Annotated in this window: 110 protein-coding genes and 1 tRNA gene (2 of these 111 running past the window's edge); 54 read left to right on the top strand and 57 right to left on the bottom strand. The window is 64.8% G+C overall.

Translation table 11 applies throughout. The features are described 5' to 3' along the window. On the top strand, positions 1–672 hold the 3' portion of the coding sequence (locus XH83_RS23365) for an adenylate/guanylate cyclase domain-containing protein (RefSeq protein WP_194403077.1). Its footprint begins 636 nt before the window's first position; only the last 672 of its 1,308 coding nucleotides appear in the window; its start codon lies off the left edge, out of view; it ends in the stop codon at positions 670–672. Between the two features lie 548 nt (positions 673–1,220). Further along, a complete protein-coding gene (locus XH83_RS23360; protein WP_194403076.1) occupies positions 1,221–2,135 on the top strand; it encodes a PhzF family phenazine biosynthesis protein in 915 nt (304 codons plus the stop codon). Positions 2,136–2,186: 51 nt separating this feature from the next. Here XH83_RS23360 and XH83_RS23355 read toward each other — a convergent pair whose 3' ends face one another. Both XH83_RS23355 and XH83_RS23350 read right to left on the bottom strand, forming a co-directional pair. Next, entirely contained in the window at positions 2,187–2,648 is a 462-nt protein-coding gene (locus XH83_RS23355) for a DUF488 family protein (RefSeq protein ID WP_194403075.1), read from the bottom strand. Between the two features lie 8 nt (positions 2,649–2,656). Further along, entirely contained in the window at positions 2,657–3,478 is an 822-nt protein-coding gene (locus XH83_RS23350; protein ID WP_194403074.1) for a DUF72 domain-containing protein, read from the bottom strand. A 117-nt stretch (positions 3,479–3,595) separates the two neighbouring features. Between XH83_RS23350 and XH83_RS23345 the strand changes: the two genes are divergently transcribed. The 4 genes from XH83_RS23345 (at position 3,596) to XH83_RS23330 (ending at position 7,134) form a co-directional block, all read left to right on the top strand. Then, entirely contained in the window at positions 3,596–3,976 is a 381-nt protein-coding gene (locus tag XH83_RS23345; protein ID WP_194403073.1) for a hypothetical protein, read from the top strand. Between the two features lie 71 nt (positions 3,977–4,047). Continuing rightward, entirely contained in the window at positions 4,048–4,251 is a 204-nt protein-coding gene (locus XH83_RS23340) for a hypothetical protein (protein ID WP_194403072.1), read from the top strand. Between the two features lie 243 nt (positions 4,252–4,494). Next, on the top strand, positions 4,495–5,628 hold the full coding sequence (locus XH83_RS23335; protein ID WP_194403071.1) for a glycosyltransferase family 2 protein: 1,134 nt from the start codon (positions 4,495–4,497) through the stop codon (positions 5,626–5,628). Positions 5,629–5,634: 6 nt separating this feature from the next. Continuing rightward, positions 5,635–7,134, top strand: coding sequence for a glycosyltransferase family 39 protein (locus XH83_RS23330; RefSeq protein ID WP_194403070.1), 1,500 nt, complete (start codon positions 5,635–5,637; stop codon positions 7,132–7,134). Between the two features lie 5 nt (positions 7,135–7,139). Here XH83_RS23330 and XH83_RS23325 read toward each other — a convergent pair whose 3' ends face one another. Next, a complete protein-coding gene (locus XH83_RS23325) occupies positions 7,140–9,026 on the bottom strand; it encodes a CHASE2 domain-containing protein (RefSeq protein WP_194403069.1) in 1,887 nt (628 codons plus the stop codon). Between the two features lie 100 nt (positions 9,027–9,126). Then, the gene (locus tag XH83_RS23320; protein WP_194403068.1) at positions 9,127–9,654 is read right to left on the bottom strand and encodes a FecR domain-containing protein; all 528 of its coding nucleotides are present in this window, start codon (positions 9,652–9,654) and stop codon (positions 9,127–9,129) included. Positions 9,655–10,265: 611 nt separating this feature from the next. Here XH83_RS23320 and XH83_RS23315 point away from each other — a divergent pair. Beyond that, on the top strand, positions 10,266–11,357 hold the full coding sequence (locus XH83_RS23315; RefSeq protein ID WP_194403067.1) for a DUF2778 domain-containing protein: 1,092 nt from the start codon (positions 10,266–10,268) through the stop codon (positions 11,355–11,357). A gap of 72 nt (positions 11,358–11,429) precedes the next feature. Here the strand turns inward: XH83_RS23315 and XH83_RS23310 are convergent, their stop codons facing one another. Both XH83_RS23310 and XH83_RS23305 read right to left on the bottom strand, forming a co-directional pair. Continuing rightward, the gene (locus XH83_RS23310; RefSeq protein WP_194403066.1) at positions 11,430–12,251 is read right to left on the bottom strand and encodes an SDR family NAD(P)-dependent oxidoreductase; all 822 of its coding nucleotides are present in this window, start codon (positions 12,249–12,251) and stop codon (positions 11,430–11,432) included. A 21-nt stretch (positions 12,252–12,272) separates the two neighbouring features. Next, complete coding sequence (locus tag XH83_RS23305; RefSeq protein WP_194403065.1) at positions 12,273–13,106, bottom strand: MurR/RpiR family transcriptional regulator; 834 nt, start codon at positions 13,104–13,106, stop codon at positions 12,273–12,275. Positions 13,107–13,290: 184 nt separating this feature from the next. Here XH83_RS23305 and XH83_RS23300 point away from each other — a divergent pair, with 184 nt between their 5' ends. The 7 genes from XH83_RS23300 to XH83_RS23270 all read left to right on the top strand — a co-directional run bounded on the left by XH83_RS23300 (position 13,291) and on the right by XH83_RS23270 (position 20,126). Next, positions 13,291–14,535 carry an ABC transporter substrate-binding protein gene (locus XH83_RS23300; RefSeq protein WP_194403064.1) on the top strand — a complete coding sequence of 415 codons (1,245 nt, stop codon included), beginning with the start codon at positions 13,291–13,293 and terminating at the stop codon, positions 14,533–14,535. Positions 14,536–14,621: 86 nt separating this feature from the next. Beyond that, a complete protein-coding gene (locus XH83_RS23295; RefSeq protein ID WP_194403063.1) occupies positions 14,622–15,542 on the top strand; it encodes a branched-chain amino acid ABC transporter permease in 921 nt (306 codons plus the stop codon). Positions 15,543–15,547: 5 nt separating this feature from the next. Further along, entirely contained in the window at positions 15,548–16,591 is a 1,044-nt protein-coding gene (locus XH83_RS23290) for a branched-chain amino acid ABC transporter permease (protein ID WP_194403062.1), read from the top strand. Further along, complete coding sequence (locus XH83_RS23285; protein WP_194403061.1) at positions 16,588–17,331, top strand: ABC transporter ATP-binding protein; 744 nt, start codon at positions 16,588–16,590, stop codon at positions 17,329–17,331. The genes XH83_RS23290 and XH83_RS23285 overlap by 4 nt, the downstream gene beginning before the upstream one ends. Further along, on the top strand, positions 17,328–18,029 hold the full coding sequence (locus XH83_RS23280) for an ABC transporter ATP-binding protein (protein ID WP_194403060.1): 702 nt from the start codon (positions 17,328–17,330) through the stop codon (positions 18,027–18,029). Before XH83_RS23285 ends, XH83_RS23280 begins: the two co-directional genes overlap by 4 nt. Then, positions 18,030–18,677 (top strand): ATP-binding cassette domain-containing protein, encoded by a 648-nt coding sequence (locus XH83_RS23275; protein WP_194403059.1) that lies wholly within the window; start codon positions 18,030–18,032, stop codon positions 18,675–18,677. A gap of 12 nt (positions 18,678–18,689) precedes the next feature. Further along, positions 18,690–20,126, top strand: coding sequence for an NAD-dependent succinate-semialdehyde dehydrogenase (locus tag XH83_RS23270; RefSeq protein ID WP_194403058.1), 1,437 nt, complete (start codon positions 18,690–18,692; stop codon positions 20,124–20,126). A 6-nt stretch (positions 20,127–20,132) separates the two neighbouring features. Here XH83_RS23270 and XH83_RS23265 read toward each other — a convergent pair whose 3' ends face one another. The 3 genes from XH83_RS23265 to XH83_RS23255 all read right to left on the bottom strand — a co-directional run bounded on the left by XH83_RS23265 (position 20,133) and on the right by XH83_RS23255 (position 22,843). Further along, positions 20,133–21,500, bottom strand: a complete 1,368-nt coding sequence (locus XH83_RS23265; protein WP_194403057.1) for a caspase family protein — start codon at positions 21,498–21,500, stop codon at positions 20,133–20,135. Between the two features lie 110 nt (positions 21,501–21,610). Continuing rightward, positions 21,611–22,237 carry a glutathione binding-like protein gene (locus XH83_RS23260; RefSeq protein WP_194403056.1) on the bottom strand — a complete coding sequence of 209 codons (627 nt, stop codon included), beginning with the start codon at positions 22,235–22,237 and terminating at the stop codon, positions 21,611–21,613. Between the two features lie 12 nt (positions 22,238–22,249). Beyond that, positions 22,250–22,843, bottom strand: coding sequence for an isochorismatase family protein (locus XH83_RS23255; protein ID WP_194403055.1), 594 nt, complete (start codon positions 22,841–22,843; stop codon positions 22,250–22,252). Between the two features lie 131 nt (positions 22,844–22,974). Between XH83_RS23255 and XH83_RS23250 the strand changes: the two genes are divergently transcribed. Beyond that, complete coding sequence (locus XH83_RS23250) at positions 22,975–23,808, top strand: LysR family transcriptional regulator (RefSeq protein WP_194403054.1); 834 nt, start codon at positions 22,975–22,977, stop codon at positions 23,806–23,808. Positions 23,809–23,937: 129 nt separating this feature from the next. Next, positions 23,938–24,687, top strand: coding sequence for a signal peptidase I (gene lepB, locus XH83_RS23245; RefSeq protein ID WP_194403053.1), 750 nt, complete (start codon positions 23,938–23,940; stop codon positions 24,685–24,687). 76 nt (positions 24,688–24,763) lie between these two features. Here the strand turns inward: lepB and XH83_RS23240 are convergent, their stop codons facing one another. From XH83_RS23240 to XH83_RS23230, 3 genes are all read right to left on the bottom strand, one after another. Then, on the bottom strand, positions 24,764–25,051 hold the full coding sequence (locus XH83_RS23240) for a GIY-YIG nuclease family protein (protein ID WP_194403052.1): 288 nt from the start codon (positions 25,049–25,051) through the stop codon (positions 24,764–24,766). A 149-nt stretch (positions 25,052–25,200) separates the two neighbouring features. Then, positions 25,201–26,841, bottom strand: a complete 1,641-nt coding sequence (gene groL, locus XH83_RS23235) for a chaperonin GroEL (protein ID WP_194403051.1) — start codon at positions 26,839–26,841, stop codon at positions 25,201–25,203. Positions 26,842–26,886: 45 nt separating this feature from the next. Continuing rightward, a complete protein-coding gene (locus XH83_RS23230) occupies positions 26,887–27,201 on the bottom strand; it encodes a co-chaperone GroES (RefSeq protein ID WP_194403050.1) in 315 nt (104 codons plus the stop codon). Between the two features lie 378 nt (positions 27,202–27,579). Between XH83_RS23230 and XH83_RS23225 the strand changes: the two genes are divergently transcribed. Beyond that, positions 27,580–27,867 (top strand): usg protein, encoded by a 288-nt coding sequence (locus XH83_RS23225; protein WP_194403049.1) that lies wholly within the window; start codon positions 27,580–27,582, stop codon positions 27,865–27,867. Positions 27,868–28,031: 164 nt separating this feature from the next. Here the strand turns inward: XH83_RS23225 and XH83_RS23220 are convergent, their stop codons facing one another. Beyond that, complete coding sequence (locus tag XH83_RS23220; protein WP_194403048.1) at positions 28,032–30,161, bottom strand: tetratricopeptide repeat protein; 2,130 nt, start codon at positions 30,159–30,161, stop codon at positions 28,032–28,034. A 221-nt stretch (positions 30,162–30,382) separates the two neighbouring features. On the opposite strand from XH83_RS23220, the gene XH83_RS23215 reads away from it, so the two are divergent. Then, a complete protein-coding gene (locus tag XH83_RS23215; RefSeq protein ID WP_194403047.1) occupies positions 30,383–30,910 on the top strand; it encodes a cupin domain-containing protein in 528 nt (175 codons plus the stop codon). A gap of 114 nt (positions 30,911–31,024) precedes the next feature. Here XH83_RS23215 and XH83_RS23210 read toward each other — a convergent pair whose 3' ends face one another. Then, a complete protein-coding gene (locus XH83_RS23210) occupies positions 31,025–32,275 on the bottom strand; it encodes a NupC/NupG family nucleoside CNT transporter (protein ID WP_194403046.1) in 1,251 nt (416 codons plus the stop codon). A 160-nt stretch (positions 32,276–32,435) separates the two neighbouring features. Here XH83_RS23210 and XH83_RS23205 point away from each other — a divergent pair, with 160 nt between their 5' ends. After that, positions 32,436–33,674 (top strand): MFS transporter, encoded by a 1,239-nt coding sequence (locus tag XH83_RS23205; protein ID WP_194408376.1) that lies wholly within the window; start codon positions 32,436–32,438, stop codon positions 33,672–33,674. 170 nt (positions 33,675–33,844) lie between these two features. Here the strand turns inward: XH83_RS23205 and XH83_RS23200 are convergent, their stop codons facing one another. The 6 genes from XH83_RS23200 to XH83_RS23175 form a co-directional block, all read right to left on the bottom strand. Beyond that, positions 33,845–34,603: an SDR family oxidoreductase gene (locus tag XH83_RS23200; RefSeq protein ID WP_194403045.1), complete on the bottom strand. Its 759-nt coding sequence runs from the start codon at positions 34,601–34,603 to the stop codon at positions 33,845–33,847. 26 nt (positions 34,604–34,629) lie between these two features. Continuing rightward, positions 34,630–35,388, bottom strand: coding sequence for a proteasome-type protease (locus XH83_RS23195; RefSeq protein ID WP_194403044.1), 759 nt, complete (start codon positions 35,386–35,388; stop codon positions 34,630–34,632). 82 nt (positions 35,389–35,470) lie between these two features. Beyond that, positions 35,471–35,878, bottom strand: a complete 408-nt coding sequence (locus XH83_RS23190; RefSeq protein ID WP_194403043.1) for a carboxymuconolactone decarboxylase family protein — start codon at positions 35,876–35,878, stop codon at positions 35,471–35,473. Positions 35,879–35,941: 63 nt separating this feature from the next. Beyond that, a complete protein-coding gene (locus XH83_RS23185; protein ID WP_194403042.1) occupies positions 35,942–36,784 on the bottom strand; it encodes a transglutaminase family protein in 843 nt (280 codons plus the stop codon). A 168-nt stretch (positions 36,785–36,952) separates the two neighbouring features. After that, positions 36,953–37,897 (bottom strand): alpha-E domain-containing protein, encoded by a 945-nt coding sequence (locus XH83_RS23180; RefSeq protein WP_194403041.1) that lies wholly within the window; start codon positions 37,895–37,897, stop codon positions 36,953–36,955. Between the two features lie 4 nt (positions 37,898–37,901). After that, on the bottom strand, positions 37,902–39,320 hold the full coding sequence (locus XH83_RS23175) for a circularly permuted type 2 ATP-grasp protein (protein ID WP_194403040.1): 1,419 nt from the start codon (positions 39,318–39,320) through the stop codon (positions 37,902–37,904). A gap of 276 nt (positions 39,321–39,596) precedes the next feature. Between XH83_RS23175 and XH83_RS23170 the strand changes: the two genes are divergently transcribed. From XH83_RS23170 to XH83_RS23160, 3 genes are read left to right on the top strand one after another with little or no spacing between them, the layout of a single operon-like run. After that, positions 39,597–40,334 carry a molybdopterin-binding protein gene (locus XH83_RS23170; protein ID WP_194403039.1) on the top strand — a complete coding sequence of 246 codons (738 nt, stop codon included), beginning with the start codon at positions 39,597–39,599 and terminating at the stop codon, positions 40,332–40,334. A gap of 40 nt (positions 40,335–40,374) precedes the next feature. Then, positions 40,375–40,902, top strand: coding sequence for a xanthine phosphoribosyltransferase (gpt, locus tag XH83_RS23165; RefSeq protein WP_063195254.1), 528 nt, complete (start codon positions 40,375–40,377; stop codon positions 40,900–40,902). 24 nt (positions 40,903–40,926) lie between these two features. Next, positions 40,927–41,589, top strand: a complete 663-nt coding sequence (locus XH83_RS23160) for a hypothetical protein (RefSeq protein WP_194403038.1) — start codon at positions 40,927–40,929, stop codon at positions 41,587–41,589. A 22-nt stretch (positions 41,590–41,611) separates the two neighbouring features. Here the strand turns inward: XH83_RS23160 and XH83_RS23155 are convergent, their stop codons facing one another. Further along, positions 41,612–42,634 carry a methionine synthase gene (locus XH83_RS23155; protein ID WP_194403037.1) on the bottom strand — a complete coding sequence of 341 codons (1,023 nt, stop codon included), beginning with the start codon at positions 42,632–42,634 and terminating at the stop codon, positions 41,612–41,614. Between the two features lie 143 nt (positions 42,635–42,777). Here XH83_RS23155 and XH83_RS23150 point away from each other — a divergent pair, with 143 nt between their 5' ends. The 3 genes from XH83_RS23150 to XH83_RS23140 all read left to right on the top strand — a co-directional run bounded on the left by XH83_RS23150 (position 42,778) and on the right by XH83_RS23140 (position 45,192). Further along, the gene (locus XH83_RS23150) at positions 42,778–43,479 is read left to right on the top strand and encodes a glutathione S-transferase N-terminal domain-containing protein (protein ID WP_194403036.1); all 702 of its coding nucleotides are present in this window, start codon (positions 42,778–42,780) and stop codon (positions 43,477–43,479) included. A 127-nt stretch (positions 43,480–43,606) separates the two neighbouring features. After that, positions 43,607–44,215: a 2-hydroxychromene-2-carboxylate isomerase gene (locus tag XH83_RS23145; protein WP_194403035.1), complete on the top strand. Its 609-nt coding sequence runs from the start codon at positions 43,607–43,609 to the stop codon at positions 44,213–44,215. Beyond that, positions 44,215–45,192: an NADPH:quinone oxidoreductase family protein gene (locus XH83_RS23140; RefSeq protein ID WP_194403034.1), complete on the top strand. Its 978-nt coding sequence runs from the start codon at positions 44,215–44,217 to the stop codon at positions 45,190–45,192. The genes XH83_RS23145 and XH83_RS23140 overlap by 1 nt, the downstream gene beginning before the upstream one ends. A 99-nt stretch (positions 45,193–45,291) precedes the next feature. Here the strand turns inward: XH83_RS23140 and XH83_RS23135 are convergent, their stop codons facing one another. From XH83_RS23135 to XH83_RS23100, 8 genes are all read right to left on the bottom strand, one after another. After that, complete coding sequence (locus tag XH83_RS23135; RefSeq protein WP_194403033.1) at positions 45,292–46,182, bottom strand: crotonase/enoyl-CoA hydratase family protein; 891 nt, start codon at positions 46,180–46,182, stop codon at positions 45,292–45,294. A 179-nt stretch (positions 46,183–46,361) separates the two neighbouring features. Next, complete coding sequence (locus XH83_RS23130; RefSeq protein ID WP_194403032.1) at positions 46,362–47,783, bottom strand: amidase; 1,422 nt, start codon at positions 47,781–47,783, stop codon at positions 46,362–46,364. Further along, entirely contained in the window at positions 47,776–48,948 is a 1,173-nt protein-coding gene (locus XH83_RS23125; RefSeq protein WP_194403031.1) for a M20 aminoacylase family protein, read from the bottom strand. The genes XH83_RS23130 and XH83_RS23125 overlap by 8 nt, the downstream gene beginning before the upstream one ends. A gap of 13 nt (positions 48,949–48,961) precedes the next feature. Next, the gene (locus tag XH83_RS23120) at positions 48,962–50,467 is read right to left on the bottom strand and encodes a M81 family metallopeptidase (RefSeq protein WP_194403030.1); all 1,506 of its coding nucleotides are present in this window, start codon (positions 50,465–50,467) and stop codon (positions 48,962–48,964) included. Positions 50,468–50,738: 271 nt separating this feature from the next. Beyond that, positions 50,739–52,388: an ABC transporter ATP-binding protein gene (locus XH83_RS23115; RefSeq protein ID WP_194403029.1), complete on the bottom strand. Its 1,650-nt coding sequence runs from the start codon at positions 52,386–52,388 to the stop codon at positions 50,739–50,741. Positions 52,389–52,541: 153 nt separating this feature from the next. Continuing rightward, entirely contained in the window at positions 52,542–53,429 is an 888-nt protein-coding gene (locus tag XH83_RS23110) for an ABC transporter permease (protein WP_194403028.1), read from the bottom strand. Positions 53,430–53,448: 19 nt separating this feature from the next. Continuing rightward, the gene (locus XH83_RS23105) at positions 53,449–54,390 is read right to left on the bottom strand and encodes an ABC transporter permease (RefSeq protein WP_194403027.1); all 942 of its coding nucleotides are present in this window, start codon (positions 54,388–54,390) and stop codon (positions 53,449–53,451) included. Positions 54,391–54,653: 263 nt separating this feature from the next. After that, a complete protein-coding gene (locus tag XH83_RS23100; protein WP_194403026.1) occupies positions 54,654–55,784 on the bottom strand; it encodes a M20/M25/M40 family metallo-hydrolase in 1,131 nt (376 codons plus the stop codon). 270 nt (positions 55,785–56,054) lie between these two features. On the opposite strand from XH83_RS23100, the gene XH83_RS23095 reads away from it, so the two are divergent. The 4 genes from XH83_RS23095 to XH83_RS23080 all read left to right on the top strand — a co-directional run bounded on the left by XH83_RS23095 (position 56,055) and on the right by XH83_RS23080 (position 61,453). Further along, entirely contained in the window at positions 56,055–57,665 is a 1,611-nt protein-coding gene (locus XH83_RS23095) for an ABC transporter substrate-binding protein (protein WP_194403025.1), read from the top strand. A 109-nt stretch (positions 57,666–57,774) separates the two neighbouring features. After that, complete coding sequence (locus tag XH83_RS23090) at positions 57,775–59,397, top strand: ABC transporter substrate-binding protein (protein ID WP_194403024.1); 1,623 nt, start codon at positions 57,775–57,777, stop codon at positions 59,395–59,397. Between the two features lie 229 nt (positions 59,398–59,626). Then, on the top strand, positions 59,627–61,219 hold the full coding sequence (locus tag XH83_RS23085) for a glycosyltransferase family 39 protein (RefSeq protein ID WP_194403023.1): 1,593 nt from the start codon (positions 59,627–59,629) through the stop codon (positions 61,217–61,219). 15 nt (positions 61,220–61,234) lie between these two features. After that, the gene (locus XH83_RS23080; protein ID WP_194403022.1) at positions 61,235–61,453 is read left to right on the top strand and encodes a hypothetical protein; all 219 of its coding nucleotides are present in this window, start codon (positions 61,235–61,237) and stop codon (positions 61,451–61,453) included. Here XH83_RS23080 and XH83_RS23075 read toward each other — a convergent pair. The 3 genes from XH83_RS23075 to XH83_RS23065 form a co-directional block, all read right to left on the bottom strand. Next, positions 61,428–62,675, bottom strand: a complete 1,248-nt coding sequence (locus tag XH83_RS23075) for a multidrug effflux MFS transporter (RefSeq protein WP_194403021.1) — start codon at positions 62,673–62,675, stop codon at positions 61,428–61,430. The two genes, XH83_RS23080 and XH83_RS23075, sit on opposite strands and share 26 nt — an antisense overlap. A 175-nt stretch (positions 62,676–62,850) precedes the next feature. Further along, positions 62,851–64,317 (bottom strand): hypothetical protein, encoded by a 1,467-nt coding sequence (locus tag XH83_RS23070; protein WP_246776307.1) that lies wholly within the window; start codon positions 64,315–64,317, stop codon positions 62,851–62,853. A gap of 262 nt (positions 64,318–64,579) precedes the next feature. After that, positions 64,580–64,668: transfer RNA gene (locus XH83_RS23065), tRNA-Leu, on the bottom strand. 173 nt (positions 64,669–64,841) lie between these two features. On the opposite strand from XH83_RS23065, the gene XH83_RS23060 reads away from it, so the two are divergent. After that, complete coding sequence (locus XH83_RS23060) at positions 64,842–65,267, top strand: twin-arginine translocation pathway signal (RefSeq protein WP_194403019.1); 426 nt, start codon at positions 64,842–64,844, stop codon at positions 65,265–65,267. Between the two features lie 26 nt (positions 65,268–65,293). On the opposite strand, the gene XH83_RS23055 is transcribed toward XH83_RS23060, so the two are convergent. Next, positions 65,294–66,496, bottom strand: coding sequence for an FAD-dependent monooxygenase (locus tag XH83_RS23055; RefSeq protein WP_194403018.1), 1,203 nt, complete (start codon positions 66,494–66,496; stop codon positions 65,294–65,296). A 19-nt stretch (positions 66,497–66,515) separates the two neighbouring features. Next, positions 66,516–66,761, bottom strand: a complete 246-nt coding sequence (locus XH83_RS23050; protein ID WP_194403017.1) for a zinc-finger domain-containing protein — start codon at positions 66,759–66,761, stop codon at positions 66,516–66,518. A gap of 308 nt (positions 66,762–67,069) precedes the next feature. Between XH83_RS23050 and XH83_RS23045 the strand changes: the two genes are divergently transcribed. Together XH83_RS23045 and XH83_RS23040 are read left to right on the top strand one after the other, a co-directional pair. After that, positions 67,070–68,206, top strand: a complete 1,137-nt coding sequence (locus tag XH83_RS23045; protein ID WP_194403016.1) for a hypothetical protein — start codon at positions 67,070–67,072, stop codon at positions 68,204–68,206. A gap of 107 nt (positions 68,207–68,313) precedes the next feature. Further along, entirely contained in the window at positions 68,314–69,069 is a 756-nt protein-coding gene (locus XH83_RS23040; RefSeq protein WP_194403015.1) for an alpha/beta fold hydrolase, read from the top strand. A 93-nt stretch (positions 69,070–69,162) separates the two neighbouring features. Here the strand turns inward: XH83_RS23040 and XH83_RS23035 are convergent, their stop codons facing one another. Next, positions 69,163–70,098: a LysR family transcriptional regulator gene (locus XH83_RS23035; protein WP_194403014.1), complete on the bottom strand. Its 936-nt coding sequence runs from the start codon at positions 70,096–70,098 to the stop codon at positions 69,163–69,165. A gap of 105 nt (positions 70,099–70,203) precedes the next feature. On the opposite strand from XH83_RS23035, the gene XH83_RS23030 reads away from it, so the two are divergent. Further along, positions 70,204–70,617, top strand: coding sequence for a hypothetical protein (locus tag XH83_RS23030; RefSeq protein WP_194403013.1), 414 nt, complete (start codon positions 70,204–70,206; stop codon positions 70,615–70,617). 100 nt (positions 70,618–70,717) lie between these two features. On the opposite strand, the gene XH83_RS23025 is transcribed toward XH83_RS23030, so the two are convergent. Together XH83_RS23025 and XH83_RS23020 are read right to left on the bottom strand one after the other, a co-directional pair. Further along, positions 70,718–72,313, bottom strand: a complete 1,596-nt coding sequence (locus XH83_RS23025) for a sensor histidine kinase (protein ID WP_194403012.1) — start codon at positions 72,311–72,313, stop codon at positions 70,718–70,720. A 252-nt stretch (positions 72,314–72,565) separates the two neighbouring features. Further along, positions 72,566–73,924 (bottom strand): hypothetical protein, encoded by a 1,359-nt coding sequence (locus XH83_RS23020; protein WP_194403011.1) that lies wholly within the window; start codon positions 73,922–73,924, stop codon positions 72,566–72,568. Between the two features lie 290 nt (positions 73,925–74,214). On the opposite strand from XH83_RS23020, the gene cysE reads away from it, so the two are divergent. Both cysE and XH83_RS23010 read left to right on the top strand, forming a co-directional pair. After that, positions 74,215–75,039 carry a serine O-acetyltransferase gene (gene cysE / locus XH83_RS23015; protein ID WP_194403010.1) on the top strand — a complete coding sequence of 275 codons (825 nt, stop codon included), beginning with the start codon at positions 74,215–74,217 and terminating at the stop codon, positions 75,037–75,039. A gap of 127 nt (positions 75,040–75,166) precedes the next feature. Beyond that, the gene (locus XH83_RS23010; RefSeq protein WP_007602550.1) at positions 75,167–75,385 is read left to right on the top strand and encodes a DUF3126 family protein; all 219 of its coding nucleotides are present in this window, start codon (positions 75,167–75,169) and stop codon (positions 75,383–75,385) included. A gap of 212 nt (positions 75,386–75,597) precedes the next feature. Here the strand turns inward: XH83_RS23010 and XH83_RS23005 are convergent, their stop codons facing one another. Continuing rightward, positions 75,598–76,305, bottom strand: coding sequence for a hypothetical protein (locus tag XH83_RS23005; RefSeq protein ID WP_194403009.1), 708 nt, complete (start codon positions 76,303–76,305; stop codon positions 75,598–75,600). A gap of 221 nt (positions 76,306–76,526) precedes the next feature. Here XH83_RS23005 and XH83_RS23000 point away from each other — a divergent pair, with 221 nt between their 5' ends. The 3 genes from XH83_RS23000 to XH83_RS22990 all read left to right on the top strand — a co-directional run bounded on the left by XH83_RS23000 (position 76,527) and on the right by XH83_RS22990 (position 79,302). Further along, positions 76,527–76,856 (top strand): hypothetical protein, encoded by a 330-nt coding sequence (locus XH83_RS23000; protein ID WP_063195224.1) that lies wholly within the window; start codon positions 76,527–76,529, stop codon positions 76,854–76,856. An 88-nt stretch (positions 76,857–76,944) separates the two neighbouring features. Continuing rightward, positions 76,945–77,475 (top strand): gamma carbonic anhydrase family protein, encoded by a 531-nt coding sequence (locus XH83_RS22995; RefSeq protein WP_194403008.1) that lies wholly within the window; start codon positions 76,945–76,947, stop codon positions 77,473–77,475. Between the two features lie 132 nt (positions 77,476–77,607). Beyond that, positions 77,608–79,302 carry a PAS-domain containing protein gene (locus XH83_RS22990; RefSeq protein WP_194403007.1) on the top strand — a complete coding sequence of 565 codons (1,695 nt, stop codon included), beginning with the start codon at positions 77,608–77,610 and terminating at the stop codon, positions 79,300–79,302. A gap of 27 nt (positions 79,303–79,329) precedes the next feature. Here the strand turns inward: XH83_RS22990 and XH83_RS22985 are convergent, their stop codons facing one another. Then, entirely contained in the window at positions 79,330–79,494 is a 165-nt protein-coding gene (locus XH83_RS22985) for a hypothetical protein (RefSeq protein ID WP_194403006.1), read from the bottom strand. A gap of 95 nt (positions 79,495–79,589) precedes the next feature. Here XH83_RS22985 and XH83_RS22980 point away from each other — a divergent pair, with 95 nt between their 5' ends. Next, positions 79,590–79,907, top strand: a complete 318-nt coding sequence (locus XH83_RS22980; RefSeq protein WP_194403005.1) for a hypothetical protein — start codon at positions 79,590–79,592, stop codon at positions 79,905–79,907. Positions 79,908–80,011: 104 nt separating this feature from the next. Further along, a complete protein-coding gene (locus XH83_RS22975; protein WP_194403004.1) occupies positions 80,012–80,386 on the top strand; it encodes a hypothetical protein in 375 nt (124 codons plus the stop codon). Positions 80,387–80,576: 190 nt separating this feature from the next. Here the strand turns inward: XH83_RS22975 and XH83_RS22970 are convergent, their stop codons facing one another. Further along, positions 80,577–81,071, bottom strand: coding sequence for a hypothetical protein (locus tag XH83_RS22970; protein WP_194403003.1), 495 nt, complete (start codon positions 81,069–81,071; stop codon positions 80,577–80,579). A gap of 506 nt (positions 81,072–81,577) precedes the next feature. Between XH83_RS22970 and XH83_RS22965 the strand changes: the two genes are divergently transcribed. After that, positions 81,578–82,849, top strand: coding sequence for a DUF892 family protein (locus XH83_RS22965; protein ID WP_194403002.1), 1,272 nt, complete (start codon positions 81,578–81,580; stop codon positions 82,847–82,849). 92 nt (positions 82,850–82,941) lie between these two features. Here the strand turns inward: XH83_RS22965 and XH83_RS22960 are convergent, their stop codons facing one another. From XH83_RS22960 to XH83_RS22940, 5 genes are read right to left on the bottom strand one after another with little or no spacing between them, the layout of a single operon-like run. Beyond that, positions 82,942–83,679, bottom strand: a complete 738-nt coding sequence (locus tag XH83_RS22960; RefSeq protein WP_194408375.1) for an aspartate/glutamate racemase family protein — start codon at positions 83,677–83,679, stop codon at positions 82,942–82,944. Between the two features lie 20 nt (positions 83,680–83,699). Further along, on the bottom strand, positions 83,700–84,578 hold the full coding sequence (locus XH83_RS22955; protein WP_194403001.1) for an ABC transporter permease: 879 nt from the start codon (positions 84,576–84,578) through the stop codon (positions 83,700–83,702). A gap of 3 nt (positions 84,579–84,581) precedes the next feature. Continuing rightward, a complete protein-coding gene (locus tag XH83_RS22950) occupies positions 84,582–85,535 on the bottom strand; it encodes an ABC transporter permease (protein ID WP_194403000.1) in 954 nt (317 codons plus the stop codon). 5 nt (positions 85,536–85,540) lie between these two features. After that, positions 85,541–86,830, bottom strand: a complete 1,290-nt coding sequence (locus XH83_RS22945; RefSeq protein WP_194402999.1) for a PotD/PotF family extracellular solute-binding protein — start codon at positions 86,828–86,830, stop codon at positions 85,541–85,543. A gap of 43 nt (positions 86,831–86,873) precedes the next feature. Further along, positions 86,874–87,860 carry an ABC transporter ATP-binding protein gene (locus tag XH83_RS22940; protein WP_194402998.1) on the bottom strand — a complete coding sequence of 329 codons (987 nt, stop codon included), beginning with the start codon at positions 87,858–87,860 and terminating at the stop codon, positions 86,874–86,876. 268 nt (positions 87,861–88,128) lie between these two features. Here XH83_RS22940 and XH83_RS22935 point away from each other — a divergent pair, with 268 nt between their 5' ends. Next, positions 88,129–88,836 (top strand): GntR family transcriptional regulator, encoded by a 708-nt coding sequence (locus XH83_RS22935; RefSeq protein ID WP_194402997.1) that lies wholly within the window; start codon positions 88,129–88,131, stop codon positions 88,834–88,836. Positions 88,837–88,926: 90 nt separating this feature from the next. Here XH83_RS22935 and XH83_RS22930 read toward each other — a convergent pair whose 3' ends face one another. Beyond that, the gene (locus XH83_RS22930) at positions 88,927–89,463 is read right to left on the bottom strand and encodes a peroxiredoxin-like family protein (RefSeq protein WP_194402996.1); all 537 of its coding nucleotides are present in this window, start codon (positions 89,461–89,463) and stop codon (positions 88,927–88,929) included. Between the two features lie 74 nt (positions 89,464–89,537). On the opposite strand from XH83_RS22930, the gene XH83_RS22925 reads away from it, so the two are divergent. Then, positions 89,538–90,401 (top strand): AraC family transcriptional regulator, encoded by an 864-nt coding sequence (locus tag XH83_RS22925; RefSeq protein WP_246776306.1) that lies wholly within the window; start codon positions 89,538–89,540, stop codon positions 90,399–90,401. 117 nt (positions 90,402–90,518) lie between these two features. Here XH83_RS22925 and XH83_RS22920 read toward each other — a convergent pair whose 3' ends face one another. The 3 genes from XH83_RS22920 to XH83_RS22910 form a co-directional block, all read right to left on the bottom strand. Then, positions 90,519–91,142, bottom strand: coding sequence for a transglutaminase-like cysteine peptidase (locus XH83_RS22920; protein ID WP_194402995.1), 624 nt, complete (start codon positions 91,140–91,142; stop codon positions 90,519–90,521). 331 nt (positions 91,143–91,473) lie between these two features. Beyond that, entirely contained in the window at positions 91,474–92,085 is a 612-nt protein-coding gene (locus XH83_RS22915) for a PilZ domain-containing protein (RefSeq protein ID WP_194402994.1), read from the bottom strand. A gap of 138 nt (positions 92,086–92,223) precedes the next feature. Then, positions 92,224–93,414: an MFS transporter gene (locus XH83_RS22910; protein WP_194408373.1), complete on the bottom strand. Its 1,191-nt coding sequence runs from the start codon at positions 93,412–93,414 to the stop codon at positions 92,224–92,226. 257 nt (positions 93,415–93,671) lie between these two features. Between XH83_RS22910 and XH83_RS22905 the strand changes: the two genes are divergently transcribed. The 3 genes from XH83_RS22905 (at position 93,672) to XH83_RS22895 (ending at position 96,006) form a co-directional block, all read left to right on the top strand. Next, positions 93,672–94,823: a zinc-binding dehydrogenase gene (locus XH83_RS22905; protein ID WP_194402993.1), complete on the top strand. Its 1,152-nt coding sequence runs from the start codon at positions 93,672–93,674 to the stop codon at positions 94,821–94,823. A 145-nt stretch (positions 94,824–94,968) separates the two neighbouring features. Continuing rightward, on the top strand, positions 94,969–95,391 hold the full coding sequence (locus XH83_RS22900) for a VOC family protein (protein ID WP_194402992.1): 423 nt from the start codon (positions 94,969–94,971) through the stop codon (positions 95,389–95,391). Positions 95,392–95,493: 102 nt separating this feature from the next. Further along, positions 95,494–96,006 (top strand): hypothetical protein, encoded by a 513-nt coding sequence (locus XH83_RS22895; protein WP_194402991.1) that lies wholly within the window; start codon positions 95,494–95,496, stop codon positions 96,004–96,006. A gap of 22 nt (positions 96,007–96,028) precedes the next feature. Here XH83_RS22895 and XH83_RS22890 read toward each other — a convergent pair whose 3' ends face one another. Then, positions 96,029–96,382, bottom strand: coding sequence for a cupin domain-containing protein (locus tag XH83_RS22890; RefSeq protein WP_194402990.1), 354 nt, complete (start codon positions 96,380–96,382; stop codon positions 96,029–96,031). Between the two features lie 117 nt (positions 96,383–96,499). Further along, positions 96,500–97,240, bottom strand: a complete 741-nt coding sequence (locus tag XH83_RS22885) for a metallophosphoesterase (protein WP_194402989.1) — start codon at positions 97,238–97,240, stop codon at positions 96,500–96,502. Positions 97,241–97,506: 266 nt separating this feature from the next. On the opposite strand from XH83_RS22885, the gene XH83_RS22880 reads away from it, so the two are divergent. Continuing rightward, complete coding sequence (locus XH83_RS22880) at positions 97,507–99,453, top strand: DEAD/DEAH box helicase (protein WP_194402988.1); 1,947 nt, start codon at positions 97,507–97,509, stop codon at positions 99,451–99,453. 78 nt (positions 99,454–99,531) lie between these two features. Here the strand turns inward: XH83_RS22880 and XH83_RS22875 are convergent, their stop codons facing one another. Together XH83_RS22875 and XH83_RS22870 are read right to left on the bottom strand one after the other, a co-directional pair. Then, positions 99,532–99,843, bottom strand: a complete 312-nt coding sequence (locus XH83_RS22875) for a hypothetical protein (protein ID WP_194402987.1) — start codon at positions 99,841–99,843, stop codon at positions 99,532–99,534. 126 nt (positions 99,844–99,969) lie between these two features. After that, complete coding sequence (locus XH83_RS22870; protein ID WP_194402986.1) at positions 99,970–100,476, bottom strand: GNAT family N-acetyltransferase; 507 nt, start codon at positions 100,474–100,476, stop codon at positions 99,970–99,972. Between the two features lie 146 nt (positions 100,477–100,622). Between XH83_RS22870 and XH83_RS22865 the strand changes: the two genes are divergently transcribed. Then, entirely contained in the window at positions 100,623–101,009 is a 387-nt protein-coding gene (locus XH83_RS22865; protein ID WP_194402985.1) for a hypothetical protein, read from the top strand. A 53-nt stretch (positions 101,010–101,062) separates the two neighbouring features. Here XH83_RS22865 and XH83_RS22860 read toward each other — a convergent pair whose 3' ends face one another. Further along, positions 101,063–102,196, bottom strand: a complete 1,134-nt coding sequence (locus tag XH83_RS22860; protein ID WP_194402984.1) for a DJ-1/PfpI family protein — start codon at positions 102,194–102,196, stop codon at positions 101,063–101,065. Between the two features lie 109 nt (positions 102,197–102,305). Then, positions 102,306–102,860, bottom strand: a complete 555-nt coding sequence (locus tag XH83_RS22855; protein ID WP_194402983.1) for a PAS domain-containing protein — start codon at positions 102,858–102,860, stop codon at positions 102,306–102,308. A 449-nt stretch (positions 102,861–103,309) separates the two neighbouring features. Between XH83_RS22855 and XH83_RS22850 the strand changes: the two genes are divergently transcribed. Both XH83_RS22850 and XH83_RS22845 read left to right on the top strand, forming a co-directional pair. Next, the gene (locus XH83_RS22850; protein WP_371746118.1) at positions 103,310–104,140 is read left to right on the top strand and encodes a rhomboid family intramembrane serine protease; all 831 of its coding nucleotides are present in this window, start codon (positions 103,310–103,312) and stop codon (positions 104,138–104,140) included. A 188-nt stretch (positions 104,141–104,328) separates the two neighbouring features. After that, the gene (locus tag XH83_RS22845; protein ID WP_194402982.1) at positions 104,329–104,757 is read left to right on the top strand and encodes a CBS domain-containing protein; all 429 of its coding nucleotides are present in this window, start codon (positions 104,329–104,331) and stop codon (positions 104,755–104,757) included. On the opposite strand, the gene XH83_RS22840 is transcribed toward XH83_RS22845, so the two are convergent. Continuing rightward, positions 104,758–105,792 carry a patatin-like phospholipase family protein gene (locus XH83_RS22840; protein ID WP_194402981.1) on the bottom strand — a complete coding sequence of 345 codons (1,035 nt, stop codon included), beginning with the start codon at positions 105,790–105,792 and terminating at the stop codon, positions 104,758–104,760. 274 nt (positions 105,793–106,066) lie between these two features. Here XH83_RS22840 and XH83_RS22835 point away from each other — a divergent pair, with 274 nt between their 5' ends. Together XH83_RS22835 and XH83_RS22830 are read left to right on the top strand one after the other, a co-directional pair. Then, positions 106,067–107,140 (top strand): hypothetical protein, encoded by a 1,074-nt coding sequence (locus XH83_RS22835; protein WP_194402980.1) that lies wholly within the window; start codon positions 106,067–106,069, stop codon positions 107,138–107,140. Between the two features lie 444 nt (positions 107,141–107,584). After that, positions 107,585–107,824 carry a hypothetical protein gene (locus XH83_RS22830; RefSeq protein ID WP_246776305.1) on the top strand — a complete coding sequence of 80 codons (240 nt, stop codon included), beginning with the start codon at positions 107,585–107,587 and terminating at the stop codon, positions 107,822–107,824. Between the two features lie 36 nt (positions 107,825–107,860). Here the strand turns inward: XH83_RS22830 and XH83_RS22825 are convergent, their stop codons facing one another. Next, a complete protein-coding gene (locus tag XH83_RS22825; RefSeq protein WP_305825904.1) occupies positions 107,861–108,853 on the bottom strand; it encodes a zinc-dependent alcohol dehydrogenase family protein in 993 nt (330 codons plus the stop codon). A 104-nt stretch (positions 108,854–108,957) separates the two neighbouring features. Between XH83_RS22825 and XH83_RS22820 the strand changes: the two genes are divergently transcribed. Together XH83_RS22820 and XH83_RS22815 are read left to right on the top strand one after the other, a co-directional pair. Continuing rightward, complete coding sequence (locus tag XH83_RS22820; RefSeq protein ID WP_194402979.1) at positions 108,958–109,818, top strand: LysR family transcriptional regulator; 861 nt, start codon at positions 108,958–108,960, stop codon at positions 109,816–109,818. A gap of 810 nt (positions 109,819–110,628) precedes the next feature. Continuing rightward, on the top strand, positions 110,629–111,264 hold the beginning of the coding sequence (locus XH83_RS22815; protein ID WP_194402978.1) for a bifunctional diguanylate cyclase/phosphodiesterase. Its footprint extends 1,827 nt past the window's final position; only the first 636 of its 2,463 coding nucleotides appear in the window; the start codon lies at positions 110,629–110,631; its stop codon lies off the right edge, out of view.

The following is a 111,264-nucleotide window of genomic DNA, read 5'->3' as shown; positions in this document are numbered from 1 at the left end:
CGGCAGTTCGCCGCGAGCATTGCGGCGGCGACGGCGCGCGACCGGGTGACGAACCTGTTCGGCCAGCACGTCTCTCCGCAGGTGGTGGAGCGGCTGATGGCGGCAGGAACCAGCTCGGGCGGTGACGTGCGCCGTGTCGCTGTGATGTTCGTCGATTTTCGCGGCTTCACCGCCGGTGCGCAGTCGCGCAGTCCGCAGGAGGTGGTCGACCGGCTCGACGGCGCGTTCGCGGTGCTGGTGGACATCCTCGACCGTCACGGCGGCATCGTGAACAAGTTCCTGGGTGATGGCTTTCTCGCGCTGTTCGGCGCGCCGCTGGAGGCTTCCGACGCCGCGCAGCGTGCGGTTGCCGCAGGCCGTGAGATGCTGAGCGCGATGGACCGCATCAACGCGCAGACGAGCTGGCCGCTGCGCATCGGCATCGGCATTCATTTCGGCGAGGTCGTCGCCGGCAATATCGGCTCGCCCAGGCGCAAGGAATATACCGTGATCGGCGACACCGTGAACTTCGCCTCGCGGCTGGAGGCGCTCAACAAGGAGTTCGGCTCGCAATTGCTGATCTCGGCGACCGTGCGCGAGAGGCTGGGCGAGGACGGCAGCGACGCGGTCGCGCTCGGCGAGGTCGAGGTGCGCGGCTATGAGCAGAAGGTGCCGGTGTTTCAGCTGGGCTAACGCGCCTTTCACATGTGAGTCGCGGTTCGTTGACGCGGGGTCGCGCTTCGGTGAAGGCGCGTGATGAAATATCTCGGTTAGCTTTCGCGTATTGCACTGTGGAAGCTGAAACGTCTCGGCTTCCCTTTGTGACACGGAGAAAGCCAATGACCCGATTGACCCTCGTTGCGGCCGCCTTGATTGCAGCTGCCGTCGCCCCAACTCAAGCCGCAACGGTGCGCCATGCCGCGCCGCCTCGCGCTGTTGTCGCTCAGGCGGCGACCGACGCCTGCGTCAGGGCTCCGGCAGAGGGAGCGTATGTCTCTGCGCCGTACACGCAGCCGCCGTGCCTGCCGAACACGATGACAACGTACTGACGCGTACACGGTGCCGGGCCGGCGCAAAGCTTGCCGGCCCGGCGTTGCGTATCTCTGTAGCGTCGTCTTCCAACGCGTCATCGCAATTGCTCCGATTGCTCCGAATTTTGGGGCATGACGGGCGATGTTTTCGGCTTGTAGACTGCCGGCGATGCGGCCGGTTGCGGCCGCCTTTTGCATGGGGAAGTGACGATGCAGCGCCGCTACATCACCGTCGACGTGTTCACCGATCGCGCCTTCGGCGGCAACCAGCTTGCCGTTGTGCTTGATGCCGGCGGGCTCACGACGGCGCAGATGCAGGCGATCGCCACCGAGTTCAACTATTCCGAGACCACCTTCGTGCTGCCGCCGCGCGACAAGGCCAATGATGCGGAGGTGCGCATTTTCACGCCTGTAAGGGAGATGCCGTTCGCGGGCCATCCCAATGTCGGCACTTCCTTCGTGCTGGCGAGTCTCGCCAAGGAGCCGAAGCCGCGTCTGCTGTTCGAGGAGATCGCGGGCATCGTGCCGGTCGACATTTTTCGCGAGCAGGGCAGGGTCATCAGCACCGAGCTCACTGCCCCGCAGCCGCTGTCGCGGCTGGCGGAGGTTTCCGCCGCTGACGTTGCAGCCTGCCTTTCGTTGAGCGCCGATGACATCCGGACCGATCACCATGTGCCGCAAGTCGTCGGCGTCGGAACACCGTTCCTGGTGGCGGAGGTGCATTCGCGCGACGCCCTCAAGCGAGCGAGGCCAGATGCGGCCGCGTTCGGCAGGTTCTTGCCGCGCGACGACGCCCGCTCGGTGTGGTTCTATACGCGCGACGTGGCCGCGTCGGAGGCGCTTACCGAACGCCAGGCGCGAATGTTCATGCGGGGCGCCAGCGGCCTCGCCGAGGACCCAGCAACCGGTAGCGCGACGGTCGCCGCGGCCGCGCTGTTCGCCGACCTCGACCCCGCGCGGGAAGGCGAGCTCAAGCTCACCGTCGGCCAGGGTTTTGACATGGGCCGTCCGAGCATCCTGCTGACGCGCGTGCGCAAGCAGGACGGCAAGATCGTCTCCGCCCATGTCGGCGGCAGCTGCGTGCAGATGATGGAAGGGACGTTTCGGCTCGCGGGGGCGGCTTAACCGTCATTCCGGGTTCGCGCCAAGAGGCGCGCCCCGGAATGACGGCGGCAACTACACCTGCCGCCCCGCCAAATTCTTCACCGTCACCCCATCGCGCTCCTCGATCATCTCCGCGATCATCTGGCGGTGGCAATGGGTGTGGTCGCGCTCGTAGCAGAGCAGGCACACGGGTCCGGCCTTCTTCACCAGTGCCGAGAGCTCGTCCATCGCTTCCTTGGCCTCGGGCGCCTTCAGGTGCTTCGAGAAGATCTTCTCGAGCACGTCGTACTGTCCGCTGCGCGCGGCGAGGCGGCCTTCCTTCGGCGTGCCGAGGGCGGCGAGGTGGACATAGGCGATGCCGCGTTCGTCGAGCCCGGCCGACAACTGCTTCTTGGAGAAGCCCGGGCGGCGCGACGACGTCACCGCACGCACGTCGACCACGAGCTTGACGCCGGCCTGCTCCAGTTCGTCCAGCACCGCCTTGGGCGGCGTCTGCTCATAGCCGATGGTGAACAGCTTTTTCGCCTTTGCCATGGATCACCTCAACTCACCCGCGCGATCAGTTCCATGGCGCCGGCCGGTGCGCGCACCTTGCCCTCGTGGATGACATAGGCGAACACGTCGCGCGGCTCCTTCTTCGGCTTGGCCTTGTCGACTTTCGGCAGGTCGTCCGGTTCACCGCCCGAAGCCCAGGCTTGAAAGCGCTCGGCCCAGGCGTCGAGCTGCTTTGGCGGGTAGCAGGTCTTGATCTCGTCATTGCCTTTCTGAAGCCGGGCATAGACGAAATCGCCGGCAACGTCGGCAATCGCGGGATATTTGCCGTGCTCGGCGAACACGACAGGCGTCTCGAACTCGCGGATCAGCGTCACGAAATCCGGCGTGCAGAAACTGTCGTGGCGGACCTCGACGACGTGGCGCAGTGCGCGCCCGTCGAGCTTGCGTGGCAACAGCTCGAGGAACTTGCCGAAATCGGCGCCGTCGAATTTCTTGGTCGGCGCGAACTGCCACAGCACCGGCCCGAGATGATCGCCGAGTTCCAGCACGCCGGAATCATAGAACCGCTTGATGGAATCGCCGGCCTCCGCCAGCACGCGGCGATTGGTGGCGAAGCGTGGTCCCTTCACAGAGAACACGAAACCGTCGGGCACCTCGCTTGCCCATTTGCGAAAGCTCTCCGGCTTCTGCGAGCCGTAATACGTGCCGTTGATCTCGATCGAGGTCAGCTTCGAGGCCGCGTAGGACAGCTCCTTCGCCTGCGTGAGTTTCTCCGGATAGAACACGCCGCGCCAGGGCTCGAAGGTCCAGCCGCCGATGCCGATGAAGATGTTGCCGGATTTTTTGGACGCGGTTTTTGCTTTGGCCACGGAGGATCTCGCATCGACGGGGAGGGAAGACGTCATCCTAGTCAAACGAGATGTGATTGGCCAGTTCTCGCCTCCCGTCTAACCTCGGCGATGCGATCTGCGACAAGGGAGAACAAGATGCGGATGCCAATGCTGGGAGCGGCGCTCGTCATGATGACATCTGCTGCCATGATGTCCTCGGTCATGGCGGATGACGACGATGCCAAGGGCGCGCGGAAGCTCGCCCAGCAGGGCCGCGACGATTACTGGCATTGCCTGGCGCGGGAATATTCGCGCGACAGCAATCAAGGAATGACGGAACAGGATTTTGGCCGTTCGGTCGCGGGCGCCTGTCCGTCGGAGCGGCAATATTACCGGGTGGCGCTGCTCGACTATCTCATCACGCAGTATCCCGATATCGATGCCGGCGCCCATCTCGCCACCGCGAACAGGGCGGTGGAATCCGCGCAGAAGGACATCGTGACGGCCTTCGTCAAGCACAGGCCGCCGGCGAAGTAGGGGCGTGGCCCTTCCGGCGCCGCGCGCATCCGTGGTATCACAGGACGCATCTGGAACAGGGATGGGTTTCCATGGCGTCTGAGTCGGTGGGGGGCATTTTGGGCGCGATCGTTGCCGCGATCGTGCTTGCAGTTGCCGTCGTGTTCGGGCCGATCGGCCAGTATGGCAAGCCGCCCAAGCCGGCAAAGGTCGAGCCGGCTCCGGCTGCGGCACCCGTAGCCCCCGCCGCGCCGGCGCCGCGGGGCCCGATCATCCGGGAAGTGCCCAACCAATAAGGCACAAGAATTCAGGTTTCCGGCCCCTTGCGAAGCGGTCCTGTCGTTCCTATCTAGCCTTTAACGGCGACGTTGAGCGAAAACTCCGGCGCTGGGACGACCTTGGAATAGCTTGGGCTCGCGCCGGATGTACGCGCGGCCCGCCGTTCCGGGGTCGTTGGCATTTTAGGGCCCTTTTTTGGGGCGTTTCCCACAGACCTCCCGGCTTGGCAGCGCAGGATGCGGCAGATATACGCTGCCGTCATGAATGAAGCGATCAGACCGGGCTCCGACGTTCCGCAGCAGGCCCAAGAGGGCCCGGAACTGTCGGTCATCGTCCCGACCTTCAACGAACGCGACAACGTCACGGTGCTGTATCGGCGCCTGGAGGCGACGCTCGCCAACGTCGCCTGGGAGGTCGTGTTCGTCGACGACAATTCGCCCGACGGCACCTGGGACGTCGTGCGCGCGCTGGCGCAACAGGACAGCCGCGTGCGCTGTGTTCGCCGCATCGGCCGCCGCGGCCTGTCGGGCGCCTGCATCGAGGGTATCCTCGCCTCCAGTGCGCCCTTTGTCGCCGTGATCGATGCCGACCTCCAGCACGACGAGACCCAGCTGCCGAAGATGCTGTTGCTGCTCGCGAGCGACCAGGCCGACCTCGTGGTCGGCAGCCGCTACATCGAGGGCTACAAGAGCGAAGGCTTCAACAAGCAGCGCGCCGGCGCCAGCGCGCTGGCGACCGAAGTCGCCAGGAAGATGCTCCGGGTCGAGATCGCCGATCCCATGAGCGGCTTCTTCATGATCCGCCGCGACCGGTTCGAGCAGATCGCGCCGAAATTGTCGGTGCACGGCTTCAAGATCCTGCTCGACGTCGTCGCGACCGCGCATGGCACCTTGCGGGCGGTCGAGATTCCCTACACGTTCGGCGCCCGCCAGCACGGCGAGAGCAAGCTCGATTCCATGGTCGCGCTCGATTTCCTCGGTCTCGTGCTCGCCAAGCTGAGCAACGACATCGTCTCGCTGCGTTTCATCCTGTTCGCGATGGTCGGCGGCATCGGCCTCGTGGTGCACCTCACCACGCTGTTCATCGGACTTCAGCTGTTCAAGGCGCCGTTCGCGGAGGCGCAGGCCGCCGGCGCCATCGTCGCCATGACCAGCAATTTCATCCTCAACAACTTCCTCACCTATCGCGACCAGCGGCTGAAGGGTTTTGCGCTGCTGCGCGGCCTGATCGCCTTCTACATCGTGTGCAGCGTCGGTCTGCTCGCCAATGTCGGCGTCGCGTTCTCGGTGTACGACCAGGAGCCGATCTGGTGGCTGGCCGGCATGGCCGGTGCGCTGATGGGCGTGGTGTGGAACTACGCGATGTCAGGCCTGTTCGTCTGGCGCAAGAAATAGCGCGAGATGGCCGACACTGACGCGCGGATCGTCCGCAACACCGCGCTGCTGATTCTGGCGCTGGTCGGCTTACGGCTCGTCGCGGCCGCGTTCACGCCGATCACCTTCGACGAAGCCTATTACTGGATGTGGTCGAAGAACCTCGCGGGAGGTTATTACGATCACCCGCCGATGGTCGCCTACGTCATCCGCGCCGGCACCATGATCGCGGGCGATACCGAGCTCGGCGTCCGCCTCGTCTCGATCCTGCTCGCGCTGCCGATGAGCTATGCGATCTACCGCTCCGCGGCGATCCTGTTCGGCGGGGTGCGGATTGCTGCGACCAGCGCCGTCCTGCTCAATGTGACGCTGCTGGCTTCCGTCGGCACGTTGATCGTGACGCCCGACGCGCCGCTGCTGGTCGCCTCCAGCTTCGTGCTGTTTTTCCTCGCCAAGGTGCTGGAGACCGGCCGCGGCGTCTGGTGGCTCGCGGTCGGCGCAGCGGTCGGTGCGGCGCTGCTGTCGAAATACACCGCGATGTTCTTTGGCGCTGCGATCCTGATCTGGCTCGCTTCCGTGCCGGAACTCAGGCGCTGGTTTCTCTCGCCATGGCCCTATCTCGGCGGCCTCGTTGCGCTCGCGCTGTTCGCGCCCGTGATCCTCTGGAATGCGGACCATCAATGGGTCTCGTTCGCAAAGCAGCTCGGCCGCGCCAAGATCGAGGACTTTCGTCCGGTCTTCATTGCCGAGCTGATCCCGACCCAGATCGCGTTCGCAACCCCGCTGGTCTTCATCCTCGGCGCAATTGGATTGCACGCACTGACCTGGCAGCGCGTCGGCGCGCTGGCCTCGCGCGTGCTGATCGCGGCGATGTTCTGGACCATTGTTGCCTATTTCGTCTGGCATTCGCTGCATGCCCGCGTCGAGGCCAACTGGTTCGCGCCGGTCTATCCGCCCTTCGTTGTCGCCGCGGCCGCCGCCAGCCTCGCGCCGTGGGGGCCGCGTGCGCGGCGCCTCGTCGATTTCTGCCTGCGCTGGGCCGCGCCCGCCGGCATCGTGATGTTTGCCGCGCTGATCGTGCAGGCCAACACCGGCTGGCTGTCCGGCTATCGCCGCGATGCCACCGTGCGCAGCGTCGGCGTCGGCTGGCGCGAGCTCGCTGCCGGGATCGAAGCCGAGCGCGCGCGCCATGGCGCGACCTGCGTCCTCGCGCAGGACTACGGCACCACGGGCTGGCTCGCCTTCTATTTGCCGCGTGGCACCTGCGTGCTGCAGCGGACCCAGCGCATCCGCTGGGTTAACATGGGCGAGCCCGATCCGAAGCTGCTTGCCGGCAAGCTGCTCTATGTCGACGAGCTGCGTGGGGGCGGTCACCCCGTCCTCAACGATCTCTTCGCGAAGGTCACGCAGGTCGCGCAATTGCAGCGCAAGCGCGGGCCGCTCGTGGTCGAGACCTACGGCATCGATTTGCTCGAAGGCGCCAAGGGCGACGTGCTCGACCGCTCGCCGCCGCCGGAAGCGAGGTAAGCACCTCAGTCGATCATCTCGGCCTTGGCCGCAGCCTGGCCCGGCCTGTCCTGATCACGCCAGAACCACACGGTTACGATGCCTGAGCGGCCCCGAACCTGCGCGAGCAGGGGGCCTGACAGAACGCCGTCGGGAGCCCCGTGGAAGTCGGCGGCATCCAGCAGCGTATCGCTCAGCGCGAGCCGCGCGCCGTTCTGGACGGCCACTTCCATCAGCCGGCTCGCGACGTTGACGGTATCGCCTGTCGCGGTGATGTGCTGGTGACTTCCGCCGAGACGCGAGGCGACGATCTCGCCGAAATGCGCGCCGATCTTGAAGCCGAGCCGGTCGCCGATGGCTGGCGGTAGCGAGCCGATCCAGCGCTCGACGCTGCGATGCAGGTCGATGGCACATTTCAGTGCACGCGCGGAATCATCGGGCATCGTGGCCGGAAGCCCGAACAGGATCATGGCGCCGTCACCGAGAAAGCCGGTGATCGTGCCGCCGCAATCGACTGCGGTCCTGTCGATCAGCGCGTGAAACGCCTTCAGGATCTCCTGGATCGCGTCCGGATCGGTCCGCTCGCTCAAGGCCGTGAAGCCGGAGAGATCGATGAAGACCACGGCTGCGTTCTGCCGGACGGGTTTTGACAGGAAATTGGGATCGCGGGCCAGCCATTCCTGCACCGCAGGTGCCTGGAACTGGGCGAGCGATCTGCTCTTGGCGGCAAGATATTGCGTGCGGCGGCCTCCGGCCCAGAGCTGCACGCCGGCAAAGATCGCAACCGGAGGCACGGCTGCGGCGAGCGTGGTTGCGGCATTCAGCCAGACGCCATATGTGAACGCGACCGCGTTGAGGCCGGCCCAGGCGATCATCAAAGCGGCCGCCGCCACGATGCCGGGCGCGCTGCGCCGCCAGGCCAGCAGGCCGACCAGCAGCATCGGCAACAGGATCGCCACGAGCGCGTCGGCGATACGAACCCTGCGGTCGCGCACGATGCCGTCGCCGGCAACCAGATGCGTGATCGCAGTCGAAACCACCTCGACGCCGGGCATCAGGGAATCGAACGGCGTGGGATAGAAGTCGCCGCCGCCGGCGACCGAGGCACCGATCACAACGATCCGGTTCTCGATCGCCGCGCGATCGAGCGTGCCGTCGAAGATGCTCTGCGCGCTGACGGTGCGGATGGTGCGCCGCGGACCGTAATAGGTGATCGGCAGCGCGAAATCGGTGTCGGTCGGCACCGCGCGCTCACCGAGCATGAGTTGATCCGGCGCGATCGTCAGCGGCTTGTCGAGCGCGCGGCTGGCGATGCGCAGGGGGAACGACAGCTCGACCTTGTCGTGCGTCCGGAACAGCATCGGCACCGAGAGCGGCGAGCCCGACTGTCCCGTCGCGACGTTGACGACGCCGACCTCGGCGTGGTCGGCGAACGCCGGCAGCGGCAGCAGGAAGCGTTCGGCCTGCGGCAGCACGGCGAGGGGGCCCTGGCTGCTCGGCTCCACGGTTTCGCTGTCGCTGGGAAAGATCGCGGCGGCGGCGAGCACCATGGGGCCGGTGGCAAGCGTGTTGGCCAGCGTGGCGTCGCCGATCGCGGCGCTGCGATCGACGAGCAGGAGATCGATCGCGACGACCTTCGGCTTGAACGACACGATGGTGTCGACGACACGGGCGAGATCGGCACGCGGCAGCGGATAGCTGCCGCCGCGCTTCACCACGGTGTCGTCGATCGCAACGATGGTGACGAGATCGGGCGGCCGCTGCACGCCGCGGACCTGGGTCCGCCAGTCGGTCAATGTTGCCTCGAGGCGGTCGAGAAAGCGCAGATGGCCGTAGGCGTGCGCAGCATAGATGTCCGCACCCCACAGCGCGGTGAGGGCAAGGGCCACCAGGATCTGAACGCGTCTCGTCACCACGTACTGCAATCTTCTTTGTTCTAAGTCCTATCGGCCAAATCTTGTTGACCAAGCCTTGTTGAACAAGCCTTGTTGACCAAGCCCTATTGACCAAGCCTCATTGGCCGAGCCGTCTCATCAGTGCGTCGACGCGCGGCTGGCCCCATGTCTTGACGGTCAACGGGCCGGTCGCTTCCACGTCGACGCCTTCGCCGGGGCCCAGAACGACGCCGCGTCCACGGCTCCTGCGGCTGACGCCGACACGGCCGTCAGCGACGAAGACGGAGGTCTTGGCCTCGGCAACATCGACGGCCCATCGGGTGCCGCGCACCGCGGCGATCGCCTGCGGCGTCAGCACCTTGAAGGGATTGCCGCCGGGCTTTTTGGGCACTTCGACCAGCAGCGCTCTGCTGCTCAACTCGACGGAGTCTATATGTCCGTCGCGGTTGGCGTCCTTTAGTTCAAATCTGGCGCCGTTTTCCGCGACGATCGTGATGCCGTTGTCGCAGCGCCAAATCTGCGTGCCTGCGGTGGATGGCGATGCCGTGCAGCCCGCATTGGGAGCAGGCTGCGCATGTGCGGAGCCGATCAACAAAAACCACCCCGCCAGGGCGAAAAACCGGGCGCGCGCGAACCCACAACTCATGCCAGCCTCCCTTTGCGTGCTTGGCACAGTTCAAGGCGATGTTGATACGGTACCGTATCACACGCAGAGGCTGCTGAAAAGTGCCGGTCTCGCAGCTATTTCCTGGCCGCGGCATTTTCCAGCCCAGCGCGATCAACTTTCGGTCAGGGCTGCACCGCGTGACGTGGAGGGGGCGCATCGCGCACCAGCCTCGCGCAATGCTTCCCAGTTATTGTGCGGGGCATTGAAGCCACGAAAAGGACTCGGTTGGTGGGTCTAGAGAGGCGGCCGAAGAGGTCCGCTGAATGCGCCAAATCCGGCCGAGAGTTATGGTTAACAGACGCGCCTAAGTCCGTAGTTCTGCGGGCTTTTTTCTCAGAATGAGACAGCGTTAACGAGCCGCCCTAGATCCGCCCGAACTTAATCCGCATTTAACTAAAAGTCGCCTTAATGACGCTCCGACCCTCTGCGAGATGCTGTTGCCGGATCGTGACCAGCGGCACTTTGAAGGGGGACTGAGTGACACCGTCCTGGACGCAAGGCGTATGAGTACGAGTATCGCTGCGCAGAGTAACGCGGCACGGAAGTCGAAAAATTTCTCGCAAAGCCACTCGCGGAAATCTTCCCGGAAAATGACCACGACCAATTGGCTCGGCGCCGCGGCGATCGGCTGCGTCGTGATGGGCGCCGGCTGGACCATCTACAACAACGTCCTGGGCGCGAGCGTCTATCCCACCGTCGGCAGCATCGGCTACGACGAGCCGGTGGTGAAGCGTGCGCCCAAGGTGGCGCTGCGCGAGGCCGGCGACGCCATCAAGGAAGCTTTTGCGCTGCTGCCGGACCGGTTGCAGGTCGCAGCCCCGATCTCGCGCGAGATGTTCAACGAGCGCTTTGCCGCAGCTGCGACGCAAGGCGTGGCCTCGAACGCGGCCAGCGCGGCGCCGGCGACACAGGTTGCGGTGGTGAAAGACCCGCCGAAGCAAAGCGTGATCGCCAAGGTGGCGGAAGCGCTGAAGCCGGCGGCCGCGGCCAAACTTGCTGAAAAGACGACCGACAAGACCGCGGACAAGGCCAAGCGTGCGCCGGATGCGCAGATCCAGCTTGCGTCGGCCGATCCGGCCCAGATCGTGCCGGCGCCCGAAGCCAAGAAGTCGATCGCCGAGCGCGCCAAAGCCGCGGTGATGTCGATCACCGGTCCGCGCCAGTCGATGGTCGACAAACTCTGGGGCAAGCGTGAGCCCTCAGGTGGGCTCCTGGCCTATGCCTCGGCCGACGCCAGCATCACGGCGGCGATCGCGCCGAAGGAGCAGAACCCGATGTTAGGCGGCGCGCCGCCCTATGAGCGCGATACCGCCGTCTACGACATCACCGCCAAGACGGTTTATCTGCCCGATGGCACCAAGCTCGAGGCGCATTCCGGCCTCGGCTCCAGTCTCGACGATCCGCGCTCGCAGCGCACCCGCATGCGCGGCGTAACGCCGCCGCACATCTACACGCTGAAGCCGCGCGAGGCGCTGTTCCACGGCGTGCCCGCACTGCGTCTGACCCCGATCGGCGGCGAAAGCGCGATCTACGGCCGCGACGGCTTGCTCGCGCACACTTACATGCTCGGACCGAACGGCGATTCCAACGGCTGCGTGTCGTTCAAGGACTATTACGCGTTCCTCGACGCCTACCGCAACAAGGGCATCCGCAAGCTCGCGGTGCTGGCGCGGGTGGAGTGATCCTGGTTCATTCAGATGTCCAAAGGGCCGCTTCTCGGCGGCCCTTTTCCTTTGGCGGCTTGCCGGATGCACTCAGCCCGGCCAGCACTGTCCGCCGCCGTCGATCCTCAGCACCTGGCCTGAGACGAACGCTCCCATGGGACCTGCGAAGAACTCGACGACGCGCGCGACCTCGTCGACGGTCGCGATCCGGTCGAGCGTGCCGGTCTCGACCATTCTGTCAGGAGCCACCGCCCGTGTGCCGAGGAAGCGGCCGGTGCGGGTGTCGCCCGGCGCGATGCAGTTGACGGCGATGTCGTAAGGGCGGAGCTGGTCGGCAAGGCATCGTGTGTAATGCGTCACGCCGGCCTTCGCCACCGCGTAGATCGAGCCCTGGGTGCGTCCCTTGAAAGCGGCGACCGAGCCGAGCGTGACGATGCGGCCGCGCCGCCGCTCCATCATGCCTTTGGCGACCGCTTGGCAAGTCAGGATGGTCGAGAGCAGATTGCGCTCCAGCACCGCGCGCACGTCAGCCTCCTTGATGTGGACCGCGTCGTTCGGGTCCGGCTTGCCGCCGGCGGCCGCGATGTCGCCCCCGGCGTTGTGCACGAGGATGTCGATCGGGCCGAGCGCGCTTTCCGTCTCGGCAATCACGCGCGCGATGTCCTCGCTCTTGGTGAGATCGCCAAGCACCCGCGTGGTGCGAACACTGAACTGCCGGCCGATCTCTTCGGCGACGGCGGTGAGGGTGGTGCCCTCGCCATATTCGGCTGGGCCGTTCTCGCGCATGCCGTGGACGGCGATATCGGCGCCGAGGGCGGCGAGCTTCTCCGCGAAGGCGCGCCCGAGTCCGCGGCCCGCGCCGGTCACCAGCGCGACTTGGCCTGCCAATACTCTCGCGTCATGTGCAACCATGATCTTCTCCTGTTTTGAAACTTAGTCGGCCGCGAGGTCGAGGCCGATCGCCATCGCCTGCACGAGACACATCGGTGCGACCAGCGTGCGCAGCGCCGGCTCCGGCATGTCCTGGATTTCGAACACGACGCGTGCTCCCTCGACGATCGGGCTCAGCAGGCTGTCGGTGATGGAGATCGTGGGGACGCCGCGCGCAACCAGTTCGGGAAACAGCCGCGCCGTGTCCGGGTAGTAGTTCCGGAAGCTGATCGCGACCAGTGCGTCCTCCACGGTTGCGGCATGCGACTGCTCGTGGATGCTGCCACCGGTGCCATCGAGCAGGACGACGCGCCGTCCGAGCTTGCGCAGCACATAGGCGAGGTGGGTCGCAACCGGAAACGAGCCGCCGAGGCCGAGCAGATAGATGTCGCGCGCTTTCGCAAGGATCGCAGTCGCGGCGTCGAGCTCGCGCGCATGGACGGACTGGCTCAGCGTGACCAGCGACGATTGCGCTTCCGAGACGAAGCGCGACAGCACCGCGGCCGGCTGGCGGCCGAGCACCGATTTCTCCTCGCTTTTCATCCGGGCGAGCCGCGCCTTGTAGCTCGGCGCCACGCCGGCAACGAGGCGTGAGCGGAACACCTGTTGCATTTCGGTGAAGCCGCCGAAGCCCAGCGCATGGGCGAAGCGGACGATCGCCGACGGCGGCACGCCCGAACGCTGCGCCACCTCGGCGACCGTGCCCAGCGCGACATCCGTCGGGTGATCGAGCACGAACTCCGCGATCTGCTGCAGCCGGCCCGACAAAGCGCGGTGCCGCTGCGCAATGGCGCCGCGCAGCTCGTCGTAGCTCATGGCTCCCTGTGCCTTGTTCATCGTCTCAGGTCTCCGGATCGGTCGCCTGTTTAACGGCATTTCACCGTTTGGACCAAATATTCTACTTTACATGGCAAATGGAATGAATATTCTAATCGCAGAAAAAAGCAAAAGACTTCGAAAACGGGAGGAAACGATGAGAGGGCGTCAGATCTCACGGCGAAGCGTTTTGAAGGGCAGCTTGATGGCGAGCGTCATCGGCGGCACCGGCAGCTTCTTTGGGCCGTGGAAGGAGAATCACGCGTGGGCGCAGGGCGCAAAGCCGATCAAGCTCGGCCTGACCTGCGATGCCAGCGGGCAATACGGCAACAGCGGACAGGATGATTTCCGCGGCATCAAGATGGCGATCGATGAGTTCAACGCCAAAGGCGGCGTGCTCGGGCGCCAAATCACCTTCATCACCGCGGATACCGAGACCACGCCGGCGACCGGCAGCCGTGTCGCCGAACGCTTCATCACGCGCGAGGACTGCACCATCCTGATCGGCGCGCTGCACTCCGGCGTCGCCAACGCCATCACCCAGGTCGCCAGCAAATATGGCGTGATCTACATGAACACCAATTCTTCCGCGCCGAGCGAGGCCGGGGAGAACTGCTCGCGCGTGAAATTCGTCTGGGACGGCAACGGCACCAATTTCTCCAAGGCATCGGTCAAGAACGCGGTCGACTCCATCGGCAAGACCTGGATGCTGCTGACCAACGACTATGTCTGGGGTCACACGACATCCGCCGCGACCAAGGCGCAGGTCGAGGCCGCCGGCGGCAAGATCGTCGACAATCTCCTGGTGCCGCAGAACACCCGCGACTTCACCGCCTATTTGCTCAAGATCCAGCAGGCAAAGCCCGACGTCGTCGCGACCGCGATCGGCGGCGACGACATCAAGGCGCTGCGCGAGCAGGTGGCGCAGCTCAAGCTCGACGGCAAGCCGGCCTGGATCAACAACCAGCAGGACTGGCCCGACGTTTGGGGCGCGCCCGACAGCCTGTTCGGCGTGTTCGGCACCACCTGGTATCACAAGCTGCAATTGCCTGGGGTCGCCGACTTCGTCAGGAAATGGCAGGCCGCCAACAAGGATGGCCCGATCCCGGTGCCGGGCAACGTCTCCTACAACGGCTACATGTCGACGCGCGAATTGCTCCGCGCGATCGAGCGGGCAGGGTCGACCAACAACGTCAAGATCATCAAGGAGCTCGAGAATCTCAAGGTCTCGGCGACCGACCGGATGCAGCACTTCGACGCCTACATGGATCCAATGACGCATCAGATGCAGCAGACGATCTACCTGGCGCGCCGCAACGCCAAACCGGCCGACAACACCGATCTCTATGAGATCATCAGCTGGACCGAGCCGAAATCCGCGGCCGATGACGCCGCACCCGGCAAATGCAAGCTCGCGCCCTACGAGCAAGTGCCGACCGTCGACTCCTGACGACGGTTCGCCCCATCGCGGTAACGGCGGCGCGCTCGTCGCGCCGTCAGCCTGCTCCTGGAATGCCAGTTTGCGAGACTTAAGCCTTGTTCGACATCCTTCCTCACCTTGTGAATGGCCTGACGCTTGGCTTGCTATTCGCGCTGATCGCGCTCGGCTTCATGCTCATCGTCGGGCTGATGGAGCAGATCAATCTGGCGCACGGGTCGTTGTTCGCGCTCGGGGCCTACGTCGCGATGCAACTCACCGGTCCGCGTCCGCCATTGCCGGCCGAGCTTGCAAAGCTGTGGCTCGCGCTGCCGCTCGGCTGGCGCTACGCCGCGACGCTGGTCATCGCGCCCGTCATCGTGAGCCTGGTCGGCATACTGATCGAGTTCTGCATGCGACGCACCTACGGCAAGGACCCGCTCTACGGACTGCTGCTGACCTTCGGCGCGGCGATGGTGATCGAAGAGCTGATCCGCCTGGTCTGGGGCACGCGCGACTATGTGCTGCAGGTGCCGTCAGCCGTCAATGGCGGCTTCCTGTTCGGCGACCTCATCTGGTCAACCTACCGCTTCTATGCAGCCGGCATCGCGGCCGGGATCATCGGCCTCGTCTGGCTCTTGATCGAGAAGACCTCGTTCGGTGCGACCGTGAAGGCCGGCGCCCATGATAGCGAGATCGTCCGCGCGCTCGGCATCAATCTGTCGCGGCTGCGGCTCCTGGTGTTCGTGTTCGGCACCATGCTGGCGGCCATCGCCGGCATCATCGTCGCACCGATCTGGGGCATCCGCCCGCATATGGGCGTCGATGCCGTCATCCCGGCATTCCTGGTGATCGTGCTCGGCGGCGTCGGAAGTTTCTGGGGCGCGGTCGTCGCCGGCCTGCTGGTCGGCCTGTGCGTCGGCCTCGCCGGAGCCTACGCGTCCGAATGGTCGCTGCTGTCCATGTACATCCTGCTCGTTGCCGTCGTGACGTTCCGCGCGCGCGGCCTCTGGGGCAAGAAGAGCGTGCTCGAGGTCTAGGGGATATGATCGTGGGTTCGACGACCTCATCCGACGCTTCGCGGCTTGTCACGCCGTCCATGCTGGTGCTCTGGCTGGTGCTTGCGACAGTGCCGCTCTGGATCACGCGGGTCGGGCTTTATCCCTATCTCGGAATCGAGATCCTGATCTGGTCGCTCTATGCGCTGGCCTTCAACCTGGTGCTCGGCACCGCCGGCCTGCCGTCGTTCGGCCACGGCGCCTATTTCGGCATTGGCGCCTATGCCTTCGGGCTGTGCCAGTTCGACATCGTCGCCAATCTCTGGATATGCCTTGCCCTGGCGACGCTCGCGGCCGGCCTCGCCGGCGCGCTGGTGGCACTCTTCATCTCGCACCGGCGCGGCATCTACTACGCCTTCATGACGATCGCGTTCGGCCAGATATTCTGGACGCTCGCGATCAAGTCGCACGGCATCACCGGCGGCGAGGATGGCCTGCTCAAGATCAGGCGGCTGCCTGCGGATTTCGGCCTGGTGTCGTTCGACCTCACCGACAATGTCGCGTTCTACTATTTCGTGCTCGCGGCGTTCGCAATTGGCGTCGCCGCCTTGTGGCGGCTGGTGCATTCGCCCTATGGCCGCGTCGTCGCCGCGATCAGGCAGAGCGAGATCCGTGCCGCCCATCTCGGCTACAATGTGTGGCTCTACAAGGTGTCGGTCTTCACCCTCTCGGCCGCGCTGTCAGGCTTTGCCGGCGGTCTGTTCGCGATGGCGCAGCTTGCCGCGTTTCCCGATGTGATGAGTCTGCACCAGTCCGGCTACGTCGTGATGATGACGCTGGTCGGCGGCGGGCTTGTCAGCTTCTGGGGCCCGGTGATCGGTGTGGTCCTCTTCCTCACTGCACGCGACGTGATCGGCGCGCTGACCAATGCCTGGATGCTCTATTTCGGTCTTCTCTTCATGGCGATCGTGCTGTTCCGTCCCGAGGGCATCGCCGGCGCGCTCTCAGCCCTGGTGCGGCAGCATTCTCTCGACGCCTTGAGGCGGCGCGGTACGTCCGCGATGCGGTTGTTGGTCGGGAGCGGGCGATGAGCATGGTCGAGGCCGCAGGTGTGCATGTCCGCTTCGGCGATCGTGTCGTATTGGAAAGCGTCGACCTCGCGGTCGGCGAGGGCGAGTTTCACGGCGTGATGGGCCCGAACGGTGCCGGGAAGACCACCTTCTTCAACGTCCTCACCGGCCGGGTGAAACCAAATCGTGGCAAGATCCGTCTCGGCGGCGAGGATGTCACCGGCTTGAGCCCGCACCGTATCGCCGCCAAGGGCATCGCCCGCTCGTTCCAGATCATGACGTTGTTCGACGAATTCTCCGCGCGCGACAACGTCATGATGGGCTTGCCCGCGTTTCGCGCGCGCGGTCTCGATTTCGCCCGCGCCGCGGCCGGTGATCGCAAGTTCGCCGAGCAGGCTTCCGAAGCGCTTGCGACAGTCGGGCTTGCGGAGAAGGGCGATGTTCGCGCCAAGGACCTGTCCTACGGCGACCGCCGCGCGCTGGAGATCGCCGTCGCGCTGGCGCAGGCGCCGCGGGTGCTGTGCCTGGACGAGCCGACATCCGGCCTCGGCTCCGACGGCGTGCAGCGGCTCGCAAGCCTGGTCGCTCGCCTCAAAGGCAAGCTCACCATCGTCGCCATCGAACACGACATGGAGTTCCTGTTCTCGCTCGCCGACCGCATCTCGGTCATTCATTGGGGCCAGGTGGTGGCGCGCGGCACGCCGCACGAATTGCAGCAGAACGAGTGGGTCCGGCGCTCCAATCTGGGGAAGTTCGCATGATCCTCGAAGTCGACGGGTTGGATACGTTCTACGGCGAGACCCAGGCGCTGTTCGCCGCCTCGCTCGCGATCGAGCAGGCGAAGGTCTTTGCACTGCTCGGGCCCAATGGCGCCGGCAAGACCACCATGCTCCGTTCGATCCTCGGGCTGACGAGGCCGCGGCGCGGCGCGGTGCGTTTCGACGGGCGCGACGTCACGCACGATCCGACCCATGAGGTCGCGCGTGCCGGTATCGGCTGGGTGCCAGATGACCGGCGGCTGTGCCCGACCCTGTCGGTGGCGCGTAATCTGTCGATCGCGCAGAAGGGCACGCGTTTCCGTCGATGGAGCGTCAAGGAGGCCTGCGCGATCTTCTCGCCGCTCGAATATTTGATGGAGCGGGATTGCGAAAATCTGTCGGGCGGCGAAATGCAGATGGTGGCCATTGCACGTGCGCTGGTCGGCTCGCCCGGGCTTGTGCTGTTCGACGAGCCTAGCCAGGGGCTGGCGCCAAAGATCGTCGGCGACGTGCTCGCGACGATTTTGCGGATGAAGGACGAGGGCATCGCCTCGCTGGTCGTCGAGCAGAATGCCGAGATCGCGCTGTCGGTCGCGGACCATGCCGCGGTCATCGACCGCGGCCGGATCGTCTGGACCGGGGAGGCCGCTGTGTTGCGCGATGATCGTTCCCTTCGGCAGCGCTTGCTGGGAGTACAATAAGTGGCCGCACCGCTGCTCGTGCTCGATGATGTCAGCAAGGTCTATACGACGGGCCGCATCGTTCGCCGTCCGACGTTCACGCTTCAGGCAAGCCTGGCGCTGGACGAGCCGGGTATCGTCGGCGTCGTCGGGCCGAACGGTGCCGGCAAGACGACCCTGTTCGAGATGATGACCGGCTCCAATGCGCCGACCTCGGGACGCGTGTTGGTCGCGGGCACGGATATCCATGGGGTCAAGTATCGCGAGCGCGATCGTCTCGCGATCCATTATCACCAATCCTACCAGGTCAGGCGCTTTCGCAAGCGGATTCCTTCGGCGTTCCTCGCGCCATCGCCGACCCGGACGCCGCTCGTGCACCTGTTCGACGAGCCGCAGTTCAACCTGCAGGACGGTTATATCGGCTTCATGCTGGATTTCTTCCGCAAGCTGCGCGACGAGGGCAGGCTGGTCATCCTCTGCATGCACCCGACGGCGAGCTGGCACCTCGATATCCTCGCCGAGATCGCCGAGCAATTCCTGTTCGTGGCCGGCGGCGGGGTGTCGCGGATGACGGACTTCCGCAGCCTCGCCGCCGAGCCGCGCTTTCGCGCCTATCTCGGACCGGAGATGACGCGCGCCGCGGACGCTATCTGCCGCAAATCGATGTAAAGGAGACTTCCCTTGGCTTATTCGAACACCCAGCTTTTCATTGGCGGCACATGGCGCCCGGCTCATTCGGGCAAGATGATCGAAGTCCTCAATCCCGCGACCGAGGAGGTGATCGGCACCGTCGCGCATGCCGGCAAGGCCGATCTCGACGAGGCGCTGGCCGCTGCCGCTGCGGGTTTCAAGACCTGGCGCAACGTCGCCCCGTTCGAGCGCTGCCGCATCATGCGCAAGGCCGCCGCCATCATGCGCGAGCGCAATGACGAGATCGCGCCGCTGCTGACCATGGAGCAAGGCAAGACGCTCGGCGAGGCGAAGATGGAGGCGATGGCCGCGGCCGACGTGATCGAGTGGTTCGCGGAGGAGGCCAAGCGCGCCTATGGCCGGCTGATCCCGGCGCGCGGGCCGGGCATCTACCAGCTCGCGATCAAGGAGCCGGTCGGCCCGGTCGCGGCGTTCACGCCCTGGAATTTTCCGATCAACCAGGTGGTCCGCAAGCTCTCCGCCGCGCTCGCGGCCGGCTGCTCGATCATCGTCAAGGCGCCGGAGGAGACGCCGGCTTCTCCCGCGCAGCTCATCCGCGCCTTTGCCGACGCGGGCGCGCCCGACGGCGTGATCAACCTCGTCTATGGCGTGCCGGCGGAGATCTCCGAATATCTCATCCCGCATCCGGTGATCCGCAAGATCTCCTTCACCGGCTCGACCAGTGTCGGCAAGCAGCTCAACGCGCTTGCGGGCCTGCACATGAAACGCGCCACCATGGAGCTCGGCGGCCACGCGCCCGCGATCGTGTTCAAGGACGCCGACGTCACCTCGGCTGCGAAAATCCTGGCGGCCGCCAAGTATCGCAACGCCGGCCAGGTCTGCATCTCGCCGACCCGCATGCTGGTCCAGGACGAGGTGTTCAGGGAGTTCGTCGACAAGTTCGTGGACGTTGCCAGGGCATTCAAGGTCGGCAACGGCCTCGATCCCGAGTCCAGGATGGGTTCGCTCGCCAATCCGCGCCGCGTCAGCGCCATCGAAGGCATGGTGCAGGATGCCGTCGGCAAGGGCGCCAAGCTCGAGACCGGGGGCAAGCGCATCGGCAACAAGGGCTATTTCTTCGAGCCGACCGTGGTCAGCGACGTGCCGAAGGATGCGCGCGCCATGAACGAGGAGCCATTCGGCCCACTTGCGCTGATCTCGCGCTTCCAGTCATTCGACGAGGTCGTCGAGGAAGCCAACCGTCTGCCCTTCGGTCTGGCCTCCTATGCCTTCACCAACTCGGCCAAGACTGCGGCCGCGGTGGGGGCGGCTGTCGAGGCCGGCATGATGTCGATCAACAGCTTTGGTCTCGCGCTGCCCGAGGTGCCGTTCGGCGGCATCAAGGATTCCGGCTACGGCTCGGAAGGCGGCACCGAGGCCATGGACGGCTATTTCAACACCAAATTCATCAGCCAGACGGGCGTATGACCGCCGCTATCGCTTGACGAAGACCAAGTTGCACGCGCGGGCCTCGTTGCGTTTGCCGGTGCCGCGGGTGCGATCGAATTGCGCGTCGACGGTAAAGGCGTAAGGCGAGCCCGGCGCGAGGTTGTTGAGCGTGTAGGCGCTTGCTCCCGTCGTGCCGCGCGCGCTCAGCGTCGTCTTGCCGTCCGCCGGAATCTGGCCGTCGATCTCCAGGCGGTTGCCTCCGTCCTTGCCCTGAACCTCTGCATGAAACACGCCGTTGGTCACGGTGCCGGCCAGCGGTCTGGTGAAACCCTGCGCCTTGCCGGTCGGCGGGCAGTGCAGGGTGACGTCCCAGCTGCCGTCGAAATCCATGCTGCCGGTGGTTCTGGCGCTGCCGCTCGGCGCGACCGCCACCTTCTGCTTCAGGCTGTCGATCCGCGCCTTGGCGAGACTGGCGAAGCTGCAGCTCGAAAATCGCGCCAGGTGATCCTCGAAGGCGCTGACGGTGCCGATGCCGTCCGCGGCCTTCCAATGGGCCTCCGCGGCCGCGCACGGGTCGGCCCGCGGCGCGGCCTGCGACGCCCCGGGAGCGACCGTGACCGTGACCGGGCCGTTCAGGTAGAACTTGCCGATGATCGACAGCGACAGCTCCGGCAGCTGGGTCTTGCCGCTGGAATCATAGACGTCGCTGCTGATGTCGCGAAAGACTTCGCCGATCTCCTGCGGCTCCTCGATGTGTTTCAGGAACGCCGTCGTGTAGGGGCTGTTGCGGCCAACGCCGTCGGCGGCGACCTGGCCGGACTGCGTCGAGAACGACACGATCGTGCCGCGCGGTGCCTCGACCTTCGACAGGCCGCGCCCGATCGAGGCGGCTCGCGTCGAGCCGGCGGAGCGTTTGAGCATTTCCGCCAGTGGATTGTCGCGGCAAGAATCCAGCACCAGGATGCGCAGGTTCTTGGCCTGCTGCAGGTCGTTCACGATGTCGTCGACCCGCACGAAACGCTTGAGGTCGGCTTCATCGGTCAGCGTGGCGTCGACGGGCATCAGATAGTTCACGCCGTTGTACTGCATCGCATGGCCGCTGTAGTAGAACAGGGCGACGTCGGCTCTGCTCGCTGCGCGCGCGAAGCGGATGGTCAGGTCCTGCATGTCGGCCTGGCGCAGGTCGACGCCCTGGATCACCTCGAAGCCGCTGCGCTTGAGCGAGGCTGCCACGTCTTCGGCATCGTGTGAGGGGTTGGGGAGTTGCGCCGTAGAGGCATAGGCGCCGTTGCCGATCACCAGTGCCACCCGCGTATCCGCCGACGCAGGTCCGACGCAGAGCGAGGCGAAGAGCGCCAGATACAAACCGGGCAGGCAAAATCCGGCGAAGCAGAATCTGGAAAGAGCACTCATGAATGCCTTCCGAGGAAATATCGAAAATATCTCTCCAGATTAGCGCATGCCACGCCGACTTCAATGCCCCTGCCGGGGAAACGCTCAGATTTCGCGGCCGTGACGTTCCGTCACGCTGCCATCGCCTTGCGCAGGGCCATTTCCGTCGCAATCGCGTCCCGCACGGCCGGTCGCATCTGCATGCGCGCGAGGTAGGCCGACAAGGACGGCCATTGCGCGACGTCGACGCCGGCGGGACGGAGCAGCAGCAAGGCCCAGGTGAGGTGCGCATCGGCCACCGTGAAGCTGTTGCCGACGAGGAATTCGCGCTCCGCCAGATGCGCAGACGGTATCGACAGAGTCTGGGCGATCCTTGCGCGCGGCTTGGCGAGCGAGCCGTCGTCCTTGTACCAGAAGGTCGGAAACAGGAACGCCTTGTGAATCTCCGTGCCGATGAAGCTCAGCCATTCCTGCAAGCGGTAGCGATCGATCTCGCCCGGACGCGGCGCGAGGCCGCTGGCGGGCTTCAGATCGGCGATGTATTGCAGCACCGCCGCGCTTTCCGTCAGGCGTTCGCCGTTCTCCAGCACCAGCACCGGAACCGCGCCCTTCGGGGCGACGCCGTGAAAATCACCGTCATCCGCGAGTTTCTTGGTCCAGAGATGCACCTGATGATAGGTCGCATCGAGACCTGCTTCCATCAGCGCGATGCGGCTCGAAAGCGAGCAGGCCATCGGCGAGAAGTAGAGTTGCAGCATCGTCTTGCTCCGTCACATCAGTGCATCGCCGCGCGCGATGATCGCGAAGCGGTCGGACAGTTCGGCGAGCGCAACCTCGTGAATGCTCCGGGCGTCCAGCGTGCCGCCGCGTCCGTCGGGCAGGTCGCGCGTGGCGCAGGCATCGGCATCGATCGTCGTGCGAAAGCCGAGGTCGAGCGCGGCCCGCGCGGTGGAGCTGACGCACATATGCGTCATGAAGCCGGCCAGCACGATGTTTTTCCTGTCGATCGCGTCAAGGCGCGCCTTCAGATCGGTGCCGGCAAACGAGTTGGGCAACTCCTTTTCGATCACGAGCTCGCCGGCATGCGGCGTCAGTTCGGCGACAATGGCGCCGCGGTCGGCGCTGCGATCGAACAGGCTGCCCGCCTTGCCGCGATGGGCGATATGAATGATCGCGGCATTGGCGGCGCGCGCCTTGGCCAGCAGGGCAGCCGCGCGCGCGATCGCGGGCCTGGCGTCGGGCAGGGCGACGGGACCTGCGAGATATTCGTTCTGAATGTCGATCAGCACCAGCGCAGCATCGGCAAGACGCGGCGGGGTTAGGTCGGCGCCGGCGAGCTGCAGCAGGGTCTTTGCGGTCGTCATGATCTCTGGAATCTCCGGAAAGCGAATGGCAGGTTCAACATAGTCCCTAGGGCGGCCTGCCGATATGCAGGGATATTGCAGCGGATGGCTGCGATATTGCAGGCTTGTCGCGGTCGATGTAGCCTCATCCCATGAACTGGGACGATCTCCGCATCATCGCCGCCGTCAGGGACGAGGGCACCTATGCCGGCGCCAGCGCACGCCTGCGCATCGACGAGACCACGGTCGGGCGGCGGTTGTCGCGCATCGAGCGTGCGTTGGGTTTGCGCCTGTTCGAGGCTGCCGACGGCGTTCGCAGGCCGACACGGCAATGCGAGGCGGTGCTGGCGCATGTCGAGGCGATGGCCGCGCATGCGGCCGAGATCGATCGCCTCAGCGAGGGCGTGGAGGGTCCCGTGGGACGCCTGCGCATCGCATCCACCAACACGGTCGCCGAGCAGGTGCTGTCGCCGCGTGCGAGCGATTTCCTGCGCGCCAATCCCGGTCTGATGCTGCAGTTCCTCACCTCGAGTGAGAACGTCAAGTTCTCGCGGTGGGAAGCCGATCTCGCGATCCGGCTGCGCAAGCCCGACAAGGGCGACTTTGCAATCTCGAGACTCGGCGACATCAAGCTTTACTATTTCGAACCTGTTGCGAGCGATGGCGAGCCGATGCTCTGCACCTATCCGGATGAGTTGGGTGCCATTCCCGAGATGCAGTTCCTGCGGACCAGGAAAATCCGCGTGCGCTGCGTCACCGACAACGTTCGCGTCATCCGCAATTTGATCCGCGCCCACCAAGCCGCCGGCGTGCTGCCCGAATATAGTTGTGGGGATCTGCTCGCCGACCGCGGCCTGCGTGTCACGCTGCTGCCGAAACGGCGCGATATCTGGCTGTTGGTGCAGAATCACCTGAAGCGCGACGCGGCGACGCGCGTGACGATCGACTGGGTCAGGCACTGCTTCAAGGACGTCCCGCAGGCCTGATCATCGGCGGCGTTCATGGCCTTCGCATTGAACGCAGTCCGCGCGATGTGCGACCAAAATCACGGAGCCGGGATTGCGCGCGCGCCAAGGTTGCGTAATCTCGTGACGAGACCTGACCGGGGCAAGCGCATGACCACTCTTTCCGAAACGATCCGGCCCTCGAGGGCGCAATCGCGGGAATGGAAGGCCATTCTCATCCTGATCCTGCTGGTCCCGGTGTTGTGGTCGCCGCTGATCCTGTTTCGCTTCGTCCTGTACCAGCCCTTCAGCATCCCCTCCAGCTCGATGGCGCCAACGCTGATGGTCGGCGACTACGTCTTCGCCGCGAAATATGCCTACGGCTACGGCCGCAATTCCATCCCGTTCGCGCCGTCCTGGATCTCGGGCCGCATCCTCGCCGCCGACCCCGAACACGGCGACATCGTCGTGTTCCGGACGGCGAAGGACGGTTCGGTCGACTACGTCAAGCGCGTGGTCGGTCTGCCCGGCGATCGCATCCAGATGCGGGGAGGGGCGCTCATCCTCAACGATCGCCCGGTGACGCGCGTCGGGCTCGCGGACGCGCTCGCCGACAACGCCTGCGGAGTGGATGGCGGCGTCAAGGTCCATCGCTGGCGCGAGACGCTGCCGAACGGCGCCTCGTACGTCACCAACGACTGCATCGACAACGGCTTCCTCGACAACACCAACGTTGTCACGGTGCCGCCGGGCCATGTCTTCGTGCTCGGCGACAACCGCGACAATTCCACCGACAGCCGCATGATGTCGAGCTTCGGCTTCGTGCCGATGAACAATCTGATCGGCAAGGTGACGCGGATCTTCTGGTCGCTCGACGAAGACGGCGAGCCGCACATGGAGCGGCTGGGCAAGGTGAGGTGAGGGCCCAAAGCCCTCTCCTTCGTCATTCCGGGGCGCGCCCACTTGGGCGCGAGCCCGGAATCCATAACCACAGGTCTTAGTTGGCTATCCCCGGATAGAGATCATCCCAGTTTGGGTTCTGCTCCTCGATTAGCCGGGTCTTCCAGTCGCGACGCCACTTCTTGAGTTCTTTCTCGCGGGTGATGGCGGTAACTGCATCGTCGTAGATCTCGAACAAGACGAGCTTCCCAACGTCGTACTTGGTCGTAAATCCGGGAACAGCTTTTGTCTTGTGCTCATACACACAGCGAACAAGATCGCTGGTCACGCCGATGTAGAGTGTGCCGTGCTTTTTGCTTGCGAGGATGTAGACATAGTAGGCCATTCCATCCGCCTGTGGTTATGGATTCCGGGCTCGGCGCTACGCGCCGCCCCGGAATGACGAACCCACGACCATCTTAGCGTGTATCTCCCCCCAAACAAAAACCCCGGCATCGCTGCCGGGGTTTCGTCGTTCTTGAGAGGTCGTTGGACTTAGAAGTCCATGCCGCCCATGCCGCCGCCGGGGGGCATTGCCGGGCCGGCGCCGCCCTTCTTGGGCAGCTCGGCGACCATGGCTTCCGTGGTGATCAGCAGGGCCGCAACCGAGGCTGCGTTCTGGATCGCGGTACGGACCACCTTGGTCGGGTCGATGATGCCCTTCTTGACGAGGTCGGCATATTCGCCGGTCTGGGAGTCGAAGCCGTAATTGTAGGTCTTGTTCTCCAGGATCTTGCCGACGATCACCGAGCCGTCTTCACCGGCGTTGATCGCGATCTGGCGAGCGGGAGCCGACAGCGCCTTGCGCACGATCTCGACGCCGGTCTTCTGGTCGTCGTTCTTGGTGCGCAGGCCCTTGAGCTGCTCGGAGGCACGGAGCAGGGCGACGCCGCCGCCCGGGACGATGCCTTCTTCCACAGCCGCGCGGGTCGCATGCATCGCGTCATCAACGCGATCCTTGCGCTCCTTGACCTCGACCTCGGTCGCGCCGCCGACGCGGATCACCGCGACGCCGCCGGCGAGCTTGGCCAGACGCTCCTGGAGCTTCTCACGGTCGTAGTCCGAGGTGGTTTCCTCGATCTGCGCCTTGATCTGGGCCACGCGCGCCTCGATGTCGGCCTTCTTGCCGGCGCCGTTGACGATCGTGGTGTTCTCCTTGTCGATCATCACCTTCTTGGCGCGACCGAGCATGTTGAGCGTGACGTTCTCGAGCTTGATGCCGAGATCTTCCGAGATCGCCTGGCCGCCGGTCAGGATCGCGATGTCCTGCAGCATGGCCTTGCGGCGATCGCCGAAGCCCGGAGCCTTGACGGCCGCGACCTTCAGGCCGCCGCGCAGACGGTTCACGACCAGGGTCGCGAGCGCTTCGCCTTCGACGTCTTCGGCGACGATGACCAGCGGCTTGCCGGTCTGCACCACGGCCTCGAGCAGCGGCAGCAGCTCGTTCAGCGAGGAGAGCTTCTTCTCGTTGATGAGGATGTAGGCGTCGTCCATCTCAACGCGCATCTTGTCGGCGTTGGTGACGAAGTAGGGCGAGATGTAGCCGCGGTCGAACTGCATGCCCTCGACGACGTCGAGCTCGGTCTCGAGCGACTTGGCTTCCTCGACGGTGATGACACCCTCGTTGCCGACCTTCTTCATGGCGTCGGAGAGGAACTTGCCGATCTCCTGGTCGCCGTTCGCCGAGATGGTGCCGACCTGGGCGATCTCGTCGTTCGAGGTGACCTTCTTGGAGTTCTTGACGAGGTCGGCGACCACGGCTTCCACGGCCAGGTCGATACCACGCTTGAGGTCCATCGGGTTCATGCCGGCGGCAACCGACTTGGCGCCTTCGCGCACGATCGCCTGGGCCAGCACGGTGGCGGTGGTGGTGCCGTCGCCGGCCGCGTCAGCGGACTTGGAGGCGACTTCGCGCACCATCTGCGCGCCCATGTTCTCGAACTTGTCCTCGAGCTCGATCTCCTTGGCGACGGTGACGCCGTCCTTGGTGATGCGGGGAGCGCCGAACGACTTGTCGAGGACGACGTTGCGGCCCTTCGGACCGAGCGTGACCTTCACCGCGTTGGCAAGGATGTCGACGCCGCGCAGCATCTTGTCGCGCGCATCAACCGAGAATTTGACTTCTTTGGCTGCCATCTGGATTTTTCCTTGAGGTATTTGATTGGAGGGAAAGAGGGGCTCTTAGGCCGCCTTCTTCTTGGAAGCGGGGACGTCGAGGACGCCCATGATGTCGCTTTCCTTCATGATCAGCAGGTCGACGTTGTCGATCTTGACCTCGGTGCCGGACCACTTGCCGAACAGCACGCGGTCGCCGACCTTCAGGTCGAGCGGAACCAGCTTGCCGGCTTCGTCGCGGCCACCGGGGCCGACGGCGACGATTTCGCCCTGGGAGGGCTTTTCCTTGGCAGTGTCGGGAATGATGATGCCGCCAGCGGTCTTCTCTTCTGCGTCGATGCGCTTGACCACGACGCGGTCGTGAAGCGGACGGAATTTCATGCAGTCCTCCTAAGCATTTGCTCGGGTTGAGGTTTTGAGATTGTTAGCAATCGGTGCCCGCGAGTGCTAGCACGAGCAAGGCTGAAATAGGACAGGAATTTTGCGGGGGCAAGGGCTTCTAGCAGAAAATTTGGCGCTCTGAAGGCTCGGCTGCCAGAATGTCTTTCCATCGTTAACCGGGTTTAGGGACCGTATTAGCACGGTGCCGCATCTGCTGCTAACGCATTGAATTTCAACAGCTTGTTAAACTTTTGGGCTTGAGATGGATTGTCAGTTTGCGTCACATTTCTCTCATGTGAGCGCATCAGTACCGGGTGGCTCGTAAGGCGCACACCGACCAAGCCGCCCCTTGAATGCGCTCCTGCAAAGGAGGTTGGCATGGGCTTGCGGAGTGGGGTCGTTTCCGAGGATTTCCGGAAACAGATGCTGGGTTACGGGCTGACGACGGCGCAAATTCTCTACCGCATGCCGGATCATCCCTCGCTGCTCCAGACCTATGTCTGGCAGAACTACGACATGTTTCCGAAATTCCCGGCGCTGAAGGATTTCCTGGCATTCTGGCAGGAGAAGCTCGACGGCCCCCTCCATTCGGTCACCGTGGCGCATTCCAAGCTGATCAAGCCGGCCGAGCTGCGCGCCGTGGATGGCGTGTTCCGGCTGCATTGAGGACACCGGTCTCGTAGGGCGGGCAAAGGCGCGTTCTTCGCGCGCCGTGCCCACGCTTTTTCCGATCCGGTTACAGATGCGTGGGCACGCTTCGCTTTGCCCGCCCTACGATATCTCGGTTGGAGCTGCGCCGTGCGAACGCGCTGTCGTCGCCCGAGGCGCGATCAGGCGCCGCTGCTGCAATAGCGCTGCCACATCGCGCGATAGGCCTCGTCCACCGCTCGCCCGTAGGAGACGGGGTTGCCGGCGGCGGCGGCCCGGATCTGGTCGGGCAATGCGAGGCGCACCTTGTCGAGCTCGCCGATCTCCAGGGCGCGGCTCGTTGCGATGTCGATATAGGCCTCATTGCTGTCGGTGACCCAGTCGGGCAGGCCGAGCGCCGTGAGGATGGAGCCGGCGGCACGGCTGGGCAGGCTGTTGCCGAGCTTCGCGACCACAGGCACGCCCATCTGCAAGGCTTCCCACGTGCTGACGCCGCCGTTCTGCGGGAACGGGTCGAGACAGATATCGACACGATTGAACGATGCCAGATGTTCGCTTCGCAAGGTGGCGCCGAGCAGCTCGACGCGTTCGGCCGGAATTCCGCAAGCCTCGAACCGCGCGAGCAGATTTTCGCGGATCAGCCGGTCGTCCAGCGCGACATCCTTGATCAGCAGTCGCGAACCCGGCACGCGTTCGAGAATCCTGGACCAGACGTCCGCCGCCTCGTCCGAAATCTTGCTGATGCGGTTGAAGACGCCGAAGGTGACGAAGCCGTTCGAGATTGCCGGACTTGGCGCCCGCGCAATCTCGGCCGGCAGTGGCGTCAGGGTCACGAAGCACGGCAGGTCGACGACGGTCTCCGCAAACAGATGCCGAACCTCGTGCGGAATCGCGACCGGGTCCGAGATCAGATAGTCGATCGTCGGCAGCCCGGTGCCCGTGCCGTGGCCCCAGCCATGGACCTGGATCGGCGCCGGTTTGCGCGCGAACACGCCGAGGCGGTTCCCTCTGGTGTGGCCGGACAGATCGATCAGGATGTCGATGCGGTCGGCGCGGATCTCGTCGGCGAGGCGATCTTCGGTCCATTGCGAAGCGTCGCGCCAGCGATCGGCGATCTCCCGGAATTGGCTGGTCGTCGCATCCACTTTCGACGAGCAGGCGTAGCACACGATCTCGAACTGCGCCCGGTCATGGTGCTGAATGACCGGCATGAAGATCAACGCGGCCGAATGTGCGTTGAAGTCCGACGAGACATAGCCGAGCACCAGGCGGCGATCCGGATCGCGATTGTTGTCATGCGGTCTCGGCGTCTCCAGGGCGATCTTCGCGCCGACGCGTTCCCACCACATCTGACGCGCCTGCTGATGCCGCTCGACGGTGGCGTCGCCGGCAAAGTCGAGCGTGAATATCTTGTTGGAGATCGCGCTCTGCAGGTCAGGCTGGATGTCGAGAGCCCTGTCGAAACTCGCGAGGGCCTCGTCGACCCGGCCAAGTCCGGCGAGGCAAAGGCCCAGCACCAGATGACCTTGAATGGAATCGGGAGCGATCGCCAGCGCCTGTTCGCAATCGCGCGATGCCTCGGCAATTTGCTGGATCTGGAGTAGGACACCGGCCCGCGCGAGCCACCCATTCGCGTCGTCGGGAGCCAGCGCGATGGCCTGATTGCCGTCCGCCAGGGCTTCGTCAAAACGCTGAAGCTCCCGTAACACAACGGCGCGGTTCGCCAGCGCCGCCGCATAGTCGGGCTTGATCGACAGCGCGCGGTTCAGGCTTGTGATCGCCTCGTCATAGTTGCGCTGACGGCAGAGTGCCCAACCGCGGCCGTTATGGGCTTCCGCAAGGTTCGGGTCGAGTGCGAGCGCCTTGTCGTAGCTGTGCAGCGCCTCGTCGTGAAGGTCGAGGGCCGCGCTCGCGTTGCCGAGATTGGAGAGCGTTACGGCGTGGTTGGGCCGCAAGGCGAGGGCTCTTCGATAACTCGCGCGGGCTTCGTCGTGACGCCGCAATCCGTTGAGAGCGACGCCCAGGCTCATATGCGCATCGGCGGATCGCGGATCCGCGGCAACCGCGCGGCTCAGCAGGATTTCGGCTTGCTGATAGTTCTTGGCATCGGATTCCAGAATGCCGAGCATGTGCAGCGCGACGATTTGGTTGGGCGCGAGTTGCAGGACTTTGCGGTAGGCAGCCTGGGCTTCCGGCAAAAGTCCCATCTTGTGCAGCTGGAGTGCATGGCTGAGCATCGGCAATATTTCGGCTTTTTGCCGTTTCTGAAGCCGGGCATTCTGAAATGCTCGCTGACCTACGCTGCCGCTCATGAATCGAGTCCCCCAGAATCTCACGGGCGAGATTAATTCAGCGAGGAAACGAATACGAGGCGACGGCCGCTCACGACGACAGCTTCGGACAAGCTACGACTCTGGTCGTGCTTCGGCGCGTCCATCCTCGAGCCCCGCAATTGCCGCATCGTCCAAGACTGGATAATCTGCCTGCGGGGCGCGCCCGTCCGCGGGCGCGGTTCCGATCAGGGAGGCAGACAATGGCCAAGCAAAAGGCATCAAGACCCGCAACGAAGGCCGCGGTGAAGAAGCGCAGCAGCGCAAAGGCCGCGGCGCGTTCGTCGGCGCGCAAGGCGGTGAAGGCGAAGGCACGCATTGTGGCTCCGAAAAAGCCCACGCGCCCGCGGCAACGCATCGCGATCAGCCATCACCGTGAGGAAGACTTCAAGGCCGACGGCCTGCGTGCCTACGCCAAATACCGCGACCTCGGCATTGCCGACGCCACCCATGGTCTCGCGCAAGCGCATGTGATCCGCCTGCAGGGCCCCTGCAACCCGGCCGAGGTCTCGAAGCTGCACTTCCACGACGTCGAGTTCCAGATGGTCTACGTGCTCAAGGGCTGGGTGAAGACCTATATGGACGGGCAGGGCGAGACGCTGATGAAAGAGGGCAGCGCCTGGACCCAGCCACCAAAGATCAAGCACATGATCCTTGATTACTCCGACGACGTCGAACTCTTGGAGGTGATCCTGCCGGCGGAGTTCAGGACGACAGAGTTGAAGGCCTGACGTCATTCCGGGGCGCGCGTAGCGCGAGCCCGGAATCCATTGAGCGGCGGAGACGGTGGATGAATAGATTCCGGGCTCGCCGCTACGCGCGCCTGGGAATGACGGCGGAGAAACCTACGCCAACACCCCCACGACCGCGCCCATCAAGCACGTCGTCAGCGTCCCCGACACGATCGACTTAAGCCCGAGCGCGTTGATCTCCTCGCGCCGCTCCGGCGCCATCACGCCCAGGCCGCCGATCATGATGCCGAGGCTGGCGAAATTGGCGAAGCCGCACATCGCGTAGAGCATGATCAGGCGCGAGCGCGGATCAAGCGCGCCTTCCGGCAGCTTCGAGAAGTCGACATAGGCGATCAATTCGTTGAGCACGGTCTTGGTGCCCATCAGGCTGCCGGCGGTGACGGCCTGATCCCACGGCAACCCCATCAGCCAGCACACCGGCGCCATCACGAGGCCGAGCAGGCGCTGCAGGGAGATGGCGGCACCGCCGATTTGAGGCAGCAGGCCGAGGATCGCGTTGACGAGATAGACCAGCGCCACCAGCACCAGCAGCATGGCGACGATGTTGATCAGCAGCTCAATCCCCGCGCTGGTGCCCTTTACGATCGCATCCATCGTGCTGGCAATCTCCATCTCGGGATCTTCCAGCGTGCCGCCGGTGCGCTTGTCGGAGGTTTCGGGCACCATGATCAGGCTGATCAGGATCGCGGTCGGCGCGCCGAGCACGGACGCGATCACGAAATGTGCGGCGGCGTCCGGGATGAGGGGAGCAAGCAGCGTCGCATAGAGCACCAGCACCGTGCCGGCGATGCCCGCCATGCCGCCGGTCATCACCAGGAACAATTCGCTGCGGGTCATCTGCGCCAGATAAGGCCGCACGAACAGCGGGGCCTCGACCATGCCGAGGAAGATGTTGGCGGCGGTCGACAGGCCCACCGCGCCGCCGACCCCTAACGTCCGCTCCAGCAGCCAGGCCATGCCGCGAACAACAGGCGGCAGCACGCGCCAGTAGAACAGCAGCGTCGTCAGCACGCTCATGACCAGCACGATCGGCAGCGCCTGGAACGCCAGGACGAAATCGGCGCCCGGCACTTTGAGATCGAACGGCAGGGGGCCGCCGCCGATATAGCCGAACACGAAGGCGGAGCCGGCGCGCGAGGCCGCGGAGATCGCGCCGACCGCATCGTTGATGGCGCCGAAGGCATGCGCGACGGCCGGCAGCTTCAGCAGCATGATCGCGGTGACGACGGTGACGACGAGACCGATCGCCGCCTGTCGCAGCGACACGGCGCGCCGGTTCTCCGTCAATGCGAAGGCGATCAACAGCAATGCGAAAATGCCGAGTGCCGATTGCAAGCGCAGCATGATGTCCCCAAACCCTCAGTGATTATGGCCGCGCCTGCGCTGCAAAGGCAATGCCGGGACATCCGGGGTGCGTCCCGCTGTTGACAAGCGGGTCCGCCTCGGTCACGCGGAGGCCTTCGACATCGAGGGGAAGAGCGGTCCGAGGGTGACCCAGCAGGCGATGCCAGAGCAGCCAATATCCGGACATCCACAGGTCAGCGCCCGCGCGCTTCTCGCCCACCGTGCCTTCCTGTTTTTCCTGCTCTCGCGCAGCCTGTCGCGCTTTTCCAGCCAGATCGCGGCGGTCGCGATCGGCTGGCAGATCTACGATCTGACAGGGTCGGCCTTCGATCTCGGCATGGTCGGCCTCGTCCAGTTCCTGCCGACCGCGCTGCTCGTGTTCGTTGCCGGTCACGCCGCCGACCGCTTCGAGCGCAAACGCGTGGTCCAGCTCTGTCAGGCCGTGGAGGCCGCGACCGCGTTCTATCTCGCAATCATCACCTATCTCGGCGCCGTCGGCGAGGTTCAGATCTTCGTCGCGACCTTCGTGCTTGGCATCGCCGGCGCGTTCGAGAGCCCGACCACGGCGGCGCTGCTGCCGGCGATCGCGCCGCAGGGATCGCTGCAGCGCGCCACCGCCGTGTCCAGCGGCGCGGCGCAGGTCGCGACCATCACCGGGCCGGCTCTGGGTGGCTTCGCCTATGCGATCGCCCCGCATCTCGCCTATGCCGTGATGGTGCTGTTCTGGATCTTCGGAATGATCCTGACCGGCTTCATCCGGCCGCGCCCGCAGGCCATCGCAAAGGAAGGGACGGAGACGGACAACATCTTCGCCGGCGTCCGCTTCATCCGCAGCAATCCGGCGATCCTCGGCACCATTTCGCTCGATCTGTTCGCCGTGCTGTTCGGCGGCGTCACCGCGCTGCTGCCGATCTATGCCCGCGACATCCTGCAGACCGGCCCGGTCGGGTTAGGGGTGCTGCGCGCGGCGCCCGCGGTCGGTGCGCTGCTGATGACCATGGTGCTGGCGCGTCACGCCATCTCGCGCCATGTGGGGCTGCGCATGTTCCAGGCCGTCATCGTGTTCGGCCTCGCCACGATCGTGTTCGCGCTGTCGTCCTGGATGTGGCTGTCGGTGCTGGCGCTCGCCGTGCTTGGTGCCGCCGACACGATCAGTGTCGTGATCCGCTTCTCGCTGGTGCAGCTCGCAACGCCCGACGAGATGCGCGGCCGGGTCGGCGCGGTGAACTTCCTCTTCATCAACGCCTCCAACCAGCTCGGCCAGTTCGAAAGCGGGGTCGCCGCCGCGCTGCTCGGCGCCATGCCTGCCGCCGTCTTCGGCGGCGTCGCCACGGTCGCCGTGGCGCTGCTCTGGATGAAGCTGTTTCCGAGCCTGCGCCAGGTGGAGAGCCTGGAGTAGGGAAATGGTCTCGGGTCCCGGCTCTCCAAGAACGAGATCGGGGCGGCGTGGGCCCCGGCTCAGCAGCGCGTCATTTCATGCCGCGCAGCGTCCGGGGCACGGCCGTGGACAGAGCGTAGGGAAATCAAAGAGATCCCTACTGTGCATGGGGTTGTTTTCGCTTTTTTGATTTAGCCCCGTCCGACGAACGGCATCTTCGTCGCCATCACCGTCATGGTCAGCACATTGGCATCGAGCGGCAGGCCGGCCATGTAGGCGACGGCATCGCCGACCGCCTTGGCGTCCATGCGCGGCTCGTGCTTGGTCGTGCCATCAGGCTGCAGCACGCCGGGGCCGTTGACCATGCGGTCGGTCATCGGGGTCGCGGCATTGCCGATGTCGACCTGGCCGACGGCGATGTCGTACATGCGGCCGTCGAGGTTCGAGGCCTTGGTCAGGCCAGTGATGGCGTGCTTGGTCGAGGTGTAGGCTGCCGAGAACGGCCGCGGCGCATGCGCCGAGATCGAGCCGTTGTTGATGATGCGGCCGCCGCGCGGGGTTTGGTCCTTCATGATGCGGAAGGCGTGCTGGGTGCACAGGAACGGCCCGGTGAGGTTGGTGTTCACCACCGCCTGCCACTGCTCGAGGCCGAGGTCCTCGAACGGCACTGCGGGCGCGCCCATGCCGGCATTGTTGAAGAGCACGTCGAGGCGGCCATAGGTGGCCTTCACCTTGTCGAACAGCGCGGCGATCGAATCCGGCTTGGTCATGTCGGCGGTGACGCACAGGCTCTTTCCCGCGGGGCCGAGCTTCGCGGTCTCCTCGAGCATGTCGAGGCGGCGGCCGACCAGCACCACGGTGAAGCCGGTGTTCATCAATGCCAGCGAGGCCGCGCGGCCGACGCCGGTGCCGGCGCCCGTCACCAGGGCGATCTTCTTTGCTTCACTCATCGTTTCCTGCCTTTTCTCTTGAGCTGTCAGGTTTTGGGTTCTTTTTCGTTCTTGTAGGGCGGGCGTGGGATGTTCTGATGCGCGGCGCGCAGCGCCGCCGACCAGCGCGAGCGCAGGTCGTGGAAATAAGGCTCGCCCGCCTCGATACGGTGGTTGAGGTCGGCCTCGCAGGCGTCGGCGCGCACCACCAGCACGTCGATCGGCAGGCCGACGCCGAGATTCGAGCGCATGGTCGAATCCATCGAGATCAGGCCGGTCTTCAGCGCTTCGTAGAGCTCGACGTCGTAATGCATGGCGCGGTCGAGCACCGGCTTGCCGTATTTGTGCTCGCCGATCTGCAAATAGGGCGTGTCGGTGGTGCACTCGATGAAATTGCCGGCGGTGTAGATCATGAACAGGCGCATCCGGGAGCCCTTGATCTGGCCGCCGAACAGGAAGGAGACGTCGAAGGACACGTCCTCGGATCGCAGCGCCGGACCTTCGGTCGCGTGCACCGCGCGGATCGCCCGGCCGATGCGCTGGGCGGCCTGGAACATGGTCGGCGCGTTCATCAGCGTCTCGAGCTCACCCGTGTTGGGGTCCTCCAGGCCTTCGGTCAGCGTGGAGAGCACCGACTGGCTGATGGCGAGGTTGCCGGCGCTGGCGATCGCCATGATGCGCTCGCCGGGCTTGGAGAAGATGTGCAGCTTGCGGAAGGTCGAGACGTTGTCGAGGCCGGCATTGGTGCGGGTGTCGGCGATCATCACCAGACCGTCCCGAACCAGGATTCCGCAGCAATAGGTCATTTCCAGTCCCCGAACGCGTTTGCGCGGAATTACTAGCCAATTTCAAGGAGGCATGAAACCCCCGATTGCCCGGGGCGGGACCTCAGTCCGCCGCATCGACCAGAAACGCCTCGTCGACCGGCACGCCGAGCGCCGTGACCAGCCGGTTCGTCTCCGCGGCCATGCCGACGATGGCGAGCATCTCGGCATATTCGGCCTCGGTCATGCCCTTGGCCCGTGCGGCGGCGGTGTGCGAATGGATGCAATAGCTGCAGCCATGCGCGATCGACACCGCCACATAGAGCATCTCTTTGACCTTGGGGTCGAGCGCGCCGGGCGCCATCACCTCCTTGATGCTCTTCCAGGTCCGCCGCAGCGTCTTCGGATCATGCGCCAGCGCGCGCCAGAAATTGTTGACGAAGTCCGACTTCCGCACTTTGCGGATATCGTCGAAGACGGCGCGCGCTTCAGGGGAGAGTTCATCGTCGGAAAGCAGTTTGACAGTGGCCATGGGGACCTCGCGGGGGGCTGATCCCGCGAGTGTAGCATGGCCGATGCGATCCGACGGCGGCGCCTAGCTCTGCCGCTGCGATTGCGAAGGCCCGCCGCGGCCGGCCTGCTCGACCTTCACGGCCACCGTCAGCGTCTCCGTGCCGCCGCCATAGCGGGTGCCGCGCACGGGCGCCGCGCCGAGATAGTCGAGCCCGATCGCGACGCGGACATGGGCGTCGGTGGCGCAGATGCTGTTGGCGGGATCGAAGCCGACCCAGCCGAGATCCGGCACGAAGGCTTCCGCCCAGGCGTGCCCGGCGTCCTGATGCGAGAGACCGTCCGCGCGCAGGAAGTGGCCGGAGACGAAGCGTGCCGGCACGCCGCCGGCGCGGGCGCAGGCAATGAAGATGTGCGCGTAGTCCTGGCAGACGCCCCGTTTGAGCGTGAACGCCTCCGCCGCCGAGGTGCCGCTATGGGTCGGGTCCTCGTCGAACGTCATGTGATCGCCAATTTGGGTCATCAGCGCATGCAGGAAGCCGAGCGTGTCGCTCTCGGCCTCGCTGCGCAACTGACGCGCCACTGCCATCATCGCCGGGTTGACGGAGGTGAGGTCGGTCGAGCGCAGGAACATGCCCGCCGGAAAGCGTTCGTCGGTGCCGCGCAGCACGCCGCCGGTGTCGTGGGTCTCGATCAGCCCTTCGGCGGTGATCTGGATGTCGCCGACGGGACCGCAGGACAGCACATGCGTGACGTTGCCGAACGCATCCTCATGCGTGTCGAGCTTGGTGTCCGTGGAGACGTCGATCTGCCATTCCGCCACATATTGCCCGTCATGGCTGCCGGGCGTCATGCGCAGGATCTGGATCACGCTCGTCGCCGGCGGCTCGTAGCGATAGGTCGTGGTGTGCAGGATTCGCAGGCGCATGGTGGACCGTGTCGTTGGTTGTTAGGCCCGACTGCAGCCGCAAAGGAACTCGTCATGCCCGGGCTTGTCCCGGGCATCCACGTTCTTCCTCCTCGCGTGGAAGCAAGAACGTGGATGGCCGGGACAAGCCCGGCCATGACGCTATCCCATTTCGTCAGTCGAGGGACATCAGATCAAATACTGCTTCGTGATGATTTCGCCCAGCCTGGAATTGTCCGTGATGAATTCCTGAATGAATTCATGGACGCCGTGCTGGAAAATGTCGTTCATGTTGCTGTGTTCCAGCCGGTTGCGGATGCCGCGGGCGTGGCGCTGGGCCGCGCCCTGGCGGCCATAGGCGACGCCGATCTGGTCGAGGTTGCGCACGAGATTGCCGTAGCAACTGGCCAGCGAGCGCGGCAGCGTGTCGTTGAGGATGAGCAGGTCCGCGATCAGCCAGGGTTTCAGCGTCTCGCGATAGACCCAGTGATAGGCCGTCAGCGCCGAGACCGAGCGCAGGATCGAGCTCCACTGATAGAAGTCGAGGGGGCCACCGACATGCTCCTCCTCGGGCAGCAGCACGTGATACTTCACGTCGAGAATGCGCGCGGTGTTGTCGGCGCGCTCCAGATGCACGCCCATCCGCGAGAACCAATAGGCGTCGTTGCGCAGCATGGTCCGGTAGGCCGAGCCGTCGAAGCGCAGCGAGGTCTCCTGCACGAAGCGCAGGAACTTTGCGAGGTCCTCGCGCGTCGAGGTGCCCTTGCTCCAGACCGCCTGAAGCTCGATCCAGGCCGAGTTGATGGTGTCCCACATCTCGCTGGTCAGCGCGGTGCGCACCGAACGCGAGTTCAGCCGCGCCGCCTCGATGCAGTTCCTGATCGAGGACGGGTTGTCCGCCGAGAAGGAGAGGTAGTCGACGACGTTGTGCTCGTTGGCTTCCTCATAGGTCTGATAGAAGCTGGCGGCGACGCCGGCGGTGAGCAGCGCCGAGTCCCATTCATTGGTCTTGCCGATATAGGCGGCGGGAAGCGCGGTGACGCGCAAGGTCGCATCGATGGTGCGCGCGAGATATTCGGCCCGTTCGACGTAGCGGGCGAGCCAGTAGAGGTTTTCGGCGGTACGCGACAGCATCGATCTACTCGTCCAGGATCCAGGTGTCTTTGGTGCCGCCGCCCTGGCTCGAATTCACCACCAGGGAGCCTTCCTTCAGTGCGACGCGTGTCAGGCCGCCCGGCACGATGGTGGTGCGCTTGCTGCCGGTGAGCACGAAGGGCCTGAGGTCGACGTGGCGCGGCGCAAGGCCTGATGCCGTGCAGGTCGGGCAGGTCGAGAGCGCCAGCGTCGGCTGCGCGATGAAACCTTCGGGCTCGCGCTTAAGCTTCTCGCGGAACGCTTCGATCGTGGCTTTCGTCGCAGCAGGGCCGATCAGCATGCCGTAGCCGCCGGAGCCGTGAACTTCCTTGACGACGAGCTCGCTGAGGTTGTCCAGCACATAGGCGAGATCCTTCGGCTCGCGGCAGCGCCAGGTGGGCACGTTTTTCAGGATCGGCTCCTCGCCGAGATAGAATTTCACGATGTCGGGCATGTAGGAGTAGATCGCCTTGTCGTCGGCGATGCCGGTGCCGACGGCGTTGGCGAGCGTGATGTTGCCGGCCGCATAGGCCGACATCAGCCCGGGCACGCCCAGCACGGAATCGGGACGGAAGGTGAGGGGATCGAGGAAGTCGTCGTCGACGCGGCGATAGATCACGTCGACCCGCTTCAGCCCTTCCGTCGTCCGCATGAACACTTCGTTGTTCTTGACGATGAGATCGCGGCCCTCGACCAGCTCGATGCCGAGCTTGTCGGCGAGGAAGGAGTGCTCGTAATAGGCCGAGTTGTAGACGCCGGGGGTGAGCAGGGCCACCGTCGGCTCGCCCGAGGCGCTTTGCGGCGCCACCGAGCGGAGCGCCGCGAGCAGCTCGTCCGGATAGCGTTCGACCGGCGCCACCCTGTGGCGGGCGAACAGATCCGGAAAAAGCCGCATCATGATCTCGCGGTTTTCCAGCATGTAGGAGACGCCCGAGGGTGTGCGGGCGTTGTCTTCCAGCACGATGAAGTCCTCGGCGTCGACCCGGACGATGTCGATGCCCGCGATGTGCACATAGACGTCGTGCGGCACCTGCTGGCCGTTCATCTCGGGCCTGAACACCGGATTCTGGAAGATGAGGTCGTCGGGCACGATCTCGGCGCGGAGGATGTCGCGGCCGTGATAGATGTCGCGCAGGAACATGTTGAGCGCGCGCACGCGCTGCTTCAGGCCCTTCTCCAGCAGCGTCCATTCCTTGCCTGACATGATCCGTGGGATCACGTCGAACGGGATCAGGCGCTCGGTGGACTCGGCCTCGCCATAGACCGCGAAGGTGATGCCGATGCGGCGGAACAGGAGCTCGGCCTCCTGGCGGCGATATTCGAGCGCCTCGGGGGGCGTCTCCTTGAGCCAGCGCGCCAGCTCCTGATAGGCGGGGCGAAGCTCCCCGCCGGGGATGTTCATTTCATCAAACGCGACTGCCATAGATCCCGACTTGTCTCCGCAAGGCGTTGCGCCGCTGGTCAGGCCGCAAGGCCCCAGTGAAGCCGCATCGTCCTGGCCATGCGGCAAGAGTGCATGACTTTCATGCGGTAGCAAGGGCCGGGCCAGCGCGATAAGCATGGACGGACGGCATTTGCCGGATATGGCCGGCGGCATGCCTGAAAAAATGGCTGAGGACTGCTTATTTCGGCAGCAAAACCGCGTGACTTCAACGCGTTACCTCGGCAAAGTCGGCGCCATAGGTGAGGGACTGAAGTTATGAGCGAGATCGTCACGGCGGGCATTCTGGTCATTGGGGACGAAATCCTGTCCGGCCGAACCAAGGACAAGAATATCGGCTTCATCGCCGAATACCTGACCAATATCGGCATCGACCTGAAGGAAGTCCGGGTTGTCTCCGACGACGAGCCTGACATCATCGCGGCCCTGGATGCACTGCGGCATCGCTACACCTACGTCTTCACAACCGGCGGCATCGGGCCGACCCATGACGACATCACCGCCGACAGCGTCGCTAAGGCGTTCGGCGTCGGCATCGACCACCATCCGGAGGTCGTCGCCCGTTTCCGCGAGCGCTGGAGCGAGCAGGATCTCAATGAGGCCCGCTTGCGCATGGCCCGCATTCCCGACGGTGCCGAGCTGATCCAGAGCGCGACCATCCTCGCGCCCGGCTTCAAGATCGGCAATGTCATCGTCATGGCCGGCGTGCCCTCGATCATGCAGGCGATGATGGACATCGTGGCGCCCAAGCTGAAATCCGGCGTGCGCATGCTCTCCGACACGGTGCGCGCCAATGCGCGCGAGGGCGATATCGGCAGCCCGCTGCGGGCGATCGCTGCCGCCCATCCCGACACCATCATCGGCAGCTATCCCTTCATGGACGAGGAGCAGAAGCCCAACACCAATCTGGTGGTGCGCTCGCGCGATCCCGAGAAGCTGGCGGCAGCGATGGCTGCGGTGAAGGAGATGCTGGCAGGATTGAACGTCAGCCGCTAAGCCCCGGCTTGCCGGACGTTTTACGATGCAGGAGACGATGATGGCTGGTGAAGCACCGGAACTGAGCGCACAGGAGCGGGCGGGCAGGGCCTTTCCGGTCTCGTGGGATCAATTCCACCGGGATTGCCGGGCGCTGACCTGGCGGCTCAACGAGGTCGGTCCGTTCCACGCGGTGATCGCGATCACGCGCGGCGGCCTCGTGCCGGCCGCGATCGTGGCGCGCGAGCTCGGCGTGCGCGTGATCGATACGGTGTGTATCGCGAGCTACGATCACGACAAGCAGGGCGAGCTGCAGGTCCTCAAGGGCATTTCGGAGCAGGCCATGAAGCTCGGTGGAGGCACCGGCAAGGGCCTCTTGATCGTCGACGACCTCGTCGACACCGGCAAGACCGGCAGGCTGGTGCGCGAGATGCTGCCCGATGCGCATTTCGCCACCGTCTACGCCAAGCCGAAGGGCCGCCCGCTGGTCGACACCTTCATCACCGAAGTCTCCCAGGACACCTGGATATTCTTCCCCTGGGACACTGCGCTGTCCTACCACCCGCCGCTGCGCGACGGCGCGGCGTGACCAAAGGCGAATGGCGAGTAGCGAATGGCGAGTAGCAGCCCCTCCACTCGCAATTCGCCATTCGCTACTCGCCCCCTGCAAAACCGCGTCACGCCCACCGGCGACATTATCGCCACCCCGCATCGCGGCCTCTTCACCGGCAATCGCGGCATCATCCATGATCCCGCGACGAAGACGCTGCTCAACAAGCGCTGGTCATCGCCGGCCTGGATCACATGCCTGTGCGAATTCCGGGGATGGCGGCGGCCGGTGATGGCGCGGCGGAGCTGGACCGAGCTGTTCTTTCTCGACGAAGCCACCGCCTTTGCCGCGGGCCACCGCCCCTGCTTCTTCTGCCGCCGCGACGATGCCAACAGCTTCCGCGCGGCCTGGGAGAAGGGCAATGGTGCAAGCAAGGTGAGCGCGAAGGCGATGGACGCCCAACTGCACCTGGAGCGTCTGGACCATGGCCGCAAGCGCCTGCACCCACTGCCGGTGCCGCTCGCAGAATTGCCCGACGGCGCGATGCTGCAGCAGGGCGAGCAGAGCTTTCTGATAACAAAAGGCCGGTCGCTGCTATGGTCGCCAGCTGGCTATGCCCGCGCCGAGCACGCGCTGGAGAACGCGATGCTGCTGACGCCCCCGTCCACATTGCGGGCGCTGAGCGCCGGATATCGGCCGGCGCTGCATCCGACGGCTCTGGATTAGCAGAGCGTCCGGATCACGGCCATCACCCCAGCTTCTCGCGTGCCAGCGCCGCGCCGGCGCCGAGCGCCATCAGCTTGGCTTCGGCGATCTCGCGCCGCATCGGCGCCATGCCGCAATTGGTGGTGGCGATGATGTTGCTCTTCGGCACGAATTTCGACACGGCCTCGATCACCTTCACGACGTCCTCGGCGGTCTCCACTGTGTCGCTGGCGACATCGATCACGCCGGCCTGCACGATCTTGTTCTTCAGGAGCGCGAGCAGGTCGAGCGGGACCTTCGAGTTGCGGCATTCGATCGCGACCTGCTGGATCGGGCTCGCATCGATCGCCGGAAAGATCTGCTCGTATTGCCGCCACTGCGTGCCGAGCGTTTCTTTCCAGTCTGTATTGGCCTTGATGCCGTAGCCGTAGCAAATGTGCACGGCGGTGGTGCAGGTCAGGCCCTGCGCGGCGCGCTCCAGCGCCTTGATGCCCCAATCATTGACCTCGTCCATGTAGACGTTGAAGGCGGGCTCGTCGAACTGCACGAGATCGACGCCGTCGGCCTGCAAGGCCTTGGCCTCCTCGTTGAGCAGCTCGGCGAAAGCAAACGCCATCTTGACGCGATCGCCATAATAGCGATCGGCGATGGTGTCGATGATGGTCATCGGGCCGGGAAGCGTGAACTTCAGTTTCTTCTTGGTGTGCGTGCGCGCCACGCGCGCCTCGAAGGCATGGACGCGATCCCTAAGACGAAGCGGCGCGACCACCTGCGGCACCATCGCCTTGTAGCGATCTTTCCGGATGCCCATCTCGATCTTGTGGGCGAAATCGATGCCGTCGATCTTCTCCAGGAAACCGTGGACGAAATGCTGACGGGCCTGCTCGCCCTCGGTGAGGATGTCGACGCCGGCGTCCTCCTGGATTTTCAGCCAGATCAGCGTCGCGTCGCGCTTGGCACGGAGCAGCTCCTCGCCTTGCGATTTCCAGGGAGCCCAGAGCATATTGGGCTCGGCGAGCCATTCCGGCTTCGGCAAGGAGCCGGCGATCGTGGTTGGAAACAGCATGGCGGCCCTCCCGGCAGGTTATGTTGCGCCCCTTCCTGCCATGTCCTAACGTCGAGGTACAGAACAACGAAAGTCGCTCTCTATTCCGGCCGCGACGACGAGAAATGCCAAGGGAATGTCAAGGGAACGCCAAGGGAAAGGTCATGATCGACCTCTATTACGCGCCGACGCCGAACGGCTGGAAAATCTCGATCATGCTGGAGGAGCTCGGGCTTCCCTATACGGTGAAGCCCATCAATATCCGCGCGGGTGAGCAGTTCGCTCCTGAGTTTCTGGCGATCTCACCCAATAACCGCATCCCCGCCATCGTCGACCACGCACCCGCAGACGGCGGCGAGCCGTTCTCGGCCTTCGAGACCGGCGCGATCCTGATCTATCTCGCGGAAAAGACCGGCCGCTTTCTGCCGGCCGACCTGCGCGGCCGCTCTACAGCAATCCAGTGGGTGATGTGGCAGATGGCCGGCCTCGGTCCGATGCTCGGCCAGCATGGGCATTTCGCGCTCTATGCGGCGGAGAAGATTCCTTACGCGATCGAGCGCTATCGCGACGAGGCGGCCCGGCTCTATGGCGTGCTCGACCGGCAACTGGAGAAGACCGGCGCCTCTATCGCCGGCGATTATTCCATCGCCGACATCGCCTGTTTCCCCTGGACCATGACCCACAAGGCGCAGGGCTTCACGCTCGACGACTATCCGAACGTGAAACGCTGGTATGCCGAGGTCCGCGCGAGGCCGCAGGTGCAGGCCGGGCTTGCGATCGGCAAATTCGTGAAAGAGCCGTTCGACGAGGAATCACGCAAGATCATGTTCGGGCAGAAGGCTAAGGAAGTGCTGGGACGGAAGTAGGCACCGTCATTCCGGGGCGCGACGCAGTCGCGAGCCCGGAATCCACCGGGCCGCGGAACGAGAGGCGAAATGGATTCCGGGCCTGCGCCTTCGGCGCATCCCGCAATGACAGACATGAGGAACCACCATGATCGAATTCTTCTTCGACTGCTCCAGCCCCTGGACCTATCTCGCCTTCCACAACATCCAGCCGCTCGCCAGGGAGCTGGGCGCCGAGATCGTCTGGCGGCCTATCCTGGTCGGCGGCATCTTCAACACCGTCAACCCGAGCGTCTATGCGCAGCGTGAGAAGCCGGTGCCGCTGAAGGCGCGCTACATGAAGAAGGATCTGGCCGATTGGGCACGTTCCGCCGGCCTTGCGATCAAGATGCCACCGACGGTGTTTCCGGTGAACAGCGTCAAAGCGATGCGCGGCTGCATCTGGCTCGGCAAGGACATGGTGCCGTTTGCGACGGCGGTGTTCGAGGCCTATTGGGGCGACGACAAGGATATCTCGCAGGACGCGGTGCTTGCCGACATCTGCAAAAAGGTCGGCGTCGACGATGCAAAATTCTTCGCGGGCATCTCGGAGCAGGGGATCAAGGATCAGCTCAAGGCGAATACGGAAGAGGTCGTCGCCCGTGGCGGCTTCGGCTCGCCCACGATCTTCGTGAACAAGACCGACATGTATTTCGGCAATGACCGCCTGCCGCTGATCCGTGAGGCGCTTCTGCGCAGCAAGGCGAGCGCGGCCTGATGGTGCGCGCCGTCGTCTGCCGCTCGCTCGGCGAGCCCGAAAAATTGCGGCTCGAGGAGTTTCCGTCGCGCCCCCTGAATCCGGGCGAGGTGCGCGTTGCGATCCGCGCCGCCGGGCTGAATTTCCCTGACGTGCTGATGGCGGCCGGCCAATATCAGCTCAAGCCGGAGCTGCCGTTCACGCCCGGCATGGAAGCCGCCGGCGACGTGACCGAGATCGGCGCCGAGGTGAAAGGCGTTGTCATCGGCGACAAGGTCATCGTGAAGATGCGCCACGGCGCGTTTACCGATGAGGCGGTGGTGACATCAGCGCAACTGACGCCGATGCCGTCGACATTCGACTACGCGGAAGCCGCGACCTATCTTGCCGGTCATGGCACGGCCTATCATGCGCTGATCGATCGCGGCCGGATCGAACCGGGCGAGGTGCTGCTGGTGCATGGCGCAGGCGGCGGCACGGGATTGGCGGCCGTCGAGATCGGCAAGATGCTGGGCGCCATCGTGATCGCGACCGCCTCAAGTGACGAGAAGCTCGCCATCGCGAAATCGCGCGGCGCCGATCATCTCGTCCGCTACGACCGCGAGCCGTTTCGCGATGCCGTCAAGCGCATCACAGATGGTCGCGGCGCGGACGTCGTGTTCGATCCCGTCGGCGGCCAGGTGTTTGAAGATTCGATGCGCTGCATCGCCTGGGGCGCGCGGCTGCTGGTGATTGGCTTCACCGGCGGCATCGGTTCGGCCAGGACCAACCTCCTGCTGATCAAAGGCGCCAGCGTACTCGGTGTGCGCGCCGGCGAAGCGGTCCGAAAGAACCCTGCGCTCGGCGAGGTGCGCCTGAAGGCGCTGCTGCAATGGGCGGAGCAGGGCAAGCTGCGCCCCAACATCTCACACCGCCTGCCGCTGCAGGACTATGCGAAGGCAATGCGGCTCCTGATCGACCGCAAGGCGATCGGGCGTGTGGCGCTGATGATGGACTGATCAGTGCCGACGACGTTGGGCGGGTTAGCGAAGCGTAACCCGCCGTTCTGCCTCAAGAGAAGAGGCGGGGTACGCCTTCGGCTAACCCGCCCTACGAACTTATTTGTACTCCCGCTCGGTCCACCACGGGAAATAATCCGGCATGTCGGTCGAGACCTTGTTCTTGAACTGCGCCGGACGCTTCTCCAAAAACGACACCACGCCTTCCTTCACGTCGTCCGAGCGGCCGCGTGCGTAGATGCCGCGGCTGTCGACCTTGTGAGCCTCCATGGGATCGTCGGCGCCCATCATGCGCCACATCATCTGGCGGATCAGCGCCACCGAGACCGGCGCGGTCTTCGCCGCAAACTCCTTGGCGAGCGCGCGGGCGGTCGGCAGCAGATCATCTGGCGCGACGACCTTGCTGACGAGACGGCCGGCGAGGGCTTCCTGGGCGGGGAAGACGCGGCCCGAATAGCACCATTCCAGCGCCTGCGAGATCCCGACGATGCGCGGCAGGAACCAGCTCGAAGCCGCCTCCGGCACGATGCCGCGCTGGGAGAACACGAAGCCGAACCGCGCGGCATCGGAGGCAATCCGGATGTCCATCGCGAGCTGCATGGTGACGCCGATGCCGACCGCGGGACCGTTCACCGCGGCGATCACCGGCTTCAGGCATTTGAAGATGCGCAAGGTCACCTGGCCGCCGCCGTCGCGCACCTGCGGATCGCTGTAGTCGACCTTGCCGTCGGCGAAGCGCTTCACGGGCCCGCGCCGCGCGTCGCGATCGAAGGTGTCGGCGCCGGAAGAGAGATCGGCGCCCGCGCAAAAGCCGCGGCCGGCGCCTGTGACGATGATGGCGCGGACGTTGTCGTCCTTGTCGGCGGCGTCGAACGCGTCGATCAACTCGGCTTGCATCTGCGCGTTGAAGGCGTTGAGCTTGTCGGGCCGGTTCAGCGTGATGGTGAGGATCTGCTCGGCGACCTCGTATTTGATCGTCTCATACGCCATGGGTGGTTTCCTTCCCGGTTTCTTTATCGGTCTCTCTAGCACGTCATTCCGCGGCGCGCGAAGCGCGAGCTACGGTGCGCAATTGCGCACCTGAGAATCCATCAATCCGCACCAGTAGTGCCGATGAATGGATTCCGGGCTTGCGCCAAGTGGGCGCAACCCGGAATGACAGAGTGCGGCTACTTCGCCGGCGGCTTGGGCCACGGCCGCTGCGGGCCGCGCAGGGCCTCGAACGCCTTGGCCATGCCGAGCACGCCGATATCGTCGAAGCGCCGGCCGACGATCTGCACGCCGATGGGAAAGCCCTGGGCGTCGAAGCCACCGTTGACGGAGATCGCCGGGTTCTCCGACATATTCCACGGCACGGTATAGCAGATGTGCTCGAATGGCCTCATCGGATCGTTGGTCGGCGAAGCCCATTCCGCCGCATAGTTCACGTTCGGCGCGGTCGGCGAGATCACATAGTCGAGCTCGCAAAACAGTTTTCCGGCCGCGGCCCGGATCGCCATGGTCTGGTTGAAGCCGCGAATGACATCGACGCCCGAGAGTTTTGCGCCCGACGCACCCCATTTGAAAATGTAGGGCAGCACCTTGGCCTGCTCGGCCGGTGTCAGCTTCGCCAAATCGTCCCACATCCGCGCGCGCCAGAAATTGTCGAGGCCGTCGAGCATCTCGCGCGTGAGGATGCCGTCGACCTCGGTGACGACGCTGCCTGCGGATTCGAACGCCTTTGCGGCTTTCACCGCGACGTCGCGGACCGCTCGTTCCGCCGGCAGGCCGACGCCCGCATCGAGCATCAATCCGATGCGCAGCTTGCGCGGCGATTTTTCGAGGCCCTTCCAGTTGAGCGGCTCGGCAGGCAGGCTCATCCCGTCGCGCCGATCGGGCTTTGCGATTACGCTCATCATCAGCGCGCAATCGTCGACCGTGCGGGTCATGGGCCCGGCGACGCGCCCGACATAGGTGGGATCGATCGGCACGCGGCCGAAGCTCGGCTTCAGGCCGACGAGCCCGCACCATCCCGCGGGCAGGCGCACCGAGCCGCCGATATCGGTGCCGAGATGCAACGGGCCATAGCCGGCCGCCGCTGCGGCCCCTGCGCCCGCGCTGGAGCCGCCGGGATTCTTGGTGAGGTCCCACGGGTTGCGCGCCAGCGCGTGGAAGCTGGAGAGCCCGGAGGACAGCATGCCGTAATCGGGCATGGTGGTCTTGGCGAAAATGATCGCGCCGGCCTCGCGCAGCCGCGCGGCGGGCGGAGCGTCCTTCCCGGCCGGCACCAGCTTGACGCTGGCTGCCCCCAGCGGCACAGGCACGCCCTTGGTCGCGATGTTGTCCTTCACCGTGACGGGCACGCCGTCGAGCGCGCCGGATGGCTCGCCGCCGCTCCAGCGCGCGGTCGAGGCCTTGGCGGCTTCGCGCGCGCTGTCCGGATCGAACGCATAGAGCGCCTTCAGATGCGGTTCCCATGCCGTGACATGCGCGAGCAGATCCTCCAGCACCTCGCTCGGCGAGAATTGCTTGGCGCGATAGCCCGCGATCAGATCGACCGCGGACAGATCGTGCAGCGAGGTGACCGCATCCTCGACGCTCTTTTTATGCATGAGCGCCTACCGGCATGCGCGTCTCGATGATGCGGGCGAACATGCTGGCGCCGATCGGCAGGATCTTGTCGTCGAGCACGAAGCCGGGATTGTGCACCGGCACCGAGCCGTCATGGCCGACCCAGAAATAGGCACCGGGAATCGTCTCCAGCATGTCGGCGAAATCCTCACTGCCCATTTTGGGCTGGGCGCGGGTGATCACCTTGGCGGGGTCGACGATGGTGCGCGCGACCTCCTCGACCACCTTGGACTGTTCGACCTGGTTGACCAGCACGCCGAAGGTGTCGCGGATGTCGACGTCGATCACGCATTGGTAGGCGCTTGCGATGCCGGCGCAGATCGTGCGGATGCGTTCGCTGACGAGGCTGCGGACCTCCTTCGAGAAGGTGCGGATGGTGCCGCAGAGATGTGCATCGCCGGGAATGACGTTGTAGGCTGAGCCCGCGTGGATCTGGGTGATCGACACCACCGCGGCCTGCAGCGGCTCGACGTTGCGGCTGACGATGGTCTGGATCGCCTGCGCCAGCGTGGTCGCGATGATCACCGCGTCCTTGGAGCGCTCGGGCATCGCACCATGCGCGCCGTAGCCGGTGATGCGCAGGTCGAAGAAGTCGGCGCTGGCCATTGCAGGTCCCGGCAGGATCGCGATCTCGCCGTGATTGAGATCCGGCGCGTTGTGCAGGCCGTAGAGCTCGTCGCAGGGAAACTTCTCGAACAGGCCGTCCTTGATCATCGCGCGGGCGCCGCCGAGCCCTTCCTCGGCCGGCTGGAAGATCAGGTGCACGGTGCCGTCGAAATTCCGGGTCTCGGCGAGATAGCGGGCGGTGCCGAGCAGCATGGTGGTGTGGCCGTCATGGCCGCAGCCGTGGAAGCGGCCGGGGATCTTCGAGCTCCATTTCAGATTGGTGTTCTCTTCCATCGGCAGCGCATCCATGTCGGCGCGCAGGCCGATGCGCTTGCTGCCCGAGCCCTTGCCCTTGATGATGCCGATCACGCCGGTGCCGCCGAGGCCGCGATGCACCTCGATGCCCCAGCTCTCCAGCTTGTCGGCGACGATGCCGGAGGTGCGCACTTCCTCGAAGCCGATCTCGGGATGGGCGTGGAGGTCGCGCCTGATAGCGGTGAGTTCGTCGGCGTAGCCGTCGATGCGCTCGAGTGTGGGCATGGGTCCTGTCCGGTTAGCGTGAGGGAGGGTTGAAAACGGGGCCGTTCGGCTTGATGCGGATGCCCGGACGCAGGCGCGTCCAGGGCAGGGCAGCGGTGTCGGCCGGCATCGCGCCGGGCGCGGCGCAGATCATCAGGCTCGCAGCGATCGGCTCGAAATCCGCACGGAAGTGCACCGAGCTCTTGTTGACCAGGATCTTCTCCTGCGTCGGCTCGATGCCGACATAGCGATACATCGCCTGGTCGGCGAGCTGGGCCTTGTGCGAGGAGACGACGACGCGGACGTCGCCGATGCGCAAGGCTGCTGAGGGGCCCATCTCCATCTCGCGGCCGCCATAATAGGGGCCGGGCGCGATGAAGCGGCCGTCGGACAATTGCTCGACGACGAAGGTCTCGGTGTAGGGCGCGTCGCCGGGAATGCCGGACTTGCCGCCGAGCGACAGCGTGACGGTGGCGCCGACGCCGGCCGCATGCGCGGCCTTCGCGGATTCCGGATCGTAGATCGCCCCGGTCGCCGCGCTCGCTCTGTTGCGCACCAGTGCGCGCAGCATGCCGGTTGTGTCGGAATCGCCGCCGGCGCCAGGATTGTCCTGGGTGTCGGCGATGATGATCGGCTTGCTCGCGCTCTTCGCAAGTTCCATGGCGTGGCGCACGCCGTCGTCAGGCAACCAGATCTTGCCGTCGAAATCGTCCTCGTGGCTTTCGATCAGCTTGACGATCGCATCCGCCGCACGATCGGCGTCGGCTTGCGTCCTGCCATAGGCGAACACGCTCGGGCCGCAATCGCGGAAGTCGGCGGCCGGAAAGCCGGGCGCGAAGGAGAGCGTCGGAACCGCATCGGCCTCCAAGGCGGCGAGCTTTTCGTAGATGCCCTTGGTGGGGAAGTCATTGGTGCATTGCCAGCTGATCGCAATCAGGAACGGCAATTGCCGGAACGACTTTGCAAAGCGCTGCCTGGTCTTCAGCAGCAGCGCCAGATGCCGCGCGCAGGCGCGGCCGGTCTCGGCCATGTCGATGTGCGGATAGGTGCGATAGGCGATCAGCGCGTCCGCGTGTTCCATCATCTCGGGCGTGACGTTGGCATGCAGGTCGAGGCTGGCGACCAGCGGAACGTCCTTGCCGATGACACGGCGCACGCGCGCCAGGATCTCGCCTTCGCCGTCGTCGAGGTGCTCGGTCACCATCGCGCCGTGCAGATCGAGATAGACCGCGTCGATCGGGCCGGCGGCCTTGATGCCGTCGATCATCACCTTCACGATGCGCTCGAAGGCGTCCTTGGTGACATGCGCGGAGGGACTCGCAGCGGCAGCAATCGTCGGGATGAGTTCCCAGCCGTTGGCTTCGGCGCTGTCGACGAAACCGGCAAGGCCGACATTGATGCCCCGCATCACCTTCAGCACGTCGGCGCCTTCCGTCATCGCCGGCCAGCCCCCGCCATGCTGGAAATCGGCGAAGGTCGCCTTGGTGGGAGCAAAGGTGTTGGTTTCGTGCAGGAAGCCGCCGACGGCGATACGTGTCATCAATTCAAGTCCAGCATTGGAAAGTGCGCGAAATTAGCCTTGGCTTTGCGAGGAGAGCAAGGTGAGAGGCCATCGCGCCGCGCATGGCCTCAAGCTGTTTTGGGAATGCTGCGTCTCACACTCCGCCGTCATTCCGGGGCGCGCCACTTGGCGCGAGCCCGGAAATCCATCTTGCGACAGAGTCTGAGGCCCGCTGGATTCTCCGGTGCGCCATTGCGCACCAGAGCTCATCGCTTCGCGATGCCCCGGAAATGACCAGGGGAGAGTTGACTTAGGCGCTTGCCCCGACGCCTTCCGACACCGGCCGGAAGTTCGCAAAGTCCCAGTTGCGCCCCGGCGCGGCGTCCAGCAGCGCCTTGGTGTAGGCCTGCTTCGGATGCGTCAGCACCTCGGCGGCGGGGCCCTGTTCGACGACGCGGCCGTGCTGCATCACCACGACCTCGTCGCAGATTTGTGCGGCGACGCGCAGATCGTGGGTGATGAACAGGATGGCGATGCCGAGCCGCTGCTGGATCTCGTCGAGCAGTTCCAGCACCTGCGCCTGCACGGAGACGTCGAGCGCGGAGACCGCCTCGTCCGCGACCAGCACGTCCGGATCGAGCGCGAGCGCGCGCGCAATTGCGATGCGCTGACGCTGGCCGCCGGAGAACTGGTGCGGATAGCGCGACACCGCATCGGCGGGCAGGCCGACCAGTTCGAGCAACTCGCGGGCGCGCTTCATCGCCTCAGCGTGCGCGACGCCGTAATTGATCGGGCCTTCCGCAATACTCTCGCCGACAGTGACGCGCGGATTGAGCGAGCGGTAGGGATCCTGGAATACGATCTGGATCTTCTGCCGGTGCGGCTGCAGCAGACGCCGCGAGATGTCGGCGATCTCGCGTCCGGCAAGGCGCACGCCGCCGGAGGTCGGATCGATCAGGCGCACGATGCAGCGCGCCACAGTCGACTTGCCCGAGCCGCTTTCGCCGACGATGCCAAGCGTGCGGCCTTTGCGCAGCGTCAGCGTCACCTTGTCGGCGGCGACGACCTCGCGGCCTTTGCCGAAGAAGGCGCGCTCCTTGTAGACCTTGCTGAGCTCGTTGGCCTCGAGCACGATCGGCTCGCGGCTTTCCTCGCGCGGCGCCCGCGGCACCAGGCTCGGGACCGAGGCCAGCAGGTTGCGGGTATATTCCATGGTGGGATTGCGCAGCACGGTTTCGAGCGGGCCGGTTTCGACCAGCCGGCCCTGCCGCATTACCGCCACGCGGTCGGCGATCTCGGCCACCACGCCCATGTCGTGGGTGATGAACAGCACGGCTGTGCCGTGATCGCGCTGCAGCTCGCGGATCAGCAGCAGGATCTGCTTCTGCGTGGTGACGTCGAGCGCGGTGGTCGGCTCGTCCGCGATCAGCAGCTTCGGCTCCAGCACGAGGGCCATCGCGATCATGATGCGCTGGCGCTGCCCGCCGGAGAGCCGGTGCGGGTAGGAGGCAAAGATGCGCTCGACCTGGGGCAGGTGGACCTGCTCCATCATGTCGAGAATGCGCTTCTTGCGCGCCCTGGCGTCGAGGTTGGTGTGCGCGCGCAAGACCTCGTCGATCTGGCGGCCGACCGGCACGACCGGGTTGAGCGCAGTCATCGGCTCCTGGAAGATCATCGCCATCTTGGTCGCGCGCAATTGGCGGAGGCGGCGGTCGGTCGCCGTGAGGATCTCCTCGCCGACCAGTTTGACGCTGCCGGCGGTGGGAACCAGCGTGCCCTTCGGCAACAGGCCCATCGTGGTGAGCGAGGTCACCGACTTGCCTGAGCCGCTTTCGCCGACGAGACACAGCGTCTCGCGCTCGCGGACCTGGATCGAGATGCCGTCGATGATCTTGGGCCCATTCGGCTTCTTGCCGATGGAGACGACGAGGTTGTTGATATCGAGGATGGTGTCGGTCACGTCAAATCTCTCCGTCATTCCGGGGCGCGACAAAGTCGCGAGCCCTGGTGCGCAATTGCGCACCTGAGAATCCATCGGGCCGCAGCACATGTGGTGAAATGGATTCCGGGTTCGCGCCAAGAGCCGCGCCCCGGAATGACAACGTCAATTGCTTCACTTCCCCTCCCGCTGCTTCATGCGCGGATCGAGGGCGTCGCGGGCGGCGTCGCCGATGAGGTTGATGCTGAGGATGGCGATCGAGAGCAGCAGGCCGGGCCAGAAGATCAGCGACGGCTTGATCTGGAAGTACTGGCGGCCCTCGGCCATGATGTTGCCCCAGGTCGGCGTCTCCGGCGAGATGCCGGCGCCGAGGAAGGAGAGGATGGCCTCGGTGAGGATGGCGCTGGCGCAGATATAGGTGCCCTGGACGATCAGCGGCGCCACCGTGTTCGGCATCAGGTGCCGCAACATGATCTTCGGCAGGGACGAGCCGACCGAGATCGCCGCCTCGACATAAGGCTCCTCGCGCGCCGACAGCACGACGGAGCGTACAAGGCGCGCCACGCGCGGAATCTCGGGGATGGTGATCGCGATCAGCACGGTCCAGAGGCTGGCCCCGGACAGCGACACCACGGCGATGGCGAGCAGGATGCTCGGCATCGCCATCAGGCCGTCCATGACGCGCATCAGCACGGCATCGACCAGCTTGAAGAAGCCGGAGACGAGACCGATCGCGAGCCCGATGACGATCGACAGGATGGCCGAGCCGATGCCGATCAGCAGCGAGATGCGGCCGCCATAGAGGACGCGCGACGCCAGGTCACGGCCATAGGCGTCGGTGCCGAGCAGGAACTGCGCGGACGACGGCTTGAGCCGCTGCGAAGGCGCGAGCTGGATCGGATCATGCGGCGCGATCAGCGGCGCGAGGATCGAGATCAGGATGATCAGCGCGAGCAGGACCGTTGCGGTGGCGATGATGGGCGTCGAGGTGAGGAAGCCGAAGCGCGGCCGCAGCGGCGACGTGATCGGAATGGACGACTGGGGAAGGGTATCGACCGACATGTTTGTCCTTGTCCTTGCCTCAGTACCGGATCCGGGGATCGAGCAGGGTGTAGGCGACGTCGATGAGAAGATTGACGACGACATAGATCAGCGAAGTCAACAGGATCATCGCCTGGATCACGGGATAGTCCCGCGCCAGCACCGCATCCACGGTGAGGCGGCCGATGCCGGGGATGTTGAACACGCTCTCGGTGACGACGACGCCGGAGATCAGCAGCGCAAAGCCGGTGCCGATCACCGTGATCACGGGAACGGCGGCGTTGCGCAGCGCATGCCGCATCATCACGGCGACCTCGTTGATGCCTTTCGCACGCGCCGTTCGCACGTAATCTTCGCCGAGGACGTCGAGCATCGCGGCGCGCGTCATGCGCGCAATCAGCGCGATGTAGATGAAGGAGAGTGCGCAGGTCGGCAGGATCATGCGCTCGAAGAACGGTCCGAAGCCGGCGCTGATGCTCTTGAAACCCTGCACCGGAACCCAGCGCAGCTCGATGGCGAAGACCTGGATCAGGATGTAGCCGACCACGAACACCGGCACCGAAAAGCCGAGCACCGACAGCCCCATCACGAAGCGGTCGATCCAGGTGCCGTGCTTCCACGCCGCGATCACGCCCAGGGGAACCGCGACGATCACGGCGAGGATGATGGTCGACAGCGCGATCGAGATCGACGGCTCGACGCGCTGGCCGATCATCTTCATGACGGGCAGGTTGGAGATTAGCGAAGTCCCGAGATCGCCGTGCAGCAGCTTGTTCACCCAGGTGATGAACTGCACGATCAGGGGCTCGTTGAGGCCCAGCGACGTGCGGATGCGCTCAAGCCGCTCAGGCGTCGCATTGTCGCCGGCGAGAATTGCGGCGGGATCGCCGGGGGTGAGGCGGAGCAGGAGGAAGACGAACAGCGCGACGACACCCATTACGGGCACGGCGGCGAAGATTCGGCGAAGGAGATATCCGAGCAAGTTGGATCCGTCTGATTAGAGTCAAATCGCGGCAGCGATTACGGTGTTCTGCCACCAGCCTAACATTTCAGCAATTCCCGTGCCATCGGGGCCACAGTTATTGCAGTGCGGTCAATCGTTTCGGGAGGGGCATCTTTCCCTATGGCGCGCTGTCATTCCGGGGCGCGTCGAAGGCGCGAACCCGGAATCTCGAGATTCCCGGCTGCACAACCGCGCACCATGGGTCGACGCGTCGCGCCGCCCTGGAATGACCGGCTCAAAAATCACTCCAGCGTCGCCAGCAGCCCCGCCATCAGGCGGCCGCGCTCAACGAGACTCTCGACTTCGATATACTCCTCCAGCGTGTGGCCGTTGGCTCCGCGCACACCCAGGCCGTCGAGGGTGGGAATTCCCATCGCACCGGTGAAGTTGCCGTCGGAGCCGCCGCCGGAGCTCGCATGCGGTAATTCCGCGCCGAGAGATTTGGCGATGCCGCGCGCCTTCTCATACAGCGCCATCGTGCCCGCGTCCGGCTCCCACACAGGACGCGTCACGCCGCGCGTCACCTTGAAGGCGACGTCGTTGGTCGTGCCCGACAGCGCCAGCATCCGCTCGACGCCGCGGTCGAGATCGGCCTGCCGCTTGGCCATGGAGAGCGCTTCGCCGGTGGCGGTCGTGGCAACGCAATTGACCCATTGTCCGCCATGCACGACGCCGACCGAGAAGGTGCAGTCCTCGCTCGTCATCGCATCGATTGCGAGGATCTGCCGCGCCATCTCGCGGATGGCCGAGCGTCCCGCCGACAGCGTCGCGCCGGCATGACTCGGCCGGCCCGTCGCCTCGAGATTGAAACGTGCGATGGCATAACGTCCGGTGGTGACGCCGTTGTCGGCACGGCCGGGCTCGGGCACCAGCACGTATTTGTTGCGTGCGGCCTCCGCTTCGATGATGTCGCGTGTCGAGGGCGTGCCGACTTCCTCGTCCGGCGTGAACAGCACGGTGATCGGCAGCGGCGTGGTGAAGGATGCGCGCGCCAGCTGCCGGATCGCTTCCAGCGAGAGGTAGTTGCCGCCCTTCATGTCGTAGATGCCGGGACCGTAGCATCTGTTGCCCTCGCGCCGCCATTTCAGCTTCTCGATGGTGCCGACCGGGTGGACGGTATCCATATGGCCGGCGATCAGGATGCCGGGCTCGCCCTGCTTCGGATGCGGAAAGCGCGCGCGGATCACGCCGCCGAAGCCCTGCCGGCCGGCGATGCGCTCGATCGTCGCACCCATGATCGCCATATCCCGCGCTGCGATATCGAGCATCCGGTTGACGGCATCTGCATCCCAGGTCGGGCTCTCGCATTCCACCCAGGTGCGCAGGCCTTCGAGCATGGCCTCGGAATCGAAGGGAAGATTGGCTGGATTCATCTGAATGTCTCTCAGGCTTCGAAAAATGGAACGCGCATTGCATCGCCGCGAGGACGAGACGAGCGGAGAGTGTTGTAGAGCCAAACCGATCCTTGTGGAGCCCGCGGCCGCGCCGCCATGGCTTGCAGCGAAACCGGATTGACGCGCTGGGCACTGTCTGCAAGTCTCGAAAGATAAAGGCATTGCATGGGGTTAGTTCGCCCAAAGAACGAACCACATGCTCAATCAATAACCCGCCTTTGAACAGTTTCACGTCAGGAGAAACTTTTTATGTTGCACTTCATGCGCCGGGGGCCTCGCGCGTTCGCCTCCAAACTTGCGCTGTCTGTCGTCGCGCTTTCGACGGCGCTGGCTTCGCCGGTGCTCGCAGCCGGCAAGACCATCACGGCGGTGATGCATTCCGATCTGCGCATCATCGACCCGATCTTCACCACGGCCTACATCACGCGTGACCACGGCTACATGGTCTACGACACGCTGGTGGCTCCTGATTCGACCTTCAAGATCCAGCCGCAGATGGCGGATTGGAAGATCTCCGACGACAAGCTCACCTACACCTTCACGCTGCGCGACGGCCTGAAGTGGCATGACGGCGCACCGGTGACGGCGGAAGACTGCGTCGCTTCGCTGAAGCGCTGGGCCGCGGTCGACGGCATGGGCCAGAAGCTCATGGACTTCACCGCGAGCATCGAGGCAACCGACGCCAAGACCATCACGTTGAAGCTGAAGGAGCCCTACGGCCTCGTGCTCGACTCCATCGGCAAGCCGTCCTCGCGCGTCGCCTTCATGATGCCGAAGCGCCTCGCCGAGACGCCGGCGGACAAGCAGATCCCCGAGCAGATCGGATCGGGCCCCTTCAAGTTCGTGGCGTCGGAATTCCAGCCCGGCGTGAAGGCCGTCTACGTCAAGAACACCGACTACGTGCCGCGCAAGGAGCCGGCGAGCTGGACCTCCGGCGGCAAGGTGGCGAAGGTCGACCGCGTCGAATGGATCACCATGCCGGACTCGCAGACGGCGGTGAACGCGCTGCAGTCGGGCGACATCGATTTCATGGAGAACCTGCCCTACGACATGCTGCCGGTGCTTGAAGCGAACAAGGAGATCACGATCGAGGTCTCCAACAAGTTCGGCTTCCAGACCCTCGGCCGTATGAACTTCCTCTATCCGCCGTTCGACAACGTGAAGGTGCGCCGCGCCGCTCTTCTGGCGATGAACCAGAAGGACGTGCTCGACGCGCTGATCGGCAACGCCAAGTACCAGAAGATCTGTGGTGCCTTCTTCGTGTGCGACACGCCGCTCGCAACCGAGGTCGGCGGCGAAACCCTGGTGAAGGGTAACGGCATGGCCGAAGCCAAGAAGGCGCTCGCCGAGTCCGGCTACGACGGCACTCCCGTTGTGATCATGGCACCCGGCGACGTCACGACCCTGAAGGCCCAGCCGATCGTCGCGGCCCAGCTGCTGCGTGAGGCCGGCTTCAAGGTCGACCTGCAGGCGACCGACTGGCAGACCGTGGTGAGCCGCAGAGCCAGCCAGAAGCCGCCGAAGGAAGGCGGCTGGAACATGTTCTTCACCAACTGGGTCGCGGCCGACGTCTCCAACCCGATCGCCAATCTCTCGATCGGCGGCCAGGGCAAGAAGGGCGGCTGGTTCGGCTGGGCGGAAGACCCCAAGATCGAGCAGCTCAAGGACGCCTTCGTCCGCGCGCCCTCGCTTGACGAGCAGAAGAAGATCGCCGCCGACATCCAGAAGGAAGCCTACGAGCAGGTGATCTACATCCCGCTCGGGCAATACCTGCTGCCGAGCGGCTGGCGCAAATCGCTGACCGGCGTGCTCGACGGTCCCGCAACGCCGCTGTTCTGGAACGTCGACAAGTCGGAGTAGGGCCTAGTCCAGATGAGGAAGGCGCCTCGCGCGCCTTTCGCGCCGAACGTTACGCGGCGCCGCTGACATCAGCGGCGCCGTGCGCCAACCGCTCGCCAGGAGAACGTCAATGTTCCAACTCATGCGTCGGGGGCGTCTTGCGTTCGCCTCCAAACTTGCGCTGTCGGTCTTATCGCTCTCAGTCTTGGCACTTTCGGTATTGGCCTCTCCGGTGCTTGCCGCGGGCAAGACCATCACCGCAGTGATGCATTCGGATCTGCGTATCCTCGATCCGATCTTCACCAGCGCCTATATCTCGCGTGACCATGGCTACATGGTCTACGACACGCTCATCGCGACGGATTCGAATTTCAAGATCCAGCCGCAGATGGCGGACTGGAAGATCTCCGACGACAAGCTGACCTACACCTTCACGCTGCGCGACGGCCTGAAGTGGCATGACGGGACGCCGGTGACGGCCGAAGACTGCGTCGCCTCGCTGAAGCGCTGGGCTCAAGTCGACGGGATGGGGCAGCAGATGATGCTGTTCACCGCGAGCATCGAGGCGACCGACGCCAAGACCATCACGCTGAAGCTGAAGGAGCCTTACGCGCTCGTTCTGGAATCGATCGGCAAGCCGTCCTCGCGGGTCGCTTTCATGATGCCGAAGCGTCTCGCCGAGACAACGGTGGACAAGCAGATCCCAGAACAGATCGGCTCCGGCCCCTTCAAGTTCGTGGCGTCGGAATTCCAGCCGGGGGTGAAGTCGGTCTATGTCAAGAATGCCGATTACGTGCCGCGCAAGGAGCCGGCGAGCTGGACCGCCGGCGGCAAGGTGGTGAAGGTCGACCGCGTCGAATGGATCACGATGCCGGACTCGCAGACGGCGCTGAACGCGCTGCAGTCGGGCGACATCGATTTCATGGAATACCCCGCGATCGACATGTTGCCTGTCATCGAAGCAGACAAGGAGCTCAAGCTCGAGATCCTCAACAAGTTCGGCTTCCAGACGGGCGCGCGGATGAACTTCCTTCATCCGCCCTTCGACAACGTCAAGATCCGCCGCGCAGCATTCCTGGCGATCAAGCAGAAGGACGTGCTCGACGCGCTGATCGGCAATTCCAAGTACTACAAGACCTGCGCCGCGGCCTTCATCTGCGACACGCCGTTTGCGACCGAGGTTGGCGGCGAGACCCTGGCGAAGGGCGGCGACATCGCCGCGGCCAAAAAGGCGCTCGCCGAGTCCGGCTATGACGGCACGCCCGTCGTCCTCATGGCGCCAGGCGACGTGCTGTTGTTGAAGGCCCAGCCGATCGTTGTGGCCCAGCAACTGCGCGCGGCCGGCTTCAATATCGACCTGCAGGCCACCGACTGGCAGACGGTGGTGAGCCGGCGCGCCAGCCAGAAGCCGCCGAAGGAGGGCGGCTGGAACATGTTCATCACCAATTGGGTCAGCGCCGACGTGGACAATCCGATCACCAACGTCGCGGTCGGCGGGCAGGGCAAGAAGGGCGGCTGGTTCGGCTGGGCGGAGGATGCCAAGATCGAGCAGCTCAAGGACGCCTTCGTTCGTGCCGCCTCGCTCGACGAGCGCAAGAAGATCGCGGCCGAGATCCAGAAAGAGGCCTACGATCAAGTGCTCTACATGCCGCTCGGCCAGTATCAGGCGCCAAGCGCCTGGCGCAAGTCGCTGACCGGCGTGCTCGACGGCCCGGCAACGCCGGTGTTCTGGAATATCGACAAATCGGAGTGAGGGGAGGCGATTCTCCCGCCTTCGCTGTCTTAACCAAACGGCGCCGCTGTCATCAGCGGCGCCGTTGTCTTGTGCCGCTCCTGCGCCGGCCGGCAAGGCGTGAGGCTTTTAACTCTTCCAGTTTTCAATCATTGCTATTTGTTTCAATTCTGAAATAGATGCGCCGTGTTCCCGCATCGCTTTCCTTGTCCCATTTGATTCCGTGCCGATTGATTTTGCACTCCAGGCGATGGCCGAACGGTCCGATCGCGCGCCTTCGCGCTGGCGACGGCCTTTCCTGCATTGGCTCGATGGTGTCGAGGCGGGCTGGGCCGTTCCGCTTCTCGTCGGCTGCTTCGTCGCGGTCTGGACGCTCTATCTGGCGATCGCCTATGCCGGCGGCGGCGTGCACCCTGATACGCTCGAGGCCTGGACGCTGGGGCGGCATTTTGCCTGGGGCTATCCAAAGCATCCACCGTTGATGGGGTGGGTCGCGTCGGCATGGACCTCGGTCTTTCCACCCAGCGACTGGTCAATGCAATTGATGGCGATGGCCAATGCCGGGCTTGCGCTGCTCTTCGTCGACCGGATCTCGCGGCAGTTCGTCACCGGGCACAAGCGCGTCCTGGTGCTTCTGCTCCTGATGCTGACGCCCGCCTATCAATTCCACGCCCAGCGTTTCAACGCCAATGCCGTGCTACTCGCGACCTGGCCGCTGGCGACCTGGTGCTTCCTGCGCGCATTCGAGACGCGCGCGGTGCTGTGGGCGGTCGCGGTGGGGTGCACGACAGCCCTGGCGATGGTCGGCAAATATTATTCGATCTTTCTCGTCACGAGCTTCGCGTTTGCCGCACTGGCTCACCCGGCGCGGCGGGCCTATTTCACCTCCGCCTCGCCCTGGATCTCCGTCGTCGTCGGGCTCGCGGCGCTGTCGCCTCACATCTATTGGCTTGCGACCACGGGTGCGTCGACCTTCACCTACGCGCTGGCGCACGCAGGCGGAAACGCTGCGACCTCGCTCGGTGAGGTGAGAAGCTTCCTGCTGGGGCTGGTGGCCGCGATGAGCATCTCGGCCGCGCTCTGGGTGCTCGTCGCAGGAACGCGCTTGAGGCAGTTTCCGGCCGACTTCGCGGCGATGAGCCCGGGCCTGCGGCTTCTGTTCTACGTCACGATCGGCACGATCGTGCTGCCGGCCACGACGTCGCTCGTGATGGGCACTGATCTGCCCTCGCTCTGGGCGTTGCAGGGGCTATTCCTGTTCGCGGTTCTCGTGGTCTGCGGCACCAGCTATTCGATCGAGCGCTTCTACACCGTCAACCTTACGGTGATCGTGGTCGGTATCGCGCTCGCGGCCGTTTTGATCGCCGCGCCGATCCATGCCGTCTACCGCAACGATCACGGCTACGAGGAGGGCCGCAATCTCTACGCCCAGGCGGCCGGCGAAGTGACGCGCGCGTGGCGGGACCTCACGGGCCAGCCTCTGAGCGCCGTGAGCGGCGATGGTTCGCTGGCTTTCGCCACGGCGTTTTACGGCCCGGACCATCCGTATCATGTGAGTCCGTTCGAGTACGAACCCGGGTGGGGCTTGCCGCGCAGGACGCTCGATCGTGGCTGGGCCGCGCTGTGTTTCCGCGATCAGGAGCCTTGCATCCGATGGATGGAATGGGCGTCCCCCCAAATCGGGCATTTCGTCAGGCGTGAGTTCACCGTGCAGGCCACGCTGTGGGGGCGGCCCGGTCTTTCGCGGGACGTGGTTGTGCTGATGGTGCGGCCGCGGGGAATGCGGACGATTCCCAAGAGCACTGCGGATGATTTCAGCGCCAGCCGGCGCGCGACCGAGTAGACGTCGCGTTCAGCAATGGCTGTCGCGCAACTGCTCGAGGCCCTCACTCGCAAAGGGCGGCGTCAGCGCAGCCTGGCCGGTGCCAGGTTCGGAACCCTCCGCCGTCTGCGGTTCGACGTCGGCGTGATCTTCGCGGGGTTCCAGTTCCATCGCAGCGGCCTTTCGAAATTGCTGCAGGACAACATCGGGGCCGCCGGGATGTTCCTTGTCAGATGGGGCGATGATGCGGCTTGAACAGCCGACCCTTCTCGACCACCAGCACGATCGCGAGCGCGGCGAGGGTCGACAGGAAAAAGCCGACCGAGAACGGCAGCAGCGTGCCGTCAAAGCTCTGTCCGATCGCCATGCCGACCACGATTCCGATCAGGGTCGTGATCGAACCATAGAGCGAGGAGGCGGTGCCGGCGATGTGGCCCTGCGGCTCCATGGCGAGCGCCGTGAAGTTCGCCACCATCATGCCGAACGAGAACATCATCAGGGCGGAGAGCACCATGAACAGGCTCAGCGGCAGCACGCCGAGCATTTCCGTCAGCAGCATCACGCCGGCCACGACCGTGTAGAGCGTCAGCGCGCCGTGCGAGATCACGCGCATGCCGAGCCGCCCGACCAGCCGCGCATTGAGGAAGCCGGCGACGGCCGTGCCGGCGGCAATCGCGGCGAACGCGAGCGGGAAGTAATGGCCGAGGTGGTAGATGCCGGTGAAGACCTGCTGGGCGCAGAACACAAAAGCGAACAGCGCGCCGATGACGCTGCCGGCCGCGGTGGCATAGCCGATGGTCTGGCGATGGGTCACGGTCTGGCGGAACGCCGAAAGCACGTCGGCGGGCGCCAGCGACCTGCGTCCGGATTCGGGGAGGGTTTCAGGCAGCCGCAGCACGCACCATGCGAGCGCGAGCAGGCCATACAGCATCAGCACCACGAAGATGCCGCGCCACGCCGTCACCAGCAGCACCGCCTGTCCGAACGAGGGCGCGATCACGGGCACCGCGATGAACACCATCATGGCCAGCGACATCACGCTCGCCATCCGGCGGCCGACATAGCAGTCGCGCACGATCGAGGTCGCGATCACGCGCGTCGCCGAGGTGCCGAGTCCCTGCAGCGCGCGCGCCAGCAGCAGCGTCTCGAACGAGGGCGCCGCGACCGCCAGCACGCTCGCCACCGCATAGACCGCCATCCCGCCAAGCAGCACCGGCCGGCGGCCGAAGCGGTCCGAGAGCGGCCCCATGACGAACTGGCCGGCGCCGAAACCGATCAGGAAGGTCGACAGCACCAGCTGAAGATGGTTGGCGACGGGGATATTGAACGCCGCCCCGATATTGGGCAGCGCCGGCAGCATCATGTCCATCGCAAGCGGATTCAGCGCCATGATGGACGCGATCACGATGACAAATTCCGGAAAACCCATCGGACGGTGTCCCGTGGACACCCAGGAATCGGCATTAACGTCGGACAAGCAGCTCACCTCTGAAATCGAGCGACTTTATCGGTCTTTCATGCTGCGTTGCACAACCCATGTTTCGGGATGGCTGGCAGGCGGGGCAGGGGCGAACAAGAATTGGTGAGGCGCCGGCCCCGCGCGGCCGGGCGGGGTTCGCCGGAAACCGCCGCCCATGCCGGGCACCCTGACGTTACCTGGAAGCGGCCTCTGGCCTTGTGTAGAGGCTGACATACCCGCCGGTATATTCCTCTTTCCAGCCTCGCTCGCCGACCAGGAAGTGCCGCAGCTGGTCATGTGCTCTGATCCAGAGCACCGCGTCGATCTTGTACTTGCTGAGCACCTTGTCCCAGGTCGCCGCGTCGATGTCCCGCCGGACCAGCCTGAGATAGTCCCGCAGCAGCTCGTCGGGATAGGCGGTCGCCGCCCGGCCGTCGACGAAGAGGGGCACTGAGCCCTGCGTTCTGAAGATCAGGAGCCCGCCGACGTTCCAGTGGTTCAGCAGGTGCCCGCGCGAGGTGTGCGCCTGGAGATAGCGGGCATCCGCGTCCGAGAGCATGTCGGGCAATGCCAGCGCCGGTCTCACCTGCATGAACGTGAATGGCAGCAACAAGACGCCGACGAGGCCGGCCGCCAGCATCGCGCGTCGGATCTCGAAGCTGCGGCGCTTCGGCAGCAGCCGGTCGATGTGAAGCGCCATCGGCACGCTCGAGAAGATGAAGAAGAACGCGGTGTATCTGAACTGATAGAGGCCCAGAAACAGAAAGAGCCACGCCAGCACGCGGGCCTCGAGGGGAACGCGCGTGGCGTTGCGGTCTCGCAGCTCCAGGGCAACGAATGTCAGCGCATAGGCGATGCCGGGAAGGCTGCCCGGCAGCTCCACATTGTGAAAATAGGATCGCCATTCGCTGATATCGGCCTGAACGAAATGCCCGAGCGTCGCCGTCACGCCGTCATAGACATGCCATCCCAGGGGATTGACGAGGATCGCGATGAGGCACCCGACGCCCGCCAGGCAATAGTTGCGAAGGCCTGTCCAGTCCCGCCGCAGCAAGGCGGCGCAACAGAAGACGCCGAGAATCGGAAAGGCGAGCACGAAGCCGCCATGCAGATTGACCCAGGCGATCATCATCGGCGGCAACAGGAACCAACGCCGCCGCATGCATTCGCCGTAAAAGACCACGGCGAACAGCATGGTCGCGATGTTCGGCGATGCCGCCAGATACATGTTGGGCGAGGCTTCGTAGCAGGGGTAGAGCAGGCACGCGGCGAACACGGCGATGCAAACCGCCGGCGCGGACGCGCCGCTGCTCAAGCCGCAAAAGGCGAGGTAGCCGGCAATGACCGCGCCGCAGGCGACGACCATGAGGACGATGCCGGCAAAGCCGGCCTGCTGATACAGCGCGCTGGCCATCACGTCCCAGAGCCAGGACAGATTGTACCATTGCTTGTCGCCGGCGGTGAACGACCACGGATCCTGGAAGGGCACCTCGCCCCGCTGCCTGATCAGGTCTCCGGCGGCGAGGTGCCAGCCGAGATCATAATGGCCGAGCAGCAGCGGTCCGTTCGACAGGTAAAATACCGACAGGAAGGCGATCAGGAAGACGTAGACCTCGACCCCGTGCAGGGAAGGCGCGGACGCCGCTTGCGATCCGCTCATCCTGGACCGGGACCAATCCTCGCGCGCGTCCATCGGAGCTCTCACCATCGCAGCCAGCCGCTCCAGGCCTTTGTCCCTGGGTCTGCATCGACGGGGCAGACATCGCCCGCTTTAGGGGAAGACGATCTAAAGTGGAGTAAAGGCCAGGGGCGCCGCTCGGGTTTCCCACGCGGAAGGGATGCTTGGTAAACGAACGATTGCGTGCGCGGCGCGCGTCATGGCTGCCGTCCCGCTTGCGGAGGCGGCGGTGCGAGCATCTCGCTGGTGCGGGCAGCCGGGGTCGAACCGGCACAGCGCTTGCGCACCGAGGGATTTTAAGTCCCTTGCGTCTACCAATTCCGCCATGCCCGCTTGATCCAACGAGATCAAACACTTAAGTCCAGCTCCGGCCGTCTGGAATTGGCGCTTTGCGTGACCGGGGGACGGTTCTTCCTTAAGCGAGCCGGGCGCACAAGGCAAAGCCTCAATCCGGACATCTGGTGCTGCTTTAGGCATTCTCAATCCACGGGGACTATTCATCCGGCATGGCTGCTTCGTTTTCCTCTTCCCTGCGCGGCTCCGGCGCGCTCCTCGCGCTGCTTGCGGCCGCCGCCGCGCTGTCCGGCTGCGCCAGCATGAGCGAGACGGTCGCACCGGCCTTTGCCGATCCCGCCAAATATGATCTGTACGACTGCAAGCAGCTGGAGGGGGAGCGCAAGGCGCTCGCCAAGCGGACTGACGAGTTGCAGAGGCTGATGGACAAGGCCCAGACCGGAGCCGGAGGCGCCGTCGTGTCCGAGCTCGCTTATCGCAACGACTACATCGCGGTGCGCGGGCAGGCACAATTGGCCGAGGACGGCTGGCGCCGCAACAGGTGCCGGGAGACGCCCGAGGAGCTGCCGGCTGCCGCCTCGTCGTCGCCCGCGGCCCCGGCCAAGCCCGCGTCGAGATCCGGCAAAGCGGCCCGCTGAGGCGATGCCGCCGGCGGCGCTTCGCATCAGGGCCGCCAGCTGTAGATCCAGTCCTGCCGTGCCAGCATACGGTCCGGGCCGAGCGCGCGGATCGCGAGGTCGCGCGCGGCCGCAAGCGGTCCACTGAAATGATAGATGCGGCCCTGCTGCCGCGCGGTCCGCTGCACCCGGCGCACCCGCGCCTCGCGCGCGCGGCCGTATTGCTTCAGCGCAGCGCTGATGCCCGCGGTGCTCTCGGCGGCCTGAAGGCTCAGATGGCGGGCGAGCACCGCGGCATCCTCGATCGCCATGCCCGCTCCTTGCGCTGCGAACGGCAGCATCGCATGCACGGAATCGCCGAGCAGGGCCACCGGCCCTTTGCTCCAAGGGCAGCCGTCGGGCACGCCGAACAGCGCCCATTTCCGCCAGCTGTCGACCGTGGCGAGCATCATGCGCGCCGCCGGCGGCCAGCGTGGGCCGGCGAAGGCGTCCATCACCTCAAGGGGATCCCCAGGCGTGCTCCAGCCCGGCCTGTTCCAGGTGCCCGGCAGCACCGCGACCACGTTGATCTGCTGTCCGCCGGCGATCGGATAGGCGACGAGATGGGCGTTCGGGCCCATCCAGAGCTGCACCCGGCGCGCGGTGTAGTCCTTCGGCAGCTGCGTGGCATCGAGCGTGCCGCGCCAGGCGATAAGCCCGGAGAAGCGCGGCTGCACCTCGGGAAACAGATGCTGGCGGACCGTCGACCAGATGCCGTCGGCGCCGATCAGCGCGCTGGCGAGATCGCTGCGGCGGATCGTGCCGCTGCGATGGACCACCGTCAGTCCCTTGGCGTGAGGCGCGACGTCTTCGAAGGTCGCGCCGAGCTTCAGGTCGATATCGGGATGATCGGCGACGGCGCCGGATAGCGCCGATTGCAGGTCGGCGCGGTGCACCACCCAATAGGGGGCGCCGGCCCGCAGCGAGGCTGTTTCGCCGAGCGGCATGCGCAGCAGCTCGCCGCCGGCCCGCGCGCTCATGATCGAGACCGCTTCCGGGGTGACGGCGCGCAGCTTGAGACGTTCGGTGAGCCCGAGCTCGACCAGTACGCGGCTGGCATTGGGAGAGAGCTGCAGGCCGGCGCCGACTTCCTCGAGGCGTTCGGCCTTTTCCAGCACGACGATGTGGAAGCCGCGGGCCGCGAGCGCAAGCGCGGCCGTCAGTCCACCGATGCCGGCACCGGCGATGACAATCGTTCGGGAGAGCGCCACCCCTGACCGATGAAGACGGTCAGGCCACCTTGTCCTTCAGGACGCATTCCGGCGGGCGGGCTTCACCCGCCTTCAGGTCGGCCGCGAAGCGGTACAGCGTCGAGCAATAGGGGCAGATGATCTCGTTGTCGTTGCCGAGGTCGAGGAAGACGTGCGGATGGTCGAACGGAGGATTGGCGCCCACGCACATGAACTCTTTCGAGCCGATCTCGATGACGGGGACACCGGCATCGTTGTGGAAGTGCGGGACGACATGGTCGGACATCGTAGTTCATCCTGGAGTAGCAATGGCGGCAGACACAATCAAGAACTGACGCGGCATCTTTAAGGCGCCGCGGACCATACTGGCGGGTGCAGATGATTGCTAGTCCAGCGGAACCGAAAGGTCCGCAATTGCCCCATGCTCATTTGCTCATGCAAATTCGACACAATCTTGGGGCCTGAGAGAAGCCCTTCTTTCGTCGGGGACGTTGTGTCGCAATTTTGGCATACTATGTCTTTGGACGAGCGCAATTGCGATCAAAGACGAATCATCAGGCGCAAACGATTTCAGGGACCGTCCGGACTTTCCACATGAAGTGGCTGCGAATCACGACAGCGTTGACGGGTATCGCGGCCTGCGGCTTCATGCTCGTACAGGTAGCGCCGCACGCCCGTGAGGCCGGCGCGATCCTCGCAGCCCAGGATGACCCGGCCGTGCTGTCCGAGCTGAAGCTCGATCAAGTGCTGCGGCAGAACGACCGTCTGGTTCAGGACAACATCGAGGCCGCGCTCGCAGCAGGGGACGCCGATCTCGCCGACAGTTTCGTCACGCTCGCGCGCGACCGCAACATCGCGCTGCCGGACGATCTCCTGAGCCGCGTCGGCGATGCGGTCAAAGCCGAGAATTCGACCTCGCATTTTGCGAAGCGCTTCGCGACCGGCCTCGTCACCGGCAATGCCGACGACGTGGCGAGCCTGTCCGGAACAGTGGCCGGCGACCTCTTCGTCATCGGCGACATCCGGGATGTCGTCCGTGAGGGCAAGCACCTCGCCATGGGCGAGGATACCGATCGTCTGGTGCTCGGCCTCGCGGCCGCCGGCCTTGCGGTGACTGCGGCAACCTATGTGTCCGTCGGTGGCGCTGCGCCCGTGCGCGCCGGACTGACACTGGTGAAGGATGCACGGAAGGTCGGACGGCTCGGCGAGGGGCTCGCCGTCTGGGCCGGCCGTTCCGCGCGTGAGGTCGTCGACACGCCGATGCTGCAGAATGCCGTGGCCAAGGGTTCCGTGTTCCGCCCCGGCGAGACCGTCAGCGCAATCAAGGCTGCGTTCCGGGCCGAGAAGGCCGGCGCGCTGGTCCGGCTCGGCAAGGACGTCACGCGCGTCGCCGGGAAGACCGGGACGCGCGGCGCCATGGATACTCTGCGCATCGCCGAAGGCCCGAAGGACGTCGCGCGCGCGGCGCGGCTTGCGGAGGCGCAGGGCGGAAAGACGCGCGCGATCATGAAGCTGCTCGGCCGCGGCGCGCTGCTGCTGATCGGCGGCGCGTTCGATCTGACGATGTGGCTGCTCGGCGCGGCGCTGACGCTGTTCGGCCTGTTGTCCTCGATCAAGGCGACCACCGAGCGCCTGACCCAGGCTTGGTGCGATCGCAGACGTGCCCGGCGGCTCCGCCGGGCCCGGATCGCCCCGGAGGCCGCTCTGGCCGGTGCGGCCGCGACGGCCTGAAGCTTTCGATTATTGTTTGAGCATGATGTTGCCGGAAAACCGCTGCACAGTTTTCCGGATCGTGCTCTAAGACCGATCACTCCCCACAACGACCTGCGGAACTGATGATGCCGAGCTTTCACAACGGCGCCGTTGAAATTGCCTATCTCGACGAAGGCGAGGGCGATCCGATCATCCTGGTGCACGGCTTTGCCTCGAGCAAGAACGTCAACTGGGTCTATCCGACCTGGGTCTCCGAGCTGCGCAAGAACGGCCGCCGCGTCATCGCGCTCGACAATCGCGGCCATGGCGACAGCGCCAAGCTCTACGAGCCCGCGCAATATTCCATACCCGTGATGGCCGGCGACGTGCTCGCACTGATGGATCATCTCGCCATCCCGCAGGCCGACATCATGGGCTATTCGATGGGCGGGCGGATGGCGGCCTGGCTCGGTCTCAACGAACCGCAGCGCCTGCGCTCGGCGATCCTCGGCGGCATCGGCATCGGTGGCCTGATCGAGGGCACTGGTCCCGGCGAGAACGTCGCCAAGGCACTGGAAGCACCAGGGCTCGACGACGTCACCGATCCCGTCGGCCGCACCTTTCGCGCCTTTGCCGACCAGACCCGCTCCGACCGCCGCGCGCTCGCCGCCTGCCTGCGCGGCACGCGAGATCTCATGACGAGGCAAGAAGCCGCGCGTATCGACGTGCCCGTGCTGATCGCGGTCGGCTCGACCGACGACGTCGCAGGAAGTGCCAGCGCGCTCGGTGCCATCATCCCCGGCTCTGAAGTGCTGGACATTCCCAATCGCGACCACATGCGCGCGGTCGGCGACAAGGTCTACAAGACGGGCGTGCTGGATTTTCTCTCGCGCCGCGGCTGAGCCGGCAAAGGGCCAGGAAGGTCTTCGCCGACAAGTCCGTGAGACCTGGAGCTCGGTTGCCTGGCGCCCGGATTTTCGGTGACGGCCGATGCTTCACCCCGCCTTGTCGCTGAACGCGGCGGGAAGCGTGGTGAGGAACGACATGACGCGCTGTGTGCGCAGGGGCGGGCGGCGGCCGGAGGCGCGCAGCATCCATAGCGGTTCCCCAGGCGCGCGCCAGGGCGCCAGCACTTCGACCAGTCGGCCGGAGCGAAGGTCTTCGTTGACGAGCCACGCCGGCCCCCAGCCGACCCCGAACCCATTCGCGACCAAAGCGAGCGAAGAGTGCGCGTCGTCGCAAATGTGCTTGGGCTTGGGCGCGATGCGAATGGGTGCTTTGCCGCGCGGGTCGGCGAAGCGCCAGGTCAGGATCTGACCGCTCGCGGGATTGCGGAAGCCGACGTGGTCATGCGCGGAAAGCTCGTAGGGCGTCGCTGGCGCGCCGCGCGCCTTCAGATAGGCAGGCGAGGCGCAAGCGATCCAGGAGAATGTGCAAAGCCGCCGCGCCTGATGGCCGGGCGTGCGGTCGAGCGGCCCCGAGCGGATCGCGACGTCGACGCCTTCCGCTGCGAGATCGAGAATCTCGTTGCGGAATTTGACCTCGATCTCGATTTCCGGGCGTTCCCGCAGGAACACGGGCAGTCGCGGCAGAATACAGGCGCGCGCGAACGAGGCGGGGGCGGTCACGCGCACCCGTCCGCCATCGCCGCGCGCGACTTCGCCGAGCGCGGATTGGACACGGGCGAGACTTTCGACCAACGCGCGTCCTGCCGTCATCAGCCTGTCGCCCTCTTCGGTCAGCGCCAACGAATGGGTGGAGCGATGCAAGAGCCGCAACCCGTGGGCCTTTTCGAAGCGGGCGACCGCCTTGGACATTGCCGAAGTGGTCGTCCCCGCCCGCCGCGCGGCTTCGGCGAAGGAGCCCGCCTCGACGACGCGGACGAAGGCGAGGAGACGCGAGAGACCGGGAGGCAAAGTTGTTGTGGACATGTAGTCCACATAGTCATGGCTGTGCCGTCACTACAAGGGCCGTTTCCGGACAGCTAATTCGGGGGTGTCAGCGCGCATTCTGCGGCTGGAAACGCGGGAAGTCCCATGAACCTCATCGAAATCACCCTGCAAGCCCTCGACGCCGCCGAGCGGGCTATCCCACCCGGCCAGCCGTTCTACATGCTCAATCTGCTGCGCTATCGCGCGCAGGCGCATTACGAGGACGGATTCGACGCCGCGCCTTGCTCGGGCCGCGAAGCCTTTAATGAACGCTACAGGCCGGCATTCCGCCGTCTTGCGGTCGGCAAGCCGCTCGTGCGGATGTTTTCAGTCCCGGTCCTGGCGAGCCTCGTCGGCTCGCCAAGCGAACGCTGGGACGAAGCCGCGATCAATGAATACGGCGATTTCGCCACCTTCCGCGCGATCGTCGAAACCGAGACCTACCGGCGCGAAGTCGCTCCGCACCGTCATGCGGCGCTCGAAGATTTCCGGCTGATCGCGCTCGCCAAGGCGATGTGAGACTGCAATGACAATGCCGAGCATCGTCGCGGCACGACCTCACCACGGCCGCGGCGGGCCAAAAGCCATGTGGCGCGGTTTGATGTGGCGTAGTCGCGGCCTAGCCGCCCTTTGCAATAGGCAGGGCGATCTCGAACGTTGATCCCTCAGGTCCCGTATCGCCCAGGACCAGGCGGCCTCCATATCTCTCGATAATCGTGCGGGATATCGCTAGTCCCAAGCCCATGCCCGCCGATTTGGTCGTATAGAACGCTTCAAATACGCGGTCCCGATCAAGAAGCGGCACGCCGGTACCAGAATCCTGGATCGACAAGAGAACAAATGAATCTTGCGCGACCCGAGCGCCAATATTCAGTCTGCGGCTATCGCGTGGCATGGAAGCCATGGCCTCGATGGCATTCTTGATCAAGTTCAGAATCACCTGCTGCAACTGTACCGGGTCGGCTCTTACGAGAGGCGCTCCATCCTCGAAGTCAGTTACGACAAGCACTCCATTGAATTGCAGCTCATGCTGCAGCAGGCGTAACACCTGCCGCGCTACGTTCTCGACGTTGATCGTGACCGGTTTGTCGGTTGCGTGCTTGAACAGTCCACGAATGCTTGTGATCGTGTTGTCAACTCTCAGGCTGGCTTCCACAATATCCTTAAGAATGGCACTGAGCTCTTCGAGCCGGAGAGGTTTTGCACCAAGGACCTGCTGAGCAGTGTCGGCGTTTAATGTGATTGACCCCAAGGGTGACCTGACTTCATGGGCTATCGCTGCGGTGGCTGCATCTATGCTCACGAAGCGATTGGTGCGCTCTCGCAGCTGCATCATCAGAGCGCTGGCCAATCTCGAATAAAGCATGGTCATTTCTGCGACCAATACGGACAGCAGAGTAACACTTGCGATGAGCGCAAACCCGCGAGCGGTGTACCAACCTACGGAAAATCGAGACGAGCCGGCGTATGCCGCCACCAGGAAATTGGGAAGGGCCGCGAATACAGTGACCATCAGCCACAAGTCGAGCACCGTGCGCCTTCGGACAAAGAGTATCAGGAGTACGAAGCCTGCCAATATCGTGAGGCCTATGTTGAATTGATTGCTGAGGCGCGTCTGTCGCATGAGACCTGTCGTAAAGAACTGCGGCAGATACTCAGTGCCGTCTATCACCAGCCACGACGGCAGGGCTATCAACACGAATACGATCGACAGCGTGATTGCGATGTTTGCCGTCGTCGACCCCTGCGACATCCTTCCTTTGTCTTTCAGCAGCGCATAGAAAAGGATGCTCAACGGAAAGGTGGTGTACCAAAGTACGAAGAACCAAGCCGGCGTGTTGTAGACGTCACCTATGAGCCCGTTTGGTGCATAACTGCCTGGAAAACTCAGAGTCTGCAGAAAGGCAAACGAGCCTGCGCAGATGTATCCGCTCGCGACGATCAGAAGGGCTCGGTGCGGCTGCACTGAATACTGAGCGAATAAGAGGGTCGCCGTCAGCAGGTCAGCTGTAGCCATGACCGTCTGAACGACCGGCAAAAAGCTGTCTACTCTGCCAATTTGTTGATTGGCGAACGGAGCCAGAAACGATGAAACGACCAGGATACTGACCACAAGACCGAGCGCCATCGCTCGGTGCCGTTGGGTGTAAGGCATCGAAGCGACCACAAGTGGAGGGTCGGTCTCCAGCGCAAAATGGCGATTGTCCGGGTTCAAGGTCGTGGTCCCATCTGCAGCCAATGTTGCAGCATATCCAAGGCTTCCGCGCTGACAATGTCTGCTTCGGGGACGCGAGCAGAGGTGCAAGCGCGTCGATCGAGAGTGCCTGGAGTCCGCCAGTGGTCGTTTTGGGACACCTGTTCCTTGCCGACGCGACTGGCTTTTGAACACCAAGTCAGTTCTAGGGCCCTGTAGATGACAGCGATCGCTGCCCGGACGAAGCCGGGCGCGACGAACCTCACCCCAATCTCACCGCCCTTTAACGTCCTCCCCAAACCGCCGCCCCACCGCCACCAACACCACGAAGGTCGCCACCCACACCATCCTTGCGCCGTAGCGGTCGTGGGGGCCGGAGATGACGGCGCAGATGAAGGCGTTGCCGAGCAGGGCTAGTGTCACGGTGGCTGCCAGCAGCGTCAGGTCGTCGAGCTTGCGGTTCGCGAGCGCATGGCCGAGCAGTGCGAGCAGCGCCAGCATCGAGGCCAGCGCCACCGGCACGTGAAGCCAGTTGATCGCGGTGAAGTCGAGCTGCCAGTTCTGCTGTCGCGCCGCGCGCATCGGCGCGGCTTGCGCGGGAACGTAGCGCTCGATGATGCCGCGGGTGTGCGGGATCCAGCCATTGGTGCCTTCGCCGGTCGCGACATGCAGCAATTGCTGGCCCATCGCCCGCAGCGCCGCGCCGGCCTGCCAGGCCGGATATTCCCTCAGCGACTGCACGACGATGTAGCCCATCTCGTCGTTCAGCCCATCGAAACGGCCGAGCGCGTTGAACATGCTGTTGCCCCACAGGAACTCGTCGGCGGTCGCCGGCAGCTCATTGCGATACGGGCACAGCTTGTAGCGCTCGCGCGGGCAGTGGTCGTTCAGGTAACGCGCGACGATACCGTCCTGCATCATGCGGCCGAAGGCGACGCCGTAGCCGCCGGGCGTCCAAGCGACCTTGCCGGACAATGCATAATTCGCCGAGACCAGCATCACCGCGCCCGCAACAATGGTGAGGCTCGCCTGCGTCAGGCCAGCGAGCGGAAGGCGCCCCTTCAGAAACGGCCGTGCCATCCAGCCCGCGACGCAAAGCCCGAGCAGCACGCCGAGCGTGGCGCTGTGGGTCGCAGCGGCAAAGGCGGTGAAGACGAACAGCGCGATCTTTTCCAGCGCCGAGGTGCGGCTTGCGCCCACAATCAGCAGAAACAGCGAGAGCACCGAGAGCCCGGCAAAGATATCGGTGAGCAGCATGCTCGCAAGCCAGGGCAGCGCGGTCGACACGATCAGCCCGAGGCTGATCGCGACGAAGCGGAAGGTCTGCATCATCGAGAGCACGCGCAGTGTGAGCTGCAGCAGCCACAGCGTCGCCAGCGACTGGACCGCGAGGTTGATCCAGAAACCAAAGCTCTCGCCGTAGTGCAGATAGAGCCCGAACACCGTGGAGCGGCTGGGGACGAGATAGCCCTCGTACCAGCGCGCCAGATAGCCGCCGGTATCCCATTGCAACAGCGGATAGCCGTTCCAGAACGCCGGCGCGATCATCAGCAGGGGCAGGGCCACCGCCGCCAGACGCAGCCAAGGCGCACCTGCGGCGCGCGCGCGCAATTGATCAGTGGTGATGCTCAAATCCGGCCCCGTCCTCGCTTGCCGACCATGCCCGCAATAACGGTTGGCAGAGAATTCACCAATAGTTTGACGCCGCCCGGCTTGAATTTGGCAAAACTCTGACCACCTTGAGCCGACCTCGCCGCTTGGGGGCGTCAGAAGAAGCCGTTGTGTTTCAACGTCTTGGTCTGCTTTCGCGGGGCAAGGTGCTGTTCACTCTCAGGCAAGCCGGTCAGGACTTTGCCGCCTAGACTATGCTATAGAGCCGGTCAAACGGGCCCATTCGAAAGCGCATCCCAGAGAGCAAATCCATGGCAGTGCATCAGGTCAATCCGGGAGGAAAGCTCGCATCGCTCGATCCGATCTGGGACCGGATCCGGGGCGAAGCGGAGGACATCGTCCGTCGCGAGCCGGAGCTTGCGACCTTCATCTATTCGTCGGTGCTGCATCACAGCCGCCTGGAAGATTCGGTGGTCCACCGCGTCGCCGAACGGCTCGATCATTCCGCGCTGTCGGGCGATCTGGTGCGCCAGGCCTATATGGATGCCCTGCGCGACGATCCCGATCTTGGCAACGCCTTCCGCGCTGATCTCGTTGCCGTCTACGACCGCGATCCCGCGACTTCCCGCTTCATCGATCCCTTGCTCTACTTCAAGGGCTTTCACGCGATCCAGACCCATCGCCTCGCGCATTGGCTCTACCTGAAGGGCCGCAAGGACTTCTCATATTATCTGCAGAGCCGCGCCTCCGCGGTGTTCCAGACCGACATCAATCCCGCCGCGCGCATCGGCCGCGGCATCTTCCTCGACCACGCCACCGGCTTCGTCTGCGGCGAGACGGCGATCATCGAGGACGACGTCTCGATCCTGCACGGCGTCACGCTCGGCGGCACCGGCAAGGAGAATGAGGACCGTCATCCCAAGATCCGCCACGGCGTGCTGATCGGCGCCGGCGCAAAAATCCTCGGCAACATCGAGATCGGCCATTGCGCGCGCATCGCCGCCGGCTCGGTCGTGGTCAAGCCGGTGCCGCACAACGTCACGGTCGCGGGCGTGCCGGCCAAGATCGTCGGTGAAGCTGGCTGCGCCGAGCCGTCGCGCACGATGGATCAGATGATCAACGCCATGGGGCTTTGAGAGGGCCCTTGATGTAAGGGCCGGTTTTCCGGCCCTTTTCCTCCCCAAATTCTTTGGCAAATCATGCTGGCGGTTCGTCGCGTCTCGTCCTAAAACGCGGCCAGCCATTTTCGATCGGAGACTTGCCGTGGACGTCAAAGAAGTCAGAAAGTTAGATGCGTATCTGAAACGCGTATTCGGCAATCCCAAGATCCGCGTCGTGCCGCGGCCGAAGAAAGACGATTCCGCCGAAGTCTATATCGGCGAGGAATTCATCGGCGTCCTCTTCGTCGACGACGAGGACGATGATCGCTCTTTCCAGTTCCAGATGGCGATCCTCGAGGACGATCTGGTCGATCAGGAATAGTTTTCAACGCCGTCATTGCGTGCCCATGGGCCCCGGCCCAGCGGCGCACCGTCGAAGCGACGTTGCGCTGCGTCCGGGGCACGCATCGAGATTGAGGCGCGCTCCTTCCGCGCCGTTATTGCCGCAAATCGCCTTCGAAAAATACGAAGAACGCCAAGCACTTGCTACTGTGCATGGGGTTGTTTTCGTGTTTTTTGTTTTGGGCGGACCGCTTACCCCTTCGGCCCGCGCAGCTGCGCGGTCAGCTTCTCCATCGCCTCCGCCACGTCGTGCCATTGCGACAGCCAGCTGCGCGGAAAGCGGAAGGTGAGGTCGGCGCCGCCGACGCGGCGTTCGGACAGGCACATGCCCGGCGTCGCCGCATCGCGGGTGCAGCGCGCGGTCAGTGCCGGGCTTGCCGCGGAATAGAGATCCTCGCTGCCGTAAGGCGTATCAGCGCGGAACATCCGCATGGTCAGGCCGTCCACGGGCTGGGCCGCGGCCTGGTCGAGATAGCGCGGATAGATCGTTGCGGTCCGCTGCTCGGGCGAGAGCGCATCGTGATGGGCTGCGATCGACAGGAAGATGCGATCGATCGAATGCACTGCCGCTTCCACCGTGTCGGCGGTGACGTGCTTGGGCGCGCCGGGCGGCTCCAGCGAGGGATAGAGGAAGTCGAGATCGATGCGCTCCTGCGGTCCGGAGTGCCGCTGGATCTTCATGCGGATCGCCGTCGTCGGCAGGTTGAACAGCGTGCCGCCGACGCTCACCGGCAGTTTGTCCGGGGCGTTCGCGCCGCCCGCGCCCCAGGTCGGCCACAGTAGATAGGCGACGAGCGCGACAGCGCATGCCGCGGCAATGCCGCCGAGCACGATCGGGACGACATGCGTCCTGGCATGCGTGCGGGGGGACCTGAGGGGAGCTTCGGAAAACACCGTCATGAGCTAGCGCAAGAGAGCCGGATGTCGGCCGGTGGCCGACGAATCAGCGGCGAATATGCCATGCGGCGGCGATTTCGCGCAGCGTTCGCGGCCGCAGGGAACGGGACGGCCCCTGCGTCTGAGGGGCAGCGGTGTTAACCTTCCCTTAAGGATAATGTAGCGTTAACCAGCCCTATTTGTCACAGGAAGGCGGTGGCGTTGCGTAAGGGCGGACCGTTCCGATGACACCTGAAGCTTTCAATACCTTGTTCTCGATCTGCATTGGTTTCGCGCTCGCGGGCGCGCTCGTGAACGGATACCAGGCGCTCGCGCAGCGGCCCGCCGGCTTCGGCCTGTTGCAGGACGGCGTGGCGCCCAAGACCTTCGCGGCCGTGCCGTTCCTGGTGTTCGCCGCGCCCTTCATCATCATGCGCAACACGCTGCGCGGCATGCGGGTGGAAAGCCGCCGTGCCGAGTTCGTGATGATGGCAACCCTCATCGCCGGCTTCTGGAGCATGATGAGCGGCACCTTCTTCCTGATGACGCTGCGCGCCGCCGGCGTTCTGGGCTGAGGCCCGGCCGGATCGGCGAGCTGCCCGGTTCCTTTGCCTCTTCGCCGCCGTTTCGCTATGGCTGAAGTCGACGTGACAGGAGACCTCCATGGCGATCTACGAGCTCGACGGGCAGGCGCCCGACCTTCCCGCCGACGGCAATTACTTCATCGCGGAGACCGCGACCGTGATCGGCCGGGTTCGCCTGAAACCGGGCGCGAGCGTCTGGTTCGGCGCCGTGCTGCGCGGCGACAATGAGTGGATCGAGATCGGGGAGGGCGCCAATGTGCAGGACGGCTCGACCTGCCACACCGATCTCGGCTTTCCGCTTCACATCGGCCGGAACTGCACGGTCGGCCACAACGTCATCCTGCACGGCTGCACCGTCGAGGAGGGTGCCCTGATCGGCATGGGCTCGATCGTGATGAACGGCGCCAGGATCGGCCGCAACAGCATCGTCGGTGCCGGTTCCGTCATCACCGAGGGCAAGGAATTTCCCGAACGTTCCCTGATCATCGGCTCGCCGGCGCGCGTGATCCGCACGCTCGACGACGCCCAGGTGCAGAAGATGGGAAGCGCGGCGAGGTTCTACGTCGCCAACGGTCCGCGCTTCAAGAACGGCCTGAAACGGATCGGTTGAGCAGCCCGCGCTGCCGGCCGGGACCCGGCGCGGGACCGGTTCCGTACCGTAAAAATACAGCTAGGTACTTTAATCCTCCGCTAGCGCGATCACGCTTATCATCGAGCGTTTTCAACCAGGAGGAGCGGCGCCATGAATGCGACGGCGCTGGAATCCGGCTTTGGTGCCGGAACCAATCTATTGAAGAAATTCGTGAGGTTCGCGCGCGGCACCGACACGCTGACCGTTGCGGAGAAGGTCTACAGCATTGCCGCCTTCCTCGCGATCGTCACCACTTTCCTCCTGGTGATGTCGGTCCAGTCGGTGCGGTTGCAGACGACCTATCGTCACATGCACGCCTCGTCCGCCGAGGCGGCGATCAGCGTCGGGCGCATCAATGCGCTGATCTACGCCATCGTGATGGAATCACGCGGCATCTACATGTCCACCGATCGTCGTGCGATGATGCCCTACGCGGACGGGCTGACCCGGCGCAACCGCGAGCTGGCCGAGGCCGTGAAGAGCATGGAGCGCACCGTCGGCAATGATGATGCCGAGCTGTTCGCGAGCTTCCGCCAGCGCATCACGCAGTTCATCGAGTTCCGCCAGGAGCTGGTGCGGCGTGGCGTGGAGATCAGCTCCGCGGCGGCGCGCGAATGGGGCGACAACAACGCCAACCGGAAGGTGCGCAGTCAACTCAACAGCGATGTCGAGGCGCTCGAGCGCATCTATCAGCAGCGCGCCCGCGAGGCGGACGCACTCGCCAACGAAAACCGTTACGCGGCGGCCTATCTGTTCGCGCTCGGGCTCGCGGCGCTGATGTTCGCAGGTCTGAACGTCGTCGTCATGCGGGGCTCCGTGGTCGGCGCGCTGGCCGATATTACGCAGGCCACCGACCGGATCGCAGCCGGTGACGTCAAGAGCGAGGTGCCGCATCTCGGCCGTCACGACGAGATCGGACGTCTGGCGCGCGCCGTGCAGAACTTCCGCGATGCCGTCGCACGCATCTTCCAGCTCGAGGAGCTCGAGCTCGGTACCGCCCAGGCGCGCGACGCCGCGAGGACCGAGCGCGATAATTTCAACGACAAGTACCAGGCCAAGAAGTGGCAGCTCTCGGCGGCGATCAACAGCATGCCGCAGGGCCTGATCATGCTCGACGGCAAGGCCAACGTGGTGGCGATGAATTCGAACTACCGGCAGATCTACAATCTGCCCGAGACGATCCAGGCCGGATCCACCCTCGAGGAAATCCTCCAGCACCGGGTCAAGAGCGGGCTGTTCAACGGCGACGTCGAGAAATATGTCGCGGCGGTTCTCGGCCGGATCGCCAGGCGCGAGCCGGCGGCCTACGAGATTTCCCTCAACGACGGCCGCACCATCAAGATCTACGAGCGTCCGATGGATGGCGGCGGCTGGGTTTCGGTGCAGGAGGACGTCACTGCACAGCGCCAGCACGAGCGCATTCTGGAACGGATGGAGCGCTTCCTCGCCACCATCATCGAGAACGTCGCCGAGGGCATCATCGCCAAGGATGCGCGCAATTTGCGCTACGTTTTCGTCAACAAGGCCGCCGAGAAGATGATCGGCATGACGCGCGGCGAGATCATCGGCAAGACCGCGCGGGAATTGTTCTCCGCAGAGGCGGCTGAACTGATCGAGCGGCGCGACCAGCAACTGCTCGCGCAGAAGCAGCAGCTCGAGCCGATCGTCGACACCATCGACAATCCCGCACGCGGGCGCCGCGTCATTTGCGCTCGCCGGATCCAGGTGGGCGGCGCCAGCGAAGAGTCCCACATGTTCGTGACCATGGTCGAGGACCGCACCGAGAAGGCGGCGGCGGCGGCATAGCTGCCGGCAGCAAATGCGAGCGGCGCGTCAGCGCCCTTCGGATTCGCCTGCTTCGATTGCGCCTGCGGCTTTCTCATGGCCGGCGGCCCACAGCGCATGCTCGTCGCTGCCGTCGAGATAGGGATTGGCCTCGGCCGGAATGTTCTCGCGCGCGGCGCGTTCGCCCTCTGCAAAGGGATCGCGATCGGTCATTGTCGGTCTTGCCTCCCGGCTTTCAAGCTGATGTGACGGCATTTGTTCCGGAACTGGACTATGCCGCGGCGGTTGACCGCTAAAGGAGAGCTTCGATGGCCGCAGCGCCCTTCGCCGTTTCAAGCAAAATCACGATCCTGATCTTCGCGCTCGCGGCGATGCCGGCGGTCGCCTTCGCGCAGGCGGCCGGCGGGTCTGCCGGATCGACGGGTGGCTCTGCGGGGGCGACCGGAGGTGTTGCCAACGCGCCCGCGCCACCGCCCGGCACCAACAGCCTGGGCACGGCTCAATCGTCCGGCGCGGGCGCCGGAGTCACCACCGGCAGCGGCACAGGCGGCTCGGCTGATGCCGCCGTCAATGCCGAGAATCGCATGCTCGACAAGAAGCTCAAGAGCATCTGCCGCGGCTGCTGAATGCTCGCGCGGAAGTGAGGCAGTGTGGCTGTCCGGAATGCCTAAGTGACGCTAGCTTGGTCCTGCTTTGAAGCGTGGAGCGTGTCCACGCGGAGGATCGAGTGATGTTACGCAGGATGATGATGGCGGCGCTGACCGTCGCGGCGGTCGGGCTGTCGATGCCGCATGCGGCTGAGGCGCGGGGATTCGGACATGGCGGTTGGGGGCATGGCGGTGGTGGCTGGGGCTATGGTGGCTGGGGTCATGGCGGCCATTGGCATGGCGGCGGCTTCTGGCCTGGAGTCGCGATCGGGGCGGGCATTGCCGGCGCCGGCTACTACGGCGGCTATTACGGCTACGGCTATCCCTACGGCGGCTCCTACTATTATGATACCGGCTACGACGACTACAACGGTGGCTATGGTGGCTGCTACGTCGTGCGGAAGCGTGTGATGACGCCGGCTGGATGGCGATACCGCCGCGTGGATGTCTGCGAATAGCCTCCTCGACGAGAGGCCAACCGACAAAAAAACAAGGCCGTTGACGCAGTATACCGTCAACGACCTTGCCAGCCCCGGACATTGAAATCGGCTCACGCCATCCGGTAACCGCGAGCATCGCGCGGAATCACACGGGCGAATGTGATCCAGTTCACAAGTCGAAAAAATTAGTCCCGTCGTCGTGAATTGCTTAGCCGCGCGAGCGCTTGCGCGCGCTGGCATGGACGCGGTGCCGCACCGGTTTCCTGCGGGTAACCGTCGGTGCTTCGACGTCGGTTGCGCGTGCGCTGGCGAACGACTGCCGCAGGCCGTCGATGGACTCGTTCAGCGTCGCGACCTGCTCGGACAGGCGCTTGGTGTCGGCCTGCTGCGCCGCCATCAGCCGCTTCATGGTCTGGAGCTGATCCTGCACCACCTGGAGCTGATCGATCGATTCCTGCTGGGTCGCCTCCAGCCCCTTGGTCTTCTCGACGAGCTGCTCGGAGGCCTGTGCGGCCCGGGCCTGGAGCTGCCGTGATGCCACCACCCGGTCGGTTTCGGGTGCGGCGCCGGTATAGGCGCGCCAGATCGCGATCGAGGTGACCCCGGCGATCAGGAGCAGGAGCGCTGCGGCGGTCAGCGCAATGGGCTGGGCGCCGAGACGAAGAAGGGGGTTGGACGGTGCGTCCTGTGCGAGATCGATCATCGCTGACAAAACCCAAATTGAAACTTGGTGAGTGGCGAAGACCGGCAGCCCTAAGGCCGCCGGGGCGTCCCGAAAGCGTTACGTTTCGGCAACGAATGGGACCAAAAAGAGGCTAAAGGCGAAAAAGGTAACCGATCCAGTCCGTTCGGCCGGACGGCCGCGGTCACCTAAGGCAGGCTCCGTAAAAATACGGACAGGCGTCCCGGCGAGGTTTTGGCCGGCTACGCCGGCAAGCCGCGCCGCGCGGCCGCGCGGGCGGATCGGCGGTCGAGCGGGCAGCGAAGGAAGCGACGCCTCTCTTTCCTGCGAGCCAAGCCGAACAAGTCGCGCACCTTCGCGCGTGACCGTCGCAACATCCTTGATCCGGTCTGCCTTCCTCCATGTGCATGGCAAGGCAGCTCGGCGCGCGTCGCCGCGGCGATGAGGCTTAGCCATCGCGATAGGAACAACCGCGACATGCATCCGTTCGGGAATCGATCTGTCCCCAAGCCCGAGGCCTTTCCCCTATGTATCACCACGTCAAGAAACTGATGTTCACCGTTCGCGTCGACGAGCCGGACCCTCGCTTCGGCAACATGCTGCTAGAACAGTTCGGCGGCGCCAACGGCGAGCTGGCCGCTGCCATGCAATACTCCATTCAGGGCCTCAACTGCGAAGATCCTGACCGCAAGGATCTGTTGATGGACATCGGAACGGAGGAGTTGAGCCATCTCGAAGTCGTCGGCACATTGGCGCGCATGCATCTGAAGCCGTCGAAATTCGACCGTCAGGCGGCGGAAGCCGATCCGCTGATCGCGATCGCCGGAGGCGGCGGCGTCAATCTGTTCAATTCGCAAGGCAACGCCTGGACTGCCGACTATCTGAAGATCACCGGGGAGCTGGATGTCGATCTGCGCAGCAACATCGCGGCGGAGGCGCGTGCCAAGATCGTCTACGAGCGGCTGATCAATTTCTGTGACGATGCCGGCACCAAGGATGCCCTGCAATTCCTGATGACCCGCGAAATCACCCATATGAAGGCGTTTGCACTGGCGCTCGAAAGCATGGGCAAGCCCGCCTTCAGCATCGGCCGCATTGCGCCGACGCCGGGCCTGGTCAACCAGTTCTTCAACGATTCGACGGGAGCCGGCGATCACGGCGAGATCGACACCCGCGGCCCCTGGAACGAGGGCGGCGACTGGGTCTTCACGGAATCTCCCGCGATCCAGGCCGGCGAGCCTGGACCTGCGACCGCCATCGTGACCGAGAGTTCGCCACCGATGGACGAAGCCGGGCTCGGCGACCTCCTGCTCGACGAGCTGCGCGATATCCTTCATGCCGAGAAGCAACTGACCAAGGCGCTGCCGAAAATGGTGGAAGCTGCGCGTTTCGATCAATTGCGTGAGCTGTTCGAGATGCATCTCGGCGAGACCGAGACCCAAATCGAGCGCATCAACGAATGCTTTGAGCTACTCGGCAAGACGCCGCGGGCCAAGCCTTGCAAGGGCATGATGGGCCTCGTCGAAGAAGGGCAGGAGATCATCGACGAGGGCGAAAAGAAGGAGGATGCAGCCGCCGACCTCGCCTTGATCGGCGCGGCGCAGCGAGTCGAGCATTACGAGATCGCCGGCTACACCACTGCGCGCAACCTCGCCCAACAGCTGCGCCACAGCGCCATCGTCGCTTTGCTGTCGAAGTCGCTGGCCGAAGAGGAGAACGCAGATCAGCTGCTCAACCAGGTCGCGCGATCCCTGATGTCGGTCGCGAAGATGCCCGCTGCGGTGGAGCAGACCGAGTAGGGCGATGTGATCTCGCGCAATCGACCATCGGCGGCCCGCGATCGTTGAGAGCGGGCCGCCGAACCATTTTAGACGGAGCGAACGGTCGTGAGCTAGCCTTCCGGCTGGAACGGCGAAAACGGCCCGGAATAGGTCTTCGGCCGCGGCGCCGCATAGGGGCCGAGCCGGGAGGTCTTCAGCCCCAGCCGCACCAATGATTCCGCCAGCGTCACTGCGGCGGCGACGCCGTCGATCACGGGCAGGCCGTGGGTGGCGGCAAGCTCGGCGGCGAGATCGGCCATGCCGGCGCAGCCGAGCACGATCGCCTCAGCGCGGTCGTCGCGGATTGCAGCCGCGATCTCGGCGGAGATCTTTGCGAGCGCATCGGTGTTGCGCTCCTCCAATGCAAGCACCGGGACTTCGGCGGCGCGGACGCGGGCGCAGCGATCGGCGAGGCCGTATTTCCCCAAATTATGCTCGATCGGCACGATGGAGACACTGAGCGTCGTCACCACGGCAAAGCGCGCCGCGACCAGGCTCGCCATGTGGAAGCCGGCCTCGCCGATGCCGATCACCGGCGCCTTGGCAACGGCGCGGGCGGCATCCAGGCCGGTGTCGTCGAAGCAGGCGATGATATGGGCCTCGGCACCGTCGCGGTCGGCCTCGCGGATGCAGCCGAGCATGCCGGGCACGGCGAAGGCTTCGTCGTAAAATCCCTCGATCGAGACCGGGCCCATCGCCGGCTGGCGCGCATCGATCACCGTGCCGGATAACGCGACCGCACGCGCCGCGGCGGCGATCTTCGCCGTCATCGATGCGGTGGTGTTGGGATTGACGACGTGCAGCCGCATCGGATCAGACAAGTCCCTTGTCAAACAAGCCCTTTACCGGCGTCCGAACCCTTGGCCGCCTGGCGCTTGTTGAGCATGTGGATGGTGCCGAGCGCAAGCGTGATCACGGTGAACGACACCGCCGAGATCACGGTGCCGAGCGCATAGATGTCGGGATTCGTCACCGTGGTGGTGAGGCCTTGCAGATCGAGCGGCAATGTATTCACCGCCCCGATCGCCTGACTGGAGCGGGCGAGCTCGTCCCAGGACAGCGTGAAGCCGAACAGGCCGATGCCGATCACCGACGGCAGGATGATCGGCAGCACGACATGGCGGAACGTCTGCCACGGCGTCGCGCCGAGATCGCGCGCGGCTTCCTCGAGACGCGGGTCGAAGCGGTTGAAGATCGCGAACATGATGAGCAGGCCGAACGGCAGCGTCCAGGTCAGATGCGCGCCGAGCCCCGAGGTCAGCAAGCCCATCGACGTCTCGAAGTTCTCGTTCCAATGCGCCTTGATCAGATCGTCGATGATGCGGAATTCGAGGGAGATGCCGAGCGAGGTGATGATCGAGGGAACGATCAGGCTCGCGATCGCCGAATAGAACAGGAGGCTCTGCGCTTTGAATCTGCGGCGGAAGGCCATGCCGGCGGCGACCGACAGCACGACGGTGACGATCATCACGATGATGCCGAGCAGCAGCGAGCGGCGGAAGGCCGCGCCGAGATCGACGATGCCGGTGCCCTGGAACAATTTTGCGATCCAGAAGGTCGACACGCCGTTCATCGGGAAGGTGAGGCCGCCCTGCGGTCCCTGGAACGACAGCACGTAGATCGCGATCATCGGGCCGTAGAGGAACAGCACATAGCCCGCGAAGAAGATCGCGAGCACGTAGAACGAGCGCGGGCGTCCTTCCTTCATGCTCTAGAGCTCCTTCTTGATGTCGACGATCCGCGACATCATGGTGATGATCAGGAAGGTGATGACGAGCAGGATCACGGCATTGGCCGCTGCCGCGGGGAATTGCAGCGCGTTCACCCGCGTCTCAATGATCTTGCCGGCCGCCGCGATCTGCTGGCCCCCCATGACGCCGATGGTGATGAAATCGCCCATCACGATGGTGATGACGAAGATCGAGCCGATCACGATGCCCGGCTTGGCGAGCGGGATGATGACGTTGACCAGCGTTTGGAAGCCGGTGGCACCGGCGTCATAGGCGGCCTCGATCAGCGACTTGTCGATGCGGATCATCGAGTTGAAGATCGGCACCACCATGAAGAAGGTGAAGAGGTGCACCAGCGCCAGCACCACGGAGAATTCGGAGAACAGCAGCCATTCCAGCGGATGGTTGATCAGACCGGTCTTGACCAGGCCGGAATTGACGAGGCCGTTGCGCCCGAGCAGCGGAATCCAGGCGATCATGCGGATCACGTTGGAGGTCCAAAACGGGATCGTGCAGAGCAGTGACAATCCCATCTGCCAGGTCTTCGACTTGACGTGGAAGGCGAGGAAGTAGGCGACCCAGAAGCCGATGAAAAGCGTGATCGCCCAGACCATGAAGCAGAGCTTCAGCGTCTTCACATATGTCTTGCCGATCGTGCAGAGATCGGGGAGCTGCGCGATGCAGCCTTCGAACGTGTCGGTGTAGCCGCGGCCCGAGAAGGCCGGCAGCAACTGGTATTCGTTGTAGTCCCAGAACGAGACGATGACGACGAACACCAGCGGAATGAGGAAGAAGGCGAGAAACACCAGCATCATCGGCCCGGCCTGAAGCCAGGAGATGAAGGACGGCGACAGGCGCGTCGGTTTCGCGGCGCGCGCTGTGCCCGACCCCGGGATCAAGCCCGGGGACGCCTGTTGCAGGACTTCTTCCGACATGTCCGTTACGCCGCGATGAACTCGTTCCACTTGCGGACCATGTAGTCGTTCTCGTCCATCACGGCGTTCCAGCAGGCAACGCCGCCCATGCGGTCCTCATAAGAGCCGCCGTCGCGCACGGCGCCGGCCTTCTCCAGCAGCGAGCCGTCGGGCGCCTTGATGTCCTTCTCGGCCGGCTTGCCTTCCATCCAGTACGCCCACTCGTAGGGCTCCATATGCGCCTTCGCGGTGGAGAGCACGGCGGAGTAGTAGCCCTGGCGATTGAGATAGGCGCCGGCATAACCCGACAGGAACCAGTTGACGAACTCATAGGCCCATTCGAGCTTGGGACCCGACACGCCCTTCGAGACGCAGAAGCCGGACGCCCAGGAGCGGTAGCCTTCCTTCAGCGGCTGGAAGGTGCAGGCAATGCCCATCGAGCGCACCTTGGTCACGGCCGGCGACCACATCGACTGAATGACAGTTTCACCTGACGCCATCAGGTTGACGCTCTCATTAAAGTCCTTCCAGAAGGCGCGGAACTGGCCGGCCTTCTTGGCTTCGGTCATCACCTTCATGGTGAGATCGATCTCTTCCTTGGTCATGTTGCCCTTATCGGCATATTTGTACTTGCCGGTGGCTTCCACGACCATCGCGGCGTCCATGATGCCGATCGAGGGGATGTTGAGGATCGAGGCCTTGCCCTTGAATTCGGGGTTGAGCAGCTCCGACCATGAGCTGATCGGCCGCTTGATCAGGTCGGGACGGATGCCGAGCGTGTCGGCGTTGTAGACGGTCGGGATCAGCGTTACGAATTCGGTCGCCGACGTCGCGAACTTCTTGGAGTCCTTGCCCTCGAGATACAGCACCTTCCAGGGCGCGGTGCCCTGGCCGCCGATCTTCTTGCCGCCGGGCGTTTCGCCCTTGGTGAAGACAGGCGTGATGTTGTCGAATTCCTTGATCTTCCTGGCGTCGAGCGCAAGGATGTTGCCCGACGGCACGATCTTCTTCAGCGAGAAATATTCGGTGTCCAGCACGTCGAAGGAGTTCGGCTGGGTCATCACGCGCTTGGTGACGTCGTCGGTTGTCGCGGTGATGTATTCGATCTTGATGCCGGTGTCCTTCAGGCACTGCTTGGAGATGTCGTCGCCCTCGTTCACGGCGGTGCCGAGATAGCGCAGCACCTTGGTCTCGGCCGACTTCACATAGGGAAAGCCGGTGATGGCGCCGGAGCCGGCGGCAAAGCCGGCGAGACCCGCGGTGCCCTTCAATAGCGTGCGGCGGCTGACGCCGGTTGTCCTGGTCGTCTCGGTCATTTCGCTCACTCCTTTGTTGCGCATTTCCAGTGATCGATCGGCGCTATTGCAGGCGTTGCGCCTTGGCGGGATCCCAGGTGGCCAACACGCGATCGCCCGGACGGAACGGGTGGACGTCGAAAGTGGCTTCGGGAACGTGGGAGAACAGGGCGGTGCCGTCGTCGAGCGTGAGCGAGACGGCGATGTAGGAGCCCTGGTACTCGGTCTGGGTCAACAGCGCCGGCGCACCGAAGGCGCCGTCGGCGAACGGCGCGATGCCGAGCTGATCGGCGCGCACGGCGATGAGCTTGCCGGCGTCGCTGAGCACGTTGTGGCCGCCGATGAAGCGCGCCACGAATTCGGTGCGGGGACGGTGGAAGATGTCGCGGGCCGTGCCCTGCTGCTCGATCCGGCCGTGGTTCATCACTACGATATGGTCGGCGAGCGCCATCGCCTCTTCCTGGCCGTGGGTGACCTGGATGAAGCTGATGCCGAGCTCGCGCTGCAGCCGCTTCAATTCACCGCGCATTTTCACCCGCAGGAACGGATCGAGCGCGGACAGCGGCTCGTCGAGCAGCAGGATCTGCGGCTCGGTGATCAGTGCGCGGGCGAGCGCCACGCGCTGCTGCTGGCCGCCGGAGAGCTGCGCGGGGAGGCGGCCCGCATATTGGCTCATCGCCACCAGCTCCAGCAGTTCGCCGGCGCGCTTGTGGCGCGTCGGCTTGTCGACGCCGCGCATCTTCAGGGCGAAGGCGACGTTGTCGATCACGCTCAGATGCGGAAACAGCGCGTAGGACTGGAACATCATGGCGGTGCCGCGCTCGGCCGGCGGCAGCTCGGTGACGTTCTGGCTGCCCAGGATGATGTCGCCCTCGCTGACAGCCTCGTGGCCCGCGATCATCCGCAGGGTCGAGGTCTTGCCGCAGCCGGACGGGCCGAGCAGGCAGCAATAGGTGCCGGCCGGGATCTTCAGATTGACGGTGTCGACCGCCAGCGTCGTGTCGTAGCGCTTGGTAACGGCGACCAGTTCGAGGGCGGCGGGAGTGGCCATGGCATGTCCAGGGAGGGCGGTGCTTGCGGCCTCTCTCCGCAAGGTCCGTGCCAACCGCCGCTTCGCCGGCCGAATCCCGAAACTGTGCAGCGGTGTCAGATCGTTAGATCGAATCCTGCGCCTCTGGCCCGCCCGCCCTGTGCCCAGCCATCTGCACACAAAACAGGCGAAGATTGTATAAACTTCCGCCTGTGATTGGATACAGGTCGTCGACTAACATCGAAAAGCGAATGTCGCCGATCCTCCCTCAAGCTCAACCCTCGAACCCATGGCCGCCAAGCCCCGCCCCAAATCCGACGCGCCCGATGCGAGTGATCGCGTCAGCCGCATCCGGGAGGGTGTGACCGCCGCGATCCTCGAGCATCGCCTGTTGCCGGGCACCAAGCTCGGCGAGGACGAGATCGGCGAGATCTACGGCGCAAGCCGCACGCTGGTCCGCACCGCGCTGCAGCAACTCGCGCATGAGGGCATCGTCAACATCGAGAAGAACCGCGGCGCCTTCGTCGCGCGGCCGACGCCGGCCGATGCCCGCGAAGTGTTCGAGGCGCGCCGCCTGATCGAGCCCACCATCGTCGATCACGCCATCGATGCCGTCTCGCAGGCTTGGCTCGACCGCCTCCAGCAGCACCTTGCCGAGGAACGCGAGGCCGAGCTGCGCGGCGATGCCCGCGCCTCGGTCCGGCTCTCCGGCGAGTTTCACCGGCTCGTTGCCGAGATGAGCGGCCACAGCATCTATCTCGGCTTCCTCAAGGAGCTGATCGCGCGCTCCTCGCTCATCATTCTGCTCTATCGCCGCCACGACACGCCGGCCTGCGGCACCGATCATCACGCCGGCATCGTTGCCGCGATCCGCAACCGCGACAAGCAAGCCGCGCGCGCGCAGATGCTGTCGCATCTGGACGAGATCGAAGCCGAACTGTTCCTGAAGGATCCGGCGGCCGACGAGCTGCGGCTTGCCGACGTGCTGGGCGTCTAGTCGTGCTGAATGTAACAGATCGGGAGCACGCGGGTCCGCTGCACCTGGCAAGCTTGATGCCCGCGCGATCCTGACTTTCGGCTCTCGGCCTCAGACGACGCCGGTATATTCGCCCCGCGCCGGATAGTCGTTATTGATGACGAAGTCGAGCGCCTGCACCATCTCACCGAAGTTTGGGCGCACAAAGGGCATCGACTGCACTGCGAGGTAATAGATGGTCTGGTCGGGGCGGATCAGGAATACGCCCGGCTCGGAGAACAGCGCAGGCTCCTCGATGCCGATCGAGGTCTTGCCGCGCGAGGCGGAAATGTAGAGGCCCCATTCGCGTGCTTTAGCAAGGCTAAGCCCATAGCCGAAACGCAGCGCAGAGGCGCCGACCTTCTCGGCCATCGACCGCGCGCGCTCTTCGTTGTCCGAGCTGATCGCGATCGTCGTCACGCCGCGCTCGGCCAATGCCGGAGTATGGCGCTCCAGCTCTTTGAGATAGTTGGCGCAGATGGGGCAATGCAGCCCCCGGTAGAAGCAGATCAGAGTGAAGCGTTGTGGCACCTCATTCGCAAGATCGAAGCGGCCGCGGCCGAGCGTTTCGACCTTCAGATCCGGTGCCTTGTATCGGGGGGTGAGCATGGGGGCTCCGTTGGGGAAATGGCCATTCGTCCGGCCGGTTGCGAAGACTTGCCTCCTATGTCACACTTTGGAGCATGAAATATCCGAATTACATGATCAAAAGTCCAGTCGCGGCCAAGCGCGATCGCTTGGCCGCCTTCTTCGAGGCTTTTGACCTGTCAGTGGTCTCGGTTTCACCGGACGTTGCGGGTGGGATGGCCAATCTCGTGGTGACCGGCCGGGCTGGTGTGGCCGAGCGGGTGATCCTCTATGGCAGGGCCGACAATCGATCCGTGCCTGACCTGCTGATCGCCGCCACGGTCGATTTTGGCGGCCCAACGAATCCCTTGATGAAGGCGCTGCCTGAAACGGTGGAGATCGATCTCGACAGTCGCCCGACCTTGCGAGCCGTGGTGGGCACATTCGTCGCCGAGGGGCACGCCAATCGCTGCGGGCAGCGCGTCGCGCTGAACCGGCTTTGCGAGTTGATCGTATTGCTGGTGCTGCGAGAGGCGATCGATGCGGGTGCGACGGAGCCGGGCCTTCTTGCTGGCCTGTCGCATCCTGCTCTGCAGCGCGCGATCGTCGCGATGCACGATGATCCTGCGAAATCCTGGACTGTCGAGCAGCTGGCCGAACTCTCCAGCATGTCCCGCAGCCGTTTCATGGATGTCTTTCCCAGAATTCTCGGCACGACACCCGCTGCTTATCTCAACGGCTGGCGGTTGATGCTTGGGCAGCGGGAGCTGATGCGAGGCGGGCAGGTGAAGGGCGTAGCTCGTCGTGTGGGGTTTGGCAGCGCTGCCGCCTTCTCGCGGGCCTATTCGAGGATGTTCGGGTCGCCGCCGAGATCAGTGCGCGCTACGCAGCTGGAGCGCGGCAATGCCGCATCGCCACCCGGAGCCATGGAGGATCGAGGCGAGCCAGCGTCGGCCTCGTCCGTGATCACTGCAGGCTGAAGCACGTCAAAAAAGTTGCGGCCAGGCTTTGGGGGAAGCCTGGCCGCGCGCGAACCGGTCTGGGACGGGGAGGGGTGGGGATGTGACCGGGTCGCGTAACCTGTTGTCTCGTTCCTGTCAGTCTCTGGCGCTGGCGGTGGAGACCGCCGGCTTCGTATCGCCGAGCGAGACCCAGACATTGGGATCGCTCTGCGATTGGCGCTTGACGAAGCGGTAGCCGGTCTCCGTCCAGGCCACGACGTTCTCGTTCTGATTGTCGAGAACGAACTCGCCCTTGTCGGTCTTCACCGTCAGCACCGCGTGTCCTTCGCCCTTCTTGTCACGCACGACGGTGATGAGCAGGGCCTCGCGCGGCCATCCGGCATCGATCAGCATCTTGCGCTTCAACAGCACGTAGTCTTCACAGTCGCCGTAACCGTCGGTCGGCAGCGACCATTTCTCGATCACGCCCCAGTGCTCCTGGTCGGTCAAAGGCTTGACGGTCTCGTTGACCCAGCGATTGACCTTGACGAGGTCGCGCCATGCACCCTGCGACATCACGATGTCGCGCGGCTGCGTCGGTGCGCCCTGGCACTGGGCGGCATTGTCTGCACAGAATTCGACCCAGCCGATCGGTGCACGCGTGGTGTCACCGAGGCTCGCGTAGAGCAGACGGCCTTCGCCGGCCTGCGCTGCCGCGCTGATCCCGAAGAGCATGGCGGCGAGCGCCAGCTTCTTCCCCTGTCCCCTGAAGTCAAACATTGCGGCCCCCGTTTCTTGTTGGGACCACATTTCGCACGGAGCTTTTGAGTTGCCGCTAAGTCGACCAAGTCAAGTCGAGACGAATACAAGTAAAACCTGCGGCGAATTCGATCTATACTTGAATCGAATTCTCATAAAATTTGAAACAACTGCAATTGATTCAAATTGTATCGATTAACGCGGAAACGCTGACGGAACCGCCATTTCCACATGCAAACGCGCCGCGCGTTAACCCGCGCTGGGGCCGTCGCGCGCCAAGAAAAAGGCGGCGTCCGCATCGCGGAGGCCGCCTTCAGGGCAGGAAATACGGGGGTTTTGGCGCTCTCGCGCTTTACCGCGCGGTAACGCTCTCTTCGAGTGTCTCGATAGGCTGCGCGTGCAAGAACTCCAGCGCGAAGCCGTCTTCGAGGTTTCGGACCACGCGGCCCTGGACCCGGCCGAGCAGGACCGTCGATTTCAGCGGCGGGCGGTTCTCCGCGGCGATGGCGGCGCCCGACAGCGAAAGGTCGATGATGCGGCAGGTCATCTTGGTGCCGTCCTCGAGCGTCAGCACCGCGATCGGGTTGCGCGGCACGATACGGTCGTGACGGCGGTCCTCCGGCAGGTTGAGGATGTCGCGGTTGGCGAGCCAGGTCAGCTGGGCCGCGAGCTTGTCGCGCTTGCGGGGCGTTGCACCGATCGTCATGGCGAAGCCGTTGTCGATGATGCGGGTGATCTTGCCCTCGACGCGGCCGATATGGTCGAGATAGGCGACCACGCGGTCGCCGACATTGCCGATGCCGGGGGCGAGCAGCGCCAGCCCGCCGGGCGACATGTTGATCACCTGGCAGGGGAATTCCCGGCGGTCGGGCAGCATGTAGCGGCCGAGCAGGTGCACTTTCACCCGCTGGAAGCGCCGACGCTCCTCGGCGGCCGGAAGAAATTTTTTGTTCGCCAACGCCATTTTCAACACCCGACCCCCCGCCCGGGCGGAGTCCGGGACGACCCTAAGGTGCATAGGGTTAATGCCGCGTTAGGATTGGGTGCGGCGGCAACGGACAGACACAATGCGTTCGAAAAGCCACACACCCGAAAGGCCCGCTCAGGCCGGCTTCGTCGCCCGCCACTGCAGCAGGGCCAGCAGCGCCAGCAGCACCGCAGCCGACAGCCCGAGCGACCAGTGGATTCCGATCGCCGCGCCTGATACCCCGACGGTGATGCCGCTGAAGGCGCGCATGCCGAGGCCGGCCATGTTGTAGAGGCCGACGACGCGGCCGCGAATGTCGTGCGGCGCGTTCAGCTGCACCAGCGCCTGCGCCATGGTGTTGAACGAGAGCTCGAAGAAGCCGGCACAGAACAAGAGCGCGATCGCGATCGGATAGACCGGCACCAACGCAAAGCCGAGCAGCGCCACGCTCCAGAGCATCGCGAGCAGGATCGCGGTGCGCGGCGTGCCTCTCAGCCGTCCCCAGGATTCCAGAGCGATGCCGGCAAGCAGCGCGCCGGCCGCGTCCGCCGCGAGCAGCACGCTGTAGGAGACGCCGGGATCGCCATGGCCGAGATCGCCGGCGTAGCCCGGCATCTGGGCATGGTAGGCATTGCCGATCATGAAGGAGGTGAGGCCGGCAAGCCACGTCATCGCCGTCAGCACCGGCTGGGTGCCGATGGCGCGGATGGTCAGCACGATGTCGGCAAGGCCGCGCACGGCAAAGCGCCGCGCCGCGACGCTCTTGTCGCGCACGGGTGCCCAGAACAGCCAGAGCAGCATCGGCAAATAGAACAGCGTGTTGAAGATGATGCCGTGCGAGGTGCCGAGCGTCAGCATAATCACGCCGCCGACGGCAGGTCCGACCAGGATGCCGAGATAGCGCGCCATCGCGTTCAGCCGCACCGCGCTCGGCAGGTCCGCAGGTCCCACGAGGTCGTAGAGCAGGAGCTGGTTCGGTGTCTGCCACAACACGCCGGCGCAGCCATGGATCACCAGCAGCAGCATTGCGTGCCACATCTCGATCGTGTCGGTGATGAAAAAGAAGCCCCAGCCGGCGGAGGCCGTGATGAACAGCAGCATGCCGCACTGGATGATGCGCCGTGGATCGACGCGGTCAGCGAGCCCGCCGACCGCGACCGAGAACAAGAGGAACGGCAGCCAGTGCGACAGCACGGCAAATCCCCCCAGCGTCGGCGAATGGAATTTCTGGAACACCACCCAATAGCTGATCACATGCTCGATATTGTCGGCCATCATCGCCAGCACGTAGGCGATGAACTGGAGCCGATACGGCACCGACTTCATCGCCGCGAACGAGCCGGACACGGCGATGGGATTTTGGGGCAAGGGGTTCAAGGGGCGCTGCCTGGAAGGGATGCTTGCGGCCTTACACGTTCAGTGCTGAACGCTCAAGACACTTGGATTGGATAGTCGCCATGCACCGCTGCCGCACGCTCCATGCGGCTACGAGACTTCGGCTTGGCACGGCTGCGCATCTCACATACGTTTCGCCTTACGCCCGCACCAACCAATCATAACAGACGGGCAATGGGGAAACTGCCATGCAACAGATCCGCGTCTGCACCCACGCCGGTCCCGGCTCGGAGCCCGTGATCAAGACCGTGCCGTGGCCCAAGGTCGGCCGCAAGGCGGCGCTGATCAAGGTCGGCGCGTGCGGTGTCTGCGGCACCGATTTGCATATCCTCAAAGGCCACTGGCCGAAGCCGTTGCCCTGGCCATTCACGCTCGGTCACGAGCTCGGCGGCGTCATCGTCGAATGCGGCGACGAGTTCACCGAGGACTTCATGAGCAAGCCGCTCAAGGTCGGCTCGAAGGTGATGATCCCGCCCTTGATGCCGTGCGGCCATTGCTATTACTGCATCCACTATCCCCAGACGGCCAACAAGTGTCTGACGCCGGTCTATTACGGCCGCTATCTCGGCTTCGACAAGGCGCCGCACATGTGGGGCGGCTGGGCCGAATATGTCTATGTCGATCTCGAGATGCTGCCGGGCACCAAGATCTACAAGCTGCCCGACGACATGTCGCTGCGCTTGGGGGCACTGTCCGAGCCGCTGACCTCCTGCATCCGCGCCTTCAACCGTGCCAGCCGCGCCGGCGGATTCAGCTGGGGCGATACGGTGGTGATCCAGGGCTCGGGGCCGATCGGCATTCTCGCGGTCGCGGCGGCCAGGGAGATGGGGGCAGGGCGCGTCATATGCGTCGGCGCCCCGGAGGAGCCGCGGCTCAAGCTCGCCCGCGAGTTCGGCGCGGAGGCGACCGTGAATATCGAGGAGCTGAAGTCGCCCCAGGAGCGCATCGCGCGCGTCCGCGAGATTGTCGGCGGCTTCGGCGCCGATCTCGTGATGGATTGCTCGGGCCATCCGACCGCCGGCCCCGAAGGCATCGAGATGCTGCGCGACGGCGGCACCTATGTCGAGATGGGCCAGTTCACCGACGCCGGTTCGATCGAGACCTCCTGGCACCGCATCTGCACCAAGGACCTCAACGTGCTGGGCTCCTGGGGTTTCACTGGCAACGACCTGCCGCTCGGCGTCGACATGCTCTATCGGACGCGAGAGAAATATCCATGGCTGAAGATGCAGACGATCTATCCGTTCACGGAGGAGGGCGTCGCGCAGGCCGTGAAGGACGCGATGGCGATGAAGACGGTGAAGTCGACCATCGTGCCATGGCCTGAGCTGGTGGACTAGAAGATGCCGTCCGTCCCGCACGATCTCGCGGCGTTATCTCGGGCTTCGTAGCCCGGATGGAGCGCAGCGCAATCCGGGACCGCCGCTCCCGCATTCCGCTTTGCTCCATGCGGGCTACGAACCGGAGTTTGGAATAAGGGCCACGATGACAAACGAACAAACACCAGCCCAGCGCAACCGCTCCTCCTTCCACGCCATCCGCGCGATCGACTACACCGTCATCTTCGTACGCGACATGGCCGCGATGCGGCGGTTCTATGAGGACGTGCTCGCCTTCCCGCTACTTCGTGAGTTGTCGCCGAACTGGATCGAGTACGGCCTCGGCCGCAACACGCTGGCGCTGGCTCGGCCGAGCCGCACGGCCGCTGATGCGCCGACGCCGGCGGGCAGCGCCTCGCTGCAACTGGCGTTCAAGGTGTCGGCCACGGAGGTCGACCAATGCGCCGATGAACTCGTGCGGCATGGTGTGGCGTTGGTGTCGCCGCCGACGAACCAGTCCTTCGGCCACCGCACGCTGTTCTTCCGCGACCCCGACGGCAATCTGCTGGAGGTCTATGCGGAGATCTGAGCGCGGCGAATGGCCAAAAGTTCCATCTGATTTTCCGGGACTATCAGCATCGAGGTGAAACTTAGGCCCAGGTTCCGGCTTTCACTTCGCGGGAGAGATGCCGTGAAGCGAATCCTGAAACCGGTCACTTACGTCCTGGCTGCGATCTACTTCCTGGTGGACGCGGTCTTCATGGCCGTGGCGGGGCCGATCGCGCGCTGGATCGGGCGGCACGTCCAGTTCAGGCGTTTGCGCGCCTGGATCAGGTCCCTGCGGCCTTATCCGTCGCTGGCTCTGTTCTCCGTGCCCGTCATTATGCTCGAGCCGGTCAAGCCAGTTGCTGCGTACCTCACCGCAACCGGTCAGGTCCTGAGCGGTGCGGTGACGTTCATTGTCGGCGAATTGCTCAAGCTGGTGCTGGTCGAGCGCCTGTTTCATCTCACGCGCGACAAGCTGATGCGAATTCCCGCCTTTGCCTGGGCCTACGGAAAATACGCCGCGGCGAAGGCGTGGCTGCAGGCAACAGAAGCCTGGCGCGCCGTCCGAGCGCTGGCCCGTGCGGTCAAGGACAGTGTTGCGCGCGCAAAAGCCAGGCTGGCCGCTAGCTTCAGCCGGCCGGCAACCTCCAGGGACTAGGCCGCGTCCGGGCGCGCGGCCGCTAGACGAGCTTGCGCGCCGCGGCTGTCGCCTTGTCGCCTGTGTTCGGCGTGCCGGTCGGCTCGATCAGCATGAGGTGAGCCTCCTCGCGCGCCACTGGCCGATGCTCGACACCTTTGGGAACGACATAGAGCTCGCCCGGGCCGAGCGTCACCGTGCGGTCGCGTAACTCGATATCGAGCTTGCCTTTCAGGACGAGAAAGAAATCGTCGGTGTCGTCGTGCTTGTGCCAGGTGAACTCGCCCTTCACTTTCACCACCATCACGTCACAATCGTTGAAGGTCGTGATCGTGCGCGGCGACCAGTGCTCCTGAAAAGTCGCGAGCTTGTCGGCAAGTGATATGCTGTCGGTCATGTTTCCTCTTGATGTCTCTTGATGCACGATTTGAGCTCGCGTCGCAGGCGCGACAAGAGCGTCGTTCGGCGGCGATCTTTCCGGCCGATGTGGTCTCCGATATCTCGCCCCAGCCGGCTATTTGACATACCCGGTCAACATCGCCTGCGCCCAGTCCGGACGGTTGTTTGCGAGTGCACGTGCCGACGCAGCTTCCCAATCATATTCGAGTGCCAGCAGTTCGACCTGCCAGCCCCGCTTCTTCCTTGTGAGTATCGCGTAGCGGGCGTGAGGTGAGCGATATTCCAGGTTTGCGGCAAACGGAATGTCGCCGAAGACCGGACAGCCGACGCTCCCCGGATTGAGAACGAGACGCTCGCCGGGACCCTGTACGACCGCCTGGCGATGGCTATGGCCACACAGCACTGCGCGGGCCGCCGGCTCGCTCGCGAGACGCGTGGCCAGCACCTCGCGGCGTGCCGGCACGTAGCGGCCGTCGTCGAGCGATTCCTCCAGCAGGCAGGTCGTGTCGTTATCTGGCGTGCCGTGGCAGGCCAGAATTCCGTCGTCCAGCCACAGTTGGGAGGGCAGGCTGTGGAGCATCCGACGCTGCTCCGCGGTCAATGCATTGCGCGCGAAGAGACCTGCCGGCGAGAGCTTGTCGTCCGGAAATTCCTCGATCCAACGGTCATGGTTTCCGCGCACCGTCGGCAACGACAGCTGTTGCAGGGCCTGGAAAGTCTCTTTCGGCCACAGCGGGCTGGTAACGCAATCGCCAAGGTTCACCGTGCGATCGGCGCCGCGCGCCTTGATGTCCGCGAGCACGGCCTCCAACGCAACAAGGTTGCCGTGGATATCGGAAATGACTGCCAATCGCATCGTTGCGCTCCACCCGCTATTTCGCCTGAACCCAACTCAGTCACCGGATATGTTTAGCATCGTCGGATAGGGTGTCCGCTGCAACCCTCAGGCGCGGTTCTCCTTGCGAAGCCATGCAACATAGGCATGGTGATTTCCGCGCGCTTGGCGTAAAGAGCGGCCAGATCAAATCGCCAGCGTGCGGCCGGGCCGATTGCCGCGCACGCCAGCCTCAGGCCTCTCGGCTCATTGTCGCCGCGCCTGAATTAACCAAGGTTCTCCATCCCGTGTCTTTTCCGGCCCTGACCCCGCCGCTCGCCCGAGCTTTGGCCGAGCGGAACTATGATTCTCCGACCCCCGTTCAGCTCGCCGTGCTGGCGGAGGAAGCCGCCAATCGCGACCTCCTGGTTTCGGCCCAGACCGGCTCCGGCAAAACCCTCGCTTATGGCCTCGCCATGGCCAGGGATCTGCTCGGCGATGCCGAGCAGTTTGCCGCCGCGGCCGCACCGCTCGCCCTGATCGTAGCGCCGACCCGCGAGCTTGCCATGCAGGTCCAGCGCGAGCTTGCCTGGCTCTATGGGCATACGGGCGGACGCGTCGTCTCCTGCGTCGGTGGCATGGATCCGCGTCGCGAGCAGCGCGAGCTTGCCGCCGGCGCCCATATTGTCGTCGGCACGCCCGGCCGGCTCTGCGACCATTTGCGCCGCGGCCGTCTCGATATCTCCGAATTGAAGGCGGTCGTCCTCGACGAGGCCGACGAGATGCTCAATCTCGGCTTCCGCGAGGACATGGAATTCATCCTCGAGACCACGCCGGAGACGCGTCGCACCTTGCTGTTCTCGGCGACCTTCCCGCGCGGCATCGTCGCGCTGGCCAAGCAATATCAGCGGCAGGCATTCCGGATCGAGGTCGCCGGCGATGAAGGCGGTCACGCCGATATCGAGTATCGCGCGATCCGGATCGCGCCCGCCGATGCCGAGCATGCCGTCGTCAACGTGCTGCGCTTCTTCGAGGCGCCGAGCGCGCTGGTGTTTTGCAGCACGCGCGATCATGTCAGGCATTTGCAGGCAGCACTGCTGGAGCGCGGCTTTTCCGTCGTCGCTCTCTCGGGCGAATTGACCCAGAACGAGCGCACCCTGGCGCTGCAGTCGCTGCGCGATGGCCGCGCCCGCGTCTGCGTTGCGACCGACGTCGCCGCTCGCGGCATCGATCTGCCGAGCCTCGACCTCGTCATTCACGCCGACCTGCCCAACGACGCCGAGGTGATGCAGCATCGCTCGGGCCGCACCGGTCGCGCGGGCCGCAAGGGGACGAGCGTCCTGCTGGTGCCGCCGGCGCGACGGCGGCGCGCCGAGCTGCTGCTCAATCTCGCAGGGGTGGACGCGGCCTGGGGCACGGCGCCGCAGGCGGACGAGATCCGCAAGCTCGATCACGAGCGCATGAAGGACGTGCTGTTCACCGAGGAGACGACCCCCGACGACCAGGCTCTGGCGCAGGCCTTGCTGGCCGAGCGCTCGGCCGAGGACATCGCCGCCGCACTGGCGCGGCTCTATCGCGCACGGCTGCCGTCGCCCGAGGACATCATCGATCCCGGCGAGCGCAGCGGCCGGCCGCGCGACGATCGCGGCCGCGACAGGTTTGAAGGCGGCGACGATCGCGCCGCCAAGCCGCGATCAAAGTCCGGAAAGGCGTCCTCGAAACACGCCATGGCGGAGGGCAGCGTCTGGTTCCGCGCCGCGATCGGACGGCGCAAGAATGCGGAAGCGCGCTGGCTGCTGCCGATGATCTGCCGCCGCGGCGGCATCGACAAGCGCGACATCGGCGCCATCAAGATCATGGACACCACCACCGAGTTCGAGATTTCCGTGCGGGCCGCCGAATCCTTTGCCGCCAAGATCAAGCGTCCGGACAAGGAAGACAGCATCCGCATCGAGCCGATGACGGAGGCGCCGCAGCGACAAGAGGCTGCGGAAGAGCGGTCCCACGCGCCTCGGCGCGAGGGCCGCGACAGCGATCATCGTGAACGTCGCGACGATCGTCCGCGCGACAAGGGTGAATTCAAGCCACGCAGCAAGCCTCACGGCGAGCGCGGGCCGAAATTCGACGATGCTCCGTCTTTCGCTCAGAAAAAGAAGCACAAGAACAAGCCGGGTCGCGCAGAGCCTTCGGTCACACCGTGGCCTGCGCAGGGCGCGCCTGGAAAGAAAGCGAAGAAGAAAAAGCATCGCGGCTAAGCCGCCGCCGCTCAGAACGAACGGAAATGATGCCGCCGGATTGCACCGGCGGCATCATCTGAAAGGTCAGGTGTGTGCTCAGCGGCCGCCGCCACCGCCGCCGCCACCACCTCCGCCACCGCCACCTCCGCCGCCGCCGGCATCACGCATGGACGAGCTGTAGCGGGGATCGGTCTGCTTCATGTAAGTCGGCGAGGTATCGTTGGCGAGACGAGCGACGGGGCGGCGTGCGCGGCCCGGGGTCGTCGACTCCGTGACGATGCCACAGCTTTCGAAGAAGCCGAACTGGCAGCCGTCGGTTCGGTGGGGCGCCGCGTTGGCGCTGGTCGTTGCGAACGCGCTCGTCGCAACGCATGCAATCAAAGCAACTTTCGACAGGGTGAGCTTCATGGATGTTCTCCAGCCTCGGTTTGGCGAGACCGGAACGGCTCGCACACACCTTCGACGGGGCCTGATCTGATCCGGTTCGAGGGCGCCGGTTCACGCCCGCGTGAGCTGGCCGGCCGGGCAGGGACCCTACGCCGCGGCGAGGTCGCGCAGCATATACGTCGCGCCTTCGCCATAGGATGCGAGCTTTGCGCGCAGTGCGGCGTCCACGGCGACGGGCCGAAAGCCGAGACGCTGCCACATCGGCCGCGTGGCGTAGACCGAGACCAGCGCGAGCGTTGCGATGCGTGATGCGCGCGCGAGTTGCTCGATATCGGCGATATAGGCGCGCAGAACGCCGCCGCGAAACTCGGGCATCACGGCGACGTCGTGGACATAGAGACAGTCCGCGTCTTCGGGCAGGCGTTCGAGCAAGCGGTCGAGCGGCGGGATCTGATGCAGCTTCCAGGGATGCGCGAGGCCGTAGCCGGCGATCTCGTCGTCGGCAATGAGCACGCGGCAGCCATCGGGATAGAGCCGCATCTTCTCGTCGATGACTTCTGGCCTTTCAGGAAGACCAGGATGAACCCGTGCCGCGATGGCGCTGATCGCGGGCAGGTCGGATGCGTGGGCGGGACGCCAATGCGGCTTGCTCATGTCTTTCCGTCGTTCCGTCTCGGTTGGTTCAGTTTATTCCGCTGCCTTGATGCGCGCAGCGAAAAATATCCTGGCCGCCATCTCAGGAATATCAGGCCACGCGCGGCGTCCTACCCATGCAAGCCAATTGCATGACAGGAGAACTCATGACGTCTTCGATCCGCCTCGCGCTCGCGCTCGCAATGTCGCTCGCGATCGTTCCCACAGCCTTCGCCGCGCCGCCGACCAAGACCGGCAAGACCGAGAAGGGCAACGTGCTCACCGATGCCAAAGGCATGACGCTCTACACTTTCGACAAGGACATGGACGGCAAGTCCGCCTGCAACGGTCCATGCGCGACGAACTGGCCGGTGCTGAAGGCCGAGGCGAGCGACGCTGCCGGCGACGGCTACACCATCATCACCCGCGACGACGGCTCGAAGCAATGGGCCTACAAGGGCAAGCCGCTCTACACCTTCGCCAAGGACCAGAAGCCCGGCGATGTCACCGGCGACGGCTTTCTGAACGGCGCCTGGCATCTGGCGATGCCGTAACGGCCTTTACGCAGACACAGTGCATCGGCGACAGCCGGTGCGCTGCCGTGTCGTCATCGTGGATATTCCAGCTGCATCGCGACGAAGTCAGCCGTGCGCGGCCCGTAGCGTGCATCGATGGCGCGCAACGTCTGGTCCAATGCTTGCGCCGGCGGCAGGTCGGCGGTAGCCGGCGGCATCTGCCTTGCCGGCCAGCCGGCCGTGACCTCGTCGGGCAGGATGTGCAGACCGCCGCGGCTCGTCTGCGGCTCCGCCGTGCCTGCGACGGTAAGGGCCCGCGAGCGATAGGTGCGCGACCACGCATCGGCCACGAGCGCGAGCGAGACTTCGTCGATGCCTGATGTCAGTGCGATTCCGAGCTGCTCGCGATTCCAGAATGCCAGCGTGTTGGCGATCGCCGTCAGCGCGAAGGGGCGGGTGAACTGGAACGCCTCGCTGCGGTGGCGCGCATCCCAATGCGCAAGACCGATCTCGCGGGCGACCGCCTCCGCCTTGGCGCGGCCGGCGATGGCCTCAACCAGGGTCAGCGCCATCGGCATGGATGCGGTGATGCCGGTCGTCGTCGCAACGCCGCGGTCGACCACCAGCCTGCGATCCGCGACATAGCGGATCGCGGAATGCTTCTGCAGATCGCGCACGGAATACCAGTGCGTAGTGGCCTGCCGGCCGTCGAGCAGCCCGCTGTTGGCGACGACCTTGGCACCGACGCAGACGCCAATGATGATCGCGCCCTTGCCGGCCTGGCTCCTGATCCACTGCAAGACGACGGCATCGTCCTCGTGGCTCATCGCGGGCACAATGACGTAATCGGCGCCGTCGGGATGCGCAGCGTCGAACTCGGCGATGGTCGCATGCGGCTGCACTTTCAGCGCGGGATAGAGCGTGACGGGTCCGGGCCGGGTCGCCAATGTCTGCACCTCGGCGACGTCGGCGCGCGCGAGAATGCCGTAGGGCATCAGATAGTCGGTGGTCTCGCTCATGTCGTTGATGCCGACGATGGCGATCTGCGGGCGTTTACGCTTTGGCGGCCGCAGCGCCGCAAGCGTTGCCACGGTCTCGTCCTGGGATATCGCGGACGTGGTTCCCTGAGCCGGCGTGCCAGGCAGCATGAGTAGCCAGATCCCGCCCAACGCTGCAAGCAGCGCCACGCAGCCGACGCCGCTCAACGCCAGAATGCGCCATGTCATGCTCTCGTCACCCTTGTTGCTTCACGCGAGGCGGAAGCTAGTCGCTCCGAGCGACATCAGGAATGACGCAGATCCGGCAAAAACGGCCATCCGCACGCGGGACGAAAGGCTATCGCAGTCCCTCGTACACCATCAGCCCACGTGCGATCTGCAATTTCCGGATCGCGCGCGGCAGCAATTTCTCCGGCTGGTGCAGATAGCGCCAGGAGGTGAGGGTGAAGGTGGACAGCGCGCCGCATTCGTCGTCGAACGGCGCGAGCACACCCGTCACGCTCACCGGCGTATGCGGGCGGGCGTTGAAGGGCAGCAGCAACAGCTCGATATAGGCTTTGCTGCCGTCCTCGCGCACGGCCGTGACGCCGGCGATCGCGCCTAGCGCCTCGTCGGCGACGATGGTCGTGATCTCCTCGATCTCGCTGCGGCTTTCCTCGTCGAACAGGGCCGCGAAGCTCTGGTCCTTGAGGTCACGCCCCGCCAGTGCGCAGACGCGTGTGCCGGCGACGCGGAACGGGAACCCGAGCTTCGGCTCGCAGGAGAGTACGAAAATGTCGCCGAGCAGGCCGCGGACCGCGGCCGGATCGATGTCGGCCCGGTCGGGGGCCCGTGCGGCGCCACGCTTTTCGTCCCAATACGCGAAGAACGCGCGGCTCGACGGATGTTTCATGTCTGAACGCTTACCCCGGGCCGCAACCTCCAGGGGACAAACCTGTCCCGCTTCAGTGCAGCCACGATCCCTTGTTTGTTGTGCAGGAGGGGATTTGCAGCGTCCATGCCGTGGCGGCGTTTTCGGCTCAGTTAAGCCGGTCTTTGCGTCGTTAACGTTAAGTTAACTATGCGCTTTGCCCCTCGCGCCGCGCTGCTATGGTGATCGCGGTTATCTCCGCCGGTTTCTCCAGGTTCTCGGCGGGGTCTGTACACAGGGCGTCAAACAGTTTGGCCACGGGCCGGGGAGGGGTGGGGATTCACCTTCATTCCCTGGGGCACCGGAAGGCCGACACGGATAGGCAGGGCTTCCCAGGGCCCTGCCTTTTCCTTTTGTGCACTTGCGCAAGGCTGGCAAAGGCGACTATCTGCAAGGGGATCGCTCCGATCGCGCCTGAAAGCGAAGCTGCCTTGGATTCCCCGCCGCACGATTCGTCGCAAGATCCTCAGCCCGGCCTGCCGGCGGTCCAGGTGGTTCATGAGGAGGCTCCGCGCGAGCCGATCCTGACGCTGCCGTTCGCGCTGACGGCCTATATCCTGCTGCTGGCGGTGATCCATCTGCGGGTGCTGCTGCCGCCGGAACTCGAGAACTGGACCATCGACGTCTTCGGCTTCATCCCGAAGCGCTACGATTCCTCGCTGCTCAATCTGCAGATCCCCGGCGGCACCGGGGCCAAGGTCTGGAGCTTCGTCACCTATTCGCTGCTGCACGCCAACCTGACCCATCTCGGCTTCAACGTGCTGTGGCTGTTGCCGTTCGGCAGCGCGCTGGCGCGGCGCTTCGGCGCCGTCAGGTTCTTCCTGTTTCTAGCGGTGACGGCGGCGGCCGGCGCGCTCGCCCATCTCGTCACCCATGAGCATGCGGTGGCGCCGATGATCGGGGCCTCGGCCTCGGTGTCCGGCGCGATGGCCGCCGCCATCCGCTTCGCGTTCGTCCGCGGCAGTTTCCTGTCGTTCAACCGTTCGGACGCGGATACCGCGGCAAGGGTTCCGGCGCTGCCGCTGTCGCGCGCGCTGCGCGACGGACGGGTGGTCGGTTTCCTCGCGGTGTGGTTCGGTGTCAACATCATCTTCGGCGTCGGCGCGATCGGCATCGATTCCGAAACCACGAGCGTCGCCTGGCAGGCGCATATCGGCGGCTTCTTCGCCGGCCTGTTGCTGTTCACCCTGTTCGATCCCGTGCCGCGCGCGCGAAACGATGCTGCGGATGCGTCATCACAGGACGTTTCAGACCGTATTTGAAGCGGCGCTTGCGGCGCGGCCCGAATTCATCCATCATTTCCGCGAAGAATGTTCCGAAGCGACAAGCCCATAGAGGCAACGCTTCGACAAGCGCGCGAGCATGCAACCCGCGCCGAAACTGTTAGTTGAAGACTCGAAGAACAAGTCCTGACCGCCAAGGCGGACGGCTCGGATTCAGGGAGGCGACAATGACGGTACGTTCCATTCTCAACACCAAGGGCCACCAGATCATGAGCGTCGAGCCCGACGCCAAGCTGGCGACCGCGGTCAAGCTGCTCGGCGAGAAGAAGATCGGTGCGGTGCTGGTGATGAACCAGAGCCGGCTCGAAGGCATCCTGTCGGAGCGCGACATCGTGCGCGTGCTCGGCGAGCGCGGCGCCGCCGTCCTGGAAGAGCCGGTGGCTCAGGTCATGACCCGCAAGGTCGTCACCTGCAAGGAGACCGATACGGTCGCCGAGCTCATGGAGATGATGACATCGGGCAAGTTCCGCCATCTGCCCGTGATCGACAACGGCAAGGTGGTTGGCCTGATCTCGATCGGCGACATCGTCAAGCGCCGGGTCCAGGAATACGAGTCCGAGCAGGAAGCCCTGCGCGACTACATCAAGACCGCCTGATCAGGCGCCATCGTCCGCTTTCGGCGCGTGCCCCGCGGGCGCCGGCGCCAGCACATCGATCGCCTCCTGGATGGAGTCCAGCGCGCGCTCGGCGGCGCGCGCACCGTGGGCGATCAGGTCCTCGGAGCGATGGAAGTCGAACCAGCCGAACTGGCCGATCCGTGGCGAGATCAGCAGATCCGGGGGATCGCCGGCGAGGCGGGCGCGGGTGATGCGGTCCTGCATGATGTTGAAGGCATCGACCATCACCGAGGAGATGCCGGGCCGGCCGTTGCCGCCGAAGAATTCGCGCTTCATGGTCCTCTCGGGAGAGAATAGCCGCGGGAAGCGCCGCTTGGCCGCCGGTTCTTCCGCCTCCGGCACCACCGGGGTGGGCGGTGCGCCATGCGAATGGATCGTCGTGGAATGGGTGAAGATGTCGCTGGAAAGATTTGCGGCGATGACGATTTCGGCGCCGAGCGCGCGGGCGGCCGAGACCGGCACGGGATTGACCAGCGCGCCGTCGACCAGCCAGCGGTCGCCGATCAGCATGGGCTGGAAGATCCCGGGCAGCGCGTAGGACGCGCGCATCGCATCGACCAGGCGGCCACGCGTCAGCCAGATCTCATGGCCGGTGCGGACTTCGGTCGCGACGCTCGCGAATTTCACCGGTAAATCCTCGATCAAGGTCTGCCCAACCGCGTCCTCAAGGCGGCCCGCAAGCTTCTCGCCGCCGAGCAGGCCGGATCCATTGAGGCGGATGTCGAGATAGCCGAGGATGTTGCGCATGCCTTGCAGGCTGCGCCCCCAATCTTCGAACGTCTCGAGCCGCCCGGCCGCATGCAGGCCGCCGACCACGGCGCCGATGGAGGTGCCGACCACGACGTCGGGCACGATGCCGTTGGCAAGCAGGGTCCTGAGGATTCCGATATGGGCAAAGCCGCGCGCCGCGCCGCCGCCGAGGGCAAGGCCGATGACGGGACGGCGGGTGGGGCCAAGGCCAATCTTCTCGCCGTTCGAGCCGTTTGCGCCGCGCCCCTTCAAGATGTCCAGCACCGAAACTCTCCTACGCCGGGGCCAAGGCTGCGGCTCAAGGCTGCGGCCAAGCCCGTATCATTAGACTAGGCACCGCACTCGCACTCCGCCATCCCGGGCGCGAAGCATGGTTTATGCCGCTTTGGGGAGGGCACCGGGCAGGAGTATGGCGAGGGGCGATTGCCTCACGACTAATCACGCAGGCGTCAACCGGGTTCCACAGAACGAACCGGCACCGTATTTCCTTGGGTTTCAGAGGCTTGAATTTGCCGCGTTTTCGGTGAAAAGCAGGAGCATGACACGCGGGGGTGACGGCATCATCGGATGGCGGCGCAGCGGCAGGCTGCTGCCGGCGCTGATCCTTGCCGCGTGCCTCGTTACCTCAGGCCAAAACGCTGCACGGGCGCAGCTTTTCTCCGATCGCCCGCCGCCGGTGCCGCCGGCTTCGGTGCCGGACCCCGGCGGCGCCGTCAACCTGGCGCCGCCCTCCGGGCTTGGCGCCGGTCCCCCGAGCCTGCCATCGACCCTGATGCAGCCGAACACGCCCAGCATGCCGCCGCCCGCGGTCACCACCGTGCCGCCGGCCGCGCCGCTCAATGCGGCCGTGCCCGGACAGGGCGTGCTGTCGCTGACCGCGAAATACGGCAAGGACACGCCGGCGATCACCAGCGGTCTGGTCTGGCGTGTCTTCGCCGACCGTCCGGATGAGAACGGCACCTTCAAGCTGATCCGCGAGGACCGCAACGCCTCGCCCAACATCGTGCTGCCGCCCGGCAACTACGTCGTGCACGTCGCCTTTGGCCTCGTCAGCGCGGTGCGCACCGTCAGCCTGAAGGCCGAGACCGACCGCGAATCCTTCGTGCTGCCGGCCGGCGGCCTGCGCATCGAGGGCCGGGTCGGCACCAGCCGCATTCCGCAGAACCAGATCTCGTTCGCGATCTACAAGGGCAGCCAGTTCGAATCCGGCGAGCGCGCCTCGCTGGTGCCGAACGTCGCCGCCGGCGACGTCGTGCTGATCCCGGAAGGCACCTACTACATCATCTCCAACTATGGCGACGCCAACTCGGTGGTGCGTTCGGACATTCGCGTCCAGGCCGGCAAGCTCACCGACGTCACCATCACCCACCGCGCCGCCGTGATCACGCTCAAGCTGGTCAGCGACAAGGGCGGCGAGGCGCTCGCCAACACCGCCTGGTCGGTGCTGACCCCCGGCGGCGACGTCATCAAGGAATCGATCGGCGCCTTTCCGCGCGTCGTGCTCTCCGAAGGCGAATACCGCGCCATCGCCAAGAACGAGGGCAAGGTCTACGAGCGCGGCTTCAACGTCGTGAACGGCGTCGACGGCGAAGTCGAAGTCGTCGCGCGGTAGTTTTCGTGTCCCGGACGCGATGCGGCACGACATGCCGCTCCGCAGAGCCGGGGCCAAGACGGCGCGGCGCCGATCCGGTCGATGGGCTCCCGGCTCTTCATCATCCAACAGCGTCCGCAATATCGTACCGCACTTCTCATCCAGCGCACGCAAATCCGGCCGGACGCCCATCCAGCCAGGGCGCTGCTCGACCGCCAATTTCGCTCCACGAAAGTCCGGTGCTCCCCGACCTTTGCCCCTGTGCTACCGATTTGAATACGCGCCAGCGCGACAAGGCGATGCTGCGAGATCGATGAACACCGGCGCCGCCGGCTTATTCCGCGCCTCGCGCGTTCATCACAGCCGGTGAAAGATACGTATTTCCGATCATCAATTTTATTCTCTTTCCACTCCGCTGGGCTATATGTCGGACATCCGTCAAATGGGGGAGGCCGGAGCAGGCTTGTGGGTCTGCGAGACCGGCGGGGAGCAGGGACCAAGCTCGTCGACATGTTCGAAGTGATCCTCACCAGGCGCAAGCGGTTTGGCTGGCGATGGCAGGTATGCGACCAGTCCGGCAAGATCTTTGCCGACGGCTTCGAGCGCACCCGGCCGTCGGCCAAATATCATGGCGAGCGCGCGTTGTTCTTCCTGTTGTCGCAGGCTTACTTGCGCAACCGCTCGGCTGCGTCCAGCGAGGATTAGCGGCGGAGCGCAGCTCCATCCGCGCGACAAGCTCACTCAGATCTCGACGACCAGCTTGCCCTTGGCGGCGTGGTCTCGGATCAGCGCATAGGCCTCGCCGACGCTCTCCATCGTAAAGCGCCTGGCGTCGAGCAGCGGCACGAGCTTGCCGGCCTCGACGAGGCCCGTGGCCTCCGTCATGATCTCCCCGTGATGGGCGCGGCCTTCGCCCGACAGCAGCGGCAGCAGCGTGAACACGCCGGAATAGGTGGCGGCGCGGAACGACAGTGGCGCAAGCGCATGCGTCCCCCAGCCGAGTGCGCTCACCACATGGCCGAAGCGGCGCACCGCTTCAAAGGAGGCGTCGAGCACCTTGCCGCCGACGGTGTCGTAGACGATGTCGAAGCCGCGGCCGCCGGTATGCTGCGCAAGGTAGGCTTCGACCGGACTGTCGCGATCGATGAACACGGCGCCGAAGCCTTCGATCGTGGCGCGCTGCGACGCCGAGCCGGTTGCGAACACGTCCGCTCCGAATGCGCGCGCGATCTGGATCGCGACATGGCCGACGCCGCCTGCGCCGCCGTGGATCAAGACCTTCTGGCCGGCCTTCAACGCCGCGCGGTCGATCAGGCCTTCCCAGGCCGTGATGACGATCAAGGGCAGGGCGGCAGCTTCCCGCATGCTGAGATTGGCGGGCTTCAATGCCAGGAGGTCGGCATCGACAGCGGCGAATTCGGCCAGCGATCCCGGCACGCCGCCGACGCCACCGGTCATGCCGTAGACCTCGTCGCCGACCTTGAACCGGGTCACCTCACGCCCCGTGCGTTCGACCACGCCGGCGAGATCGATCCCGGGGATCGCCGGCAGCGAATGGCGCGCATGCGCGGCCGTGCCGGCATGGATCTTGGTGTCGAGCGGATTGACCCCGCTCGCGCGCACCCGCACCAGCACCTCGCGCGGCCCGATCTCGGGCCTTGAAATCGTCGCGAGGCGTAAGGGGGTGTTGTGAGCCTCCAGGACGCCAGCGCGCATCGTCAATTGTGTCGACATGACCGTCTTGCTCCGTTGTCGGCCTCCAATATGCTCATGAAATTTTGCATGGGAAGGAACAAGGCTGTACGATCCTCATACAGTTTTGTATGGCGGGGATTCTGATGGACTGGAGCGATCTGCGCATCTTCCTGGCGATTGCCCGCGAAGGCACCCTCGGCGCCGCCGCGCGCAAGATCGGCCAGACCCAACCGACGATGGGCCGGCGGCTTCGCGCGCTCGAGACAGCGCTGGGACAGACATTGTTCCAGCGCACGGCGGATGGTTTCGTGCTGACCGACGAGGGCACCGCCGTGCTCCGCCACGCCGAACGGATCGAGGACGAGGCGCTCGCGCTGGAGCGACATGTGTCGGGTGCGGAGACGCAGCTCGACGGCCTGTTGCGCCTGTCGTCGTCGGACTGGTTCGGGACGGTGATGCTGTCGCCGGTGATCGCAGCGTTCGGCAAGCGTCACCCCAAGGTGACGGTGGAACTCCTGACCGATGCGCGGCTCTACAGCCTGCCGCGGCGCGAGGCCGACCTGGTCTTCCGCATCAAGCCGTTCAGCGAGCCCGAGGTGATCTCCAGAAAGCTGCTGCACATTCCCTACGCGCTCTATGGCAAGAAGGGCAGCAAGCCGCCGCGCGCCGGCGACGGCAGCGCTGTCCGCGTCGTCACCATGAATGCCGAGTTCGCCGACATGCCGGACGCGGTCTGGCTGAAGCGCACGCTGCCGAATGCGCAGATCGCCTCGCGCAGCAACAATAGGCAGGCGCAGGCCGAGCTATGTGCGAGCGGCGGTGGACTGGCGGTGCTGCCGCGTCTGCTCGGCGATCGCGACCGCCGCCTCGTCGCGCTCGACATCGGCACGGCGCCGCCCGGCCGCGACACCTATGTCGGTTATCACCGCGATCTCAGACGTCTTGCCCGCCTGCGCGCGCTGCTTGACCTCGTGATCGAGAGGTTGGCTGCCAGGGCTCCGTAGGCAGGCAGCCTGCGGCCACAATCCCTTGCGTTGCCCGACGGGCGAAACACCCGAGCTATGGGTCAACGCTCGTCGCCGAAAATACTCCACTTCAACGAAATTCGGAAAGCGCGTATGTGTCGCGGCAACCCGGCCCAAGGAAGACGGGCGTATCGCGATCGTCACGAACGCGGGTCGGGCGGCGGTGGACGCTGATTGCATCGGCGCGAAAGAGTCTTGCAGGGCGGGCAACCGTGAGCAAGGCACCTCGCGCATACGACCGGTGTGATCGGCGTACGGCAAAATCGTGTGGTCCTGGCGCCCGCAGTCTGTGCGTCAAGTCTTGTGGTGATGCGGCGGCCCGACCGGGCACGTGCATCAGCGATCCGCAAGGCGACGGGGGCAATAGTGCATCGCTCCCCGAGGAGAGCGCGACATAAGCCGTAAGACCACTGCGCAGGGAAGGCCGGATGCTCGGCTCCACCTGTATGCCGCTGTGCAAATTCTTGTTGCCACCTTTCGCACAGTGGACCGTGGGTGCCCGGCCGGCACCCGGTCTTCCCTGCGCCCTCTTTCAATGGGCGTGATGCGACCAGGCAAAGCTCGGGCGAATGAGCCGCGAGGATGCGAAGGTGTGTCTGTCGTTGAGAAGTGCTACGCGCTGCGCGTCCGGCTCGCCTTCGCGCGACCGTCATAGTCTCTAATCCGCACTAACCAACACCCGACTTAAAACTGTCATAATCGCTGAATGGAACCCACGCTCGCGCGCTCTTTACACGTCGTTAAGTGCGCCTGCATTGGATGCGCCCGGAAAGTGCGTTGGGGGCTGCCATGAATGCTGCGAAGAAGATGCCGGGAAAACCGTCCGCTGAAATGTTCGACGACATCCCGGTACTGCAGCGCAAATGGCGTGCCGCGTTGAAGCCGGGTGACCGGCTGCCGCGCTACGAGGACGTCATGCTCGGCAGTCTCGGACGGCTTGCCGATCACATCGCGCTCCTGAGGAACGATGGCGCGCTCGAGCTGTCGCGCAGCGGACGTTACGTGCAGGAATGGCTCGGTGAGGAGAGCTGGGACATTCCGGTTTCGGATCTGTCGCCCGATTGCGCCACGGCGCTGACGGAAGCCGCCACCATTGCGCTGACGACGGGACAGCCGCATCACGCCAGCGCGTATTGCGTGCGCGACGGCATGGTCAGGACTTACGACTTGCTGGCGCTGCCGACGGCCTCGCGCTGGGGCGCCACGCTGGTCGGCGCCTATATCAACGAGCGCGGCACGCAGTACAATCTGCTGGACGCGATCTTCGCCTCGACTGACGACGCGGTGATCTCGCTCACGACCTTGCGCGATGCCGGCGGCAAGCCGTTCGATCTTCAGGTCGTGCATCACAACAACAGCGCAGGCGCATTGTTGAAGGTTGCGAGCGGAAGCCTGTTGTGGCGGCGGATCGGCGAGGAGACCACG

It is taken from the genome of Bradyrhizobium sp. CCBAU 53351 (assembly GCF_015291745.1).
Classification (GTDB): Bacteria; Pseudomonadota; Alphaproteobacteria; order Rhizobiales; family Xanthobacteraceae; genus Bradyrhizobium.
Note: the sequence above shows the minus strand (reverse complement) of the source record. Positions and strands in the feature narration are given on the sequence as shown.

Excerpts from the sequence above, each read along its gene's own strand:
- XH83_RS23030 (WP_194403013.1), top strand. The coding sequence starts at position 70,204 with ATGAACCTCATCGAAATCACCCTGCAAGCCCTCGACGCCGCCGAGCGG.
- XH83_RS22885 (WP_194402989.1), bottom strand. The coding sequence starts at position 97,240 with ATGCGATTGGCAGTCATTTCCGATATCCACGGCAACCTTGTTGCGTTG.
- XH83_RS23360 (WP_194403076.1), top strand. The coding sequence starts at position 1,221 with ATGCAGCGCCGCTACATCACCGTCGACGTGTTCACCGATCGCGCCTTC.
- XH83_RS23150 (WP_194403036.1), top strand. The coding sequence starts at position 42,778 with ATGATCGACCTCTATTACGCGCCGACGCCGAACGGCTGGAAAATCTCG.
- XH83_RS23340 (WP_194403072.1), top strand. The coding sequence starts at position 4,048 with ATGGCGTCTGAGTCGGTGGGGGGCATTTTGGGCGCGATCGTTGCCGCG.
- XH83_RS23260 (WP_194403056.1), bottom strand. The coding sequence starts at position 22,237 with ATGCTGCAACTCTACTTCTCGCCGATGGCCTGCTCGCTTTCGAGCCGC.
- XH83_RS23120 (WP_194403030.1), bottom strand. The coding sequence starts at position 50,467 with ATGACACGTATCGCCGTCGGCGGCTTCCTGCACGAAACCAACACCTTT.
- XH83_RS23125 (WP_194403031.1), bottom strand. The coding sequence starts at position 48,948 with ATGCCCACACTCGAGCGCATCGACGGCTACGCCGACGAACTCACCGCT.
- XH83_RS23085 (WP_194403023.1), top strand. The coding sequence starts at position 59,627 with ATGGCCGAACGGTCCGATCGCGCGCCTTCGCGCTGGCGACGGCCTTTC.
- XH83_RS23225 (WP_194403049.1), top strand. The coding sequence starts at position 27,580 with ATGGGCTTGCGGAGTGGGGTCGTTTCCGAGGATTTCCGGAAACAGATG.
- XH83_RS23070 (WP_246776307.1), bottom strand. The coding sequence starts at position 64,317 with ATGAGCGGATCGCAAGCGGCGTCCGCGCCTTCCCTGCACGGGGTCGAG.
- lepB (WP_194403053.1), top strand. The coding sequence starts at position 23,938 with ATGACCACTCTTTCCGAAACGATCCGGCCCTCGAGGGCGCAATCGCGG.
- XH83_RS23205 (WP_194408376.1), top strand. The coding sequence starts at position 32,436 with ATGCCAGAGCAGCCAATATCCGGACATCCACAGGTCAGCGCCCGCGCG.
- XH83_RS23080 (WP_194403022.1), top strand. The coding sequence starts at position 61,235 with ATGGCTGTCGCGCAACTGCTCGAGGCCCTCACTCGCAAAGGGCGGCGT.
- XH83_RS22920 (WP_194402995.1), bottom strand. The coding sequence starts at position 91,142 with ATGTTTGACTTCAGGGGACAGGGGAAGAAGCTGGCGCTCGCCGCCATG.
- XH83_RS23005 (WP_194403009.1), bottom strand. The coding sequence starts at position 76,305 with ATGACGGTGTTTTCCGAAGCTCCCCTCAGGTCCCCCCGCACGCATGCC.
- XH83_RS23355 (WP_194403075.1), bottom strand. The coding sequence starts at position 2,648 with ATGGCAAAGGCGAAAAAGCTGTTCACCATCGGCTATGAGCAGACGCCG.
- XH83_RS23215 (WP_194403047.1), top strand. The coding sequence starts at position 30,383 with ATGGCCAAGCAAAAGGCATCAAGACCCGCAACGAAGGCCGCGGTGAAG.
- XH83_RS23040 (WP_194403015.1), top strand. The coding sequence starts at position 68,314 with ATGCCGAGCTTTCACAACGGCGCCGTTGAAATTGCCTATCTCGACGAA.
- XH83_RS22950 (WP_194403000.1), bottom strand. The coding sequence starts at position 85,535 with ATGTCGGAAGAAGTCCTGCAACAGGCGTCCCCGGGCTTGATCCCGGGG.
- XH83_RS23345 (WP_194403073.1), top strand. The coding sequence starts at position 3,596 with ATGCGGATGCCAATGCTGGGAGCGGCGCTCGTCATGATGACATCTGCT.
- XH83_RS23285 (WP_194403061.1), top strand. The coding sequence starts at position 16,588 with ATGAGCATGGTCGAGGCCGCAGGTGTGCATGTCCGCTTCGGCGATCGT.
- XH83_RS22875 (WP_194402987.1), bottom strand. The coding sequence starts at position 99,843 with ATGAAGCTCACCCTGTCGAAAGTTGCTTTGATTGCATGCGTTGCGACG.
- XH83_RS23110 (WP_194403028.1), bottom strand. The coding sequence starts at position 53,429 with ATGTCGGTCGATACCCTTCCCCAGTCGTCCATTCCGATCACGTCGCCG.
- XH83_RS23190 (WP_194403043.1), bottom strand. The coding sequence starts at position 35,878 with ATGGCCACTGTCAAACTGCTTTCCGACGATGAACTCTCCCCTGAAGCG.
- XH83_RS22955 (WP_194403001.1), bottom strand. The coding sequence starts at position 84,578 with ATGAAGGAAGGACGCCCGCGCTCGTTCTACGTGCTCGCGATCTTCTTC.
- XH83_RS22915 (WP_194402994.1), bottom strand. The coding sequence starts at position 92,085 with ATGGCGTTGGCGAACAAAAAATTTCTTCCGGCCGCCGAGGAGCGTCGG.
- XH83_RS22985 (WP_194403006.1), bottom strand. The coding sequence starts at position 79,494 with ATGACCGATCGCGATCCCTTTGCAGAGGGCGAACGCGCCGCGCGCGAG.
- XH83_RS23195 (WP_194403044.1), bottom strand. The coding sequence starts at position 35,388 with ATGACCTATTGCTGCGGAATCCTGGTTCGGGACGGTCTGGTGATGATC.
- XH83_RS23175 (WP_194403040.1), bottom strand. The coding sequence starts at position 39,320 with ATGGCAGTCGCGTTTGATGAAATGAACATCCCCGGCGGGGAGCTTCGC.
- XH83_RS23155 (WP_194403037.1), bottom strand. The coding sequence starts at position 42,634 with ATGCTGTTTCCAACCACGATCGCCGGCTCCTTGCCGAAGCCGGAATGG.
- XH83_RS23330 (WP_194403070.1), top strand. The coding sequence starts at position 5,635 with ATGGCCGACACTGACGCGCGGATCGTCCGCAACACCGCGCTGCTGATT.
- gpt (WP_063195254.1), top strand. The coding sequence starts at position 40,375 with ATGGCTGGTGAAGCACCGGAACTGAGCGCACAGGAGCGGGCGGGCAGG.
- cysE (WP_194403010.1), top strand. The coding sequence starts at position 74,215 with ATGGCAGTGCATCAGGTCAATCCGGGAGGAAAGCTCGCATCGCTCGAT.
- groL (WP_194403051.1), bottom strand. The coding sequence starts at position 26,841 with ATGGCAGCCAAAGAAGTCAAATTCTCGGTTGATGCGCGCGACAAGATG.
- XH83_RS22945 (WP_194402999.1), bottom strand. The coding sequence starts at position 86,830 with ATGACCGAGACGACCAGGACAACCGGCGTCAGCCGCCGCACGCTATTG.
- XH83_RS22970 (WP_194403003.1), bottom strand. The coding sequence starts at position 81,071 with ATGATCGATCTCGCACAGGACGCACCGTCCAACCCCCTTCTTCGTCTC.
- XH83_RS22930 (WP_194402996.1), bottom strand. The coding sequence starts at position 89,463 with ATGCTCACCCCCCGATACAAGGCACCGGATCTGAAGGTCGAAACGCTC.
- XH83_RS22995 (WP_194403008.1), top strand. The coding sequence starts at position 76,945 with ATGGCGATCTACGAGCTCGACGGGCAGGCGCCCGACCTTCCCGCCGAC.
- XH83_RS23160 (WP_194403038.1), top strand. The coding sequence starts at position 40,927 with ATGGCGAGTAGCAGCCCCTCCACTCGCAATTCGCCATTCGCTACTCGC.
- XH83_RS23250 (WP_194403054.1), top strand. The coding sequence starts at position 22,975 with ATGAACTGGGACGATCTCCGCATCATCGCCGCCGTCAGGGACGAGGGC.
- XH83_RS23210 (WP_194403046.1), bottom strand. The coding sequence starts at position 32,275 with ATGCTGCGCTTGCAATCGGCACTCGGCATTTTCGCATTGCTGTTGATC.
- XH83_RS22940 (WP_194402998.1), bottom strand. The coding sequence starts at position 87,860 with ATGGCCACTCCCGCCGCCCTCGAACTGGTCGCCGTTACCAAGCGCTAC.
- XH83_RS22825 (WP_305825904.1), bottom strand. The coding sequence starts at position 108,853 with ATGTCGACACAATTGACGATGCGCGCTGGCGTCCTGGAGGCTCACAAC.
- XH83_RS23100 (WP_194403026.1), bottom strand. The coding sequence starts at position 55,784 with ATGAATCCAGCCAATCTTCCCTTCGATTCCGAGGCCATGCTCGAAGGC.
- XH83_RS23135 (WP_194403033.1), bottom strand. The coding sequence starts at position 46,182 with ATGGCGTATGAGACGATCAAATACGAGGTCGCCGAGCAGATCCTCACC.
- XH83_RS22890 (WP_194402990.1), bottom strand. The coding sequence starts at position 96,382 with ATGACCGACAGCATATCACTTGCCGACAAGCTCGCGACTTTTCAGGAG.
- XH83_RS22835 (WP_194402980.1), top strand. The coding sequence starts at position 106,067 with ATGACACGCGGGGGTGACGGCATCATCGGATGGCGGCGCAGCGGCAGG.
- XH83_RS23170 (WP_194403039.1), top strand. The coding sequence starts at position 39,597 with ATGAGCGAGATCGTCACGGCGGGCATTCTGGTCATTGGGGACGAAATC.
- XH83_RS23200 (WP_194403045.1), bottom strand. The coding sequence starts at position 34,603 with ATGAGTGAAGCAAAGAAGATCGCCCTGGTGACGGGCGCCGGCACCGGC.
- XH83_RS22865 (WP_194402985.1), top strand. The coding sequence starts at position 100,623 with ATGACGTCTTCGATCCGCCTCGCGCTCGCGCTCGCAATGTCGCTCGCG.
- XH83_RS22990 (WP_194403007.1), top strand. The coding sequence starts at position 77,608 with ATGAATGCGACGGCGCTGGAATCCGGCTTTGGTGCCGGAACCAATCTA.
- XH83_RS23255 (WP_194403055.1), bottom strand. The coding sequence starts at position 22,843 with ATGACGACCGCAAAGACCCTGCTGCAGCTCGCCGGCGCCGACCTAACC.
- XH83_RS22910 (WP_194408373.1), bottom strand. The coding sequence starts at position 93,414 with ATGAAGTCGGTGCCGTATCGGCTCCAGTTCATCGCCTACGTGCTGGCG.
- XH83_RS22820 (WP_194402979.1), top strand. The coding sequence starts at position 108,958 with ATGGACTGGAGCGATCTGCGCATCTTCCTGGCGATTGCCCGCGAAGGC.
- XH83_RS23240 (WP_194403052.1), bottom strand. The coding sequence starts at position 25,051 with ATGGCCTACTATGTCTACATCCTCGCAAGCAAAAAGCACGGCACACTC.
- XH83_RS22860 (WP_194402984.1), bottom strand. The coding sequence starts at position 102,196 with ATGACATGGCGCATTCTGGCGTTGAGCGGCGTCGGCTGCGTGGCGCTG.
- XH83_RS22905 (WP_194402993.1), top strand. The coding sequence starts at position 93,672 with ATGCAACAGATCCGCGTCTGCACCCACGCCGGTCCCGGCTCGGAGCCC.
- XH83_RS23280 (WP_194403060.1), top strand. The coding sequence starts at position 17,328 with ATGATCCTCGAAGTCGACGGGTTGGATACGTTCTACGGCGAGACCCAG.
- XH83_RS22980 (WP_194403005.1), top strand. The coding sequence starts at position 79,590 with ATGGCCGCAGCGCCCTTCGCCGTTTCAAGCAAAATCACGATCCTGATC.
- XH83_RS22935 (WP_194402997.1), top strand. The coding sequence starts at position 88,129 with ATGGCCGCCAAGCCCCGCCCCAAATCCGACGCGCCCGATGCGAGTGAT.
- XH83_RS23000 (WP_063195224.1), top strand. The coding sequence starts at position 76,527 with ATGACACCTGAAGCTTTCAATACCTTGTTCTCGATCTGCATTGGTTTC.
- XH83_RS22960 (WP_194408375.1), bottom strand. The coding sequence starts at position 83,679 with ATGCGGCTGCACGTCGTCAATCCCAACACCACCGCATCGATGACGGCG.
- XH83_RS23090 (WP_194403024.1), top strand. The coding sequence starts at position 57,775 with ATGTTCCAACTCATGCGTCGGGGGCGTCTTGCGTTCGCCTCCAAACTT.
- XH83_RS22965 (WP_194403002.1), top strand. The coding sequence starts at position 81,578 with ATGTATCACCACGTCAAGAAACTGATGTTCACCGTTCGCGTCGACGAG.
- XH83_RS22870 (WP_194402986.1), bottom strand. The coding sequence starts at position 100,476 with ATGAGCAAGCCGCATTGGCGTCCCGCCCACGCATCCGACCTGCCCGCG.
- XH83_RS23180 (WP_194403041.1), bottom strand. The coding sequence starts at position 37,897 with ATGCTGTCGCGTACCGCCGAAAACCTCTACTGGCTCGCCCGCTACGTC.
- XH83_RS23060 (WP_194403019.1), top strand. The coding sequence starts at position 64,842 with ATGGCTGCTTCGTTTTCCTCTTCCCTGCGCGGCTCCGGCGCGCTCCTC.
- XH83_RS23035 (WP_194403014.1), bottom strand. The coding sequence starts at position 70,098 with ATGTCCACAACAACTTTGCCTCCCGGTCTCTCGCGTCTCCTCGCCTTC.
- XH83_RS23145 (WP_194403035.1), top strand. The coding sequence starts at position 43,607 with ATGATCGAATTCTTCTTCGACTGCTCCAGCCCCTGGACCTATCTCGCC.
- XH83_RS23335 (WP_194403071.1), top strand. The coding sequence starts at position 4,495 with ATGAATGAAGCGATCAGACCGGGCTCCGACGTTCCGCAGCAGGCCCAA.
- XH83_RS23265 (WP_194403057.1), bottom strand. The coding sequence starts at position 21,500 with ATGAGTGCTCTTTCCAGATTCTGCTTCGCCGGATTTTGCCTGCCCGGT.
- XH83_RS23130 (WP_194403032.1), bottom strand. The coding sequence starts at position 47,783 with ATGCATAAAAAGAGCGTCGAGGATGCGGTCACCTCGCTGCACGATCTG.
- XH83_RS23185 (WP_194403042.1), bottom strand. The coding sequence starts at position 36,784 with ATGCGCCTGCGAATCCTGCACACCACGACCTATCGCTACGAGCCGCCG.
- XH83_RS23095 (WP_194403025.1), top strand. The coding sequence starts at position 56,055 with ATGTTGCACTTCATGCGCCGGGGGCCTCGCGCGTTCGCCTCCAAACTT.
- XH83_RS23220 (WP_194403048.1), bottom strand. The coding sequence starts at position 30,161 with ATGAGCGGCAGCGTAGGTCAGCGAGCATTTCAGAATGCCCGGCTTCAG.
- XH83_RS22900 (WP_194402992.1), top strand. The coding sequence starts at position 94,969 with ATGACAAACGAACAAACACCAGCCCAGCGCAACCGCTCCTCCTTCCAC.
- XH83_RS23045 (WP_194403016.1), top strand. The coding sequence starts at position 67,070 with ATGAAGTGGCTGCGAATCACGACAGCGTTGACGGGTATCGCGGCCTGC.
- XH83_RS22845 (WP_194402982.1), top strand. The coding sequence starts at position 104,329 with ATGACGGTACGTTCCATTCTCAACACCAAGGGCCACCAGATCATGAGC.
- XH83_RS23290 (WP_194403062.1), top strand. The coding sequence starts at position 15,548 with ATGATCGTGGGTTCGACGACCTCATCCGACGCTTCGCGGCTTGTCACG.
- XH83_RS23050 (WP_194403017.1), bottom strand. The coding sequence starts at position 66,761 with ATGTCCGACCATGTCGTCCCGCACTTCCACAACGATGCCGGTGTCCCC.
- XH83_RS22925 (WP_246776306.1), top strand. The coding sequence starts at position 89,538 with ATGAAATATCCGAATTACATGATCAAAAGTCCAGTCGCGGCCAAGCGC.
- XH83_RS23320 (WP_194403068.1), bottom strand. The coding sequence starts at position 9,654 with ATGAGTTGTGGGTTCGCGCGCGCCCGGTTTTTCGCCCTGGCGGGGTGG.
- XH83_RS23230 (WP_194403050.1), bottom strand. The coding sequence starts at position 27,201 with ATGAAATTCCGTCCGCTTCACGACCGCGTCGTGGTCAAGCGCATCGAC.
- XH83_RS23140 (WP_194403034.1), top strand. The coding sequence starts at position 44,215 with ATGGTGCGCGCCGTCGTCTGCCGCTCGCTCGGCGAGCCCGAAAAATTG.
- XH83_RS23310 (WP_194403066.1), bottom strand. The coding sequence starts at position 12,251 with ATGGTTGCACATGACGCGAGAGTATTGGCAGGCCAAGTCGCGCTGGTG.
- XH83_RS23300 (WP_194403064.1), top strand. The coding sequence starts at position 13,291 with ATGGCGAGCGTCATCGGCGGCACCGGCAGCTTCTTTGGGCCGTGGAAG.
- XH83_RS23305 (WP_194403065.1), bottom strand. The coding sequence starts at position 13,106 with ATGAACAAGGCACAGGGAGCCATGAGCTACGACGAGCTGCGCGGCGCC.
- XH83_RS22855 (WP_194402983.1), bottom strand. The coding sequence starts at position 102,860 with ATGAAACATCCGTCGAGCCGCGCGTTCTTCGCGTATTGGGACGAAAAG.
- XH83_RS23315 (WP_194403067.1), top strand. The coding sequence starts at position 10,266 with ATGACCACGACCAATTGGCTCGGCGCCGCGGCGATCGGCTGCGTCGTG.
- XH83_RS22975 (WP_194403004.1), top strand. The coding sequence starts at position 80,012 with ATGTTACGCAGGATGATGATGGCGGCGCTGACCGTCGCGGCGGTCGGG.